Origin of the sequence: Parapedobacter soli (assembly GCF_025460835.1) — a bacterium.
Classification (GTDB): Bacteria; Bacteroidota; Bacteroidia; order Sphingobacteriales; family Sphingobacteriaceae; genus Parapedobacter; species Parapedobacter soli.
In genome coordinates, this window is sequence record NZ_JAMXAY010000004.1 from 1 (window position 1) to 115,343 (window position 115,343).

114 protein-coding genes, 2 tRNA genes and 1 pseudogene (1 of these 117 running past the window's edge) are annotated in these 115,343 nt (G+C 48.9%); 25 read left to right on the forward strand and 92 right to left on the reverse strand.

Going from position 1 to position 115,343, the window contains the following annotated elements; translation table 11 throughout:
- Positions 1 to 150: 150 nt before the first annotated feature.
- The 10 genes from NGM62_RS02925 to NGM62_RS02965 all read right to left on the reverse strand — a co-directional run bounded on the left by NGM62_RS02925 (position 151) and on the right by NGM62_RS02965 (position 6,765).
- The gene (locus tag NGM62_RS02925) at positions 151 to 798 is read right to left on the reverse strand and encodes an HAD family hydrolase (protein ID WP_262245699.1); all 648 of its coding nucleotides are present in this window, start codon (positions 796 to 798) and stop codon (positions 151 to 153) included.
- Between the two features lie 106 nt (positions 799 to 904).
- Positions 905 to 2,107, reverse strand: coding sequence for an MFS transporter (locus tag NGM62_RS02930; RefSeq protein ID WP_262245700.1), 1,203 nt, complete (start codon positions 2,105 to 2,107; stop codon positions 905 to 907).
- Entirely contained in the window at positions 2,100 to 2,405 is a 306-nt protein-coding gene (locus NGM62_RS02935) for a hypothetical protein (protein WP_262245701.1), read from the reverse strand. The genes NGM62_RS02930 and NGM62_RS02935 overlap by 8 nt, the downstream gene beginning before the upstream one ends.
- Positions 2,389 to 2,748, reverse strand: a complete 360-nt coding sequence (locus NGM62_RS02940; RefSeq protein WP_262245702.1) for an MmcQ/YjbR family DNA-binding protein — start codon at positions 2,746 to 2,748, stop codon at positions 2,389 to 2,391. Before NGM62_RS02940 ends, NGM62_RS02935 begins: the two co-directional genes overlap by 17 nt.
- Before the next feature lie 7 nt (positions 2,749 to 2,755).
- Positions 2,756 to 3,136, reverse strand: a complete 381-nt coding sequence (locus tag NGM62_RS02945; RefSeq protein WP_262245703.1) for a nuclear transport factor 2 family protein — start codon at positions 3,134 to 3,136, stop codon at positions 2,756 to 2,758.
- A gap of 74 nt (positions 3,137 to 3,210) precedes the next feature.
- The gene (locus tag NGM62_RS02950) at positions 3,211 to 3,993 is read right to left on the reverse strand and encodes a MerR family transcriptional regulator (protein ID WP_262245704.1); all 783 of its coding nucleotides are present in this window, start codon (positions 3,991 to 3,993) and stop codon (positions 3,211 to 3,213) included.
- Positions 3,994 to 4,139: 146 nt separating this feature from the next.
- Positions 4,140 to 4,271 carry a S8 family serine peptidase gene (locus tag NGM62_RS22160; RefSeq protein WP_390936354.1) on the reverse strand — a complete coding sequence of 44 codons (132 nt, stop codon included), beginning with the start codon at positions 4,269 to 4,271 and terminating at the stop codon, positions 4,140 to 4,142.
- Between the two features lie 618 nt (positions 4,272 to 4,889).
- Entirely contained in the window at positions 4,890 to 5,969 is a 1,080-nt protein-coding gene (locus tag NGM62_RS02955; protein WP_262245705.1) for a PDDEXK nuclease domain-containing protein, read from the reverse strand.
- A 169-nt stretch (positions 5,970 to 6,138) separates the two neighbouring features.
- Positions 6,139 to 6,339 (reverse strand): Arm DNA-binding domain-containing protein, encoded by a 201-nt coding sequence (locus NGM62_RS02960; protein ID WP_262245706.1) that lies wholly within the window; start codon positions 6,337 to 6,339, stop codon positions 6,139 to 6,141.
- Between the two features lie 351 nt (positions 6,340 to 6,690).
- Positions 6,691 to 6,765, reverse strand: a tRNA-Pro gene (locus NGM62_RS02965).
- 231 nt (positions 6,766 to 6,996) lie between these two features.
- Here NGM62_RS02965 and rplS point away from each other — a divergent pair.
- Positions 6,997 to 7,344, forward strand: coding sequence for a 50S ribosomal protein L19 (rplS, locus tag NGM62_RS02970; protein ID WP_262245707.1), 348 nt, complete (start codon positions 6,997 to 6,999; stop codon positions 7,342 to 7,344).
- A gap of 132 nt (positions 7,345 to 7,476) precedes the next feature.
- Here the strand turns inward: rplS and NGM62_RS02975 are convergent, their stop codons facing one another.
- The 3 genes from NGM62_RS02975 to NGM62_RS02985 form a co-directional block, all read right to left on the reverse strand.
- Positions 7,477 to 7,992, reverse strand: a complete 516-nt coding sequence (locus tag NGM62_RS02975; protein WP_262245708.1) for an HmuY family protein — start codon at positions 7,990 to 7,992, stop codon at positions 7,477 to 7,479.
- A 63-nt stretch (positions 7,993 to 8,055) separates the two neighbouring features.
- The gene (locus NGM62_RS02980; RefSeq protein WP_262245709.1) at positions 8,056 to 9,378 is read right to left on the reverse strand and encodes an amidohydrolase family protein; all 1,323 of its coding nucleotides are present in this window, start codon (positions 9,376 to 9,378) and stop codon (positions 8,056 to 8,058) included.
- Positions 9,379 to 9,385: 7 nt separating this feature from the next.
- The gene (locus tag NGM62_RS02985; RefSeq protein WP_262245710.1) at positions 9,386 to 12,397 is read right to left on the reverse strand and encodes an amidohydrolase family protein; all 3,012 of its coding nucleotides are present in this window, start codon (positions 12,395 to 12,397) and stop codon (positions 9,386 to 9,388) included.
- Between the two features lie 270 nt (positions 12,398 to 12,667).
- On the opposite strand from NGM62_RS02985, the gene NGM62_RS02990 reads away from it, so the two are divergent.
- Positions 12,668 to 14,287, forward strand: coding sequence for a CTP synthase (locus NGM62_RS02990; protein WP_262245711.1), 1,620 nt, complete (start codon positions 12,668 to 12,670; stop codon positions 14,285 to 14,287).
- A gap of 20 nt (positions 14,288 to 14,307) precedes the next feature.
- Complete coding sequence (yidC, locus tag NGM62_RS02995) at positions 14,308 to 16,149, forward strand: membrane protein insertase YidC (protein WP_262245712.1); 1,842 nt, start codon at positions 14,308 to 14,310, stop codon at positions 16,147 to 16,149.
- Between the two features lie 69 nt (positions 16,150 to 16,218).
- Here yidC and NGM62_RS03000 read toward each other — a convergent pair whose 3' ends face one another.
- The 7 genes from NGM62_RS03000 to NGM62_RS03030 all read right to left on the reverse strand — a co-directional run bounded on the left by NGM62_RS03000 (position 16,219) and on the right by NGM62_RS03030 (position 23,806).
- Entirely contained in the window at positions 16,219 to 16,620 is a 402-nt protein-coding gene (locus tag NGM62_RS03000; RefSeq protein WP_262245713.1) for a cytochrome C, read from the reverse strand.
- Between the two features lie 2 nt (positions 16,621 to 16,622).
- Complete coding sequence (locus NGM62_RS03005) at positions 16,623 to 16,898, reverse strand: hypothetical protein (protein ID WP_262245714.1); 276 nt, start codon at positions 16,896 to 16,898, stop codon at positions 16,623 to 16,625.
- 23 nt (positions 16,899 to 16,921) lie between these two features.
- On the reverse strand, positions 16,922 to 17,926 hold the full coding sequence (locus NGM62_RS03010; RefSeq protein ID WP_262245715.1) for a cytochrome c: 1,005 nt from the start codon (positions 17,924 to 17,926) through the stop codon (positions 16,922 to 16,924).
- 39 nt (positions 17,927 to 17,965) lie between these two features.
- The gene (locus NGM62_RS03015) at positions 17,966 to 20,098 is read right to left on the reverse strand and encodes a cbb3-type cytochrome c oxidase subunit I (RefSeq protein WP_262245716.1); all 2,133 of its coding nucleotides are present in this window, start codon (positions 20,096 to 20,098) and stop codon (positions 17,966 to 17,968) included.
- A gap of 87 nt (positions 20,099 to 20,185) precedes the next feature.
- The gene (locus tag NGM62_RS03020) at positions 20,186 to 20,620 is read right to left on the reverse strand and encodes an RrF2 family transcriptional regulator (protein WP_262245717.1); all 435 of its coding nucleotides are present in this window, start codon (positions 20,618 to 20,620) and stop codon (positions 20,186 to 20,188) included.
- A gap of 84 nt (positions 20,621 to 20,704) precedes the next feature.
- Positions 20,705 to 22,054 carry an acyl-CoA dehydrogenase family protein gene (locus NGM62_RS03025; RefSeq protein ID WP_262245718.1) on the reverse strand — a complete coding sequence of 450 codons (1,350 nt, stop codon included), beginning with the start codon at positions 22,052 to 22,054 and terminating at the stop codon, positions 20,705 to 20,707.
- 123 nt (positions 22,055 to 22,177) lie between these two features.
- Complete coding sequence (locus NGM62_RS03030) at positions 22,178 to 23,806, reverse strand: acyl-CoA carboxylase subunit beta (protein WP_262245860.1); 1,629 nt, start codon at positions 23,804 to 23,806, stop codon at positions 22,178 to 22,180.
- A 128-nt stretch (positions 23,807 to 23,934) separates the two neighbouring features.
- Between NGM62_RS03030 and NGM62_RS03035 the strand changes: the two genes are divergently transcribed.
- Together NGM62_RS03035 and NGM62_RS03040 are read left to right on the forward strand one after the other, a co-directional pair.
- Positions 23,935 to 24,135 carry a hypothetical protein gene (locus NGM62_RS03035; RefSeq protein ID WP_262245719.1) on the forward strand — a complete coding sequence of 67 codons (201 nt, stop codon included), beginning with the start codon at positions 23,935 to 23,937 and terminating at the stop codon, positions 24,133 to 24,135.
- Between the two features lie 175 nt (positions 24,136 to 24,310).
- The gene (locus tag NGM62_RS03040) at positions 24,311 to 25,186 is read left to right on the forward strand and encodes an AraC family transcriptional regulator (protein ID WP_262245720.1); all 876 of its coding nucleotides are present in this window, start codon (positions 24,311 to 24,313) and stop codon (positions 25,184 to 25,186) included.
- A gap of 213 nt (positions 25,187 to 25,399) precedes the next feature.
- On the opposite strand, the gene NGM62_RS03045 is transcribed toward NGM62_RS03040, so the two are convergent.
- The 9 genes from NGM62_RS03045 to NGM62_RS03085 all read right to left on the reverse strand — a co-directional run bounded on the left by NGM62_RS03045 (position 25,400) and on the right by NGM62_RS03085 (position 37,704).
- Complete coding sequence (locus tag NGM62_RS03045) at positions 25,400 to 28,840, reverse strand: pyruvate carboxylase (RefSeq protein WP_262245721.1); 3,441 nt, start codon at positions 28,838 to 28,840, stop codon at positions 25,400 to 25,402.
- An 18-nt stretch (positions 28,841 to 28,858) separates the two neighbouring features.
- Positions 28,859 to 29,710 (reverse strand): fumarylacetoacetate hydrolase family protein, encoded by an 852-nt coding sequence (locus tag NGM62_RS03050; protein WP_262245722.1) that lies wholly within the window; start codon positions 29,708 to 29,710, stop codon positions 28,859 to 28,861.
- A 233-nt stretch (positions 29,711 to 29,943) separates the two neighbouring features.
- Complete coding sequence (locus NGM62_RS03055) at positions 29,944 to 30,450, reverse strand: hypothetical protein (RefSeq protein ID WP_262245723.1); 507 nt, start codon at positions 30,448 to 30,450, stop codon at positions 29,944 to 29,946.
- Between the two features lie 11 nt (positions 30,451 to 30,461).
- The gene (locus NGM62_RS03060) at positions 30,462 to 31,097 is read right to left on the reverse strand and encodes a fibronectin type III domain-containing protein (RefSeq protein WP_262245724.1); all 636 of its coding nucleotides are present in this window, start codon (positions 31,095 to 31,097) and stop codon (positions 30,462 to 30,464) included.
- A 65-nt stretch (positions 31,098 to 31,162) separates the two neighbouring features.
- On the reverse strand, positions 31,163 to 31,720 hold the full coding sequence (locus NGM62_RS03065; RefSeq protein ID WP_262245725.1) for a CHAP domain-containing protein: 558 nt from the start codon (positions 31,718 to 31,720) through the stop codon (positions 31,163 to 31,165).
- Positions 31,639 to 32,094: a hypothetical protein gene (locus NGM62_RS03070; protein WP_262245726.1), complete on the reverse strand. Its 456-nt coding sequence runs from the start codon at positions 32,092 to 32,094 to the stop codon at positions 31,639 to 31,641. The genes NGM62_RS03065 and NGM62_RS03070 overlap by 82 nt, the downstream gene beginning before the upstream one ends.
- A 125-nt stretch (positions 32,095 to 32,219) precedes the next feature.
- Positions 32,220 to 33,434, reverse strand: a complete 1,215-nt coding sequence (locus NGM62_RS03075) for a TlpA family protein disulfide reductase (protein ID WP_262245727.1) — start codon at positions 33,432 to 33,434, stop codon at positions 32,220 to 32,222.
- A gap of 26 nt (positions 33,435 to 33,460) precedes the next feature.
- Positions 33,461 to 34,849, reverse strand: a complete 1,389-nt coding sequence (locus NGM62_RS03080) for a RagB/SusD family nutrient uptake outer membrane protein (protein WP_262245728.1) — start codon at positions 34,847 to 34,849, stop codon at positions 33,461 to 33,463.
- Between the two features lie 23 nt (positions 34,850 to 34,872).
- Positions 34,873 to 37,704: a SusC/RagA family TonB-linked outer membrane protein gene (locus tag NGM62_RS03085; RefSeq protein ID WP_262245729.1), complete on the reverse strand. Its 2,832-nt coding sequence runs from the start codon at positions 37,702 to 37,704 to the stop codon at positions 34,873 to 34,875.
- Between the two features lie 541 nt (positions 37,705 to 38,245).
- Here NGM62_RS03085 and NGM62_RS03090 point away from each other — a divergent pair.
- The 3 genes from NGM62_RS03090 (at position 38,246) to NGM62_RS03100 (ending at position 39,566) form a co-directional block, all read left to right on the forward strand.
- On the forward strand, positions 38,246 to 38,794 hold the full coding sequence (locus tag NGM62_RS03090; protein WP_262245730.1) for a hypothetical protein: 549 nt from the start codon (positions 38,246 to 38,248) through the stop codon (positions 38,792 to 38,794).
- A gap of 137 nt (positions 38,795 to 38,931) precedes the next feature.
- Complete coding sequence (locus NGM62_RS03095; protein ID WP_262245731.1) at positions 38,932 to 39,165, forward strand: antitoxin AF2212-like protein; 234 nt, start codon at positions 38,932 to 38,934, stop codon at positions 39,163 to 39,165.
- Positions 39,165 to 39,566 carry a type II toxin-antitoxin system VapC family toxin gene (locus NGM62_RS03100; protein WP_262245732.1) on the forward strand — a complete coding sequence of 134 codons (402 nt, stop codon included), beginning with the start codon at positions 39,165 to 39,167 and terminating at the stop codon, positions 39,564 to 39,566. Before NGM62_RS03095 ends, NGM62_RS03100 begins: the two co-directional genes overlap by 1 nt.
- Before the next feature lie 18 nt (positions 39,567 to 39,584).
- On the opposite strand, the gene NGM62_RS03105 is transcribed toward NGM62_RS03100, so the two are convergent.
- The 28 genes from NGM62_RS03105 to NGM62_RS03240 form a co-directional block, all read right to left on the reverse strand.
- A complete protein-coding gene (locus tag NGM62_RS03105) occupies positions 39,585 to 40,565 on the reverse strand; it encodes a hypothetical protein (RefSeq protein WP_262245733.1) in 981 nt (326 codons plus the stop codon).
- A gap of 128 nt (positions 40,566 to 40,693) precedes the next feature.
- Positions 40,694 to 41,002 carry a hypothetical protein gene (locus tag NGM62_RS03110; RefSeq protein ID WP_262245734.1) on the reverse strand — a complete coding sequence of 103 codons (309 nt, stop codon included), beginning with the start codon at positions 41,000 to 41,002 and terminating at the stop codon, positions 40,694 to 40,696.
- A gap of 68 nt (positions 41,003 to 41,070) precedes the next feature.
- Positions 41,071 to 41,454 carry a MauE/DoxX family redox-associated membrane protein gene (locus tag NGM62_RS03115; RefSeq protein WP_262245735.1) on the reverse strand — a complete coding sequence of 128 codons (384 nt, stop codon included), beginning with the start codon at positions 41,452 to 41,454 and terminating at the stop codon, positions 41,071 to 41,073.
- Positions 41,455 to 41,974: 520 nt separating this feature from the next.
- Positions 41,975 to 42,301: a hypothetical protein gene (locus NGM62_RS03120; protein WP_262245736.1), complete on the reverse strand. Its 327-nt coding sequence runs from the start codon at positions 42,299 to 42,301 to the stop codon at positions 41,975 to 41,977.
- A 22-nt stretch (positions 42,302 to 42,323) separates the two neighbouring features.
- Positions 42,324 to 42,983, reverse strand: a complete 660-nt coding sequence (locus NGM62_RS03125; protein WP_262245737.1) for a Crp/Fnr family transcriptional regulator — start codon at positions 42,981 to 42,983, stop codon at positions 42,324 to 42,326.
- Positions 42,980 to 43,381 carry a hypothetical protein gene (locus NGM62_RS03130; RefSeq protein WP_262245738.1) on the reverse strand — a complete coding sequence of 134 codons (402 nt, stop codon included), beginning with the start codon at positions 43,379 to 43,381 and terminating at the stop codon, positions 42,980 to 42,982. The genes NGM62_RS03125 and NGM62_RS03130 overlap by 4 nt, the downstream gene beginning before the upstream one ends.
- 127 nt (positions 43,382 to 43,508) lie before the next feature.
- Entirely contained in the window at positions 43,509 to 44,531 is a 1,023-nt protein-coding gene (locus NGM62_RS03135; protein ID WP_262245739.1) for a hypothetical protein, read from the reverse strand.
- A 236-nt stretch (positions 44,532 to 44,767) separates the two neighbouring features.
- Entirely contained in the window at positions 44,768 to 46,060 is a 1,293-nt protein-coding gene (locus tag NGM62_RS03140; RefSeq protein WP_262245740.1) for a TolB family protein, read from the reverse strand.
- Between the two features lie 182 nt (positions 46,061 to 46,242).
- Positions 46,243 to 47,487, reverse strand: a complete 1,245-nt coding sequence (locus tag NGM62_RS03145) for an IS110 family transposase (protein WP_262245741.1) — start codon at positions 47,485 to 47,487, stop codon at positions 46,243 to 46,245.
- A 455-nt stretch (positions 47,488 to 47,942) separates the two neighbouring features.
- Positions 47,943 to 49,595 (reverse strand): arylsulfatase, encoded by a 1,653-nt coding sequence (locus NGM62_RS03150; RefSeq protein WP_262245742.1) that lies wholly within the window; start codon positions 49,593 to 49,595, stop codon positions 47,943 to 47,945.
- 75 nt (positions 49,596 to 49,670) lie between these two features.
- Complete coding sequence (locus NGM62_RS03155) at positions 49,671 to 50,864, reverse strand: sialidase family protein (RefSeq protein ID WP_262245743.1); 1,194 nt, start codon at positions 50,862 to 50,864, stop codon at positions 49,671 to 49,673.
- A gap of 32 nt (positions 50,865 to 50,896) precedes the next feature.
- Positions 50,897 to 52,507, reverse strand: a complete 1,611-nt coding sequence (locus NGM62_RS03160) for a hypothetical protein (protein ID WP_262245744.1) — start codon at positions 52,505 to 52,507, stop codon at positions 50,897 to 50,899.
- Positions 52,508 to 52,533: 26 nt separating this feature from the next.
- Positions 52,534 to 54,315 carry a RagB/SusD family nutrient uptake outer membrane protein gene (locus NGM62_RS03165; protein ID WP_262245745.1) on the reverse strand — a complete coding sequence of 594 codons (1,782 nt, stop codon included), beginning with the start codon at positions 54,313 to 54,315 and terminating at the stop codon, positions 52,534 to 52,536.
- Between the two features lie 20 nt (positions 54,316 to 54,335).
- Positions 54,336 to 57,635: a SusC/RagA family TonB-linked outer membrane protein gene (locus NGM62_RS03170; RefSeq protein WP_262245746.1), complete on the reverse strand. Its 3,300-nt coding sequence runs from the start codon at positions 57,633 to 57,635 to the stop codon at positions 54,336 to 54,338.
- Between the two features lie 118 nt (positions 57,636 to 57,753).
- Positions 57,754 to 58,548, reverse strand: a complete 795-nt coding sequence (locus NGM62_RS03175; RefSeq protein WP_262245747.1) for an HpcH/HpaI aldolase family protein — start codon at positions 58,546 to 58,548, stop codon at positions 57,754 to 57,756.
- Between the two features lie 20 nt (positions 58,549 to 58,568).
- The gene (locus NGM62_RS03180; protein ID WP_262245748.1) at positions 58,569 to 59,795 is read right to left on the reverse strand and encodes an MFS transporter; all 1,227 of its coding nucleotides are present in this window, start codon (positions 59,793 to 59,795) and stop codon (positions 58,569 to 58,571) included.
- Positions 59,788 to 60,738, reverse strand: coding sequence for a hypothetical protein (locus NGM62_RS03185; protein WP_262245749.1), 951 nt, complete (start codon positions 60,736 to 60,738; stop codon positions 59,788 to 59,790). The genes NGM62_RS03180 and NGM62_RS03185 overlap by 8 nt, the downstream gene beginning before the upstream one ends.
- 408 nt (positions 60,739 to 61,146) lie before the next feature.
- Positions 61,147 to 62,508: a hypothetical protein gene (locus NGM62_RS03190; RefSeq protein ID WP_262245750.1), complete on the reverse strand. Its 1,362-nt coding sequence runs from the start codon at positions 62,506 to 62,508 to the stop codon at positions 61,147 to 61,149.
- A 227-nt stretch (positions 62,509 to 62,735) separates the two neighbouring features.
- Entirely contained in the window at positions 62,736 to 62,903 is a 168-nt protein-coding gene (locus NGM62_RS03195; protein WP_262245751.1) for a hypothetical protein, read from the reverse strand.
- 170 nt (positions 62,904 to 63,073) lie between these two features.
- Positions 63,074 to 63,934: a nucleotidyl transferase AbiEii/AbiGii toxin family protein gene (locus NGM62_RS03200; protein ID WP_262245752.1), complete on the reverse strand. Its 861-nt coding sequence runs from the start codon at positions 63,932 to 63,934 to the stop codon at positions 63,074 to 63,076.
- Complete coding sequence (locus NGM62_RS03205; RefSeq protein ID WP_262245753.1) at positions 63,931 to 64,569, reverse strand: type IV toxin-antitoxin system AbiEi family antitoxin domain-containing protein; 639 nt, start codon at positions 64,567 to 64,569, stop codon at positions 63,931 to 63,933. The genes NGM62_RS03200 and NGM62_RS03205 overlap by 4 nt, the downstream gene beginning before the upstream one ends.
- Positions 64,570 to 64,631: 62 nt before the next feature.
- Positions 64,632 to 65,732 carry a D-TA family PLP-dependent enzyme gene (locus NGM62_RS03210; RefSeq protein ID WP_262245754.1) on the reverse strand — a complete coding sequence of 367 codons (1,101 nt, stop codon included), beginning with the start codon at positions 65,730 to 65,732 and terminating at the stop codon, positions 64,632 to 64,634.
- A gap of 1 nt (position 65,733) precedes the next feature.
- A complete protein-coding gene (locus tag NGM62_RS03215) occupies positions 65,734 to 67,107 on the reverse strand; it encodes a hypothetical protein (RefSeq protein ID WP_262245755.1) in 1,374 nt (457 codons plus the stop codon).
- Between the two features lie 92 nt (positions 67,108 to 67,199).
- Positions 67,200 to 68,279 (reverse strand): dipeptidase, encoded by a 1,080-nt coding sequence (locus NGM62_RS03220; protein WP_262245756.1) that lies wholly within the window; start codon positions 68,277 to 68,279, stop codon positions 67,200 to 67,202.
- Positions 68,260 to 69,144 carry a 3-hydroxyacyl-CoA dehydrogenase NAD-binding domain-containing protein gene (locus NGM62_RS03225; RefSeq protein ID WP_262245757.1) on the reverse strand — a complete coding sequence of 295 codons (885 nt, stop codon included), beginning with the start codon at positions 69,142 to 69,144 and terminating at the stop codon, positions 68,260 to 68,262. Before NGM62_RS03225 ends, NGM62_RS03220 begins: the two co-directional genes overlap by 20 nt.
- Before the next feature lie 19 nt (positions 69,145 to 69,163).
- Positions 69,164 to 70,474, reverse strand: coding sequence for an aspartate aminotransferase family protein (locus NGM62_RS03230; protein WP_262245758.1), 1,311 nt, complete (start codon positions 70,472 to 70,474; stop codon positions 69,164 to 69,166).
- A gap of 3 nt (positions 70,475 to 70,477) precedes the next feature.
- Positions 70,478 to 71,470, reverse strand: coding sequence for a 3-hydroxyacyl-CoA dehydrogenase family protein (locus NGM62_RS03235; protein ID WP_262245759.1), 993 nt, complete (start codon positions 71,468 to 71,470; stop codon positions 70,478 to 70,480).
- A 6-nt stretch (positions 71,471 to 71,476) separates the two neighbouring features.
- Complete coding sequence (locus NGM62_RS03240) at positions 71,477 to 71,863, reverse strand: RidA family protein (protein ID WP_262245760.1); 387 nt, start codon at positions 71,861 to 71,863, stop codon at positions 71,477 to 71,479.
- Positions 71,864 to 72,165: 302 nt separating this feature from the next.
- Here NGM62_RS03240 and NGM62_RS03245 point away from each other — a divergent pair, with 302 nt between their 5' ends.
- The 10 genes from NGM62_RS03245 (at position 72,166) to NGM62_RS03290 (ending at position 82,830) form a co-directional block, all read left to right on the forward strand.
- The gene (locus NGM62_RS03245) at positions 72,166 to 73,017 is read left to right on the forward strand and encodes a UDP-2,3-diacylglucosamine diphosphatase (protein ID WP_262245761.1); all 852 of its coding nucleotides are present in this window, start codon (positions 72,166 to 72,168) and stop codon (positions 73,015 to 73,017) included.
- A 342-nt stretch (positions 73,018 to 73,359) separates the two neighbouring features.
- Positions 73,360 to 74,340, forward strand: a complete 981-nt coding sequence (locus tag NGM62_RS03250; protein ID WP_262245762.1) for a DUF6427 family protein — start codon at positions 73,360 to 73,362, stop codon at positions 74,338 to 74,340.
- A 157-nt stretch (positions 74,341 to 74,497) separates the two neighbouring features.
- Positions 74,498 to 75,829 (forward strand): outer membrane protein transport protein, encoded by a 1,332-nt coding sequence (locus NGM62_RS03255; protein WP_262245763.1) that lies wholly within the window; start codon positions 74,498 to 74,500, stop codon positions 75,827 to 75,829.
- A 22-nt stretch (positions 75,830 to 75,851) separates the two neighbouring features.
- Positions 75,852 to 76,442: an LPS export ABC transporter periplasmic protein LptC gene (gene lptC, locus NGM62_RS03260; protein ID WP_262245764.1), complete on the forward strand. Its 591-nt coding sequence runs from the start codon at positions 75,852 to 75,854 to the stop codon at positions 76,440 to 76,442.
- A 146-nt stretch (positions 76,443 to 76,588) separates the two neighbouring features.
- On the forward strand, positions 76,589 to 78,700 hold the full coding sequence (locus tag NGM62_RS03265) for a peptidylprolyl isomerase (RefSeq protein WP_262245765.1): 2,112 nt from the start codon (positions 76,589 to 76,591) through the stop codon (positions 78,698 to 78,700).
- A gap of 73 nt (positions 78,701 to 78,773) precedes the next feature.
- Complete coding sequence (locus tag NGM62_RS03270) at positions 78,774 to 79,304, forward strand: DUF2480 family protein (protein ID WP_262245766.1); 531 nt, start codon at positions 78,774 to 78,776, stop codon at positions 79,302 to 79,304.
- Positions 79,305 to 79,334: 30 nt separating this feature from the next.
- Positions 79,335 to 80,120: a DUF3108 domain-containing protein gene (locus tag NGM62_RS03275; protein WP_262245767.1), complete on the forward strand. Its 786-nt coding sequence runs from the start codon at positions 79,335 to 79,337 to the stop codon at positions 80,118 to 80,120.
- 44 nt (positions 80,121 to 80,164) lie between these two features.
- Entirely contained in the window at positions 80,165 to 80,728 is a 564-nt protein-coding gene (locus tag NGM62_RS03280) for a DUF3109 family protein (RefSeq protein WP_262245861.1), read from the forward strand.
- A gap of 75 nt (positions 80,729 to 80,803) precedes the next feature.
- On the forward strand, positions 80,804 to 81,775 hold the full coding sequence (locus tag NGM62_RS03285; protein ID WP_262245768.1) for a polyprenyl synthetase family protein: 972 nt from the start codon (positions 80,804 to 80,806) through the stop codon (positions 81,773 to 81,775).
- Between the two features lie 2 nt (positions 81,776 to 81,777).
- Positions 81,778 to 82,830, forward strand: coding sequence for a TerC family protein (locus NGM62_RS03290; protein ID WP_262245769.1), 1,053 nt, complete (start codon positions 81,778 to 81,780; stop codon positions 82,828 to 82,830).
- 49 nt (positions 82,831 to 82,879) lie between these two features.
- On the opposite strand, the gene NGM62_RS03295 is transcribed toward NGM62_RS03290, so the two are convergent.
- The gene (locus NGM62_RS03295; protein ID WP_262245770.1) at positions 82,880 to 85,021 is read right to left on the reverse strand and encodes a prolyl oligopeptidase family serine peptidase; all 2,142 of its coding nucleotides are present in this window, start codon (positions 85,019 to 85,021) and stop codon (positions 82,880 to 82,882) included.
- 101 nt (positions 85,022 to 85,122) lie between these two features.
- Entirely contained in the window at positions 85,123 to 86,262 is a 1,140-nt protein-coding gene (locus NGM62_RS03300) for an ISAs1 family transposase (protein ID WP_262245771.1), read from the reverse strand.
- Between the two features lie 168 nt (positions 86,263 to 86,430).
- Here NGM62_RS03300 and NGM62_RS03305 point away from each other — a divergent pair, with 168 nt between their 5' ends.
- The 4 genes from NGM62_RS03305 (at position 86,431) to NGM62_RS03320 (ending at position 88,970) form a co-directional block, all read left to right on the forward strand.
- Positions 86,431 to 87,180 (forward strand): UDP-2,3-diacylglucosamine diphosphatase, encoded by a 750-nt coding sequence (locus NGM62_RS03305; protein WP_262245772.1) that lies wholly within the window; start codon positions 86,431 to 86,433, stop codon positions 87,178 to 87,180.
- A gap of 15 nt (positions 87,181 to 87,195) precedes the next feature.
- A complete protein-coding gene (locus NGM62_RS03310; RefSeq protein ID WP_262245774.1) occupies positions 87,196 to 87,525 on the forward strand; it encodes a DMT family transporter in 330 nt (109 codons plus the stop codon).
- Positions 87,526 to 87,685: 160 nt separating this feature from the next.
- Entirely contained in the window at positions 87,686 to 88,759 is a 1,074-nt protein-coding gene (prfA, locus tag NGM62_RS03315; RefSeq protein ID WP_262245775.1) for a peptide chain release factor 1, read from the forward strand.
- Positions 88,760 to 88,896: 137 nt separating this feature from the next.
- Positions 88,897 to 88,970, forward strand: a tRNA-Asp gene (locus NGM62_RS03320).
- A 725-nt stretch (positions 88,971 to 89,695) separates the two neighbouring features.
- Here the strand turns inward: NGM62_RS03320 and NGM62_RS22165 are convergent.
- Positions 89,696 to 90,484: pseudogene (locus NGM62_RS22165) on the reverse strand (recombinase family protein); the annotation flags it as partial.
- Complete coding sequence (locus NGM62_RS03325) at positions 90,468 to 90,620, reverse strand: hypothetical protein (RefSeq protein WP_262245776.1); 153 nt, start codon at positions 90,618 to 90,620, stop codon at positions 90,468 to 90,470. The gene NGM62_RS03325 and the pseudogene NGM62_RS22165, both read right to left, overlap by 17 nt.
- A gap of 335 nt (positions 90,621 to 90,955) precedes the next feature.
- Here NGM62_RS03325 and NGM62_RS03330 point away from each other — a divergent pair, with 335 nt between their 5' ends.
- A complete protein-coding gene (locus tag NGM62_RS03330; RefSeq protein WP_262245778.1) occupies positions 90,956 to 91,195 on the forward strand; it encodes a hypothetical protein in 240 nt (79 codons plus the stop codon).
- On the opposite strand, the gene NGM62_RS03335 is transcribed toward NGM62_RS03330, so the two are convergent.
- Together NGM62_RS03335 and NGM62_RS03340 are read right to left on the reverse strand one after the other, a co-directional pair.
- Complete coding sequence (locus tag NGM62_RS03335; RefSeq protein WP_262245780.1) at positions 91,192 to 92,793, reverse strand: recombinase family protein; 1,602 nt, start codon at positions 92,791 to 92,793, stop codon at positions 91,192 to 91,194. The genes NGM62_RS03330 and NGM62_RS03335 overlap by 4 nt on opposite strands.
- A 131-nt stretch (positions 92,794 to 92,924) precedes the next feature.
- Entirely contained in the window at positions 92,925 to 93,176 is a 252-nt protein-coding gene (locus NGM62_RS03340) for a hypothetical protein (RefSeq protein ID WP_262245782.1), read from the reverse strand.
- 185 nt (positions 93,177 to 93,361) lie between these two features.
- Between NGM62_RS03340 and NGM62_RS03345 the strand changes: the two genes are divergently transcribed.
- Positions 93,362 to 93,517, forward strand: coding sequence for a hypothetical protein (locus NGM62_RS03345; RefSeq protein ID WP_262245784.1), 156 nt, complete (start codon positions 93,362 to 93,364; stop codon positions 93,515 to 93,517).
- Between the two features lie 152 nt (positions 93,518 to 93,669).
- Here the strand turns inward: NGM62_RS03345 and NGM62_RS03350 are convergent, their stop codons facing one another.
- The 3 genes from NGM62_RS03350 to NGM62_RS03360 are packed head-to-tail and all read right to left on the reverse strand — an operon-like array spanning position 93,670 to position 95,252.
- Positions 93,670 to 94,191, reverse strand: a complete 522-nt coding sequence (locus NGM62_RS03350) for an ADP-ribosyltransferase-containing protein (protein WP_262245786.1) — start codon at positions 94,189 to 94,191, stop codon at positions 93,670 to 93,672.
- Positions 94,184 to 95,029: a DNA adenine methylase gene (locus NGM62_RS03355; RefSeq protein WP_262245788.1), complete on the reverse strand. Its 846-nt coding sequence runs from the start codon at positions 95,027 to 95,029 to the stop codon at positions 94,184 to 94,186. Before NGM62_RS03355 ends, NGM62_RS03350 begins: the two co-directional genes overlap by 8 nt.
- A gap of 22 nt (positions 95,030 to 95,051) precedes the next feature.
- Positions 95,052 to 95,252, reverse strand: coding sequence for a hypothetical protein (locus tag NGM62_RS03360; RefSeq protein ID WP_262245790.1), 201 nt, complete (start codon positions 95,250 to 95,252; stop codon positions 95,052 to 95,054).
- 32 nt (positions 95,253 to 95,284) lie between these two features.
- Between NGM62_RS03360 and NGM62_RS03365 the strand changes: the two genes are divergently transcribed.
- Entirely contained in the window at positions 95,285 to 95,503 is a 219-nt protein-coding gene (locus tag NGM62_RS03365; RefSeq protein ID WP_262245793.1) for a hypothetical protein, read from the forward strand.
- A 3-nt stretch (positions 95,504 to 95,506) separates the two neighbouring features.
- Here NGM62_RS03365 and NGM62_RS03370 read toward each other — a convergent pair whose 3' ends face one another.
- From NGM62_RS03370 to NGM62_RS03495, 26 genes are all read right to left on the reverse strand, one after another.
- On the reverse strand, positions 95,507 to 96,379 hold the full coding sequence (locus tag NGM62_RS03370) for a hypothetical protein (RefSeq protein ID WP_262245794.1): 873 nt from the start codon (positions 96,377 to 96,379) through the stop codon (positions 95,507 to 95,509).
- Positions 96,380 to 96,413: 34 nt separating this feature from the next.
- On the reverse strand, positions 96,414 to 96,731 hold the full coding sequence (locus NGM62_RS03375; protein WP_262245795.1) for a hypothetical protein: 318 nt from the start codon (positions 96,729 to 96,731) through the stop codon (positions 96,414 to 96,416).
- Positions 96,728 to 97,294, reverse strand: coding sequence for a hypothetical protein (locus NGM62_RS03380; RefSeq protein ID WP_262245796.1), 567 nt, complete (start codon positions 97,292 to 97,294; stop codon positions 96,728 to 96,730). The genes NGM62_RS03375 and NGM62_RS03380 overlap by 4 nt, the downstream gene beginning before the upstream one ends.
- A 6-nt stretch (positions 97,295 to 97,300) precedes the next feature.
- Entirely contained in the window at positions 97,301 to 98,092 is a 792-nt protein-coding gene (locus tag NGM62_RS03385; protein WP_262245798.1) for a DUF3945 domain-containing protein, read from the reverse strand.
- Positions 98,093 to 98,104: 12 nt separating this feature from the next.
- Positions 98,105 to 98,704 carry a M23 family metallopeptidase gene (locus tag NGM62_RS03390; RefSeq protein WP_262245800.1) on the reverse strand — a complete coding sequence of 200 codons (600 nt, stop codon included), beginning with the start codon at positions 98,702 to 98,704 and terminating at the stop codon, positions 98,105 to 98,107.
- On the reverse strand, positions 98,701 to 99,129 hold the full coding sequence (locus NGM62_RS03395; RefSeq protein WP_262245802.1) for a hypothetical protein: 429 nt from the start codon (positions 99,127 to 99,129) through the stop codon (positions 98,701 to 98,703). Before NGM62_RS03395 ends, NGM62_RS03390 begins: the two co-directional genes overlap by 4 nt.
- A gap of 26 nt (positions 99,130 to 99,155) precedes the next feature.
- Positions 99,156 to 101,195: a type IV secretion system DNA-binding domain-containing protein gene (locus tag NGM62_RS03400; RefSeq protein WP_262245803.1), complete on the reverse strand. Its 2,040-nt coding sequence runs from the start codon at positions 101,193 to 101,195 to the stop codon at positions 99,156 to 99,158.
- 72 nt (positions 101,196 to 101,267) lie between these two features.
- Complete coding sequence (locus NGM62_RS03405; protein WP_262245805.1) at positions 101,268 to 101,699, reverse strand: hypothetical protein; 432 nt, start codon at positions 101,697 to 101,699, stop codon at positions 101,268 to 101,270.
- A gap of 17 nt (positions 101,700 to 101,716) precedes the next feature.
- Complete coding sequence (gene traN / locus NGM62_RS03410; RefSeq protein WP_262245807.1) at positions 101,717 to 102,556, reverse strand: conjugative transposon protein TraN; 840 nt, start codon at positions 102,554 to 102,556, stop codon at positions 101,717 to 101,719.
- Positions 102,557 to 102,568: 12 nt separating this feature from the next.
- A complete protein-coding gene (locus NGM62_RS03415; RefSeq protein ID WP_262245808.1) occupies positions 102,569 to 103,774 on the reverse strand; it encodes a conjugative transposon protein TraM in 1,206 nt (401 codons plus the stop codon).
- Positions 103,771 to 104,199 carry a hypothetical protein gene (locus tag NGM62_RS03420; RefSeq protein WP_262245809.1) on the reverse strand — a complete coding sequence of 143 codons (429 nt, stop codon included), beginning with the start codon at positions 104,197 to 104,199 and terminating at the stop codon, positions 103,771 to 103,773. The genes NGM62_RS03415 and NGM62_RS03420 overlap by 4 nt, the downstream gene beginning before the upstream one ends.
- Positions 104,177 to 104,797 (reverse strand): conjugative transposon protein TraK, encoded by a 621-nt coding sequence (traK, locus tag NGM62_RS03425; RefSeq protein WP_262245811.1) that lies wholly within the window; start codon positions 104,795 to 104,797, stop codon positions 104,177 to 104,179. Before traK ends, NGM62_RS03420 begins: the two co-directional genes overlap by 23 nt.
- Before the next feature lie 9 nt (positions 104,798 to 104,806).
- A complete protein-coding gene (locus tag NGM62_RS03430; RefSeq protein ID WP_262245813.1) occupies positions 104,807 to 105,952 on the reverse strand; it encodes a plasmid transfer protein in 1,146 nt (381 codons plus the stop codon).
- Between the two features lie 11 nt (positions 105,953 to 105,963).
- Positions 105,964 to 106,752 carry a hypothetical protein gene (locus tag NGM62_RS03435; RefSeq protein WP_262245815.1) on the reverse strand — a complete coding sequence of 263 codons (789 nt, stop codon included), beginning with the start codon at positions 106,750 to 106,752 and terminating at the stop codon, positions 105,964 to 105,966.
- Positions 106,753 to 106,754: 2 nt separating this feature from the next.
- On the reverse strand, positions 106,755 to 107,444 hold the full coding sequence (locus NGM62_RS03440) for a hypothetical protein (protein WP_262245816.1): 690 nt from the start codon (positions 107,442 to 107,444) through the stop codon (positions 106,755 to 106,757).
- Entirely contained in the window at positions 107,441 to 108,103 is a 663-nt protein-coding gene (locus NGM62_RS03445; protein ID WP_262245817.1) for a hypothetical protein, read from the reverse strand. Before NGM62_RS03445 ends, NGM62_RS03440 begins: the two co-directional genes overlap by 4 nt.
- The gene (locus NGM62_RS03450; protein ID WP_262245818.1) at positions 108,100 to 108,762 is read right to left on the reverse strand and encodes a hypothetical protein; all 663 of its coding nucleotides are present in this window, start codon (positions 108,760 to 108,762) and stop codon (positions 108,100 to 108,102) included. The genes NGM62_RS03445 and NGM62_RS03450 overlap by 4 nt, the downstream gene beginning before the upstream one ends.
- Positions 108,763 to 108,776: 14 nt before the next feature.
- Positions 108,777 to 111,281, reverse strand: a complete 2,505-nt coding sequence (locus tag NGM62_RS03455; protein WP_262245820.1) for a TraG family conjugative transposon ATPase — start codon at positions 111,279 to 111,281, stop codon at positions 108,777 to 108,779.
- Positions 111,262 to 111,561: a DUF4133 domain-containing protein gene (locus NGM62_RS03460; RefSeq protein WP_262245821.1), complete on the reverse strand. Its 300-nt coding sequence runs from the start codon at positions 111,559 to 111,561 to the stop codon at positions 111,262 to 111,264. Before NGM62_RS03460 ends, NGM62_RS03455 begins: the two co-directional genes overlap by 20 nt.
- Complete coding sequence (locus NGM62_RS03465; protein ID WP_262245822.1) at positions 111,561 to 111,875, reverse strand: DUF4134 domain-containing protein; 315 nt, start codon at positions 111,873 to 111,875, stop codon at positions 111,561 to 111,563. The genes NGM62_RS03460 and NGM62_RS03465 overlap by 1 nt, the downstream gene beginning before the upstream one ends.
- Before the next feature lie 33 nt (positions 111,876 to 111,908).
- On the reverse strand, positions 111,909 to 112,232 hold the full coding sequence (locus NGM62_RS03470; RefSeq protein ID WP_262245823.1) for a DUF4134 domain-containing protein: 324 nt from the start codon (positions 112,230 to 112,232) through the stop codon (positions 111,909 to 111,911).
- Positions 112,225 to 112,593 (reverse strand): hypothetical protein, encoded by a 369-nt coding sequence (locus NGM62_RS03475; RefSeq protein ID WP_262245824.1) that lies wholly within the window; start codon positions 112,591 to 112,593, stop codon positions 112,225 to 112,227. Before NGM62_RS03475 ends, NGM62_RS03470 begins: the two co-directional genes overlap by 8 nt.
- Positions 112,590 to 112,970 (reverse strand): hypothetical protein, encoded by a 381-nt coding sequence (locus NGM62_RS03480; protein WP_262245825.1) that lies wholly within the window; start codon positions 112,968 to 112,970, stop codon positions 112,590 to 112,592. The genes NGM62_RS03475 and NGM62_RS03480 overlap by 4 nt, the downstream gene beginning before the upstream one ends.
- On the reverse strand, positions 112,967 to 113,602 hold the full coding sequence (locus tag NGM62_RS03485; protein WP_262245826.1) for a ParA family protein: 636 nt from the start codon (positions 113,600 to 113,602) through the stop codon (positions 112,967 to 112,969). The genes NGM62_RS03480 and NGM62_RS03485 overlap by 4 nt, the downstream gene beginning before the upstream one ends.
- Positions 113,603 to 113,627: 25 nt before the next feature.
- A complete protein-coding gene (locus NGM62_RS03490) occupies positions 113,628 to 114,797 on the reverse strand; it encodes a relaxase/mobilization nuclease domain-containing protein (RefSeq protein ID WP_262245827.1) in 1,170 nt (389 codons plus the stop codon).
- 20 nt (positions 114,798 to 114,817) lie between these two features.
- Positions 114,818 to 115,343, reverse strand: partial view of a DNA cytosine methyltransferase gene (locus NGM62_RS03495; RefSeq protein ID WP_262245828.1) — the 3' portion only. Its footprint extends 347 nt past the window's final position; the window shows 526 of its 873 coding nt (coding positions 348–873); the start codon falls outside the window, past its right edge; it ends in the stop codon at positions 114,818 to 114,820.

A 115,343-nucleotide genomic window follows, 5' to 3' on the forward strand; every position in this document is an offset into this window, starting at 1 on the left:
CTTCAAAAAAGAAATATTGGGCTTTTTAAGGGTTGACTAATTATGAAAAGACAATTTTATAACACTTGCGTTGCTGCAATTGTTTAACTTTTAACGTGTGATGCAGTAAATAGTTATAAAAGAAATGTCAAAATTTTGTTAGAAAGCATCTCAAAGCCTTAATAGCGTAGGAAGTTCCTGCATACGGGAGAACGTGGTTGCACCCCGCGCAGCCAGTGCATCACGGTTTCCGTCGGCAGCAATGGCAAACACCCTGAAGCCTCCCTTTATGGCCGCTTCCACCCCTGCTATACTGTCTTCCACCACGACGGTGGTTTGTGGATGGAAGCCCATGGTCTCGGCAGCGTGCAGAAAGATACCCGGGTGGGGTTTCCAGCTGTTAATCTCGTACGAGCTGAAAATATGAGCTTCGGGGAAATATCGGATAAGCCCCGTAAGGCCAAGATTGAGCAGAATCTTTTCCTTGGGCCCGCTGGAAGCAACACAGTACGGCACGGTAAGCCTCGCTAACATCTCGGGAACACCCGGCAGAGGTCTGACATCCCGCCGGAAACGATCATAAGCCCGTGTCCGGAACTCCTGCTCGAAGTCAGACGGGAATACCCGGCCGGCACGCGCTTCCAATACCTTGATTGTTTCTGCCATATGCCGGCCACTGAATGCATAAACCGCATCGTCGAGGTCCATTCCCTCTGCACCAAGTGCCGAAGCCATCTCCAGTAACACCGAAATCATCACGCGCTCGGTATCCACCAATACGCCGTCACAGTCGAAAATAATACTCGTTACTTTACCCATATACCGATTATCTTAAACCAATTATTTCCTTATCCCGGAAGCCGTCCCGATTGCCGCAGTCGCCCCGCCGGGACAAATCATCCGTTCTCCTGGCATAGCTTTCCCTTTATATGGCTGGCTGCCGCCTTATTGCAAATGCCACCGACACTAATAGCATCAGCAGGCCCGTAAAACCAAGTGCGATGGGCAGCGAAGAATAGTAGGCAATGAAACCCAATAGTGCGGGCCCTGCCAATTGGCCTGCGTACCCTATGGTGGTGATGGCCGGGATACTGACCTGGGGCGGTACACCGGGGATACGGCCTCCTTCGCTGAAAAAGACCGGTACAATATTGGCAGCACCGACACCCAACAGAATGAAGCCGGCAAGGGAGCCCCATACCCAGGGGCTTGCTATGGCCAGGAATAACCCGGCAGCGGCCACCAACCCACCGTAAACCACCACTTTCTTGCTGCTCAGACGGGCTACGATGCCGTCGCCAAGCAAACGCATCGCAGCCATTGCCACGGAAAAAGCAGCATAACCTGCTCCGGCAAACTCGGGAGACACCCCTTTTATGTCGCGCAAGAACACGGCACTCCAGTCGAGCATTGCCCCTTCCGAAAGGAAAACAGCAAAGCACATGGCGCCCAGAAACAAGACACTCCCATGCAACCACAGAAAGCGTGCAGACCTACCGAGCTTTCCTGCGACCGAAGAAAACCGGGATGTAGCAGCAGTTTCGACATCCAGCGAAAAAAGGTGCTTATACTTGGCAACTGCGATAACAACCAACAATACGGATATGCTTACGGCGGCATGTACCGGATGCAACCCTAGCGAAATCAAAAAACCGAGCCCCAGCGAGCCGAGTAGGCCGCCAACGCTGAAGAGTCCATGCAACGACGACATGATGGGCCTCCCATAGAGGTTCTGCACCTGTACGCCGTGGGCATTCATTGCCACGTCAACGGCACCGATACCGGCACCGAACAAAAACAAGGTTATTGCCATTGGAACGATAGTGGGCAGCACCAGCAAGAGTGGTAATGTAAGGGCCACCACCACCACGCTGGCAGCAATAACAATACGGCTACCAAACCGATGTACCATCACCCCCGAAATGGGCATCATGAGCAACGCGCCGGCTCCCAACAACAAGAGTAACAGACCCAAACCAGCGTCATCGAGTTGCAACCGGTCCTTGGCATAGGGCACCATGGGCGCCCAGCTTGCAATGCCAATTCCGCAAACCAGAAAAACAGACTGGGTGGCCCTACGGGCTTTGCGTAGCTTAGCAGCTTCAATAAGCTCTTTATTATCAACCATTGTATATTTGCGATGTTTTGCAAGTATGCACAAATTCACATAATTCCCATTGTTCGTTTGACAAAATTTTCTGCAAAATATCATTGCATCGTGAAACTATTTGTTCAACAAACTCAAAAGGACTTCTACTATCCACATTTGATGCGGCCACTTCTTTTTGCTGCTCGACTTTTGGGAAGTACAAAGCGTGAAATGCAACGGTATCTTTTTCAGTTAGCTGTTTTAATATTAACCGGTCGTTGCTCGACATAAACCCATTTAATGAGTATGCTGCCGTATATTTAACTGGTTTGTCCATTGGCATCTGATCTAACTAAGATGCTTAGTTTTTTTGGTGCAACCTCACAGTAAGATTTGGTCAGGGCATCAATAAAAAGATCCTCATTAATGCTATCCATTTCTATAATTGTCCAGCCTTGTTTACCCCACTTGTTTTCAACAGGATAGATTGCGACTTTATCTGCCGAAGAGAAGACATCCTGATCTATTTCTGATAACTTGACGGTAACTCTTTTTTGCTTATCGTCATACGTTGCAAATATTTTTTTCTTCACCCTGAAAGAGATCTTTTCAAAGTGCGGCTCTTCTGTCGCTTCAGGAAATGAAAGCGCTAATTCCCGTAAGGTGTCGAACGTTATCATATTTTAATTAATTTTTCACAGGGGTCAGATGTGTCAGTACACAAAGCCACTTGTCACTTTCTTTTTTATATACGTCCGTTACCCATTCGTCGGCTTCCATTGGTTCTCCCTGCCACGTTCCGGTATTTTGCCCACGACCCGTTACCAAAGCAATGTTATCGTATACCTTGACCCGAAGAACTCTTTTTGTCATCGTGGAATGTGAAAGCAAACCTTGTTTCAGCACTTCAAAAAACCGCACTTGCGGTATAATTCCACCTTGACTGTCTACCAATACCCAATCGTTGGTAATACATTTTTTTATTTCTGCGATGTCATTGGTAACAATCGCCTGGTTGAATTTGTCTTCAATGCCTTGAAATACTTTTATCAAATCTGTTTCATTCATACTGATTGTTTTTTTATTTAGATAAGGGAAAGCCCAATGTTATCAAGGCTTTCCCTAACTATTTTTTGTTTACATTATTTTTCCAAATTATTTTCGGCAAAATATTTTATTGCTTTCTGCAAGAATAGCGCAAATTCAGGTTGCGGACTTCCATCTGTAACATTAGCTAAATAGCGCTCGTCATTCACAAACAGGTCGCCAAGCCCCGCATAAGCATCGGGTTTTTGATCAGACACAACTGAATCGCCCCAAAATTTGCTAATTATCCCATAATGCCTTGCAATGTGCTCCTGTACGATGTCCGATTCCGGGTTGTCGTTTTTCAGTACAAATAGTTCACTAAAGACATTTTCCATTTCCTTTTGAAGTGCTTCAACACCCGACTTACCAAGTTTCATTAGCTCTTTTTCAGATTGTTCAACCGTTTGTACGCCGTACTTACTAATTGCTTCTTTTCTGTAGGTCGTTCCAACTTCTTCCGGAAAACCTTTGTACAATTCTTCTGGATTTTTCATTGTTTCTCCTTTTTTAAGATTATCAATAGTAGTGTCGATTGTTTTCAATAAATCAGAAATCCTTCTTTTACGGTTAAGCAGTGCCGACTTATGCTGCATTAGCGCTTTAACCAGATCGTAGTCAGTAGTGTCCATCATTTCAAGAATATCCTTGAGCGGAAAGTCCATTTCCCGGAAAAACAGAATTTGTTGCAAACGCAATAACTCGTCATTCCCGTAGAGTCTATACTTTTTCTCTGTTCTTATTGATGGACGAAGCAGACCAATCTGATCATAATAATGAAGTGTGCGTACGCTCACACCCGATATTTCCGCCAATTTTTTAACTGTAAGAGTTTTCATTCTTTCTTATTATTTATCGACAGTACAAAGGTATGATATGACGTAACGTTAGGGTCAAATGTTTTTTGAAATATTTTTTAAAATTCACATTAATCTGCTGTAAATAAATTAATTAAAAAATTATACAATCTCATTTTTTATCGAATTTACGATACTTTCAGTATATCTATACCATTCCCCCAATTTGAGAAGTCAGCTCTTTGGTTGCTCGGGTTCATAGCACCCACACCAATTACGTTGGCATGGCTTGCCGGAAAACGGACGGATTGGGCAAAGATGCTTCGAAAGCGACACCAGCAATCCCTTCGTCATGGAGGGCACCTTCCGTAATTTTAGGGGCACCCAAAAGGGACACAAAAACCACTAAAATAAATCAAATAACAAATTGACTATCAGTATATTAATACGCTATCTGTACCCCAAATATAGAATATTAAAAAGGGGCACCGAATAGGGCACATTTTCTTTGGTATAACTTGAATAAATTGGAGCTGAATAAAAGGAAAAGGCCCCTAAATCATAGATTTAAGGGCTTTTTGTGGTCTGTTGACCTCCTCTGTGTCGGGGTGGCAAGATTTTCCGCCATACCTCTAATATGTTGATATTGTGTTTGTTGACAAGTAACCTACCAAAAAGGGTAGCCGAATAGGTCTCATATTATCGAGCCTATTTTATGGCTGTTTGTTCCTCTGGCAGAACCTGTTTCAACCAGTCAATGTACATCTGTTGCCGTAAAGATACCAAAACTATCCGAATGATGGCAATCTATTTCGCCATAAAAATAGTACACCAAATCAATTCCGTAAATGCCCAAAGCGAGAACAGCACAGGACAAGAACGTTGGGGTTTCGCAGGCCGCAAAAGAGCGAGGGGATTTATCAACTATAAGCGATTCTTTATATATTCTCGGTATTACTGTTCTCAAAAATCTCGTGTAATTTTTGTTGCAATAGCTTTTTATTGGGCAATTGGGTTTGGTACTCGGCAACCATTGCAGGGGAAAGCGAACGGCTCAATGCAAATTCTACGACTTCGTTTTCCTTGCCCTTGCAGAGCAAAATACCGATACTCGGATTTTCGTGTTTCTTCTTTGCATTACGGTCAAGTGCTTCCAAATAGAAATTCAGTTGCCCCAAATGTTCGGGCTGAAATTCATCAGCTTTGAGTTCAAAGGCTATCAAGCATTGTAAATCACGATGATAAAACAGCAAATCAATATAGAAATCTCTATTGCCTACCTGCACTTTGTATTGTTCATCAATAAAAATAAAATCGCTGCCCAATTCAAGGATAAAGTTTTTCATCTGTTTGATTAAGCCCTTTTGTAAATCGCTTTCGCTGTGTGGGTCGGGCAGGTTCAGAAACTCAAACACATAACTGTCTTTGAAAGGGTTTGTTATATCGGTATTTAATTCTCTCGGCGATGATGAGAGTTTTGCATTTCCTAACATAACCCGCTCAAAAAGGCTTGCGGAAATCTGACGGTCAAGCTCTCGTTTCGTGTATTTTTCTTTGATAGCCATACGCAAATAAAACTCTCGTTCTTCTTCGGTTTTACAGCGCGAAAAGATTGTAAGATGATGTGTCCAACTCAATTCTGCTAAAAGCGTATTTTTAATGTCTTGCGGTTGAAATTGTCGCACCGCCGGTGATACAATTTTATTTTTCTGACTATCAGTATTTTGTATTTGTCGCACCAATGGTGCGACAAATTTGGTTTGGGTATAAGTTTCATAAAACTGTACCATTCTGTAAAGCCCTGCTCTGCTAAACCCTTTCAATTCGGGATTATTTTTCTGAATGAAATCTGCTAATTCATTTACCGTTTTATCGCCCCATTCGGCAACAGATAACTTTTGTTTGACGTATACTCCCACATTCCAATACAGGTTAATGAGTTCGGTATTGACCGCCCTTATCGCATTGCTTCGGGACTGCTGTATGAGTTGTATGATGTCGATAAATCTTTTATCCATTGCTGAAAGTATAAAGTACAAATTTAAAAATAATTGCCCCTAAAAGGCTTAATTGGGTGTTTATCTGTTGTATCGCCGATTGTATCGACCAATACTGCCCTTTTTTCCAACAACCCTTTGGTTGCTAAATCCACCAATTCTTGTGTAGCCAATGTTCTTTTAATCCCATTTAGTTCCTGATCACAGCTTCCCTTTCCCAAGCCCTTTTTGCATCCCATCCCGAAACGGCTACCGAACATTTGACGGATATTTCCGTACGTTTGCCATTCACCGTTACCCTTGCATAGATAAGTGCTTTTCCCTGTGCCGTTGTCTTTTGTTTCTTGAGGTAGAAGATTACCCCGAATGTGCAGTTCTGTGTTTTCATCATTTGTTTGTTTTTAATGGATGATGAGAGCTCACCCGACTACGTCGGCTTTCGGTTTCATATCAACTTTGTTCTAATGTTGCATGTCCTCTGCTTTGGCTCCGTTTGTAAGTATCCGGCTCGGAATGGGTTCCAGAATCCATGGAACAGGGGTACCGGAAAGCTACAAAAAGCACCAAAACAAACAGGTACAGTGATCTGATTTTCAGATTGTTGAATCCTTTTAAGGGACCCAAACTTAGGAAAAGGGGTAACCGAATAGGTCCCATTTTATCGCCCATGCCGGGCGCACAACAAAAAACCCGCAAATTTCATCAATTTGCGGGTTTTTGACTTCACTTAGTGTAAGTGTTGTCGGGGTGGCAAGATTCGAACTTGCGACCTCCTGCTCCCAAAGCAGGCGCGATAACCGGGCTACGCTACACCCCGAACTGGTTACCTTTTTCGTATTTCAACCTTCCCGACTCACCGTCGGGACGCGATAACCGGGCTACGCTACACCCCGAGCCCCGAGGGTCTGCAAAGGTAAAAATTTAATCTTATTTCCAAAAAATACATCATAATTCTTTTTTGAAAAACACCTTTTGTATTCCAAAAAATATCGCTAATATTGCAGCTCGATTTTTACGGGATAATAATCGTCATTAATTACTCAAAATCATGGATTTAGTAAAGTTTGTAGAAGATCAGGCGGTAACAAAAAATGAGGTTCCCGCATTCAAGGCAGGGGATACTGTTAGCGTTCACTATAAAATCCGCGAAGGAAACAAGGAGCGTATCCAAGTATATCAAGGTGTTGTTATCCAACGGAATAGCGTTGGCACCAACCAAACCTTTACGGTACGTAAAATTTCAAACGGCATTGGTGTAGAGCGTATCTTTCCCGTAAACTCGCCCAACATCGAGAAAGTGGAAATAAACAACCACGGGAAAGTACGTCGTGCTAAATTGTACTACCTGCGTGGACTTACGGGCAAAGCTGCACGCATCAAGTCAAGGCGCTTCTAAGAAGCCCTGCATTGTAAAGCATAAAAGAGAAGCTGGCTTTTTTAACAAGCCAGCTTCTCTTTTTTTTCGAAAAATATTTGTCTTCACAACTCATGACCGTTGGGTGACGCGAGCAACGGTGACACGAAAGGCTTACTTTAGAAAACTATACTTAAACGAATAGTTGGCCGAATCGTGGGTCGCTTTATTATAATAGCTTAGAATCTCTAATTTCACGTAATCGCCTGCTGTGGTCCTGATTACCAACACACGGCCGGGGATCGGGTTGATGCTATGGTCGCCCATATCGTATTCATACCATCCGTTTCCACTCCCTGTTGGGATTGCTTTCTCTGACTCCGTGTCGGCCTTGAACCCCGCGGTAGGGCGCTGCGTCACACTGTCAAACGACGTCTCTTTCAGCAAGGCAGCCTGTGCTTTCCCACTACCGCTACTCCCTCCGTTTATCAATACCGTCGTGCGGTTAAACGCAATATCCCACTCATCCGATGCCGTGGGAACCTGTTTACCCGTAGTGAAGTTGAAATACGCTGTTTCGGTCGCTGCATTTATATTTGCTATGGTTTTAACCTCTTGCGCATGGGCCGTTATCGAAAATATCAACGCTACTACTGCCATTGATATCTCATTGAAATATCGTGTTTTCATGCAGCAAACTTAGCTAAATTCCAGCTTATTTAAAACGAATCTAATTTATTAGTATAATAAACTTCAACGTTCTGTCTCGTCAGATAGGCTGTATTTGAACTCATAACGTTCAAACAATTGTTTATGCAAGTCGTCAAGATTGATATCCCGTCCTTGGATGAAGGCGCGCTGTATGTCGTTGCCGAGCATATCCAACGCATCGCCGTCCGAAACAATTACATTAGCGTCTTTACCTACTTCCAACGTGCCTGTGTAGCCATCGATACCCAGTATTTTCGCAGTATTGCTGGTAATGGTAGCTAGCGCTTGCTCCTTGGTTAAACCGTAGGCTGCCGCTGTACCAGCCATAAAAGGCAGATTACGCTGTTGCCAAAACCCTTCTATGCCATAGGCAACCAGCACGCCGGCATCGGTTAGTATTTTCGCTTGTTTGTACGGTAGGTAAACATCCACATCCGTAGCATAGGGCAGGGCGTGTGCTTGTTGCATGATTACCGGCACGTTATTATCTACCAGTAGGCTGGCAACGAGATGGGCCTCGGCCCCACCCACCAATACCGGGGTGATGCCATACCGTTTAAAGGCCGATACAGCAGCAATGATATCCGTTGCTCTATTGGCGTGCACATATACCTGCCTTTCGCCCCCAAAGACCGGCTTGAATGCCTCGAACCGTGCATTGGAAATCCGTACGTTGCCAAGTTCGGCATAGGCTTTGGCCTGGCCCAGAAAATCTTCCAGTTTGGCAATCTCCGTTTGCACCCGCTCCTTCTGGGCATCTGTGTTGGTAGCCGAGCTGCTGCCAAAACGGGAAAACCGAACCGTAGGCCAATGGATATGGATCCCCTCATCTACTTTGTAAGCTGCGTCTTCCCAATTCCACGCATCGAGTTGGACCACAGACGACTGCCCCGACACCAGGCCACCCTGAGGCGTGACCTGCGCCAGCAAGATACCATTAGACCGTAGCGTATTGATTACCTTTGAATCTGTATTGTATGCAATCAGTGAACGGACATGGGCATTGTTTTCACCCACTTCCGTATCGTCTACAGTGGCTCTTACGGCTTCGATTTCTACCAAACCCAAGTTAGTGTTTGGCGCTATGAATCCGGGATAGATATGCTTGCCGGTAGCATCCACCACTACGGCATTTCCCGGCACACTGGGAGCGTCGCCCACGTAGGTAATCTTCCCCCCGTCAAACACCAAGGCACCTCGCTCAATGACCGTACCGTTGCCTACATGGATGGTACCACCCGTAATGGCCACCGGCTGTGCTTGGGCCCCTGCCGGGTAAATGGTTGGTTGCGCCAGCGCAGTACCAGCAAATAGCAGGCTAGCTGCCCCTCCGGCTAATAAATATGTTCTGATTGAGTTCATCATTATCGTATTAATGGGTGTGTATTTCAAACTCGCCGATCTCACCGATGGTATCGCAGTGGTACTCCATATTGGGCTGCGCCGTGGGGCGTTGCGTTACACCACCACCACTTTTCGCCTGTAATGATTTCCGGATCAGCCGTGCCCGTTCTGCGGCAAGCGCCTGCTGCTTCGCCGCATCTTCTTCGATATCCCAATATTTCACACCATCTACGAATGTCTTCTCTGCCTTTGCATAGATAGAGAGCGGTCTATCGCTCCATACTACCACATCGGCATCCTTGCCCGGTGCCAAGCTACCTACGCGATTGCCCACATGGAGTATTTCAGCCGGGTTGAGCGTTACCATCTTGAGTGCTTCCTCTTCGCTAACGCCACCATACTTCACTGCCTTTGCGGCTTCCTGGTTGAGCCTCCGGGCCATCTCCGCATCGTCAGAATTGATAGCGGTCAAAACATGCTGCTTATGCATCAGGTAGGCATTATACGGTATCGCTTCCTGTACTTCCATTTTGTATGCCCACCAATCGGCGAAAGATGCTCCGGCAATTTGCCGACTGGCCATCTTATCAGCCACCTTATACCCTTCTAAGATGTGGGTAAACGTATTTACCTGGAAGCCCATGCTATCTCCTACGTGCATCAGCATATTGATTTCAGACTGCACGTAAGAATGGCACGTGATAAAGCGTTTCTTATCCAGTATCTCTACCAATGCGTCCAGGGTAAGGTTTCGTCTCAGGGTTTGGTCGCCAGCCGCCATCCGGGCTTTGTATTCCTTGGCGCGCGTGAATGCATCGTAGTATACTTGTTCCACACCCATGCGGGTTTGTGGGAAACGGGAGCCTGTAATACCCCAGTTGCTCTGCTTCACATTCTCTCCAAGAGCAAACTTGATAAACCCGTCGTTGCCGCCGAACTTCAACCCTTCGGGGTTCTTGCCCCAGCGGAGTTTGATAAGCTGCGATTGCCCACCGATGGAATTGGCCGACCCGTGCAGTAGATGCGAGGTGGTAACCCCGCCTGCCAACTGACGGTAGATGTTGATGTCTTCCGAATTGACAACGTCTCCGATCCGCACTTCTGCGGTGACCGAATGCGAGCCTTCGTTGACGCCTCGACTGATGGCAATATGCGAATGCTCGTCGATGATTCCTGGGGTTACATGTTTACCGGTACCATCGATTACCGTTGCGCCGGCTGCCGACAGGTTTTTACCCACAGCCTTAATCTTTCCGCCAGCGAGCAATATGTCGGTGTTTTCGAGGATACCGTCCGCCTCATTGGTCCACACGGTGGCGTTTGTAATCAGTACTGTCTTCGCTTCGGGCAACTTGGTATTGCCATAGGCCACAAAGGGGTAGATTACCTCTCCTTCCGAAACGGCATTCGTTTTACGCAGCCTCGGCGATGCCTTTGCAGTGTAAGCAGCGGTATGGGTCGCGGCCCATGCCGACACCGTACCATCCGGTTGCACAGCCTCTCCCCTCAGCGAGAGCGGATGGTCATCGGCAATGTAGCCACTGATACGGGTAGTGCCCTCCTGTCCTTTCGGATTGAAACTGAACGACAGCAGGTCGCCCGTGCGTGTGGCGGTAACCTTGGTTTCTGCCGTGTCGTTTCCTACCTTCAAGTGGGCCGTAAGTTTGCCATCGCGTTCACCGATAAACAGACGCGCGGCACCGGCACCCGGTAGCGTTGTAGCGTATTCTCCGGTAATGTATTGTACGTCGACTTTCGTAGCAACAAACTTCTCTCCCTGCACCCAGTTCTCGTATATAATGGTACCTTCTTTAAACAGCGTATCGCTGGTGATGATGAAGTTAGCCAGCTTCCCACGTTCGAGCGTCCCCAATTTATCCGATACACCCAGCATTTCTGCCGGGATTTCGGTAAGGGCACGCAGCGCATATCCTTGCGAGAGCCCATTATCGAGCGCAAGCCGTAGGTTTGTCCAGAAGTCACGGAGATTGCCAAGCCCTATTGGGGAGAGGGCAAAACGTACACCTGCCTTTTCGAGCATCGCTGCGTTGGCAGGCGCCATTTCCCAGTGCTTAAGCTGGGCCAGTGTCACATTGCGCGCATCGGCCGGGTCTTCCACATCATACACCTTTGGGAAAACAAGCGGCACAATCAAGCTGGCTCCCGTAGCCCTGACGTCTTCCAACCGTTGGTACTCATTCCCTCCCGCTTTGATAATATAGCTTTTCCCGAATTCCTTGGCGATTTTATCTGCTCTCAAAACGTCGAGCACATCGTCTACTTCAAAAAATTGAGGTAGGTTTTGCAGTTTGCCAAATGCTTCAAGCGAAATATTGTATTCTTCGTGTTGTGTGGTATACCATTGGCTATCGTAATAAGTTTGACGGAGAAGAGCGATGGTACCCATCAACGACGAGGGGTAGCTGGTTTCGGCTCCCCCCTTATTGAACGAGTAATGGGCTCCGGCATCAGGCAGGATAATCACCTCGTTTTCCCGTGCATTAGCCAACGTGGCCACCACAGAACTACCCCGCGCGATGCCATCACGCACGATAGACTGCACCGCTCCAAAACCGATTTTCCGCAACTCTTCGGTTTGCTTTTCGTTCACTGAAAACGTCTCTTTGGCAGCTACTTCGGGACGTATCGCCTCATTCCAACCGTAAGCTCCTTGCTTAGTCGATTCGAAAATCTGCGACCTGCGGCCCCCGGAAACGGACTGGCTGCGCTGGCTCCTGCTAGCTTGGCCGTATTCGCTAAATGCATCGATAAACGAAGGATAAATGAACTTACCCTGCAAATCGACGGTCACGTAGCCTTTGGGCACCGATTGGTTCCTGCCCAGTGCAGCTATGTGCTTACCATCAACCAGCAAGGTACCGTTGCGGATGACCTCGCCAGCTTTGACAACGATGTTTGCATTCGTAAAGGCAAACAGTTGCGGCCTTTCATCGTGTGAGCCATTTACCGGGTAGGTTTCTTGTGCAACCGCGGCACCACACAATAGGGTAGCCACTAATAACAGTAAGGTTCTCTTCATCTTTAGGGGAATCATGTGTAATTAATCATGCCAGATTACCCGCAGCGTCTAGCCCGAAACGGTTACTGCAACAGGAAAGCACGGCTTAAACCAAATATAAACGGTTCCTTTAAAAAAGAAAGCAAAAAACACCTCACGTAATAGGAAAGTTACCCAAAAATCTTTTATCGATATTCCCGGAAAAAGAACTACCTTTGTACCCCGTACTCAAACGTGATGTTTGAAGCTTTTTTGGCTTGTACAACATATAGCATACACCCAAAATTTGTCATGACTAAATACATTTTTGTTACGGGCGGCGTTACCTCGTCGTTAGGGAAAGGTATTATTTCGGCCTCTTTAGCCAAGCTGCTCCAAGCACGGGGTTACAAAGTAACCATCCAAAAATTCGACCCCTACATCAACATTGATCCCGGCACACTTAACCCGTACGAACACGGCGAATGCTATGTTACCGAAGACGGGGCAGAGACCGATTTGGACTTGGGCCACTACGAGCGTTTCCTCAACACGCCTACTTCACAGGCCAACAATGTGACCACCGGCCGCATCTATCAATATGTTATCGACAAAGAGCGAGAGGGCGCGTACCTCGGTAAAACGGTACAAGTAGTACCGCATATTACAGACGAGATAAAGCGTCGGATGTGTCTACTCGGAAAGAACGGTTATTACGATATCGTAATAACCGAACTTGGTGGTACTGTGGGCGATATCGAATCGCTGCCGTTTATTGAAGCGGTACGGCAGCTACGCTGGGAATTGGGGAGCAGCAACTCACTGGTGATCCATCTAACGTTAGTTCCGTTCCTTGCTGCCGCGGGCGAGCTGAAGACCAAACCCACACAACACTCTGTAAAAACACTCTTGGAATACGGGGTACAACCCGATATTTTGGTCTGCCGTACAGAGCACCACCTCAACTCGGAGATCCGCAAGAAACTCGCGTTGTTCTGCAACGTGAATATCAATGCTGTGGTCGAATCGATCGATGCGCCGTCCATTTACGATGTACCGCTGATGATGCTCAAAGAGCAATTGGATAAAACGGCACTGACCAAGTTAAAGCTTTCTACCAAAAGCGAACCCGATTTGGCCAACTGGAAGGTGTTTTTGGGCAAGCTCAAAAACCCAACAGCCGAGATTACCATCGGCGTGGTGGGGAAATACGTAGAACTTCCGGATGCATACAAATCTATTAATGAAGCATTTATACACGCCGGAGCGATAAATGAATGCAAAGTGCGCGTGAAGTATATCGCCGCTGAAAGCATCAGCGACGACAACGTGAATGAAAAGTTGAAAAAGATGTCGGGCGTATTGGTAGCTCCGGGGTTCGGTTCACGTGGTCTGGAAGGCAAACTCACGGCCATCAAATACGTGCGGGAAAACCTCATCCCATTTTTCGGCATCTGCCTGGGTATGCAATGCGCGGTAGTTGAATTTGGGCGGAACGTATTGAAATTGAAGAACGCCAACAGCGTGGAAATGGACCCAAAGACCAAATACCCTGTAATCCACCTGATGGAAGGACAAAAGACAGTGAAAAACATGGGTGGCACCATGCGTTTGGGGGCCTACGACTGTGAGATCAAGAAAGGTACCAAAGCTGCTTCCATCTATGGCAAGAGCAGGATATCCGAACGGCATCGCCACCGTTACGAGTTTAACAACGATTACCTGGCACAATACGAGGCTGCCGGCATGATTGCATCTGGAATCAACCCCGATAATAACCTGGTTGAAATTGTAGAGCTCAAAAACCACCCTTTTTTCGTCGCCGGGCAGTTCCACCCAGAATTAAAATCAACGGTTGCAAATCCTCACCCACTTTTTGTTAGCTTTGTAGCCGCTTCTTTAACCCATAGTAAAGTTGCAAAACAAAAATAGCGAACAGCGCAGATTAAGAAATGGATAGAAATACACTGACGGGCCTGGTTTTAATTTTTGTCATCATTGCAGGTTCTTTCTACTTGCTACAACCTTCGGACGAAGAAATTAAACGTGAGCGCCAGTTGCAAGATTCGCTTGCCAACACACGGAATGCCATTGAAAATGTATCACAAAATCGCACCGATACCGCGGCAGCAGCAAATACACCTGTAATTGACTCCGTACTGCTAAGCGGGCCCTTTGGGCAAGCGATTGACGGCGAAGACCGGATTGTTACCCTGGAGAACGAGAACATTAAAGCTACAATCAGTACGAAAGGTGGCCGGATAAAATCCGTCGAGCTCAAAGACGAGAAAACATACGACGGGCAACCACTGGTTATGTTTGACGGTGAGCACAACAAATTCGGCCTCTTTTTCTCGGCAGCAGGCAAAAACATCATCACCAACGACCTGTATTTTACTACAGAGGGCAATAACATCCATGTAACGGGCCAAGACTCGGCATCGGTGACGTTCCGGCTGACGTATGCCACTGACAAGTACATAGACTACGTTTACTCCATCCGCGGCGGCGACCATAATGTTGGTTTCACCATCGTAACAAAGGGTATGCAAGACGTGGTAGCACCCACCGAAAGCCAGCTGGTGCTCAATTGGGAGACGGCACTTACCCAAAAGGAGAAAGACATGGATAGTGAGCGCCAACGTTCTACCTTATATTATGCCCTTGCCGCTGATGATATAGACCATTTGAGTGTTTCCAAGGACGATAGCGAAGACCTCACCGAGCAAATCGGCTGGGTATCGTTCAAGCAGCATTTTTTCTCGAATGTTTTGGTTTCTGAGAACGGCTTTGATGGTGGGAAGGTGAATGTTTATACCAGTGCGGACTCGGATATCGTAAAACTATTTACCGCCAACCTACGCCTCGACTTCAACCGCCAAGACATCAACACCTACCCTATGCATTTCTTCTTCGGGCCCAACCAATATAAGGTTCTGAAAGCCCACGGGTACGGGTTGGAAAAACAAATCGATATGGGGTGGGGGCCCATGAAATGGATCAACAGGTTTATCACTGTGCCTGTGTTTAATTTCTTGGACAGCTTCAATTGGAGCTACGGCTTGGTCATCCTTATCCTTACCGTACTGTTGAAATCCCTGCTGTCGCCACTCACCTACCGATCATACGTATCTATGGCTAAGATGCGTGTACTGAAGCCGGAAATGGACGAAATCAAGGAAAAAGTGGGCCAAGATAACCCGACGTTGCTTCAGCAGGAATACCTCAAATTATATAAGCAGGCGGGTGTAAACCCCCTGGGTGGATGTATTCCCATGCTCTTGCAGATGCCGTTTACCATCGCATTTTTCTTTTTCTTCCCTAACCTGTTCGAATTGCGGGGCGAAAGTTTTCTGTGGATAAAGGATTTATCCACATACGATTCGGTGATTTCATTTTCACCGCTGCCTATTATCGGTGTGGATCACATTAGTTTGATGTGTATCTTGATGACCTGCGCCACATTGTTATCTACTTGGTACAACAATTCCATTTCGGGTGCTGCCAATGCACAGATGAAATACATCGGTTACTTTATGCCACTGATTTTCCTCTTCGTATTGAATAGTTTCCCGGCCGGCTTGAACTACTATTATTTCCTCTCAACGATATTTACTTTCGGACAGCAACTCGTTATCCGCCAAATGGTAAACGATGACAAAATACTGGCTATCATAGAGGCCAATAAGAAAAAACCGGAGGCTAAGAAAAAGTCGAAATTCCAGCAACGGATGGAAGATTACATGCGTCAACAGCAAAATCAGCCTAAGCCTAAACCCAAAGGAAAAAAATAGGAAAGCAACTATATAGGTTACAATTAATCAAACTTTGGCATGCCCCCACTTGGGGCATGCCAAAGTGGTTTAGGGCATAGCGAAATAGCGGAAGAGGTAATACAGCGCCCAGCCTGTAAACGCGATGATCAGTACCCATACCCACGAAGGGATACTCTGCGGCGTTTCGCTACCCTCGATGAGGAACGATCGGTTGCCTTTGCCATATGCATTGATCATGATGGGGATTACCCCATCCACTACGGCATCTTCGGTTATTCCTTCCACATCAATTGCCGGCCCATTTCGTACAACGAACGGGATGACCCGGATACCTTCCTTGCCTGTAGGGTCTTTCCCTACGATTTTCAGCGTATGAGGGCCGTCTACCAGCTTTCTGGTATCCAATTCGAAATTGATCGGCGACATCACCTCCGCAATGGGTTGCGGATGATCATCGAGAAAAATGCGTATCTTACTTTTACCTTCCATAATCAATCAAGGTCTAATATATTCCGTTTGATGTGGTCGGGCGTATCTTCCCCGGGCCTCACCAGCCACTTCATGGAGTAATACAGTGTAACCAGTACAATCACCGTTATCACTCCAACAATGAGGTAATCCCAGTTATTGTCGGGCCCGGCACCATGGGCAACTCCGCGCAGTACCTTAGGCTGTTGTTTTTCACATACGGGACATGCCCACCCGGCAGTTGCGGCCACTAATAGCAGCAAGGTCAAGGCTGTTGCCTTCAGATTACTACGTTTCATCTTTTGTAACATGATCGTTTATATTATTCGCTGGCACCTTGTGCCAGAAAATCCATAATTTCTTTAATCTCATCCTCGGTTACCTGTGCACCAGAATTGCCCCAGCTTGTCCTTTCGTGGTTAATGATAGCAGTTACCTCCGCAGGAGTAAGCTCCATCATGGTACCGATACCGGGCATTGCCGCAAATTCGGGCCGTGCATCATAACCGTTCATGATAATATCCACATACAGCTCCAGGTCGTCCCCGTTTACCACGGTGCTTTCGGTGAGCGAGGGGAACGCACCGGGCAGGCCCTGGCCGTTGGCTTGGTGGCAAGCTTGGCAATGGGTTGCATACAGTAGTCCGCCATCTAGTCCGCCGGCATCTTCTCCCCCTTCAGCTTTAGCTTTCTCCCTGGCATAGAGAAACTCCGGCGTTGGCCTTCCATCGGGCAGCGGCACTTGCTTGAGCGATTGTAAGTAGGCTACCAATTGCAAGGCTTCTTCCGTAGCAACCACCTTGCCCTTTCCGGGCTTAAGGTACGCATCGGGCACATTCACCACCACATCACTGTCTGCGGGAAATGCCTTGTACTCAAACAGCCAGGGATATGCCGGCATTACCGAGGCTTCTACCACGATGCGTGGGTTGTAGAGGTGTACCAGGTTCCACTCCAAGCTGGGCTGTCTGTTACCCACGTCGGTGAGGTCGGGGCCCGTACGTTCAGTCCCCATCAGCGTGGCGGTGTTCCGCCATACGTCGGTACGTTTGATACCGGCATAATCGGCCGCTACGCTTGGCCGTTTACCCCAAGGCCTATCCATATCCACATTACGCACCTGCTGGGTATGGCAGGCCACGCAGCCGTTGGCAATAAAAATCGATTTTCCCTTCTCAGCCGCCTCACTCAGCGGCTCATACCCCGGCAGGGGTGCGTTTTTCTGCTGGTTGTGTAGCGCTGGAAGGATGGCTACGAACAATGTCAGCACAAAGAACAACAAAAATGCCGCAGTAAAAAGCTTTCTATGATCATTAAAAAATTCCATCTTCTATTGGAGTATTATGCTGTCTGTCAAGTCGCTGAATTAATCCTGTTTGGCATGCTGGATTGCCGTCTCCCTGATATCGAGTGTCTCTCTATCCACCGATAGCATTCTGTACATATTATATGCAAAAAACAGGTGTGACAACCACATTAAGCTGCCACCTATTGCCCGCCAGAGCCAATAAGGCATCATAAACGTCACACTTTCAATGAATGGTTTGCCATCCATCCACATCAGGCCCTTCAGTGTGCTGCCATACATCAACGGCACGGTGTAAAACATCAGCCCGATCAATGCCATCCAGAAGTGCGCACCCACGGTAGACTGGGGTGCCTCACGGCCGGTCAGCCTTGGTACTAATGCATAGATTGCCGCCCATAGGAAGAAGCTGATGATACCATACATGGTAAGGTGCGAGTGTGCTACCGTAAAATCGGTAAAGTGCCACAATAGATTGGTATATCTGAATGCCTCGGCAGTACCCTGTAGCGATCCGGTAAAATAAAAGATGATACCGATGAGAAAAAACGGAAGCGTATAGCTGTCTTTAATCTTATACCAACCGCCTTTGAAAGTCAGCAAAAAGTTGGCAGTACCGGCCGCGACGGGGATAACCATCCCCATGCTACCTACAATGGCCACCGTTTGCAGCCACCAAGGTATGGCACTAAAGACGAAATGGTGGGTACCTATAAGTGTGTAAAAAAGGATCTGTGTCCAGAAGGCCAAGATACCCAAGCTATATGAATAAATAGGCCTATTCAACTGCTGCGGCAGGAAATAATACACTACACCCAGCATAAACAGCATAAACCACATGCCTACCCCTTGGTGCATGTAGTACCCCTGCACGATTGTTTCGCCCAGACCATTTTGCCACCACGGGATATACGCCACGATGGATATCACCAAGGCAAAAATCACGGCCGAAATAATGTACCAGTTGGAAATATAGATTTCATGGGTCTTTCTTCTTGCAACGGTCTTGAGGTAATTGATTAATGTGAGTACCAGACCGATGCCAAACAACAGCATGATGGGCCAGATATACTCCCGATACTCGCCTCCGCCATTATTAATACCAGCCATCAACGACAATGAGCCTAATATCACTGCCGCATTGATGAGGTAAAACGAGTACCACCCCATTTTCAAACTGGCTATCGCCACGTTACTTACACGGGGCACAACATAATATCCCAAGCCTATCATGGCCAGTGAGGCCCATCCCCAGAATACCGCATTGGTATGCACCGGACGTAAGCGCCCGAAACTTAGCCAACTCACTTGGTCGGCATCGGGCGCGACAAACTTGATGCCTAAATATTGGCCTACAGTGGTCCCGAAAAGTAACCAAAAAGTAGCAGCTATTAGATACCATACGATCAGTTTGGTAAGTTGCGGATCGATATTGGGCCGTGGTTGTGCTTTTTTCTTCACGGCAACAAAAGGTAACCCTGAACTTTCGCGGAGCCTGATTACTCCCAGATGATCGGTAGGCTTTTCAGATCCCGACAACTCATTATTCGTAAGCTTGAAGTCCAGAGCTTTCTTCCTTTCTACCAATTCACGTTCGGCAGCCTCACTATCTACCTCACGCAGGTACGCCGCCAGTTCGTCGGCCTCTGCCATATCCATCTTCTTTCGGTACCGCTTCAGCACGCGTGAGGCCTTGCCGACCATGATCACAAAACCCACGAGAATCGGTATAAGCAGCAGCACTATAGTAATGATAATACCCGCCTGACCCAAAAGGGATTCGCCCTGACCATTGCCGGCAGGCTGTGCCCATGACATCAAACTGAGTGACGACAATAAAAGGACAAGTGTTGCTTTCCGCAAGGAATCGTCGCCCGAGGCTGTATGCTTTTTGTGCCGTTCGCGGACGATTGCGATCAATCGGCCGAGTTGGTGGGTATCCAATTGCTGGAGGTACTTGCTATACCCCGATCGTCCAACTGCATTCCGGCGGTCAGCTATTCGTTTAATGTTTTCGATACGATGCAATAGCCATATCGAAAACAGTAGAATAACGACCACTGCCACCAGTGAAATCAAAATAATCACCTCCGTACGATTAAACGTAAACGAGAACGGGCGCATCTCCCCCTGTGCAAAGAGGAATACCGGAAACAGCACCAATAAAACAATGCATGTAACTAATGATGACATCTTAACCATACCCAAACCTAACTATATTAATACCTTTTTATCCTCTATATATACACGGCTAACTATAAGAAACCTTCCCGTCGCCGTTTAATCTCGCCTAAGGAATGTCAACTTGCTGTCCAACTCCTCAGTGAATGAACCGAGCTTTGCATTTTCAAGCATATTCCGCATTTCTTCACGAATAACCTTGAATTGGTAGTGGATGGGGCATGGCTTCACTTCAGAACATTGTTTCAACCCCAGTCCACAACCATAAAATATTTTCTCGCCATCCACCGATTTTACTATCGTGGCCAAAGAGCTTTCAAGCTGCTCTTCATTCAAGAAAAAACCACCGTTGGGACCCTTCGTGGAGAGCACTAACCCTTTGCGGCTCAAATCCTGTAATATCTTTGCGATGAATGATTCCGGTGAATCTATCTCCTTACTAATTTCCTTGATACCAGCTTTCTCCCCTTCCTTGGAACGCTTGGCGATAAAAATCATCGCTCTAATCGCATATTCACATGTTTTTGAAAACATCTTCTACTTAGATTGCGGGCAAATATACAAAACAATGAAATAAAAGATAAAAAACTCTTTTTTTATTTTTTACGTGATGGAACCTCATACAAACGCGCTGAATCCGGTGATTGACCGGCCTACAATCAGCGAATTGATTTCTTTCGTTCCTTCGTACGAATAAATCGCTTCCGCATCAGCGAGGAAGCGCGCAACATCATATTCCAATAAAATACCGTTACCGCCCATCACCTCCCTGGCTTGGCTTACAATATCGCGGGTGCGTAGTGTACAAAACACTTTCGCGAGCGATGCGTGTTCATCGCGCAGCATACCGTTATCCTGCAATTCAGATAAGCGATATACCAATGTTTGCATAGCGGTAAGGTTAGACAGCATCTCTACCAAATGGTTTTGAATCAATTGGAACGATGCGATAGGCTTACCAAATTGTTTACGTTTACGGGTATAATCGAGGGCATTTTCGTAAGCTCCCCTAGCACACCCTACCGCCATCCAAGCCACACCAGCGCGGGTAAGCTGAAGGACTTTACTAGTATCTTTGAACGAATTGGCATGCTGCAACCGGTCACTTTCCTCTACCAGGCAATCCGTCATCGTAATCAAACCATTCTGCACAATCCGCAGGGCCATCTTTCCCTTTATCTTCTCTACTTCAAAACCGGGGGTACCTTTGCGCACTAGGAACCCTTTCACCTCCCCGTCGGCCAAGTCTTTTGCCCAGATGACGGTTACGTCAGCAAATGTGGCATTCCCTATCCACTTCTTCTGGCCATTGAGCAACCAGCCATTTTCCGTTTTACGGGCCGTAACGGTAAGTCCGCCGGCGGCACCCGATCCCACCTCGGGCTCAGTGAGGCCGAAGGCACCGATCAGTTTCATCTGCTGCATAGCGGGCAACCATTCCTGCTTCTGCGCATCGGAACCGCAAAGGTATATCGACCCCATGGCCAAGCCACTCTGCACCCCGAAGAACGTGGCCACCGATGCATCTACCCGAGCAATCTCCATGGCAATAATCCCCTCCATCAACGATGATTTACCGGCACAGCCGTAGCCATCATAGGTAAGGCCACAGATATTCAGCTCAGCCAACTTCGGGATAATCTCAAATGGAAACTCATCACGCAACCAATAGTGGTTTACCAGTGGACGTATCTCCCGCTCCATAAACTCACGCACCTTCAGTTGCAGTGCGCGGTCTTCCTCGCTGAGCCGCATGTGCAGCTCGTAGAAGTCACCATTGATGGGTGGCAATTCGCGCTTGGGCTGTCCGCCCCGGAGCATTCTCATCAGTGCGTTGAACTGGTTGTCGTCCAACTTGGAAAATGCATCCATCACTCTTGGCAGGTTTACCTTCTGGGATAACTTATCCAGTTGCTCGAAATCAATGCGCTTAAACAACTGGTATGCCTTTTTGATTCTCGAAAACATAATTTTTTGTTTTTTTGCCGTTTGCCTAAATCTAGTGTCTGTTGTCCAGTGTCTAGTGTCTAATGTCTAATGTCTAGTGTCTAATGTCTAATGTCTAGTGTCTAGTGTCTCAAATCTCAAGTCTCAAGTCTGTATCACCCCCACGTTGAAAGGCCTTTCAATCGGTGCCTGGTTGGCTGCTTCGATTCCCATCGAAATGACTTTCCGGGTATCCAACGGATCGATGATCCCATCTACCCACAGGCGTGCCGCGGCGTAGTAAGGCGTTGTCTGTTGATCATACCGCTCGGTTATTTCCTTAAGCAGCGCTTCCTGTTGCTGCTGATCGACCTCGGCTCCGGCATTCATTAACGATACAGTCTGGATTTGGAGCAAGGTCTTCGCCGCTTGGCTGCCCCCCATTACCGCGATCTTGGCCGAGGGCCAAGCAAAAATAAGCCGCGGATCGTATGCTTTCCCGCACATGGCGTAGTTGCCCGCCCCGTATGAGTTTCCGATAACGATGGTAAATTTGGGCACCACGGAATTGGCTACCGCGTTGACCATCTTAGCGCCATCTTTGATGATACCGCCCTGCTCAGCCCGGCTCCCTACCATAAACCCCGTTACATCCTGCAGGAAGACCAGCGGTATTTTCTTTTGGTTACAATTCATGATGAAACGGGTGGCCTTGTCCGCAGCGTCCGAATAGATGACACCGCCAAACTGCATCTCCCCTTTCTTGCTTTTCACCACTTTTCGCTGGTTGGCTACCACACCTACGGCCCACCCCTCTACGCGGCCCAGGCCGCAGATGATGCTTTGGCCGTAGCCGGCCTTATATTCTTCAAAGTCGGAATCATCCAGCAGCCGGCGGATGATTTCATCCATGTCGTACGGTTTCTCGCGCGAGGCGGGCAATATGCCGTAGATTTCCCGTTCGTCCAATTTCGGGGCAGCTGGCTTTATCCGGTCAAACCCGGCGTCTTTCGGCTTGCCGAGCTTGTCCATGATGCTGCGGATGGCTTCCAAACACGTTTTATCATCCGGTTGTTTGTAGTCGGTTACGCCCGATATTTCACAATGGGTAGTTGCGCCCCCCAGCGTTTCGTTGTCCACCGACTCACCGATGGCCGATTTAACGAGATAGGAGCCTGCCAGGAACACCGATCCGGTGCCGTCCACGATCATGGCTTCGTCGCTCATGATCGGTAAATAGGCACCACCGGCCACGCACGACCCCATGATGGCCGCCAATTGCACAATTCCCTCACTGCTCATGCGCGCATTGTTGCGGAAAATGCGTCCGAAATGTTCCTTATCGGGAAAAATCTCATCCTGCATGGGCAGGTACACGCCTGCGGAGTCTACCAGGTAAATGATTGGCAGCCGGTTTTCCATGGCAATCTCCTGTGCACGCAGGTTCTTCTTGGCCGTCATCGGGAACCACGCTCCTGCCTTTACGGTCGCGTCGTTGGCCACCACCACACACTGGCGGCCGGCCACATAACCGATACCCGCGACCACGCCGGCCGATGGGCACCCCCCATGTTCGGCATACATGCCCTCGGCAGCCGTGGCACCGATTTCGAGCCAGGGCCGTTCGGCATCAAGCAAGTGGTTGATCCGCTCGCGTGCCAGCATTTTCCCTTTGGCTTTCTGCTTTTCCGCTGCCTTGGCGCCACCTCCTTGGTACACGTTCTTCAACCGGTGCTTAAGTGCCGCCAACGCTTGCTTGTTCACATCCTCATTTTGGTTAAACTCAAGGTTTATCATGGTTCACAAGATACGGCATTTTTTTTATCTCGGTACTTTTTTACTTTTTTGGGTTACCTTTTGGCTCAAGTGGTATTAAAACGTAATTAAACAGGTTTGTTTTAAACATCAAAAAGGAAATTAACATGAAAAATGCATTCAAATTCGGTTTTTTAGGTTTGTTCGCTGCTGTAGCTTTCGCTGCTTGCAACACCACAACTTCTGAGAGCGAAGACACTGCCGATTCGTTGGCAACTGAAATCGAAGCACAAGTTGACGCTACCACCGATTCTATCGATTCACTCGGTGACGCTGCGATCGACTCGTTGGATTCGTTGGTAAACTAATTAATCGGATTGAGAAATTAGAAAAGGGGCTCCGCCGGTTGGCGGAGCCCCTTTTTCTTTGGACTTAATACCGATATCCATTTTATTGATACTATTTTACAATCAAGCCACCAATCTCTTGCTTTATATGCATAAAATCGGTAAGTTAGCATTACTAACGTAATACACCCGCATTATGAAAGCAGTAGAATACAGGTTGCCCAAGGAGTTTGACAAGTCGTTCATCGTGTTTACCGAGCGTGGCACGTATTTCCCCTGCCCCTGGCATTACCATCCCGAATATGAGTTTGTACTGGTCAACAAAAGTACCGGTAGGCGCATGGTGGGCGACCATATCGGCCACTTCAATGAGGGTGATTTGGTATTCATGGGCCCTTCCCTCCCGCATGTATGGGTCAACGACGCCACCTACCTAGAGGGCAAAGCGCAACAGGAGGCGGATGCCGTGGTTGTCCACTTCGTTGAGGATTTCCTTGGTGAGAACTTCCTTTCCTTACCCGAATTAGAGCCCCTTAAAAAGATATTGGATTTATCCAAGCGTGGGTTGGTGATTACCGGGAAGACCAAAAACGAAATCAACAGCCGGATGAATGGTATGATCGGTGAGAGCGGTCTGAGCCGATTGTCGTCGCTTTTCGCCATGTTTGATATCCTGGCCCACAGCACGGAGTATGAGCCACTGGCCAGCCCCACCTACATGCAGCACACGCAGGGCTACTATTCCGATCGGTTCAGTAAAATCACGGATTACATCCTACGCAATTACCACCGCGATATTACACTAAACGAGGTCGCTTCCGAAGCCAGCATGGCCATCACCACGTTTTGCAACTTCTTCAAGGAGCATTACCGGATGACGTTCGTTGAATACCTCAACACCATCCGTATCGGCCACGTTTGCAAGCTGCTTGCCGATAGCGATGACAACGTGGTTACCATTGCCTATGAATGCGGGTTCAACAACCTCGCCAACTTCAATAGGCAGTTCAAGCGGCTAAAAGGCATGTCACCCAGCGAATACCGGAAAATGCTTATCCCGGCTTCTGCGTGAACATTAAAAACCCACACTCCACACCAATGTTTTCATCGCTCTCAAAAAACTTTCGATAGTTATCCCGCAAGGATAACAGCGGTTATATTCATGCAAACGTGCAATAAAAACCAAACATACTTGAACTTTATTACATTATGTAGGCAATATTAAAGTATGTTTGAAAATATTGACTGATTGCGATGTGGTACAGCGGAATATCCCATTTACCATTTAGGTTAATTCCAACACTATATCGTCGGTATTGACCAGGGTGCCTGCCTCCAGCTCAACCCTCTTTACCGTACCCGCCACAGCAGCCGTAACGGTAGTTTCCATCTTCATTGCTTCAATAACAAAGAGTGGCTGATTTACCGCTACTACATCGCCGACGGCCACAAACACCGCGGTCAACATTCCTTGCAACGGTGAGCCCACGTGCCGGAGGTTGGAAGCATCCGCTTTTCTATTTTCTTTCCGCACAACCTCCGATTGCCCATCGCGTATTTCCAGATTACGTGTCTGTCCATTTAATTTGAAGAATACCGTACGATTACCGTCAACATCTGGTGGACCGATAGATACCAACTTCACCAGCAGTGTTTTTCCCTTTACAAGCTCTACGGTCGTTTCTTCGCCGGGTTTCATACCATAGAGGAAATACTGCGTGGGCACCACAGAAACATCACCGTATTTTCGATAAGCAGTTAAATAGTCTATAAATACTTTCGGGTAAAACTGATAACTCAGGTAATCCGTAAAGGTAAGATCTTCCCCATATTCCCTTCGGAAGCGTTTGAAATCCAAATCGAGATCCAGCAACGGCAGGTGTTTGTTGGGGCGGTCGGAATAGGCGCCTTGTTCTTTCAATACCATCCGTTGTAATTTAACTGGAAAACCACCTTCGGGTTGACCGATGTCTCCGCGGAAAAAGGACACTACCGAATCGGGGAACGAAAGGCTACCACCCCGTTGTAATACATCTTCCCCGGTTAGGTTGTTTGCCACCATGTATTGGGCCATATCACCAACCACCTTAGAGCTTGGCGTTACTTTGACAATATCGCCAAACAATCGGTTCGCTTCTGCATAACTGCGTTTAATCGCATCTATTCGATCGCCCAAACCAAGTGCATTTGCCTGTTGCTTCAAGTTGGAGTATTGCCCCCCGGGTATCTCATGACTGAACACCTCGGCCGATCCAGCTTGCATCCCCGATTCGAAAGGGCTGTAATAAGTCCGCACGGCTTCCCAATAGTCGCTATATGCATTCAGACTGCCAATGTCAAAAGGATTTTCCCGTTCATGGAAACGCATCATCTCTACAACCGCATTGAAATTGGGTTGGGAAGTTAAGCCAGATAGCGCCCCTAATGCACAGTCGACCACATCGACTCCCGCCTCAATAGCCTTCAGATAGGTAGCTGTCTGCAGAGACGACGTATCATGCGTATGGAGGTGAATGGGTATTTTTACCGCATCCTTCAATGCCGTTATGAGTTCCGATGCGGCATACGGCTTCAACAAACCAGACATGTCTTTGATGCCCAACATGTGGGCTCCGGCGTTCTCCAGATCCTTCGCCATTCGCAAGTAATACTTGAGATCATATTTCGTACGCTTCACGTTCAAGATATCGCCGGTATAGCATAAAGTCCCCTCGGCAATGCCCTCCGTACGTTTCCGAACCATTTCGATGCAGGGAGCAATATTTTCCATCCAATTGAGTGAATCGAAAATGCGAAATACATCCACGCCTGTTTCCCAACTCTTTTCCACGAATGCTTCGATGAGGTTATCTGGATATGCGGCGTACCCTACGCCATTACACCCGCGAATAAGCATCTGCAGCAGGACATTAGGAATCGCTTCGCGCAATTTTGCCAACCGTTTCCAAGGATCTTCCAACTGGAAGCGTAGGCATACGTCAAAAGTTGCCCCACCCCACACTTCCATGCTGAATGTCTGGGGGTGCGCTTTCGCGAACCCGGAGGCGACTTTTAACATGTCAAATGTGCGGACTCTGGTAGCAAGCAACGATTGATGCGCATCGCGCAGGGTCGTATCGGTATAGTGTATTCGCTGATCATTCACTAGCCACTGGCATAATCCGTCTGGGCCGGACTCGGTCAGTCGATCTTTGGTTCCTTTCGGGGAGCGCACCTGTTCGTCGACGGTAGGTATCACCGGTTGGTCCAGTTTCGACGGCCGTACCGCCCCTTTGGTATCGCGGTTCCCGTTTACCGAGATATCCCCGAGAAAGGCCAGCAACTTGGTACCACGATCTTGCTTACCTGTAGACTTAAACAGTTCCGGATGTGTAGCGATAAACCCCACCGTGGCCTCTCCCGATAAAAAGAGGGGGTGGGTTACCAAGTTCTCCAGAAATCCAATGTTATTTTTCACACCACGGATACGGAACTCCCGCAATGCCCGGTCCATCCGTTTAGCGGCTTCTGCCAGTGTATTGCCGTGAGTGCTGACTTTCACCAACATCGAATCAAAGAATGGGCTCACCTTCATTCCCGGATAAGCGCTGCCTTCATCCAACCGCACACCGAAACCAGCTGCATTGCGGTAGGTAATGATTGTGCCGTAATCGGGCTTAAAACCGTCTGACGGATCTTCCGTCGTGATGCGGCATTGTATGGCAAACCCATTGAGTGGGATGTCGTTCTGTTCGCCCAACCCCACTTGCTGGTCGGACAGTTTGTATCCGGAAGCGATGTACAGTTGCGTTTTTACCAAGTCAATACCAGTCACCATTTCCGTCACGGTGTGTTCTACCTGAATACGTGGATTCACCTCAATGAAATATACCTGTCCATCAGCATCCACCAAAAACTCCACGGTACCTACATTGTCATACCCCGCCGCTCTGGCGATGGCTACGGCATAAGCATATAGTTTCTCGCGGGTTTCAGCACGCAGGTTCGCCGCCGGGGCTACTTCCACCACCTTTTGGAACCGACGCTGCACCGAGCAGTCGCGTTCGTAAAGGTGCGTCACGTTTCCATGATGATCGCCCACCACCTGCACTTCGATATGTCGCGGATTTTCTATATATTTTTCCAAGAAAACCGTGCCGTCGCCAAAGGCGTTCAACGCCTCGTTCTTCGCGCTCGCAAATGCAATGTTCAATTCACTGTCATTACGTATCACCCGCATTCCTCTCCCACCGCCTCCTGCCGCGGCTTTGAGCATCAACGGATAGCCGATGCGCCAGGCTTCAGATAGCGCTTTCTCAACAACATCCAACGTTTCGAGACTACTGCCAATTGTAGGCACCCCGGCCTCTTGCGCCGCCGATTTAGCCCGCACCTTATCCCCAAGCATATCCATCACTTCTGGTGACGGGCCTATAAAGACAATCCCTTCTTCTGTACATCGGCGGGCGAAACCCGCATTTTCAGATAAGAAACCATACCCGGGATGAATAGCATCCGCACCACAATTCCGGGCAATAGCGACAATCGCATCAATATCCAGATACGGCTTAAGTGGTTCGCTATCTAACCCAATCTGGTAAGCTTCGTCAGCCTTGTATCGGTGTAGCGAGTACCGGTCTTCAAAAGTATATATGGCTACCGTTCCAACACCCAATTCATTACACGCACGGCTAATCCGGATAGCAATCTCGCCGCGGTTGGCGATGAGTACTTTTTTTATGTCCATATCGTTTTACCTATAAGGTTATGCTTGTTCACAAACCTGCTTCTGCTCTCCGAGTCCATCCACACGTAGTTCCACCACGTCGCCCACTTTCAGGTAATGTGGTGGCTTCATTCCCAGACCAACGCCGGCGGGTGTACCTGTCAGGACCAGGTCTCCAGCTTCGAGTGTCATGAACTGCGACAGGTAATGGATAATATGGTACACATCGAAAATCAGGTTTTTGGTATTCCCATCCTGCATTACCTGCCCATTTACGCAGAGTTGCAGGCGAAGGCTATGGACATCCGGCACCTCATCCGCAGTAAGCAGCCAAGGTCCCGTAGGGCTAAAGTTATCGCATGATTTCCCCTTTGTCCACTGCCCATCACGTTCCAGCTGGAAAGCGCGTTCGGATACGTCGTTGACAACGCAGTATCCTAAGATATAGTCTTTTGCTTCCTCTTTGGTTTGCAGGTAGCGCGCCTCTTTGCCTATTACCACGCCCAGTTCCACTTCCCAGTCTGTTTTCTCGCTGCCACGCGGAATGATAATCGAATCATAGGGGTCCACAACGGTGTTCGATCCTTTCTGAAAAACAATCGGTTCTTCTGGAATCGCCATGTTCGATTCCCGGGCATGATCTGAATAGTTCAACCCGATACAGATAACTTTTCCCGGGCGGGCAATGGGTGCTGCCCAGCGCTCCTTTTGGTTCACCGCAGTTGGCCGCGGGTTGATAGCCAGGAATTCGCGCAGTTTCTCCATGCCGCCGTTACTGAAAAAATTCCGGTCCCAATCTTTAAAGCGGTCAGAAACGTCCCTTCTCGTGTTGTGTTCGTCCAAAATACCCGGACGCTCCGCCCCCGGGTTACCAAAACGGATTAGTCTCATAATGATGTAAACTTATATCGTTGCCTATTTTTTTATCTTGTTACGCGCCAATTCCCAAAAGTAAATAAGCCCACCTCGTGTAGCCCTATAACGGCAATATAAGATGCTATTTCGATAAGATTTGATAACGTAGCCGTGCAGCATTCCCCGATGCGCACGCCGGTTTGCGTGAGCATTAAAAACAACAAACCCCGGCCGAAGCCAGGGTTCGTTGTACCATCAAATAGGCATGCTTATCGCTTCCACAGACGCCATACGAGATAAATAACGCCACAAACGACCCCCAGCCACACCCACCAGGGAATTTTCAGTAGCGGCGAAACATCAGCCTCCTGCTGCTTCATACGCGTATCCCGTTGTACGGCGGTATGTTCACGCGTTGCCGCCAAGGCTGCCGAGCTATCCACAACAGCAATCGCTACGTCTGACTCGGCCGCCGCTATTCTCCCGCTATTCCGGTGGATGACCACCCGTTCGGCCTGCCCCACGTAGCCGCTATCGACACTCAACCGGAAGGTGCCTACGGGGATGATCTCTGCCACGTTACTCGCATATTCCAGCCGGATGCTGGCCGAGCTCGTCTGCTCAAGCCGACGCAACCGCCTTTCCTGTTTAGCCGTCTGCCCTACGCGGGTATGCAACGCCGTCCGTTCGTTGGTCGACTGCTTCCGCGTAGCGCAACCGGCCAGCAGACCAATCAATATGGCCACTATGCGCACCATAACCTTTATCGCCTCCATCGTCCCAGCTGTCATCGGGCCAGGATACTTACCGGCTCCGTCCAGTCGCTCGCGCCCACGCCGTTCTTGGCCCGTACGCGTACATAGTACTCCACCCCTTTTTGCAGGGGTGCCAACACGTTGATGTTGCTCCGGGGCGTATCCAATATTTCCACAGGCCATACCAACTGGCCGTTCGCGTCCACCTCGTCGGTATATTGATACTCATAGAGGCGCACATTATCCACAGCTTCAAAGTCGAGCCTAGCTTGTCCTTTTTGCCGGTAGTCGGTCAATGTCACCCACAGCGGCGTTTGGGGCGGCACCGATTTGGTAGGCAGGGCAACCGGGCGGAAGCCGCTGCTCAAAATTACAGACAATGCACCGTCGGCGGTCTTGTTTACATAAAAAGCAAGCTGTCTCAATAGCTCGATCAACACCTCACGGCTGTCGTTTTTCAGGCTAAAGTCCAGCGGGCTTCCCTTTCGGTTCGCCATTTCCATTTTTTCACGGAAATCATCGGTCGCCGTCAGCACCGTAGCGAGATCGGGATCGGGGGTTGCAAAGTATGCATTCCCATCCATCGCCGCGTGCACGGTATAGCCAAAGGTCAATAATTCCTGGTCTTTCATGTGTTTAAAGCCACTCCTGGCTATTCTTTTTTTCATTTTTTTGCGTTTTTGTTATTTGCTTTTTGCTTTTTTGCTACTCATTTATTCGCTAGTTCACTCGGTCAATTGGCCCATCGCGATACCGCGCGAATCGTTTTTATCCATCGCCGCTTACGCACCACGGCATTGTTCACATTACCTTCCACAGTAATCACCCACTTCCCATCCCACTCATCCACGAAGCCACAATGGGCAATCCGCTTTTTGGAAGCGACGTAAATGCCGAATACGTCACCTGCCTTTGGTTCTTGGTTTCTCAATCGCGGCGCGTTCGTCCAAATAATATTTTGAGATGGAAAAAGCGCTGCCGCCCACGCATTCCGCGGCTCGGTATATCCGGCCTGGCCATAGCACCAGCTTACGAATGCCGCACACCACTCGTAGCCTTCGCCCAAGCCGCAGTAATGCAGGTACTGCCCTACTCGCGGACCATCATTGTTACCGGCCGCTTCCTGCACGCCGATCTCAGCACGGTAAACGGCAGGCAGCCCATCACGCACTATTTCCGCTCCTGGCTCCAACGTCTGGCGGCTAATCATCACACTAACGCTACCAACGCTACTACCAAGCCCCAGAAGAGCGATAGCAAGAGCAGCAGGTAATACCCAATTTGCTTCCATGGTTTCAATACGTTAAAAGATGAGCGGAAATCCGCGCGGTCGAATCCCGCGAGGCGTTTAAAGAATACCCATACCAGCCAAGCAGCCATGAGCCAAAAGAAACCGACAGCAAGCGCAGCCAGCACAATGATGCTGAGCACGCCGATATCGGGTACGGCCGCTGTTGTATCGAGCCACCATAGTAGCGGCCCGAGGTATAGGAATAAAATCAATAAAAGCGGTACGCCTACGAGCGGCCAAGGGAAAAGCCGCGGTTCGGGGCGTACCGCTTGTTCATGGAGGAAATCCACATAGTCCTCCGCATCGTCCACCTTGCGCAGCCGGCGCTCTGCCGGTTGGCTTGCCGGCTTCTCCAGCCGCAGGTGTCTGTTCATTATTGTTTGCTGTAACATAAGCGTTTAATTTTTTTGTTACGGCAAACATAGACTCCACCACTAGCCGCTCAAAATCCGCGGACAACGTGGACGGAAAACGGAAGAAGTGGATAGATGGCGGACAGTTACGGTGCTTTCAGCCGTTGTTCCAATTGCTTTTTCAGGTAAATCTGCAATAGTTGCCGCTGTTCCGGTTCTAGTTTTTCTTTAAATACCCGCATAATAGTTGTCGTTGCGAAATAGGGCAATTCATTATGTTTAGTGTAATATGTGAGCCAATAGGTAGCAGCAGCCTCTCCTTGGGATTTCATCAAACCAAATAATGCTACATGACGCCATCCGTTTGACATTTCCCTTAGAACAGGTGACATTTTCCCCAATGAATAGCGAGATACCTCGACATCGCGAAGTAGTGTCAAGGCTTCCGCATAACGGCCATACCACACGAGTAAAAACGCCTTCTTAAAATTCAAGTTAGCAACCGTGGTGCTGTCCCTATTATCTCGTATTTCTCGATAGATGTTTTCCAAGGCAAGCTCAGGTTCAAGGCCTAGATACGGGTCGTAATCAAAAATCTCAGAGGCAAATGTCCAGTGCTGGTATTGTGCCTGCGTGGTACGCAGGAAATGATTTGCCTTCTCCCGATCGTGCTTGAGATAGGCATAGAATTTCAGGCGAAGCCCAAAATCCCGCCGTTCGGGGAAAGCTACAATCAGCGAGTCGGCGTGGGCCAAAGTTTCGTTTAGGGGTCGTTTTTTTTGATTGTCTATGTTGTCGCTATAAGCCTCTTCAAAACGCTCCTGACGCCGCTGCAATTCGCCGGTCTGCGTATGGCCGCCCATTGATTGCTGCACTACATAATCTAAGGCAGCAAAATCACCCGATCCTTGCCATACCAATCTTCCCTTGCTGTCTATAAGATAAAGAACTGGAAACGCCGGAATGCCTCCCCACGATAGGTTGACGGATCGATCGCGCGTATCGAGTGCTATGGTATATTCCATACGGTCTCCCATGTTTTCTTTCAGTGTTAAGATCGCACTACGATATGCCGCTTCCGTTCGCTTATCACGTGGGTAATAGGTGTATATACTTACTACCTCCAGATAACCGGCATATTTCTTCTGCAAATCTGTGAGATGCGGGATCGCTTCCCGACAGGGCTTACAGGCCAAGTGCGTAAACTCTACCAGATACAACATATTAGGCTCAAAGGAGGTCACCGGTCCCCCGTGCAACCATTCGGCCACTTCCAAAGGGGGAACCTTCTCCCCTACTTCCAGTTGCGGCTCCTGAGCAGTAAGTAGACCCGTCATCATTAGGCCTACAAGTATTAGCATCAAATTTTTCATTTAATAGTCTTTTGTCAATAGTCCGGATTTTGTATCAAAAATGGGTTCGCTTCGAGTTCTCGCTGCGGGATGGGCAATAATAGGTCGTTGCGTCCCCAGCGTTTCAAATCTGCCCAGCGATGACCCCACTCGTAGGTAAACTCAATGAGCCGCTCCCGCTCAATGACGTCCATTACTGCGCCAGCTTCTAATCCCGCCAGTGGTTCTAATCCGCTATGTGCCTCGCGCACCGCATTCACGTCGGCTATCGCGCCACCCACGTCGCCCTGCTTTAGCCGCGCTTCTGCCCGGAGCAGGTAAGCCTCCGTTAGGCGCAATACCATACTGTATTCATCTGGTCGTTCGCCCATAGGGCTCTGCCGGATTTTATACTTGGCAACATAATTATAAACATCGACCCCATTGGGCATGGTATAACTGCCTACCCATTCCCGCAGGCGCAGGTCTGCTGGTTCCAGCGCGTCCAGCACCTCCGCGGCATAACTATACCGGGGTGGCGTGGTTAATGCGTCATTCGGAAGCGCCTGTGCTCCCTCGTGCGAAGCCCGCGAATTTTCCAATACGAATAGTTGCCAGATAGCTTCATGGTTATTTTTTAGGTACACCTCTTCAATTGGCACTAAATCATACCATCCGGTTTGCCCGATTACCGCAGCCGCCGCATCTCCCGCTTCCGCCCACCGTTGCTGGTAGGCGTATACCCTCGCCAACAGCAGTTGGGCTGCCCAGCGATTGGGCCGTACCCGCTCATCCAGCGCATGACTATAATCCCCTGGCAACAGGTCGACCGCTTCTTTCAGATCGTTCTCCACGTGATCATAAACCACCTGTGGGGCGGACCGGGGCAACTGCTGCGTTACCCGGTAATCGCTCGTAAGCACCAACGGTACCCCGCCGAACAACTGCACCAGTTGATGGTGACAGAAAGCCCGCATAAACAGCGCTTCCCCGCGCAATTGCGAAGCCAATGCGGCCGTTACGCCCCCGTATGTCGCTAACCCATCCAACACCTCATTGGCTTGAAAAATCGTTTTATATGCGCTCGCCCAGAGGGTATTCACCGCGTCATTGTCGGGCAACCAATTTCGCGCAGCGAATTCACCTACATTGGCACTATTCAGGTTATACAACAATACCCCGGCAGCCACGTCCGTCAAGGCCGTTACGCTATTATCGCCCCCATTCGCAAAGTGGCTAGTTCGGGACACCATGATATCCTGGTAGATAGCCGCCACCGCTCCATTTGCCAGCGCATCATCCTGAAATACCGCTTCCGGCACGAGCTGATTATGTGGCATATCCACTGCAAGGTACGATTCGCAGCCACCCAGCGTGATTACGATCGCGACAAGTACACTTCGGATAGCTACTACTTTATTTTTCTTTCTATTTAAGCTATTCATTATAAAATGACATTTATGGTTTATCAAAACGTTAGCTGTATACCTCCCGTAATCACCCGCAATAACGGCAGGTTCAAACCACCCACTTCGGGATCCAGACGATTCCGGCGATCGTGTACCCAGAGGTTCTGTCCGTTGACCGATAGTCGTAAATGCTGTATGCCCAGTGCCTGGCACCACGTTTCCGGCAACTGCCACGCCAGTGCTACATTTGAGAGTCGTACGAAAAAAAGGTTTTCCAGCCAGGCATTGCTATTAAAACTCAGGTAGCTATGCTGGGTGTAATATTCGTTAAAGCCAGTCGAAAACCGTTGGATCGGTTTTTCATCGCCCGGATGCTGCCAACGATCCATCACCCCTATGGGTTGATTACCGATTGCCGCTCCGGGGGCGGCAAACGCCTGTTCATAACGACGTTCTCGTTTATCTAATTGCAGTGCGACACTGATTGTTATCCCACCATAACGAAAGCTATTCTGCACGCCACCATAAATGGTACGGTATTTATCGCGCCAGATACGGTCGGCATCGTTGGCACTGCCGTTTCCGTCCACGTCGTCAAATTCATACTTTCCGGTCTCGGGATTTACGCCGACGTAATGATATACCCGGTTCCGATCCATGCTTTCACCAACCTGATACGTTGTTGCATAACTACTCGCCGCGATGTTTGGATATGATAATAATTTGCGCTGGGGGAAACTCAGGTTAACTGCAGTATTCCACTCGAATTGGTCGCTTCGCAGGTTAACCGAATAGACCTCCATCTCCCATCCGCTGTTCTGCACCTCGGCGGGCAAGTTAAACTGAACAGACGTAAAGCCGCTGATGGCGGGCAGTGGATACCCCACCAACTGGTTACCACTCCGGTTGCGGTACCAAGCCAGAGTGCCGCGGACCCGATTATCCAGCACGCCGATTTCAAGTGCCGTTTCGAGCTTCCGGTTGGTCTCCCATTGATAGTCGGCATTGGCCAAGCGGGTGGGGGTAACCCCTGATACCTGATAGAGAAAGGAGTTGCTAAACGAATAAGCGGCAAGGTAGCCATAATCATCAATCTGGTCACTGCCCGTAATGCCATAGCTGGCCCGTAGCTTGCCAAACGATAACCATGGCAGCGCGCGCTTTATGCCAACCTCCTCGGCAAACAACCAAGCCGCCCCCACCGCACCGAAATTGCCCCAACGTTTGCCCGGCCCGAAGCGGCTACTGCCATCCCGCCGCGCCGTCAGGTTTAGAAAATAGCGGTCGTTTAATGCGTAATTGATGCGCGCAAAGGCCGCGAGGTAACGGTATTCGGTCTGCGGATTACTGTTAAACTGAAGCAGATCAGCTGCTCTTTTGTTGCGCAGAAGTTGTTCATTGGCAAAGCCGAATGCCCGGAACGCATGGCCTTCACTGTCCATCTGTTGAAACGTACTGCCCACCAACGCGAGCAGGTGACCGGGGCCTATCCGCATACGATAAGTCGCTTGAGGCTCGATATTCCAAGTAATCAACCTATTATCTTTCCACTCCACTTGGCTTTCCGGATTTAACGCTGGGTTCCGCGTACTGCCGGGGTTTGTCAATTCTTCATCCATCTCCAGTTGGTTAAACCCTATATTCACCTTCAATTCCAGCCGCTCCCATACTCGGTAGGCCATTGATGCCAGCACATTGCTGTTGCGATTAGTCTGGTCGTAAGGCTGGCGCAGATACCCCATCGGGTTGTTGTTGAAGGTAGTGCCCGGCCAATTGATATCCCCGTTTTCGTCAAGCATGTCTGGCGCATTTGGGGGGAGGGTCAGTGCCAATGGGGTGATATTATTGCGGAAGTTGGGCAAGTTCGTGTGATCCTGGCTGTAGGTGATGGCCAGTTGTGCCCGTAGGCGGTCGTTTTCTCCTCCAGTACTGAGTGATGCATGTCCGCTTCCGCGCCTATAGCCGAAGTCGCCGGGGTAAACATTGCCTTGTTTCAAAAAACTGCCGCTGAGCAGGTAGCGCACCGCACTGCTGCCCCCACTCAACGAGGCTCGGGTGTCCGTGCGACCTGCTGTGCCACCCAGTAGTGCCCGCTGCCAGTCGGTATATTTGGTTTGATCATATTCCAGCAAGTCGCGCGCTGCGTTGCCGGTCATCGAGGCCGAGGGGGTATTGGCGTACGCTTCCCGCCGCATTTCCAAATATTGCTCGGTATTGAGCAAGTCCATGAATTTGCGCACTTTCCCTGCGCCGAAATTGGTGCCGACCGTGAGGCGGGCTTTTCCAAGCTGACCCATTTTTGTGGTGATTAGCACAACCCCATTGGCCCCACGGCTTCCGTAGATGGCCGTGGCATCAGCATCCTTGAGCACCTCAATGCTGGCGATATCACTTGGGTTGAGGGTGTTGAGCGGATTGGATTGAATGTAACCGCCCGGCTGCTGCAGGGAAGTTGAAGTGAACGGCACCCCGTCAATCAGATACAGCGGGTCATTTACACCTGGATCGGACCGTAAACTGTTCTGTCCACGGATGCGAACGGTAAATCCGGCACCGATTTCACCATTTTGTTGCTGGATGTCTACACCGGCCATGTGGCCTTTGAGGGCTTCCAACGGATTTAGGACAGGTTGTTGCTCGATTTCTTTTGCCGTTACACGGGCGATGCTTCCGGTCCGTTCGCGGTCTTTCACAGTATAGTACCCCGCATTGATTTCTACTTCTTCGATGGCGAGCGTGTCCTTCCGTATGTTGACGGTATCTGCGCGATAGCCCGTAGCCGCGGGGGCCGGCGTGTTGCCGGCCGCCCAGGCACAGGTGCTTACGCATGGAAAGGACAGGATAAGGGCATAGCCAGCCCGTATGAATAGGTGTTGTTTCTTATTCATCATGAGTTATTAGGTCATCAATAATGGTTAACGAGTCTTCGATCGATTCAACTCGACAGCTAACTCGGCTTTTTAGGTTTCTTGGCAAAAAGAATGCAAAAGGCATCCATTCCGCCTATTTTGTCGGATTTTTTCTTCATTTTTACCCTTTGGTTTAGTAAGTGGCGTAGGGTACATAAAAGGGCTGGTTAGGCTTCCATACGGTCGCAAAAAAAGTATGGATTGGAATCCTGCCTCCACGTGGCCCCTTATGTTTCCGACACAAGACACGCTTCTACAACAGGACCCAATCCACTAGTGGCAAAGATAGCCAAATGTGTGGATATGGGTATATACCTGTTGCCTCGTCTCTTGTATCGGATTTTTGGGGAACGAGACCTTCAATGTATTTACCTACATCAGTTATATGTAATCATTCATTTATGCCATAGGCACTGTGTTTTTCTTGTCAACTCATTCATGCTGCATCCGCTTCGTGGGGATGGTTGAACAAAGATACGCATACAAATAGTAAATCAAAAATATTCGTTTAAAAATATTTTTTATGGATAACAAATCATTGATATACAAAGATATAATCAGAGAATTAAATAAGAAATCAGGAGACAAGCTACTCAAAACAAGAGCGATATTGGTTTTATCAAGAGGAACAATAGGTAAAAAGATAAGTGTTGATGGACAAACAATTGGCAGCCTTGAAGAAGGAGAGACCGGCGGTCACACAGACAAACTCAGCGCATTGATTCTTTTCTACGGTTACACGCATAAGGAGTTTTATGATTTCGACAAACCGCTGCCTACCGAAAGGCAGCTAAAAAGCCGGATGAAAAGGTTTCACGAGGCCATCGGTTCCGACGCATACAAAATCATCTATGACCGACCTGATCTTATCGACCTTATTGAGTTCAGGCTTTTAGCAACCGACCTCTTCAGTGAGTGGGTCACCGCCGAGCAGGTCATTTCCTATTGCAAAACAAAATACAAGTTCGAATACCTCCCCTCCAGCACACCCAACACCCTAGACAATGCCGTAAAAAAAGGCTGGCTAGCGGTGGACGAAAAGGCGAAGCCTAAAAGGTATAGGAAGAAATAGGTAAAACTTCTCCTTCTGCCGCGTCATCTAAAGCTTGTCCTTAAATAGCTCCAGACCGTTATGGTCGCTAAAAGTACTGAGACAAATAATGTGGTTTTGTCAAAATTATTCGTTATTTTCGCATAAAACGAATTGGCATGTATACGGCGATTAAAGGTGTTTACGAAAATGGTGTACTTAGGCTTTTAGAACCTGTCCGCGGTATCAAGAAGGCTGACGTAGTGATCACGTTTCTTAATGAGGAAAGATTGAATTCCAAAAAGGTTAGGAAGCCAGGGGGACTTCTGCGCTTACAGCATCACAAAGGTAAGCTTCTCGATATTCCTGAAGACTTCAACGACCCCATTGAGGACATGAAGGATTATATGTAATGCAAATCCTAATTGACACACAAATCCTGATTTGGTTTCAGCTTAACCATCCAAATTTGAGAGCGACTGCTTTAGAATTGATTACTGACAGCAAACATACTATTTACGTATCTGATATCAGCCTCTACGAAATCACAATTAAACAAACGATTAGTAAGCTCCCTGACTTCAATGTTGATATTACGGACATCATAACGGTAGGAAAAGAAGATGGATTCAATTTCATACCGCTTAGTCATGAAACGATAGCCGAATACGCTCAGGTCCCGTTGCATGAAAACCATCGTGATCCTTTTGACCGAATGATTATCGCTACTGCAAAGGCACATGATTTGGCAATCCTGTCGACAGATGAAAAGTTTGAAGGGTACCAACATTACGTACCGATTATCCGAACATGACGCTGACACACTCCTCACCTACAGCCCATACCCTACCAACTCATCTCCAAACAACGCAAACAAACGCTGCTTTTTCACCAAAAAACCTTTGAACGGTTTCATCGGTATCTTGGGAATATAAAAGCTGTATTGGTAAGTGCCACGCTCATCTAAATCATACACATCAATGACAATATGCTGCTCAAAATCATCCCTGCTTTCATTGGCGGCCATGATGTTGCTGTGCACATACAACAAATTGCCATCCACCGCACTGTGCACATTCACCGGCATGGGCGGCGAGGCAAGTGTAGTCGTCATCGAATCCAGACGCCCCACTTTTATTTTCGCTTGGCTGATGGTATCAATGGTGTTTGCCCAGTATTGAACCACCAGATTCGTATCTGCAACGAGGTATTGATTTCGGTTGGTGTAAACGTATACTACCCGGTTGTTCGCGCCATCGGCATGTAGCTTACCATAAGTGCAGAAAAAACCGTCCACCTGCTTCTCCAAAAGGTCGGTATGCCATTTGGGGGCTTTCATGCCGTCCTGCCACTTACCGAGTGCATTTTCGCTGTTTACCATGCCCAGCATCACAAGCCCCCGATCAGAAGTAGGCGCCGCCTGCAAGAAATAAACGCTATCCATTAGTTCATAGGCCCACCATTGACCGCGCCAGCCGTAGCGTACGAAAGGTTTGATGCCGTCCAGGATATAAAAATAATTGCCCTGCACGCGCAGGGCGAGTTGCTCAAAGCCAAATCGGGCCGATTGAATCGGGGTGCTCGCGATATCTAGCGTATGGAGCCCTGCCTGCCAGCTATGCATGATGCGGTTATGGTTACCAAGGTAAAGGCTGTCGCTTGTGATACCGGCCAAATAAAAATCGTAGTTGGACAGGGTCAGACGGACTGTTGGTTGGAGTGTAGACTGTAGGGTACGCGAGAACCCAAGAAATTGTTGGTTTGCGCGTAACGGCCTGTTATAATATAACCAGCCTATGCAAACTACAGCCATAACAGTGCATCCAACAAGCCATATGAATTTCGCTCTGCCTTGCATATCAGAAAGATTTTAAAAATGAGCGCCGGAAACCAATGTCCCAGCGCCCCCTTCCCCCTTTAAATAGGAGATAGAAGTGAAGATTATTGGATGGACCGATACAACGCAACGCACGATTCAGACGCGACGTTTTCCAAGTGTGCCTGCACCAAGTTCCCAGATTGGGATCCGGCCGTCGCCTCGCACATACACGGAAAATCCGTCACATTGGTCTGGCAAGTTTGTTCCTCCTCTTCTACGCAATCCTGACAAGGTATCCCCGCTTCAGGATCAAAATACTTCCTCACCGGCTCGTCCACAGCCGACGGTTTCTGGATGACCCCTTGGGCCACCACGCCTCCCACTGACACCACTGCGGCCAGTACGAGTGCGATTAATTGCTTTCTTCCCATGAGATAAGCAAGTTAAATTATGTAAGCACCTACTCTATTTCTCCGGTTTTCGGCGTCCCCGGTTTTTTTTATTCCTTCAATATGCCATACACCGACATCCCGATAAATGCCAGGTTTATATACACATGGTCCTTCAACGATAACGACTCGAACAGCGCATTGCACCCACAAGGTGGACGGTCTGCTCCGCTCATCAGCACGCTAATGTAAATCGTGAAACCCACCATCAGTGTAAAGAACCCGTAATAGCCGATAAGCCGCGTCCACGGAAGGAAAAGCAATACCGCAATAGCCAACTCGGCAATAGGAATCGACCACGACACGAATGTTTCATGCCCCGTGAGGATGGGCGATTTGCCCACCTGGATCTCAAATGCCGTCCGGTGTGCCAGCTTGTCCACGCCGGAATAAACAAAAAGAGCAAAACAGGCTATCAACATCAGCAATTTCATCGTTCATTAGGATTATAGAGCAAAGGTAAACTGCCGTTTTACCTTTTGGATGCGAACAGCTTCACAGAAAAACCGAATCGGGTGTGAAGCGCTTCACTCTTTTCAAAAAACGGCCATTTTCAACGGCGACTTCTCGAAAATCGCTGACCGGAAATCGTGGGAAACCGGTCGATGATTGTATCGTCATGATGGATGGATGGAAACTACCGATCGCTATATGTAACCTACAAGGGTGTTATTCGCCCGAACGACCATCCCTTTTTGCATCGGCGATCGGTTGTAGTAGCTAACCGACAGGAGATCCAGCGCAACCGCCCGAACGTTTAAAACCACATGTTGGCACATGGCAATCCCCAACCGGGAATCGCCATATGATCATCATTGTACTACTTTCGTCGGGCAGGGATTTAAACGTATAGCCAGTAGCAGCCCATCACCCATCAAAGAGAACTAAGCACCGACCGGTCTATCCAAGCAACCGTTGTTTGTTTTATGAAAACCAACCGTCGATTCCGTGGTCTTACGCTGCGCCTTTCGCTTCCTCAGGTTGCATATACCGATAAGGCAGCCGCTCCTGCCGGTGTCGTTGATACAAGCGTCTCACCTCCTCGGCATTATAGTAATCGCTTTTCCCTTGGCGGTCTACCGGGTGTAGCAGTCGCCCGCGCACCCAAGCATAAAACGTGGTGCGGCCGATATGCAATTCGCTGCATGCCCATGTGGTGTCGATGAATTCCGGCAGTATTTTCACTTCTTTAACCGGTTTAGGTAGCCGCACTTCCAGTAGGTCATTTGTTCGTTGGTGTTCGCGGAGAATTTCTTCCCAAAGGGTGTACATGTTCTTCATTATTATACGATTTAGTTAGGTATTAACGTTGCCGTCTGCTCCTGTAGAGACTGAAGCCGGCATCCTTCTGTTTGTTCAACCATTCGCGTGTCGTTTCAAGGTAGCTTGCCAGCACAGCGTCGGGAAACACGGCCAGTGCATCGTCCCATTGTTGCAACAACCAGCAGACCCGTTCGGCAACGGATGTCGCGGCACGAATGGCCGTAAGTCGTTCATATTCGCGTTTACGCATGGCCAATAGCCACAGCGCTGTGAGCCGCCATGCATCCGGGTGTGTGTCGCAGCAATGCCAATAGGCTTCTGCACCGATTGATAGCACCGTTCCCTCTTGCTCCACAATCGCCGTATAATGGCTTTTCTCCCGGGTAGGCAGTGTATCCGGCAGGATGAAATCGCCTTGCCGACGTATCCATAATACAGCGCCACCGCGCACTCCTTCATACGCTACGGCACTACTATCCAGTAGAAAATACACACGTTCCGGAAAGTTACCCGCGGCCACCAATACGGTGGCTTTGGGTAACTCTTGCCGACGGAGCGAATAACGCAGTGCTTCCAGAAATGCTGCGTCCAATGGTTTATGCAATGGCCGGTACAGGTGATGCAGTGCCGCAATGACCTGCTCCAGTTCGGCATTCGATGCGTCATACATCGGAAACGCTGATGCGGCAACGGTTTTCATGCGGAATCGCCGTGCTCGGTGATCACGAAACGGAGGAAATCGCCCGTCCGGGCGGTCGGCGCCGGCTCACCGGCAGACGTATTTGATTCCGAGCGGATGTACTTCGTGCTAGCCCGTATAGACTGTTCAGGTTTAACAAGTTCAAGCGGCAGCTGGTAATCGATGGCATAAGCAATCTGCCGCGCCCATAGATACGCGATTCCTTCCTCCAAGTTTTCCGCGTACTCCAGTTGCTCTTCGGTGAGGACAAACCGGGTTTCTAAAAATTCACCTAATCCGCTAATGGCCAGCATCGCTTCCGCTTGCCGGTCATGTTCGCTTAAGCCGCTCAACCAAGCGTTGTACTGTACCACCCCCGCGGGGGTAAAATCAAATTGTACTGTTAAGTCCTTTTCCATGACGTAAGTTTGATTATTGTTAATGAAACGACCGAACACACGTCGGTCACCATTGCAAACCTATCGCCCTGCGCAAGAAAAACCAATGTTTTTAGGGATTTAAAGGGATTGGATGGGTGCTGCCCACTCAATCGGAATCGGTGGGTACACCAAACCACCAAGCCTCAAACTCCTTCCCTCGCCGCTTGGTCACCTTTAGCACCCTGGCTTGGTTTCGCCCATCAACGGTAAACCGCATCTTCAGTGGCAGGTACCAATAGATGCCTTCTTTGTAAGGCTCGGCAATCGCATCACGATTGACCAACTTAAATTGGTCATATTCGAAAAATTGCTGACGATCCAGCAGTTCGTATAGGTCCATCACCGATAGTTTCATATTGAACTCGCGCGTGCCATCCATCCGGTACTCCCAGACCGATTCCTTCAGTCCGCTATTATCATAGCAAGCAACATCCACCTTGGCTTCCTGCTGGAATTTCTCCTTATCGACATGCTCCAGGATTCCCCGTACCGGTCTGCCACGTTTCCTTTTCGGAATTACTACCGACTTAACAGCCAGCAACAGCCTCCGCGGCCCAGCCCCCAATCCCTTACGCCTCTGCCATGGCGGGAGTTTTCCAATCCCGTCCGCGGCCATGCTTGCCGCTTGTGCTTCCCACCAGTTCCGTATGGCCCGCCGCGCTGATCGACTTTTCTGCATGAAATAATTCAGGTAGATTACGTTGACTGCAAGAACCATCACGACCGCAAAGGGATAATCGATGTGGTAGTACCGCGGTATGGCATCAGGCGCTTCCCGCTCGATGAAATAAATAGCAAAAAATCCCATCAGTACCAGCGACGGGATGATGACCCCGTGGTAGAGTTGCAGCGCTGTACGCATCAGAGGCCTTGCATACCACGGGTGCGAGACATCCAATTGTTTAAAGCTTCGGGATACGAGGTTCAGTACTATGTAAGCGACCAAACAGCTTGGTCCGGCAGCCTTGTAAAAATCCCAATCCCGGATGGCCTTGCCGAAACCATCATCTCCGGTGTAAAGCACCATGAATAAGCCAATAAAAAGTGCCACGATGGCGGATATCCAGCCGTCGAAATATTGAATCTGGATGGGCGGTAAATGCCGCATCCGTAGAAAATGTTTTTGCATCTGCCAGCAATTTTGCAGTGTTCAGTTTGGTTTGTCCTCATTAGGAAGGCAAACGGATTTTTGGTGCTGCAAAGATAGCAATCAAGCGCTTAGAAAACTAATGGTAGATTACGGTATTATGGTTATATTTTACAACGAAACCTTTGGATTCATACAAAAGTTTTATGTATCCGATTCCTCAAAGGAGTTTATAGCATAAATGGTATTGACCACGACAGTTCGCCCTACACTACGTATCACTTTACCGGCAAATCCATTGTCATCATATAAACCTGCCGAGTGCCATTATGAGTGGAATTGAAACCAACCATATCACCATTGGGACTCCATCTACAGTGCAAATCACACCTTAACCAGTCGTTATCCGAATCATATTGTGGTGCGTGATAAAATCTTCCAAGCGGAAGGACTGCCTCCGTCGCCATATCCATAAGGTATAATTTCTGTTCTCTTAATTCTCCTGATGGGTAAGAATCTGTGATCATCCACTTCCCGTCAGGGGAAAAGGTACCGTGTCCATCGTAATCCAATAAACCACTTCCCAATCGTTTGTATCTCTTCTTTCCCACTTCGAATAACACGTGCGCATATTGAGCCCCTTTATACCTAACAGTAAACATCAGTTCATTGGCATTCAACCAATCATAATGTGAACCATCCCAGCCATCTGGAAAACAGCGTTCCAAGCCACTCCCGTCCAAATTAACAGTAAATGCCGTGGTACTCCGCTTCGGGAATCCCCTTGCCATCCATGAAATTTTTGATCCGTCACGACTAAACAACGTATGGCAGAAATATTCTAGACCTTCGTGACTGTCTATTTTTGGAATGTAGTCAACGATCGCCGCTATGGAAACCAGCAGTTCCGATGTGCCATTTTCTAGATCAATCAAAAACAAACCATCATCTTCCGGATACATCACATTTCTTCTTACGTCCTGCCCGTTGCCGCCGTAGCCATAGTCTGGCCGAGTTAGTCTTAATCTCGAATAGTTTATACTTACTGCATATTTCCCATCCGGTGAGACCGAACTTACGGGGTACGGAAAAGTACGGATTTCTTCTTTTGTGTGTACATTTAAAATTACCGACACCGATTTTCCTTCTCGATAGTCGTTATATATAATCAATGAATCCGGTGAACTACCCAGCCAATGGGCCATGCACCCCTCTTGAAAGTTCCAAGCTCGTGTAGCCGTCAAAGGAATAAATTTAAATGTATTAATATCCACTAATCCCAGTATTGCTGCATCATTTTCATTTGGAAGGCGATCTTTGACAGACGTTCGCAGTACCGTCACATGACGTTGAGATTTATTCCAAGAATTAATACCATAATAGCTAGCATACAAATGATCATACGGCCCTTTCGTCAATTGTATTGGCTCACTTACCTTAGGGAACACTACAACTAGTCCAGTAGTTTGTCTTTCATTACAAGATAAAATCAATGCATTCACGACAACATAGAACACCCATATTTGCATTTCCTTAAAACGATTCTCTCCACTAAATCTCAAAGATTTCATCTATAAATAATTTGTCGGCTGTTATCAGCTAACGGTTTCAAATCTGTTAATAAAGCACAGCCAAGAGTTGTAAAATTTCATCTGCGAGCTCTAGGCTCAACCCTGTGTGCTTAGCTGTGCAACACCTGTTTCATATGCGGGGTCCAACCCACCAGTAACTATTCCGGCTTTCATTTCAGGGATCAGACACGGATGCCCAATCCCTTCAATTCATTCTGCAAATGTGCTATACGCTTTTGGTTACGGCGCCTTTCAAACTCCTCCACCGAGTAAGCCATGTACGACAGCCTGGCGGTCAGGACAATATAGGCAGCGGTCAGGATCTTGTGTCCTATTATCAATAGCGCCTTTTTGCGTCCTTTACGTGCCGCCATGCTGTCGTACTTGGCCCTGAGGTAAGTCCCCTTCGTCCGGGTAGCCGCCCATGCCGCCTCCACCAGTAAACTCTTAAGGTATTTGTTGCCATGGGTTGTCCGGCCGCTCATCCGCTTGCCCCCGCTCTCATTGTTGCCCGGACAGATGCCCGCCCATTTGGCCAGCCGCTTCGGGTTGCCGAAGGTCTCTTCCGGACTGGTGCCAACCTCGGCAAGCATCTTCACCGCATTCAGTGTATTGACACCCGGTATGGTTTTCAGCAGCTCAATACTTTCCCGGTCATCTGCCAGCAACCGCTCCACTTCCTGTTGCAACACGGCAATCTGCGATTCCAGGTAAGCCATGTGGTGTTTGATCTGCCGGAGCATGAACCGGTGGTGGTCGGTCATCCGGCCGGTGATCGCCTTCAGCAACTCTGCCCTGCCTACCTTCAGCTTGCCATGGTAGTGTTCATCGATCAGCGCCTCCAGGTCTGTCCGGCCAGCCATAAGACCCTCGATGATACCCGTGGAAACAACGCCCGAGGTGTTGCTCACAACGCTGCTTAACTTGATGTTCGCGTCCTCAAGCACCTTCTGGATCCGGTTCTTCTCCGAGGCCAGCTGCTGCGTCAGCTTCGTCGAGTAACGGTTCACATCCCGCAGCTGGCGGATCTTCTCCTCCGGAATGAAACTCGCCTTCAGTAAACCGGCCAACAACAACCTGCATATCCACTGGCTGTCTTTTCTGTCCGTCTTCCGGCCTGGAACGTTCTTCAGGTGCCGGGCATTCACCAGGATGACCGTGAAGTCTTCCTCCAGAATATTGAATACCGGCTTCCAGTAAACTCCCGTGCTTTCCATCGCAACGTGCGTAACCCCATGGCCCTGTAACCAATCGCGTAAGTCATTCAAAGAACCCGTGTACGTGTCGAAGGTCCGCGTCTCCCGGATTAACTCCGCCCCGTCTACTGTGGCAACAACGTTCTTCTCATGAACGTCCAGGCCACAACCCCGGCTCACTACCTGTTCGAAGTGAACCCTAGGGACTTCTGATGTTGGTGCTTTCTTCATCGCTGTATGATTTCAAGAAAGGTACGCAACTCCATTTACATGCCCCTGTGTGTGCTATAATCTCATGTTGGCTTCATATTGTATAAAGTAAGTTCCGTTTACTACTTGCTTAAATTGAAACGGCGGACTCCTATGACGACCCTCAGGAAGATTGATACCGATGAAGATACGAAATTCTAATAGCTGACCGCGGGCATTCGTCAATTTCACTTCTAACTTCACTTCACTTTCTTCGCCTAGATGATGAATTACAGGCCTGATCCCATCAGCAGGACCTCAAACGACATCTACATTATCACTTCCTCCCCAAGTAGGTTGAAAGACCATGCTATTGGCATAGTAAGTTAGTTTTGGATGTCCCAAATTATCTATAAGAACTTCTAATATGTCCCCATATTAACGCCCCCTCTCAAAGAACACCATGAAAAGCCTTCCTTATAAAATCGCGTCTAACCTCAACGTGCTTTACTTTGACCGCGATATATGAAATCCCGGTTTGGGTATAGATAAACACCAACTTTACGTGCCCAACTTTCATATATCGTATCTAATCTTGACACCTGATCGTGATTAGAAATGGCAAGATCGTGCGTTTCAAATCTATCTTTGCTCAGGTCATATAATTCCCAAGGGCTCTCGAAGTCACCTACGAGCTTGAGGTTGCCATGACGAAGCCCTCTGTTACCTCCATGTTCCCAAAACATAAACTCAGGCTCTTTGAGCTCTTCCCCTCTAAAAATCGGCAATAAGCTGCGACCAGGGGTAGGGGTGATTGGATTATCCGCGAACTCACTTGGATATGTTGCGCGACCGACATCGCATAAGGTCTTCATAATATCAACGACGTAGCCCGGTTGTTGGGTTATTTGAGCCGCCTTGATCTCGGACGGCCAATATGCAATAAATGGTGTACAAATTCCCCCGTCGTACATGTGTCCTTTATACGATCGGAAAGGTGTGTTGGAGAGATTGGCCCATCCTTGGCCATAACTCATGTAAGAATCTTCATGACCGCATTGATATCCATTTTGGCCAAAGTCGAACCCACTATACCCACCCGCAGGTGAGGCTCCATTATCCGATAGAAATAAAATGAGCGTATTCTTATCTTTCCCCATCTTATTCAGTTGGGTTAGTATTCGACCAATACCTTGATCCATCCGGTCAATTTGAGCAGCATATACTTCCATTTTCGACGCCATATCTCTTTTATTCTCGACATTATCCCAGAGCAAAGCAGCATCTCGTTCCAGTACAGAAAATAGATCATGCCCTTCAAATAATCCAAGCTCCTGCATTCTTCCTAACCGCTCCCTTTTTAGGCGATCCCATCCAATATCGAATTGCCCCTCATATTTATTTATATCGGATTCCAACGCTTGAAGCGGACTATGAGGTGCTGTATAGGATAGATATAGAAAGAAAGGATTGCGTTTGCCCGTCTCTTCTTCCAAAAATCGGATTGCGTAGTCTGTAATCGCGTCGGTCATATAAAACCCCTCTTTCGGTGGAGTATATAGCGAATCATTGAAGGCCATTTTTCGCTTGACGCCCTTCCACACGGTTTTGGTAATATCAAAGTAGTTCGCGGCCCCACTAATCAATCCGAAATACTTATCGAAGCCTCGGTCGGTCGGCCAATGCGGGCGGTTTTCGCCCACATGCCATTTACCGGCCATTAGCGTCGAATACCCCGTCTCCCTCAACACTTCGGCTATTGTTACGCAATTGCGGTTGAGGTATCCTTGATACGGACCATTTGGTACCGGCGGCGGTATATCATGGGCTGCAACCATACCCCCAACCCCGGTTTGATGTGGATATAACCCTGTTATCAATGATGCCCTCGTGGGACAGCATTTCGCTCCATTATAAAATTGCGTAAACCTTAGGCCATGATACGCCAAGCTATCCAAGACTGGGGTACGAATTCTTGTGGCTCCGTAACTTCCCAAGTCCGAAAAACCCATATCATCTGCCAAAATCAATATGATATTTGGCCTATTGGCCTTGTCCTTGCTACCACAACTCGAGTGGTAAAACGTAACAGCAATTATAATCGCCAAAACCAAGGCAGTACCCACATATACGACCTGTCTATTCCACATGCAAAATTCGAAATTATAAGATAAATATCTATTTCACCAAATTCCATGAACCCCTTTGGATGTAATTAGCCGTGTCTAATTAGTCGGGCAGTAAATGCAAAGGAAATCTCGATAATTTAATTTAAGCCGTAAATTCCCATGATGCGTAGTAACCCATAAAATTCCGGGACTAACTTCAAAAACGTAGGGATAACTCAAGAAGAATCGCTTACCTGAACCATCCTCTAAGTACTTAGCGATGATTTTTGGCTTACTCCAAGTCTTCCCATCATCGTCGGAAAAGGCCATGGAAAGCTCCTCTCTAAAATTGCTAGCTGCGACTTCCGACCACTGGCCATCCCCACCCCACAATTCATGGTGCGTTTTTCCTTCAGGGAACTGCCGATGCCAAATCAGAACGAGCCTCCCGTTCGACATCCGCTTTAAGATTCCTGGCGCGGAACTGGCCGAAATCATCGTGGGTTTGATATCCTTCCAAGTCAAACCCTCATCGTCAGAAAAAGCTTCCCAAAATGTACCCCAGTTTGTCCTCATCAATTGCCAAATTCTCCCGTCCTTCAATTGCTCAATGGTCGATTCGGAAACCCCTCCATGATGCCCAATCCCACCCAAATCAATAATATTGCTACGCTCCCAGGTTTTACCGTCATCTCTAGATGTATAAGTCAGAACCGCATGTCGACCCGGGTGATGGCGAGCCATCATAGTCGTAAAAATGACATTTCCGTTCCGGGTTTCTATCATGTCTCTAATGCAACCAGTATATTCGTTATGAAGCTTCTGTAGATCTTGCCAGGTTTTTCCACCATCAAGACTCCTAATTGTATAGGTTGGCCTAATGGCATAATGTTCGTTCCAATCTCTAATTTCTGGATTCCAATAGGAACTTTTCTCCTCATAGTTTATGAATGCAAGTATAATTGCACCGCTTTTGGTCTTCACCAACGCATTGTGATATTTGAATTGAATTTTATCTCCCTCTTTAAAAATCCTATGGCGTTCCCATGTCTTTCCCTCGTCATTGCTGATGAGGGACTGAGAATCTTCGACTGCCAAAATGCTGCCATTATCAAGTCGCACAAATGGCCCTAAAGGAACGCTTGGCATCTCATCAATCGTTTTTGGAATCCATACGCCGTTTGCTAATGTCTTTCCAGGAATACCGTTTACTGTCTGCGCCACAAGCTTACCTACATCGAAGAAACCTGTCAAAACCAACAACACACTACCAAGTAAGCTGCTGGCACGTAAATGTTTATAAAATATCATGATTTATAAGATTAAACTTACGACAACTTTAATTATTTAAATCTGAATGAATACAGGTCGGCATCCTTTAATACGAACCTCAATCGAACCGGTTTGTTAATAGTACTTAGCGACATGGTCTCCCCTTCTCCTCGCTTCCATTCCACTCTCCGTTCTACGGAATCTCCGAATACTGGGAAACAATTAATCGCTTCAAAACCCTGGATTGGAATAAAACCGTTCTCCTCTAGTACTTCCACACGCACTTCACCTGCTGCGGAAGTAGAAAAATTGATATACAGGTCATCACCTTCAAAAAGAATAGGCTTAGTAATGAGCTCCCCTCCATTCATATCGGCATTTACCGAAACAAATCCGTCTACTCTCATCGTGTAGCGCCGCAGTTTAGTACCTTCATCACCAATCCAATAGTTTTCTACTGCATAAATCGAAAGTTCATTAGGGGCGCCCTCAAACTCACTTGTTGTTTCAATGAGATGCCACCCTACAAAGCCATCACCATACGTCCAACTTCCGACGCGTTCTATGCCGGGGCGAAGGAAGACTCGATTCCACTTTTTAAAGTGAGCGCCATCCCTTGAGGCCATGAACAGCCCATCAGTCAAAGCAGTACCATACCTCTGACTAAATTTCATTCTAGTCATTCGACCTTCGTATCCCGGTAACGCATTCAGCGAACTGGTTAAGTTTTCTAAAGGTTCATAACTCTCCTTCTGGGAAAACCTGAACCTATCCTTCTCTACATATCTGCTGGGGAATCCCACATAGATATGCGGTGCCCGATAGTATGGTTTGATGGGGAAATGATACAACTCTTCGATTGGTGAGTCAATGTAGTTGACATCGGTATGTCCGTGCCAGTGAATGAAATCTTTCGATACTGCCGTTCGGATTAGTCGTGTGCCATCCTGTCCATGACGCCAATATATACGATATTCTTGCCTCTCCGCATCCCAGAAAGCAAGATTTTGTGAATCAAAGAAGCCTCCGTCATCCTTTTCGATGACTGGATTATTGCTCAATAGACTCCAATGCTTTCCATCGGGAGACTTCACGGCCAACAATCCCTTATTGTGTACAGGGCCTTTCCCACCATGAAGGATGACTAAGCCTTTGTACAATTCATCTTCTCGGACTGCGGGATTGGTATCCTTGAAAAAACCTCCGCTCCATGTGACGTACATTCCCTCGTATTCTTTCTCCTTGCCATAAGAAATAACAACAATATTATTATTGGTTGAGCCATTAAATTCGCATAAGTTCAAAACAGGTTTCGTCCAATTAATCCCATCCTTGCTCTCTGCATAGCAAAGATTCTTATGATGAAATTTACCCGAATTCCCCCCAATATGTCCTCCTCTATAAAACATTTTAAACGTATCACCATCTTTGAATATACTGTGATAACTCGTTGCATTTCCTTCCCACGGTTCATCGTGCACAATCACGACTTCTTTGGGGACAGGTTCGTGCAAAATTAACTGAGCAGAGCCTTTAAGTTCGTCAATCAGGTAATCGTCAACAAATAACTCTAAGCGTGACGCAATATTCAGGGCTTTCGGACGAACATCCAATAACTCTTGAGCTTGTATTAAACCGATAATGAAACTAAGACTTAATAGCGCAAACAATTTTCTAATCATGATAGATTTCTTTAGATAAAATTTCTTTAAGGGCGATCCCATCCGTCGTTTTGCTCCAGTTTTGGGTTTACGACCAATTCGTTGAACGGCAATGGCGCAAAATATTTATGATCAGGATACAGTCTCGGTGCGTTGGACTGCCAAAGAATACGTCCTTTATCTCCTTCTGAAAGCTTCAGGGTAGCATTATTGATAACAAAATAATAAACACCTGTTACGGGATTTGCAACACTTCCTGTAACAAACATCACATCCGAGCGACCGTCTTCATTTATATCCATCAAGACATTCAATTCGGGCACGTAAAATCCATCCTTTTCCCGTTCAAGCAAATGTCCCTGCCTCCATCGCTTTAGATCATCATACCTAACGCCCTCACCAAACAGCTCGATTGCTCTTTCCCGTCGGATCTCCATCAGCGACGCAGAATTCAAATCACTGTAGAACTGTTCCTTCATATAGGGGTCTATTACCGTTGGCATGGAAAGGTCTTGGATGCCCGCGCGTTTCCTCAACAGTGCAATTGAATTTTCCCAGTCAGTGGAAGTAAACTCCCCGAGTTCTGCCTTAGCTTCCGCATAATTCAATAGCACTTCAGCGTATCGAAAGATAGGTATCGAGTTATAGTTTTGTTCCAGCGTTTCATATAGCTTATCATCTAACGAGAATTTCAAAACCTGGTATCCCGTTCGAGCTCTCCCAAAGTTGATTGGGGCTTTAAAACCGTCGGAATAGGTGTACGCGGGGGTTCGAATGGTCTGAGATAATCGGTAATCACGATTTTTAACTTCTTCTACAAAAATCGTCGAATTATAATCGGAATTATCAGTAAATCGCGTTCCATCAATATTCAGGTAAGTATTAACAAACCGTTTTGTTAAAAAAACACCATCATTTACTGCATAAAAGCGGGTTCCATCATGCCATACTTGAAGACTATTGTTATATATACGAGCAAGTATGATTTCCTCGTTAATGGGATTCTCGCGTGTAAAGAGCTCGCGATAGTCGCTTTGAGGACTTCCCGTTTCATATATAGAATAATTTCCACTGTTGATTACAGAAAGCGCTGCATCTCTTGCCTTCTCCAACCAAGAATCGGCCGTGGAAGCCAATCCCAATTCGTGATGATATTTCCTGAACGTACCTTCGAATAGGCAGATACGCGATTTCAAAGCGAGTGCCACCCATTTTGTGATAATCGAACTTGTTGGGTCTTTACGATCACTGATATGAGCCACAGCAAAATCCAAGTCGGCTAAGACGGAATCCATAACCATCTCTCGTGAATCCCGGCCCTTGAACAAAAGCGGACTGTCTGGTTCCAAAGGCTCTCCATACCAAGGCACGTCCCCGAAGAAACTAACCTTATCGAAATAGAACCAAGCGCGAAAAAACCTTGCAATACCAGCATAGTGATCCCTGATGTTATCAGGGACATCGTTATTTCGGTAATTGGCTAAAAAATAGTTGATGTTTCTTAGATTTCCCCACGTCCAGTTTTGCGCGTTCCTACTGGTAAAGTTGGATGTTAAATACGTATTGACAAATGCCCATCCAGTCAAATCGCTCATAACATCTTGATTGAAAAACCAACCTTCTACCCCACTCCCCGAATACTTTCTAGCCCATGGTACCGGGGGCAGCATTTGATAAAAACCATTTGTGTAAAGCTCCAAATTCTGCTCTGTCGCAAAAGCCTGACCCGAAGTAAGGCTGTCGAGCGGGTCTTTATCCAATAAAGCCTCGCAAGATGATACTACTAACGATATCCCTATAATCGTAAGTATTTTTTTAAGTGCTTTCATAACTATTAGTGATAAAAATGTTAAAGAGATATCTTAATCCCTATAGTGTAGGTCTTTAAAATTGGATAATCGTTACCCTGAAACTGCACCTCAGATGTCTCAATGAATTCAGGATCCACAAAACCTTTGGTAATCTTAAACATTGGAGAATATGTCCAAATATTTTGCCCTGAAACAAATATGCTAAGATTCTGGATACCAAAAGGGCTCAAAGTGCTGTTAGGTATGTTATACATAACCGTCAAATCCTTTAACCTAACATAGCTGGCATTCTGCAGATATCGCGTTTGTGGCTGAAGTTGGCGAGTTGGGGTCACCCCCGCAAACTTGATTTGCGGAAAATAGCTGTCCGTGTTATCAGGCGTCCAAAAATCATCATACAAAAACTCTGGAAAAATCGCATAGGAACTCCCCGCTAGTGGACCCCAGAAATTTACTGCTCCATTGCCTGGATACCAATCTCGCTTTCCTACGCCCTGAACAAAAATAGAAACAGAAAAATTATTCCAATTTACGCTTCCATTGAACCCATAGCTATATCTAGGGGTGGAATTGCCAATAATCTTCCAATCGCCGTGGTCACTAAGCGTTTGATTTCCCTTGCTTATCTTTCCATCTCCGTTTAAATCTTTAAATTTAACATCTCCCGGTGTCACAATATTGCCAAGTGAGTATTGAACTTCGCTATGATCGGCACTGCTCTCAATATCTTGCGGAGATTCAAAAATACCTTCGGTAACCAAACCCCAAATATCGCCATACCGAAGTCCTTCATACAAGTTTGTTTGAAAGGTGCTTGTGTTAATACTAATTACATCACTTACATTGTTGAATTTAGTTATAGTTGATACGTTATCCGAAAGTATAAAACGCAGATTATAAGACAGTGGTCTACCAGCTAGGTGTGTTTGGTCGTTCCATCCAAGGGACAATTCGAAACCCTTTGTCTCTAAGTCGGCGAAATTGCCTCGAGGAACGCCCGCGCCAAATACAAGCGGAAGTGCAGGGCCACTGGTAATCATGTCTGACGTCTTCCTTTTATATAAATCGAGAGAAAACGAAAACCTATTTCTGAACAAGTTCATATCCAGTCCACCATTGATGGTTGTAGCTGTTTCCCATGTAAGGCTTTCGGGTATAACTGAAGGACTAGATGTATACGCCGTTTGTTTGCCATTCAAGATGATATTTCTGGCAAACCCTGTTCCAATCTGTTCCAAAAACAAATAAGGCGCAATTTGACTATTCCCCAATGATCCATAAGATGCTCGGATCTTTAGATTATCCATCCACGATACTTTGTTTTTCAGGAATGCCTCTTCAGACACCCTCCAACCTACTGAAATAGATGGAAAAAAACTATACTGCTGGGAATGCGGGAATTTAGATGAACCATCTAATCGACTATTCACTTCCAACAAATATCTTTCATTATAATTATAGTTAATCCGAGAGAATACACCCGCCGTGGCCCATTGATTCCCGCCTCCTCGAATAACGCTATTATCGCCGACGGCCAAATTGAAATCGTCTAACGCGGGAACGATAAGATTATCTCGGAAGACATACAGACTCTTGTTTAGGGTTGTCTCGTAATTTCCACCCAATAACACTTTAAGGTCATGCTTACCAAACGTTGACTGGTACTCGGCATAAACATTGGAGCTGAAGTAATCATTGGTCGTCCTTTCCTCCGAAAGCTCACTGATACCTGAATCAATTGTCTCGTTCGGACGTATACTATACGGCTGGGATATTCGCTTTTTGGTTACTTTTCCGTAAATCCCCCGATACGAAAAATCACCCCGTATTCTCAGTTTTTCTCCCATGAGCTTTCCTATAAAACTAATGTCTTGTTGAACCATATTGTAGGCACTCCATATTCCACCTTCGCCATACAACGATCCTAACCCACGCCCGTCGACAATTGCGCCCCTCGTAAAGGTACCATCAGGATTAAAAATTTCCATCACAGGTACATTCGTAGCATTTAGCTGATAAAACATATTATATCCCTCCAAATTGAATGGATCGAAATAGTCCCGCCTGTTCATACTCGTATTGGTATTAATAGCCAACCAATCGGTCACTTCTAACCCGCCCTTTATTCGAAGGTTATATCGGTTGAATTTGTCAGACCTAATTTTATATAAGCCGTCTTGACCGAAATAATTAGCCGAAATCAAATAGTGCGTATTTTCTCCCTTTCCCGAAACGGTTATCGAATGTTCTGTGGAAGGAATACTGCTATTAAAGTACTCCTTTTCCCAATCATGATTGCCGAAGTACATATATCTCCCCGTCACTGGATCGACTTCAACGACTTCGAAATCTTGATCCGGATTTTCATACCGATATTTCAATTCATCCAAATAGCTCAACGAAAACGGCACATAACTCGACCCCAATTCAGCGGGGAGATAATCGCCGTCATAAAAAGCGTTAATTGCTTCATAACCAAATTTAACCCTAATGTAGGGGTCCGTAACATACTTGCGATTTTCGGTTCTGCTATTAAATGAGTAGTTTCCCGAATAGGTTATTTGGGGTTTAGCGTTTTTTGGGTTCTTTGTAGTTATTAGTATAACGCCAAAGGCCCCACGCGAGCCATAGATAGCAGCCGAAGCGGCATCTTTTAAAACGGCAACACTCTCGATATCATTTGGATTAATTGTTTCCGGATGACCGGGTATGCCGTCTATTAAAATCAGCGCCTCCCCCCCTGCGCCAATGGATGTAAGCCCCCGCACATTGAGTGCCGGAGACGCCGTGGGTCTCCCATTCGAGTGACGGATGTTAAGATTTGGTATCAGGCCTTGCAAAGCTCTGGACAAATTGGGTACCGGCCGATTTTCAAGATATTCCGATCCAATCTGTTCCACCGCACCTGTCAGATTTACCCGCTTTTGCGTTCCATAACCGACTACAACTACCTCATCCAAAATTGGCGAACCCGCTTGCAATGTAACAGCAATGTGAGCACCCCCATCTACTAACACTTCCTGTGTTTGGTAGCCAGTATGAGAGATTACCAATGTAGCGCGTTCCCCGATGATTTCCAACGAGAACTTTCCCTCGCTATCGGTTATCGTTCCCCTGCTAGTTCCTTTAATCAAAACATTCACACCGAAAAGGGGTCTTCCATCTGAAGAAACGACTGTTCCTTCTACCTTCGAATTTTCTATGGTAAGCTCGTAATCGACTCCATGTATTGCAGCAAATAAATGCCAATCATTAGACATACAAGCGGTACCCCCGAATGTGGGATTCGAAGAAAGAAAAACAGACAACATCAGGATGCCTATTAATACTTTTTTCATCTTTCTTTTCATTTAAGTTATTAATTATTTATGTTAGTTAATCCATTATGTCCAAACATAATTGTGCTCTTTCCATCGCCATAGCTTCCCATCCCTAGCTTTGGACGCCACACCGTCACTATTCTAAGTAAGATTTCCCATCTCCACGTGAACTGCCAAACGCACCTAGAATATTTTGGCAGTAGTTTTTCAGTCCAACTACGTCCGCCCCAATACTTACGAAACGGTACCCCATAGCTCGTAACTCATCAAAATTAGCAGCGGTACCCACCGTCGCTGCAAATTTCCCGTACTTATTCGCTACGTTCGCTACCCGCTTTCTTGTTTCAATCAACAATGGGTGATCCCACTGCCCTGGGGCTCCAATACTTTGACTAAAATCGCCTGGACCAAAAAACAGCATATCGAACCCTTCCAACTGCGCAATCTCTTCCAATTCATCCAACGGTTCAACATCCTCAATTTGCAATGCTAAAAACCGTTCGCTGTTAGTGGATGAGAGATACTCATCGAAATCCATGGCCGTATATGCACCGTCCGCATTACCGCCATCAATAGGTCGACGCCCCAAGGGGTGAAAGCGCGTCATCCGAATGACGGTCTTTGCATCTTCCACTCCCATGATATGTGGCACCAAAATCCCAGCGGCATCTAACTCCAAAGGCTTGATATAATCACTGTAATGTCCTCTGGGTACACGAACCATAAGGTCTACATTATGTGCTTTGGTGGCCCAAACGTGAGATGCAATGACCGACCAATCCTGACCGATGTGTTCGAGATCCGCCCAAACACAATCAAAGCCGCAGATGGCTGCGATTTCCGAAACCTGGGCATCTTTCAAATTAACCTTCAAACAACTGGCCATATCTCCAGATCGCAACCTTTGAAGCACCTTACTTTTTCTAATCATCTATCTAAAATTTTATTGACTTATAGTCGCCATTTCGGCTTTAAGCGAAATAGCAGAAACGCACAACATACCATAGCAATTGCCGCAACCTGAAAAATAAGGCTCAGATTTACCTGCTCATCCCTAAGCAAACCCGCCACATAGATGCCTATACCTCCAATCACACAACTACATAAGTTCAGAAAGCCATACCCGGTGGCGAGATAACGCTTATCGACAATCATCCCCAGTACAGGCATCATATTCGCATCTAGGAATGGTCGAGTCAATGCATAAAAAATGAAGCCGACGACAACCACCCACAATACGGAGACATAGCTAGCAATAAACACTCCTGGAACGGCTATGAGAAAGCCGATTGCGGGCAACCAAATCCTAGCGTTAACATTTGTTTTGAACCAGCAATCGGCTATAACTCCTCCCAAAATAACACCTACAAGCATAAACGGAAAGAAATAGGCAGTGGAGTAAATTCCTGCCTCCGTCTGAGATAGGTTAAATTTTTCAAGATAGTATGTCGGAAGCCAACCATTTACAATCCAACTAATAGCCCCAGACATACCCCAAATAACTAAGAGGATTACAAAAAATGGGTTACGAAATAGACTAATCAGCATTTTCCCAAACGTTGGCTTCTTTATTTCGGAAAAGGTCGACGCCATTTTTTCATCCGATTTCTTTGGATAATCTTTCAAGAGAAAGACAAGTCCAACGGCGTAGAAAACACCCATAATCCCAAAAATACTGAAGGCGTAAGACCAATCATGAGTTTCGGCAAGCCATCCGCCAACAAACCCGAGGCTCTGACCAATCATCATCCCAGCTGCATGGATACCGATAGCCGTAGACCTTGTTCTCACCGTGTGCCAATCCATAATCAACGCCAGGGCCGCTGGGATATAAAACGCCTCACTGATCCCCATCAACGCACGCGCGAATAATAGCTCGCCAAATGACGTGGCCAAAGACGTCAACCACGTAGTCAATGACCAGAAAAACAGGCTCCCAATAATTACTTTGCTTCTACTATACCTATCTGCTAAATAACCCGCAAAAGGACTACAAATGCCGTATATCCAAAGAAAAACGGATGTCAACAACCCAAACTGTGCATCGGAAATTGGTATTTCCGCAATAATACTACCCCGCATAGTTACGATCATCATACGATCCAAATAATTCAGCGCAGCAACTACAAAAAGTAGTGCCAAAAGCAACCAGGGGTAATATCTGCGTTTTCTAATCATGGGAGGAATACATCAAAACCGCATACGCTGCTGTCGCATGGGTATCTGCATCATATCCGGGTTTGGAAGAATCAGATACAGATGCGTATATACTAGACAATATTCTAGCTTCTCCTGGCCCACCTCTTTCCGAAATCCCATTTAACACATGAATTAAAGTGGACGGGTCTGTTCGCGACGCCATCAACCACTGTTTAATACCTACCAAGTCTTTATGATTAACATTCGGAGCCGTAATCCACGCGGTAGTACATAAACTGGCTCTAGTGGAAGTCGCTCCGTCGAATTCCTCCGTAATGTTTAGTAATTCCTGCCAATCTTCTTCGGAAAATGGACGCAAATAGCGGAGTACATAGGAAATGATTGGGATAACCGCTTCTCTATCGTATGTCTGGCACATTTTTAGCCATACCAAACATTGCGTTCGTACAAAGTCCATCCCGATTGTTAGTGAATACGCCGCGCTCCAAAGAGAATAGATATTAAAGGGACTAATTGTACGTATATCGATTTCAGTCAATGGGGGGTTAGAACCTATCACGGGAACTTTTAGTTTGGCCAACGTTTCGATCGCGTGAAGCCGATCTGGACTGTCAATCGTGTCATATACATCACGTATTTTTGTAATCCATGTTTGACGTTCCTCAGGTGTATCAGCGACTTGTGCCAATACTCGCCAAATGCCTATGCGATACTGAAATTCACCGGAAAACAGAGTTTCTTCTTTCATAAATTCTTCTTTGACTTCCGGTAGAAACGACATGGACCATATAAGATATTCAGCCACGTGGACCTTTACCCAACCACTTTCAGAATATAATAGGCTTTTTAAAACACTCGACATTTTGCAGTTTTCGTCGGCAGTTTTCGTTGTTTTAGTAAGAGCGCGATCCGGCATAAAAATCACAATAAGCGTGAGCTGCGTAATAATAAACTTCTTCATAAAAATAAACTTTTTCAAAAAAATAAGCCCCTCTTTTGGCGGATTTGCAACTTGTATAAATTAAAGACTACATATACACCTCACGCCATTCGCGCTTAGGCAGCGGTTCTATTCAGAAAAGCTGTTCAACATAAGCGTATTTTTTAATCTAGTCCATACTGCAGGTCTTGGATATCTCGTTGGATATAATAACCCTTAATGATTAACCAAAAATAACGTGTTAACGAATGTAGTACTACAATTTTCCTATGTATTATTGGTACAATATTTCAATGGCGGAAATGGGTTGAAATATGCTATTAGGTTCTGGAAAGAATGGTCGATGAAGAGTTTGTGGGTTGATTTCGAAAAACAGGAAAAATCTGGAATTGGATTCCATTTTTTTCCAACAATTCATTATATTTCTCTTCAGACCACTAACTGTCGTCCAAGCACATTCCTAATTTTTCCCTCTGCGTTTTCCACCAAATAACTAGTTCGGCATCGCCAGCATTCGTAGCCGCCTTTCTCGAGTTCATGTGCCGGTGGAACATAACCTACGTAATCATTGGCGAGGCAAACGGTGAAATACTTTTCATCCGGCCAACGGGCTTTCAGGTTCAACCCAGTCTCTGAAAAAAACTCACCTCCCAAAGCGCCAATCGCCCCCGAACCGATACGAAAGCCTTGAATGGGAAAGAGCCTTTCATCCGCGAACTTACTCAACAACACCTGCTCACGTGCATAAACTTGTTTAAAAAAATTGGGTTCGCCGAAAGTTATATTTTCATAATCGGTTTCGGAAACAATTCGTTCGGCCGTGGTTAATTCTGCTGCCGTGGGTTTACGTGTACCGATCAGCAAATCAGTATAATTAGCCTCCAAAACAGGTGCTTCCTCCCAATGCATATCGGATAGTGACTCCACAACCGCTGATGCCAAATCGGCACCAATCACCTTGCTCTTTTCATGATTGCCCGATGGGTACCGGTCCGGGTCTTGAAAATCCCAAATGTTTATTTCACCACTGGTGCCGTTACTCATCATTCCGACAAAACGATGGTCTGTGCCCAGGCCGGAAGCCACCGACCGGGCAAAATATCCAAAATAATCTGCACTGAGCGTACCGCGTTCGCAATCGCCTACATAGTGTAACGAATAGTTGGCCAACAGGCTAATCCAACGGCCATCGGTGCCCTGTACGGCTAAATATCGCAGTCCTGGGTCTGGCATGGTGGTTGAACCAACAATCTGCTTCTCGTCGCCAAAAGGATTGGTCTTTACCGCATCCATACCGCCTGTAACTGGATTGATTGCTTCATAGCCCCCATCCATTTGATAGCGCCTGCATAAGAGATGTTGCGGCTGATCCACACTACCCCAGCCGATTTTGGCGGGACGGAGGTTTGCGTAAGCATCCGTAGCTGCTTGGACAATTCGCTGGGGTAGCCATTGACGGTAAGCCCAATCTACATGTCCCATTAAAAGCTCCGCCACCGAACCACCGGAATGGGTATGGGTGGCAGCAATAAGTTGGCATTCGCGTGGAATCCCTAACGAATGGGCAATTGTAGCTTTAACTTCGTCCAAAAAGTCGCGTTGCATGGCGCATATATCTACCATGACAATGAGCAACGTCGTTTTCGCATCCTGCAATACTAAAGCCTTTGCAAATAATGGATCGGCAATCTCGTTGGCGTATCGGCTTGTAAACTCGCCATTGATCACCGTGCCTAGTGGTGGCGTGATATCCACCTGTGCTGCGCCGGCCTTGAATGTATGATGTGACATAACCCAAAATTTATGAGGCTAAAGGTAGTCGGGTTTTATTACGTTGGCTACTATTTATGTATAAATAGTTGGTATAATATTTCGAAGACGCTTTCTTTATCGCTTATTGAAAACGAAATTTAGCTTCTGGGCAGTGTAACCTTCAAATTTGCGGTCGGAAGAGACGAGTATAAGTTTTTCGGCGATGGCTTGGGATATAATGGAATAGTCGAAGGGGTTATGGTAGATTACTTTAAGACTGCTTTCCTATCCACGATCTCGATGCCCGGATTTTTCACAGCTTTCAGGAACGCCAACCAGGTTTTAGACATTTTCTTCGCTTTGACCAACTCCTCTGCTTCTGCTATGGCTTCATCGATATTTTTGCCATTTATTTTTTTCGTCGTTTTCATCATGTCTATTATCTCTCACAAACTTACATAAAATCAAAACAACTAACTAATTAGCTAACTGCTTGTACTGAACAGCGCACAACGAAAAACCACACACCATAATTGTCACTCACAAAAAGACAATTAACATAAATCTGTCACTATGATAGTGACAAAATCACGGGCTGTGATTGCTATTTGCTTGTTTGGAATTTCAACTTTCCAATCAAATCCGTAAAATAGCTAGGGCCCCAAATGGACAATACCCGGTCATCCTTAATGAACCGCACAACATCTTCTTTAACACGGTCAAAAGACACGGTTTCGATTTTCGTGATGAGCAACTCCTTAACCTGCTCAGGGCTGATACCGTCTTCTGGCCAATCACCGGTATCTTGCGCACGTAACAGAAAGTGGTTTAGGTTTAACGAAACGCCTTTTTTTACATACCATTCCAAATCATACCAATCCCTGCCCTTGACCCTGCTTTTCCATTTACGATACAACAGGGCATGCATTTTACCGGCAAACAAATCCGGAAGGGAAAAACATTTTACATAAAATGAAAATGGCCTTAACAAGAGTTTTTCCTCGGTTTGAAAACCAAGCGGGGGGACGCGGTCTACCTCGATTTTGATCTTAACCGTCCTATTGGAAAGAGCCCCTGCTTGCTCCACCATTCCTTCGAGGATTAATTCTTTCCAAATGGTTTCTGACTTCAGAAAGGCGGATTCGATAGTTGATGCCCTGGCCTTCTCTTTCTCACGGATGTTAACCGTCATACCAGTGGCTGCAAACTCCGTAATAATCGAACCAAAATAGGGCTCAAGCGAAAATGCCGGGTTGGGTGCTAATAAGGAAAAATCTAAATCCTCGGAGTACCTGTCTAGGCCATAAAATATACGCAGCGAAGTGCCGCCGTAAAAGGCCGCCTGCTCAAAGAAATCGGTACGTGCTAACCCAGCGAGGACAATTTCCTGCATTATTTCACGTAATGCGGCAAAACGCTCTTCGCCGGTCTGCGGGTTGTACTCGGCCAGCCATTCACGGATCATAAGTGGTCAATGGTTTTGATTAACATACGGATACTGCTTTTTTTGGGCGCATCATTAACCCAAGAATGTATACGGGCGAGATCGACCCGTTTGAGCACCTCACCATCGATTCGAAGATCCTCCAAAAGTAACGCAGCCGTTTGTTTAATGCTTCTCAACACAATTCCCGGTGTTAAAGCAATTTTATCACACAATGCCTTCTCTAACGAAGCAATCAACGCGGCTTGCTGTGCGGAAAAGGATGCCCGAGTGATACCAAAGGAGTAATAAGGAAAGGGTAAATGTTGGTAGCTGAACCGACCGATAGGTGTGCGGTAGGTTTTCGAATTTTTTAGTGTCGCGGAACTGACTTCAAATACCTGCTCCGGAATGGCTCCCCAATAGGATAGCGCTGATTCCATCGAAACATAGCTGGGACCCCAGAGGTGATTGGCAACGACGAAGGGTTCTGGAAGAGGCAAACCTGTGGTATGGCCTGGGATATAGAGTCCTCGTTTGACAGCAACCAACTCGCCATTTCGCAACAACTCACTGATTTTATCGTTCGGTCGACTGTAGCCTTTCAGCAAATCTAACATGACATGACGCGTGAATGGCGCATTCATAACGTCTTTCGCCAATTGTCTCAACTCCATAATGTCAAATATAAGCACAATAATCGGAATAAATCCGATTATCTGTGGTTATTTTAACATAATCACGACCGTTGGCGGGCGACTACCGACCAATGATCGACGGCACTGCCATCTTGAACCACCGTTAGCCGATCATACAACGCTACGGTCGGGCAGATATGGATGGGCAACGCGTAAAGCACGTCGCCTACTCGGTAACCATGGTCAATGGACGTCTCCAACGCCAGATGCTCTTCGCTATGGCCTACAGGTCTTAAATCCGGCGCATGGAGGAAATATACGCGCCGCTCAAGTAAGTTTTCGGATGACACGGCCTTATAGCCAAGATCCACGCAAATGCGACCCCGCTCGGGCAGTGAAATCACGCGGCACAACAACACGGCAGCGGGCAAAAACTTTTGCTCGGGTAGCGTATCGCCGTACCCTTTGTCCCACAGGACAAAGGTGCCGGGGCTGCATTCCACTTCGGGGTACTCGGCGTAAATGGGAAACGATGGCGAGCCGCCCATAACGATGCCTGGAGATTCGAAACCCTCCGATTCCAACACGCGAACCATCTCGGCAATCGGTTCAAAATTCCTGTCGCAAATCGTTTTCCGTTTCCCGAAATCGATTTCGCGCACATGGCCATCGTAGGCATGGAACCCTTTGATGGATATCCCTTTAAATGCTGCGCATAAGCGGTATAACGCCAACGCACCAGCGCCGGGCGCGATACCCGTTCGCCCCATGCCGACGTTGAGATCGATATACGTATCGATGGTCTCGCCCCTGGCCAAAGCTACTTCCGACAATGCCGTTGCAGCTTCTTCATTATCCACGATAACCGAAAACTTCGTTTGCCGGAAACGCGCTACCAAGTCTAGGAACCGCATCAGCTTCGGTCCATACACGGGATACGCCAGCAATACATCCGGAGCACCACCCTCGCCCAACATTTCGGCTTCGGCAATGGTAGCGCATTTGAATTTGGTAATGCCGGCATCCAGCTGGAGCTGCAGGATTTCGTTGGTTTTATGGGTTTTCACGTGCGGCCGCAACCGGTCCACATCGCCGATCATGGCCACGGCTGTAGCGATGTTGTGCTGCATCCGCGCCGGATACACGAGCAATGCCGGCGAATCCACCTCGCCGGCATTATCGATTTCATACCAGTTTTCCATATCAGGCCTCCTTAACTCGACGCTTCAATTGTTCGACCAACGTTTCCCGTATGGTCTCTTCGGCTTCGGTTGCCAAAAAACTCGTGCGGCAACGCCAGGTCTCGTACCCACCCTTTTCCAATTCATGGGCAGGTGGCACGTAGCCAACATAATCGTTGGCAAAACAAATCGTGAAATACTTTTCATTAGGCCAACTGGCCTTGATCTTGAGCCCGGTCTCGGCGAAAAACTCACCACCTAGCGCGCCGATAGCCCCATCACCTATCCGGAAACTTTGAACAGCAATACCCCGGTAATCCGAGAATTCCGCAAGCAACACCTGTTCACGCGCGTATACCTGCTCAAAGCATCCCGGCTGACCGAATTCGACCTTTTCGTAATCGGTTGCCGATACGACTTCCTTGGCCCGATCCAACTCGGTCGGCGAAGGCTTCCGGACACCTACCGAAAAACTCGAACACGAGAACCCTAACCCAGGGTTCCGTTCCCAATCGATACCCGGCACGGAATCGACTACCGCAGCCGCCAGCTCGTTGCCGATGAGCGCACTCTTCCTGTGATCACCTGTGGGATATCGGTCGGGATGCTGGAAATCCCAGATATTGACCTCTCCGCTGGTACCGTTGCTCATCATGCCAACGAAATCGGTATCGGCGCCAAGGCCTGCTGAAACCGCGTTGGCGAAATGGCCGAAATAATCGGCACTAATCGTGCCGCGCGGGCAATCGCCCACGTAATGGAGCGAATAATTCGCCAGTAGGCTGATCCACCGGCCGTCCACCCCCTGCACGGCCAGGTAACGCAACCCGGGATCTGGCACCGATGTAGGCTCGATAATGCGCCCTTCATCGCCGAATGGATTGGTCTTGACCGCGTCTAGACCACCGGTAACCGGGTTGATGGCCCGATAGCCGGATGCCATCCGATACCTACGGCACAGCAGGTGCTGGGGTTGGTCCACGCTACCCCACCCGATTTTGGCCGGCTGACGCCGAGCATAGGCTTCCTTGGCGGCTTGGACTATCAGCCCAGACAATCGTTTGCGATACGCCCAATCGACATGGCCCATTAACAGGTCGGTAACCGAGCCGGCCGAATGCGTGTGGGTACTGGCGATGAGCTGATTGTAGAACGGAATACCGGTTTCTTTGGCAATGGTGACCCGGATATCATCCAAGAAGTCGCGTTGCATCGCGCAGGTATCCACCATGACGATGAGCAGTGTGCTGTTCACACCTTGCAACACCAACGCCTTGGCATAGAGCGGATCAGCTATCTTGTTTGCATAGCGCGACGTAAACTCGCCGTTGATGACCGTCCCCAACGGCGGAGTGATATCGATTTGGGCTGCGCCTGCTTTGAATGTATATTGCATGATCGAATTGTCAATAAAAATAACTTCTATGATCTAAGATTGCTTCGCTCCATACGCCCAGCCCGATGCGCTTGCAAGGACGGTATGGCTTTTTACTTCCACGCTGTCCGCAAAAACCGCAACCAGTTGCCGTGGAAAATATGGTCTATATCCAACTCGCTATATCCGCGTCGTTGTAAAATATGCTCAAATTTCTGCAAATCCGCAATGGAATCCAAATCCCATGGGCTTTGCTCCGTGCCGAAGATGCCATCCAGATCACTCCCGATGCCGATGTGCTGGCTATTACCCGCCAATTGACAGATGTGATCCCAATGGTTCACCAAGTGCTCCAACCGGATATCCAACTGCCAAGGATCGGACACCGTGTCGATAAACCGAATATCCATTGCCCAACAGTCTAGCATACCGCCAATGACCGCGCCACGGGCAACCAGCTTCTTAATCTGCTCATCGGTGAGCTGCCGCTGGTTGGGTACGAGCTGCCTTACATTATGATGGCTCGCCCAAATGGGCCCTTCATACGCATCCAATGCCTGGTCGACCCCCCGGTCAGTAAGGTGCGTCACATCCAGAATGATGTTCAACTCACCCATGACCTTCATCAACTCCAATCCGCTCGGATGGATCGGGCCCGCTGTCTTCGTGCCATCCGCATACCGCCCCGGCCCAAAGTGCGATAATCCCATAGCGCGTAACCCATAACCATGTGCCCGATAAAGGTAATCAATATCGACCAGTGAATCTGCCCCTTCCAGGCTAAGTATATAGCCGATCGGCTTTTTGCTGTTTGCTATTTGCTCGTCTGCCCAAAGCGTTAAATGGGTATCCAGCGTGGCCAAATCCGTGATCTGCACCATTTCACCCAATGTTTCCATCTCCCGGTACCACGCCAGCTGTGCCTGTGTCATCGCCCAAGCCTGCTGCGGCGAATTCCAAGCCGTGGGTGCATAGCTGGACGGACGGAACCGCGCCAGCTGGGTAGCGACAACCAGCCCCACGTTACCCTCCCGCAACGCGGGCAAGCAAACCGTGCCTTTGCCTCGGTCCGGCCGATCGGCCATATTGGATTCCCGTTGGCGGATGTCGGTTAACGGCAACGACAAATCCCGGTTCCATTCAATGGCGTTCATCGCCAGGTCTAGGTGAGCATCAACGATCAAGCGTTTCATAGGGATGGGGATATTTTAAAATAAGTGCGCGGATTTCTTCACTGAAGCGCTGGAAAGCAGCTTCCCGTTCCGCTGATCCGGATACGGCGTAAGCAACTAGTTCTTCCGCCAATTTTTCCGGGACCGTAGTGAGCTGAGCTAAGTCCGGATTGAGGTCTTTCATCACCATGCCATAAGCGTACGTTCCCATCAAATCCATGTACCGGAAATTACCTGCGAAAGGGAGGTAATGCCCGGCATCGTTGCGGCAGGCACGGTCGATACTTTCCATTGACGCGTACCCTTGCTCAACCAGGTGGATAGCTTCCCGCGCCCATGCAGCCATCATACGAGCGCGCGCACTAAAGCCACTATGTATGGTATAGGGGTCTTTGCCCCACCGCTCGCGGCCCATCGTAACCAGCCGGTCGATCGATTTGGCGTCGGACATGGCATTGGCGATGATTTCTAAAAAGAAGGTGAGGTTTGCCGGATAGCACCAATTCAGCCCGAGTATACGTTCTGGCCGTGGGTTCCCTGCTTGTAATTCTTCTAACGAGACGCTTTCCGTATTGATGGCAATGATGGCATCGTCATCCAAGCGACATGCCAACTGCTGGATGATGTTTCGTTTGGCAGCAGGCTGTTCCGGAGTGATAGCTACAGCAAGATCACACGGGATTGCATCGGGCCAATCGGTCAATAGGGTTAGTGAACACGCGGATGGGCTACTGCACCGTTCAATCGCGACCGAGGCCGCCGTCGGGTCAATGGTAAGCAGCACAACCTCCTGCCCGGCATTCGCCATCATCCCCGCAACACGATACGTTGGCTCACCATCGCCAACGAGGAATACGCGGTCTTGGGTGTCTTTTGGTTTGTTCATCTCATTCTCCTTCATCACTTTAGGAAAGCGTTTGCAATACATCGCGAACCACGGAAATAGTTTCATCGATATCTTCTTCCGTGTGCACGGCACTGATGTACCACAACCCCCTGCCGATGACACGGATTCCCCGGTCATGCAGCGCCGCCACGAACCGGCCGAGCTTGGCCTTGTCGCTCTGGAGTGTATCCCGGTAATCGCGCATGGCAGCGAGCGATGTAAACGCCGTATTGAACATGGGGCCCATGCCCTGAACAAGCAACGGCTGACCGGCTTCCCGGGCGCCCGCCCTCAAACCATCCATGAGGCGTTGGCCCAGCCTAAACATCCGCGCATAGGTATTTGGGTCGCTTTCCAATACCGCTATAGTAGCCAGTGCGGCGGCCACCGTGGCGTTGCCGCTATTCATGGTACCAGCATGGATTACCCGCGCCGAAACGATCTCTTCCATCCACTCGTGCTTGCCCACGATGGCGCTGATGGGATAGCCGCTGGCAATGGCCTTGGCGAAGATGGAGAGGTCTGGCGTAATCCCGAAATAACCTTGTGCCCCGCTTAACCCCAGCCGGAAGCCGGTGATGACTTCGTCGAAAATCAATGCGACGCCATATTCATCGCAGATGTCACGCAGCCCCTGCAAAAACCCATCGGCAGGCGGGATACACCCATTGTTACACATAACAGGTTCAGTGATGATGGCCGCCAACTCCGTATAGTGCTTGGCCACGGTTTTCCGTACCAATTCCAAATCATTCCACGGCAATACGATAAATTCATCGCGGCTGTGCGACGCTAAGCCGTCCGACCAGGGGTATACGGATGGCTCCTCACGGCTGCCCAATGCTTCTGCCGAAGGCGTGCTGATGCCCCATGCCACATTATCCAACCACCCGTGGTAATGCCCTTCAAAGCGGAGGAATTTTTGCTTGCCCGTTTTGGCTCGCGCTACCCGCAAAGCGGTCTGCACAGCTTCCGATCCGTCCAAACAAAAACGCATCAGTTCGGCCGATGGGATTAACTCATGGAGCTTTTCGGCAAGCTCAATTTCCTTGATATGTTGACCTGCATAAAGCTGTCCGGTAGCGGAGTAATCGGCAATGGCCGCTACAACCTCCGGGTGGGAATGGCCCACAATCAATGGCCCTTGGCTAAGGGTGAAATCGAGATACACGTTGCCGTCTACATCAAAAATACGGCTCCCGACGCCATGGGTGTAAAAAATAGCATGCGGATGGTTGTACTTCCGGAATTCGGAAGAAACACCGCTGGCTAACACCTTTTTGGCCCGCGCCAGTAAACGGGCCGATTCTTGATATCGATGATTCGTCATATGTTATGATGATACATTAATTTCTTTTTCTTCTACTAGGATCTTGGCATTGTACCGGGCCGCTAACTCGTAGATGTCTTTATTGAATTGAGCAAAAGCGGCCTCCCATTGCTTTGCAGAAGCTTCGGTATAGGGGTACAATCCGGTTAAATTATGGATGCCCTTTGCTCCTTGGTCCACCATCCGCTGCATGATTTCCGGCACATCCGTTCGGTCGCTTAATCGGGGGATGATCCGCTTTAATGCTTCGATATAATCCGCTCCTCCTGTAATGGCGATCCGTTCAAAAATCCCCATCATGGTAACCCACGAGCCCGCGTCATAGCGGAATGCCTTATCGGCATCAGCTAACGTGATGTGGCCTTGCTCAACTAAGGTGAGCGCTTCCCGATAAACGGCGTACATCAGGCGGTTGGTAATGAACCCGCGGACATCTTTCAATAACAGTGTTGGTTCTTTGCCCCAGGCTTCGCCTAACGAAAGCATGAATTGGCCCACAGCGGGATTGGTATCGCGACCGCAGGTGACTTCAAGAAAACGCGTGATGTACGCCGGCTCGGCCCAATGGACGCCTAAAAAACGTTCCGGATGTGGCACCAACACCTGCAGTTCGCTAATCGGGATGGCCGAGGTATTTGACGCAATAATGGTAGCTGCCGACACAGCGTCGGCTATCCGTTGATATACGGTTTCTTTAACGTGTTTATCCTCGATAACGCACTCCATGACCAAGCGGCAACCGGCCAATAACCGATAATCTTCAACTAACTGAAGGCGGTTAACGCAAGGCGCTATTCCTTCGGCCAACATACCCGCTGCATTGGCATGGCGGAGCAGATCGGCGATATGACGCGATGCCTTTTCCTTTTCGCCTGCTATCGGTGCCAATGCTACCACGCGGTGACCGGAGGCCAGTAAGGATACCACAATACTGCTGCCCATTAGTCCAAGCCCCACAACCCCTACTGCCGTGGATTTGATATCAGCTATTCCCATAAAACACTAAGCAAGTTTAACGATGCAATCAATCTCTACGCGGATGCCCTCAGCAAGGACGGACTGCACCGTGGTACGGGCTGGCCGAACGCCGGTGAAATAGGTGCCATATACCGCGTTGAACCGGTCGAACTCGGCAATGTCTTTTAGATGGACGGTGCTTTTGACCACATCATCCATCGTGGCTCCGGCCGCCTCGATGATGGCTTTGATATTATCGAGTGTACGGGTGGTTTCTTCTTCGATAGTGCCCAGTACAAACCGCGACGTCTTAAAATCGACGGCGGCTTGGCCACTGATGAACAGGAAATCTCCTGCGATAATCCCATCGGAATATGCTCCGGTTACGAAATGAGCATCCCGATCCGGATGCACGATTTTTTGTTTACTCATATCTACTTTTCTCGTTACAGCTAAAAAGAATTGGTAACAAAGGTAGGTCGACCAACAGAGGGGGTCTATTACATTCATGTGGATTTGTAGTATTATTTTTCAGCGCCCATGCCGACCCAAATTTAACATCAACGTAACAGTTAACTCATCTTCACTTGCTATGTTTGTGCGCAATGATGGCCTTTATATTGGAAATAATCATTTGCAGCGTTACCCTATGTGCAGCAGGACTAACCTACCTTTTTATCAAATACGTAGACGTGGTATTCGATGACCCGGACGACAACTAACTGCCTCAGCTTATGGATAAACGGAATGTAGACTTGGTGGTGATATCAGACGTGCACTTAGGTACCTACGGTTGCCACGCAAAAGAGCTCTTGCGCTACCTGAAAAGCATCAAGCCGAAACACATCATCCTCAATGGCGATATTGTAGACATATGGCAATTCAGCAAACGGTACTGGCCCGAGTCGCACATGAAAGTGGTACGCAAAATACTTAAATTCGTAGCTGAAGGTGTACCGGTAACTTACCTCACGGGCAACCACGATGAAATGCTCCGCAAGTTCGCCGACTTCAAACTCGGTTCGCTCACGCTGACCAACAAACTTTCCCTGCGCATTGGCAAAAAACGAGCTTGGGTATTCCATGGCGACGTGTTCGACGTATCGATGCAGCACGCCAAGTGGCTGGCCCGGTTGGGTGCCATTGGGTACGATAGCCTGATTTTGTTGAACAGCGTGGTAAACTGGGCACTGGTAAAACTGGGCCGCGAGAAGATGAGCCTTTCCAAACGCATCAAAAACAGCATCAAGAATGCCGTGAAATTCATCAACGATTTTGAGGTAACGGCGGCTACGCTGGCTATTGAGAAAGGGTACCAATACGTCATCTGCGGCCACATCCACCAGCCCGAAATCCGGGTAATTGAGACCGAGAAAGGCCAGGTAACTTACCTCAATTCGGGCGATTGGATAGAAAACCTTACGGCCCTAGAATACCATCGCGGCGCTTGGCAAATCTACCGTTACCATCCAGCAGATTACACCATGGCGGAGCCCGAGACAGATTTATCCGAAAATGACAACTTAAGCGACAAACTCGATATCCGGCAACTGCTCGATCTACTGAAATCGGAACCAGTGATTTGAAATGGTTAATGGTTAATGGTCAATGGTTAATGGTTAATGGTTAATGGTCAATGGTTAATGGTCAATGGGTAATGGTTAATGGTTATTGGTTAATGGTCAATGGGTAATGGTTAATGGTTATTGGTTAATGGTCAATGGGTAATGGTTAATGGTTATTGGTTAATGGTCAATGGGTAATGGTTAATGGTTAATGGTCAATGGTTAATGGTCAATGGTTAATGGTTAATGGTTAATGGTCAATCTGCAATGGCTAGACGGTAAGTCTGAAATTAAGAATTGACAATTAACTACTGACAATAAAAAATAACCACTATAATTGTAACGCCATTGGGCGTATGCAAGATGATCGATCAGTTTCGTAAATATACTCCACTCAATATTTTATTTTTATCTGCGGTAGGGGTCGTGCTCTGCCTCGGCGTATTTTTACACCTACCTGATAACCTCATGCCGGTATTCTTTGAGCCGGCCATCAGCAACTTCACAGGCAAACTTTCGCCAGAAAACATATCCCCCAAAGCAAATGTACTCATCACGCTGGTACTCACCATTATCCAGGCATTGCTTATCAATAACATCGTCAACCGTTTCAACTTGGTCGGAAGATCCAGTTTCCTCCCGGCACTGATGTACTTGACGTTAGCAAGCCTGATGCTGCCTTTCCTCGTGCTATCGCCAATATTAATCTGTAATTTCCTCACTATATGGATGCTTGATAAATTACTCAGCATCTACCGCCGTGCAGATATCAAACCGTTGATGTTTGATTTAGGTATGATTGTCGCCTTAGGCAGCTTGGTCTACTTCCCATTCATTGTAATGTTGCTGTTGCTGTGGTGCAGTTTACTGATTTTCCGCCCGTTCAACTGGCGCGAGTGGGTGGCTGTTCCCGTTGGCTTCACCACAGTTTATTTTTTGCTTGGTGTCATCTACCTATGGTTCGATCGGATGGACGCCTTTTACGAGATATGGCTTCCCCTAACCTATCCGTTCCCCACATCTGTACATATTGACATTTATGACTACCTGGTATTACTGCCGCTAATCGCTATTATGGTGCTTTTTGCCATCACCCTAAGGCAAAACCTCTTCAAAAGCGTAGTGCATATCCGCAAATCATTCCAACTATTATTTTGTATGTTCGTGCTGGCAGTGATTTCATTTTATCTCAACGCGAACTGGTCCATCAACCATTTTCTGCTGGCAGTTCCCCCGATAGCCATTTACATGACATACTATTTTAGCTACGCATCGAAGCGATGGTTCTACGAAAGTATCTTTGCCTTATTACTGCTCACCATCATTTACTTCCAGTTTTTCTAACTGCTTTATAAGCAATGTTTTAACCTTTTTTAACAAAAAGGATGGTCTGTAGCAAGTAAAAATTAGATAGCTTTGCATACATTTTTCGGTTATTAAGTTTACTGATTGTCAATTAATAGGTATTTATCGACATCAACGTCCCGTTTTAAATTAGCACATGCAGCACCGCATATCGAAGTTATTTTATACTGTCACGCACTTTGCCCCCGGCGTTTTCGCACTCTCCATACTCCTCCTACTTTCAACCACTACGCAGGCGCAACGCGCCACCACTAGCTCACCCTATTCTCGTTACGGGCTGGGAGAGATGCGCGGCGATTTGTTACCACAACTGCGTGCAATGGGTGGTATTTCTACCGGTATCCGCTATTTGAATGGGTACGGGAACATCAATGTTGCCAATCCAGCCTCTTACTCTGCATTGGGTTTAACTACGATCGACGTGGGTCTATTTGGCAATATCACCCAGCTTAGCAACAACAACCTTTCTGAAAATTCATACAATTTTTCCCTAAGCCACATCAATTTCGGAATCCCCATGGGCCGCCCTGGCGGTATTAGCTTCGGGATCATGCCTTTTTCGGACGTTGGTTTCAGCTATGCCATTTCGGGCGCCATTGATACCACGGCCATCCGCACCGTATATGCCGGTGCGGGCGGCACCACCAAAGCATATTTAGGCTACGGTGTTCAAATAACGAAAAATTTCAGTGTCGGGGTCAACGCGTCGTACATCTTCGGCACATTGGAACGGATAAATTCGGTTGAGTTCCCCGATGACGTCGGTGCGCTGAATGTCCGCATCGACAGTAGCCAGTACGTGAGGGGATTTAACTTCGATTATGGTGTGCAGTATTTTCAGCCGCTGGGTAACAACGTCAATCTGACCATAGGCTACACAGGAACTGCCGGGCCGTCCCTTCGCACCAACACGTCACGGGTGATTACACGGACACCAACCAGTGTGGAAGACGATCAGGAAAATCTCCCTGTAGATACTATTTCTTCAGAAGAGGGCATAAAACAAGATATTACCATGCCTATGAAACACAGTGTAGGCTTTAGCATCGCTAAGGGAAGTAATTGGTTAATTGGCGGTGATTTCAACTACGCTAAATGGAGCGACTACCGGGTAGGCAATCGTAACCCCCAGCTGACCGACAGCTATGGCTTTGCCATTGGCGGGCAAATCACACCCGACGTAACGTCCGTAAACTATTTCAGCGTGGTAGACTACCGACTCGGTTTCAAATACGACAAGTCATATATCAATATTAGCGACCAAGACATTAAACGGATGGCATTGACAGTTGGTTTCGGCTTTCCACTCCCTTCGTTATTTGGGACATCATTCTATAAAGTCAATTTTGCCACCGAGTTTGGCCAGATGGGCACCTTGTCCAATAACCTGGTGCGCGAACGGTATATTAATTTCAATCTGGGTTTTACACTCAACGATCGCTGGTTCAGGCGGAGGTATTATGACTAGGCAACCAGCATCATAGCTGTCGATGATGGATAATCTTGGCAAGAATCTGCGGATTTTGGGAATGTGGGTCCCGCTGGTAGCCTCATTATTGGTGGCCTGCGAAACCGACCTGAAAGAAGTAGACCGGATTGCCGCGATACAAGCAGAGGAACCAGTGGATATATCGCTTGGTGTAACGGTGGTGTATAGCGATTCGGCTGTGGTGAAAGCACAGCTGACCTCACCCGAAATGCGCCATTATAATGTAGAGGAGCCCTATTACGAATTTCAAAAAGGTGTCACCATTGTTTTCTACGACGAAAACCAGGCAGAAACCCAGCGTATCACTTCCGACTATGCCATCCAAAAGGAAGCAAGCGAGCTGATTGAATTCAGGGGCAACGTGGTCATTACACGTGCCGATGGGTCTATTATCAAGACGGAAGAGCTCATTCACGACCAAAAAGCTAACACGTTTTACAACCATGTACCAATTGAAGCTTACTTCAAAGATGGCCGCGGCAATCTGATGGGTACGTCTTTCACATCAGATGCTAGCTTTGAAGACATTGTGGTGCAGAACATGACCGGATTGCACAAGTTCGAAGATGGCCTGGCTCCTACTTTCCGGTAAATGGCAGCAATTTATTTAAGTTTTTACACTTTTTTTGATAAAAGTCGTATCTTGCGCCTCGTTTAAAAAAATGTGGGGACAACCACCTGAAAACAAGAATTTGACACAACAAATAACAGCTTAAAAAAAACAGTTTTACACAGGCTATGGGATTGATGAATTATTTACGCAACCGAGCGGGGGTGGTAATCGTCGGGTTTATTGGTTTTGCGATCGTTGCGTTTTTATTAGGGGATATAATCAACTACGGCACACCTTTTTGGGCACGCCATCAAAACGAGGTTGGAAGCGTAAACGGTGAGGCTATCGATATCAATACATTTAATGCTCAGGTAGACCAAACTTCTGAAATGTTCCGCCAGCAGATGGGTGGCGGTACACTGAGTCCACAAATGAAATCGTGGGCCGTACAACAGGTCTGGAGCCAATACCTCAATCGTGAGCTACTGAAAAACGAGGTTGAGCGTATCGGCCTTTCAGTTGGAAAGACGGAGCTGAACGATCTCGTGCAGGGCGATAACCCGTCTATGCAAATTCAGCAAGCCTTCCGCAACCCACAGACCGGTATTTTCGACCGCGATCAACTCAACACCTTCATTTCGCAGGTGAACATGCTCCCCCAAGGACACGAGGCTCATGGGCAATGGGAAGCACTCCTACAAAATATCATAGACGAGCGCCTAAGCACCAAGTACACTAATCTTGTCAGCAATAGTGTTTACGTCACTTCGCTTGAAGCAAATGATGCCTATAACCAACGTAACAAGCTTGCAAACTTCGAATACGTGCTGCTCGATTACCAGTCGGTGCCCGACAGTGCTATAGCCATCACAGAGCAGGATTACAAGGAATATTACAACGAGAATAAAGGGGTGTTCAAAAACCCAGAAGAAACCCGAGCCTTGGAATATGTAGTATTCGATGCCAGCCCAACAGCCCAAGACACGGCTCGCGTGAGAGCCAACATTGAAGAGCTGAAAATACAGTTGGCTGAAACGAAAACCGACTCGTTGTTTTCTGCAGTCAACTCCGACACGAAATACCCCTATATTTTCCGTAAGCAAGGCGAGCTCGGTCCGTCATTAGACACATTGATATTCAATGCGCCCGTTGGCACTACAGTGGGCCCGGTACTTGCTAATGGCCGGTTTGAAATCGCGAAAGTAGTGGAGGCAGTGGTTGGCCCCGATTCGGTGAAGGCCAGCCATATCCTGCTCAACCCAGCCATCGAGGGTGGCATGGATAAGGCCGCTGCCAAAGCAGACTCTATCAAAACACTGATTGAAAATGGAGAAAGCTTCGCCGGTCTAGCTATACAGTTCAGCTCGGATGAAGGCAGTAAGATAAACGGTGGCGAACTTGGCACTTTCGGACGCGGCATGATGGTTCCTGCTTTTGAAAACGCTGCTTTTAATGCCCGGAAGGGAGAAGTAGTGGTTGCTAATTCCCAGTTCGGCATCCATATCATCAAAATAGAAGATCAGATCGGCTCATCAAGATTCGTCAAAGCAGCTATCATAGACAAGCAGATAACCAGTGGCAGGGAAACGCTGGAGGCAGCCTACCGCCAGGCGACGCAGTTCTTTGGTGAAATCGGTAATGCCGGTTTCCAAGAGGCAGCTACCGCTCAGGGACTATCTGTGCTCAAGGCCGATGAAGTGACTGCCATGGAAACAATGCTGATGGGCGTTGATATACCGCGCGACTTGGTGCGCTGGGCTTTTGATGCCGATAAAGGGGACGTCACCGACAAGATATATGAATCTGAAAACCACTATATCGTAGCGCGGCTCACCGGCATACGCAAAGAAGGCCAGCTGCCATTGGAAGTGATGAAAAGTGATATCGAAGACGAGGTGAGGAAACGGGTAAAAGCCAAGAAACTAATTGCTCAAGCCGAGGAAGCGGCTAGCGGAGCGAATAGTCTGGCAGAGATTGGCCAGAAACTGGGCAAAACTCCACAGGCAGCTGAGAACATCGTGTTCGCCAACCCTGTTATACCTGGTGTAGCACAAGAAAATGCCGTGATAGGCACAGTATTCGGGCTACAGCCCAAACAGCCTTCCAAACCTATACGGGGCTCACAGGGCGTTTACGTGGTTGAAGTAAACGGCTTTGTCAATCCGGAGGCACCAACCGATTTATCCGCTCAAAAACAGCAACTTGCCCAGTCACTATCACAACGTATCTGGTCGCTGGCATTCCAAGCGTTGCAAGACAAAGCAGACGTGGTAGACAATCGTGCCCGCTTCTTTTAACGGCAGGCACTAAACTTTATTTTGTACCTTTGTGTCCGGATAGCGATAATCGTTATCCGGATTTTTTGTCATTATGGAAATACAGGAAACGATTGTTAATAAAGTGGCACAAAGCGGGTTGATGACCGTGGACCTTGCCGATTTTGCCTCTCAAGGCGAAAGAGTGGTCTATGATATCAAAGACAACCTGTTCCAAGGCCTTATATTGAGAGAAAAGGATTTCCGGGAGTTCGTAAAAACACACGATTGGCACCAATACCAGGACAAATACGTAGCGATCACATGTACGGCAGATGCCATTGTGCCTACATGGGCATACATGTTGCTCGCCAACCGACTGGAGCCTTATGCAGCGGCCGTCGTTTTTGGTGACCTAGCAACGTTAGAGACCTTACTCTATGAACGTGCGTTGGAAAAACTGGACCTGGAAAAGTACCGCGACCAACGGGTGGTGGTAAAAGGATGCGGCGATATCGAAATTCCCGAATCGGCTTTCGTCAAATTCACGGCCATGGTAAGTAAGGTAGCCAAGAGCATCATGTATGGTGAACCCTGCTCTACTGTGCCGGTGTTCAAACGGAAAGCAGCGGCGGCTAATGGATAAAAGCGGCATTTTATTTGTACATCGAATGATATGAAGAAAATCTCTGCCTTCGTATGGACGATGCTCGCCGCATTTTTTCTTGTAGACGCACAACCGCTTCCCTACCTCAAGGAGCCTGCGTTCCAAGCGGGGGAGGAGTTGAGTTACCGATTGCGCTACGGTGTGATTTCTGCCGCTACTGGGACGCTGAAAGTGGAAGATTCCAAAATCAAATTCAGTAGTCCACATAGTTTCCACTTATCGGCACGTGGGCGAACTTCCAGTGCGTTTGGCATTTTCTTCACAGTAGATAACCGGTACGACTCATATATCGATTCGCGCACGTTCTTACCCCACTATTACACCGAAAATATCAGGGAAGGCAGTTACCGCCGTACAGATATCGTAAGCTTTAACCACGGGAACCGCACGATAAAGGGAAATAAAGGCACGTTCAAAAGTCCATCGGACCAAACATTCGATCTCTTGTCAGCCTATTATTTCGCCCGCAACCTCGATTTATCCAACGTGAAGAAAGGGCAGTCGTTTAAGCTCACCTATTTTCTCAACGACGAGGTAGCGGCCCTCGGCATCGAGTATATCGGTGTGGAGACTATCAATACGTCATTGGGCAGGTTGGAGTGTTTGAAATTCAGCCCCGAAATAAAGCCGGGCCGGATTTTCCGTAAAGATAGCCGCTTATACCTTTGGGTAACAAACGACGGCAACCGTATCCCGGTAAAGGCTCAAGTGGAAATTTTAGTCGGCTCAGTAACATTAGAATTGACCGATGCAAAAGGCTTAAAATACCCGCTCGGCCAACCCGCCTCACCTTAGGCACGATCAAATTAAATGAAGTTTTCATAACGCAACCAACCATGATGATTGAAGTTGGCTCCGTACTCGTGAGCGAAGAATTGATAAAAGAAGAATTCGTATGTAACCTCAGCAAATGCCGGGGCGCATGTTGTGTAGAGGGCGATGCCGGCGCTCCACTCCAGCAAGACGAGCTTGATATCCTAGCCGCGGTGTATCCAAAAGTACGTCCCTACATGACCGAAAAGGGTATCGCTACGGTGGAAGAACACGGAACACATGTAGTCGATGCCGATGGCGACCTTACCACCCCCTGTGTAGATGGCCATAAGGAATGTGCCTATGTGACCTGGGAAAACGGCATCACCAAATGCGCCATCGAAAAGGCATACGAACGGGGAGAAATCGACTGGAAAAAGCCACTCTCCTGCCACCTCTACCCTATCCGCACCACAGCCTACCCTGAATTTGACGTATTGCATTATGACCGCTGGCATATCTGCCATGCAGCGTGCTCGCTTGGCCGCGAACTCCAAGTACCGGTATATGCTTTTTTAAAAGAGCCCCTCATCCGTAAATACGGTCAACAGTGGTACAATGAATTAGAAGAATCCATCGCACTACTATAGGTTATTGTGGATTTCTTAGTATCTTGCGCCGTTTTAAAACTGGCAAATTAAATTCATGGCTGCCGACCGTCTTACATGCTCAAACTAAGCGAAATACAGAGGCCCATTGAACGGGAGCTAGCAATTTTTGAAGATAAATTCAAAGAATCGATGCGAAGCTCGGTTCCGCTACTCGACCGTATCACCCATTATATTGTAAAACGAAAGGGCAAACAAATGCGCCCAATGTTTGTCTTTTTCTCTGCGGGTTCATGCGGAGCGATCAATGATGCCACACACCGCGGTGCAGCCTTGGTTGAGTTGCTACACACTGCCACTTTGGTACACGATGATGTGGTAGATAATGCGAACGTACGTCGCGGTTTCTTTTCTGTAAATGCACTTTGGAAAAACAAGATAGCGGTACTTGTGGGAGATTTCCTGTTAGCTAAAGGCCTTTCGCTTTCCATCCGTAACGCCGACTTCCGCTTACTTGAGATCGTAACGCATGCCGTGGAACAGATGAGCGAAGGCGAATTACTGCAAATCGAAAAAGCACGCCGCATGGATATTGACGAAGCGGTTTACTTTGAGGTGATCCGGCAGAAAACGGCCTCACTTATTGCCTCCTGCTGCGCATGTGGGGCAGCTTCGGCAGGTGCAGCCGACGCAACGGTGGAACAGATGCGTCTATTTGGTGAAAAAGTGGGTATCGCTTTCCAAATCAAAGATGATCTATTTGATTTTGGACTAGACGATATAGGAAAGCCACTAGGCAATGACATTAAGGAAAAGAAACTCACATTGCCACTCATCCATTCATTGAAACAAGTGAATAAAGTGGAGAAGCGACGCATTATCAACTTGGTGAAAAACCATAGCGAAGACCAAGGGAAAGTGGCCGAAGTAATCGCCTTCGTAAAGGCGAATGGTGGCATGGAGTACGCTATGGCACAAATGCTGGCCTACCAGCAGGAGGCCTTTGACATCCTCACCCATCTACCGGATAATACCTATCGGCGTGGTTTGGAGCAGCTCGTGAAGTACACAACCGAAAGAAATAAATAAATATGAGTAACGAACTTCTGTTTTTTGGTGGATTTTTACTTTTCATCGTCCTTATGCTAGCCGTAGACTTAGGTCTATTCAGCAAAAGCAATACAGCGGTGAGCTTTAAACAGGCGGCCATCATGAGTGCGATATGGGTATGCTTTGCCCTCGGTTTCTATGTAGTATTACGGGTATGGGGCCACGAATTGCACAGCATCGACGATTTTGCCCGCTTGACAGAGATCACCCAAAGACACCTGCACAATATTCGACTGATACCCGATGACTTCGTTGCCAGTCTCGAATTGTACCGGCGTAACCTCGCACTAGAATACATTACCGGCTATGTTGTGGAATACGCGCTGTCGGTAGACAATATATTCGTAATGGTACTGATTTTTGGATCATTTGGCGTACCCGCACAATATTACCATAAAGTATTGGTCTGGGGCATCATCGGTGCCGTCGTACTCCGGTTCATTTTTATCTTTTTGGGCGCGGCTTTGATCAGTCAGTTTGGGTGGATACTTTATATATTCGGTCTCTTCTTAGTATATACCGGCATTATGATGTTTGTCCACCGCAACCAGGAGGAAGAGATAGATCCACAAAACCATACGGTAGTTAAATTCGCCTCGAAGTACTTTTCGGTATACCCTACATTTGTAAACGGAAAGTTCTTTCATAGAGAAAACGCAAAAAGATACGTTACACCCCTGTTCCTGGTGTTACTGGTCATAGAATTTACCGACCTCATCTTCGCCGTGGATTCCATCCCGGCCATCTTTGCCGTAACGAAAGATCCCTTCATCGTATTTTTCTCCAATATATTTGCGGTACTTGGGCTGAGGTCTATGTTTTTCTTATTGGTCAATATCATTCATAAATTCCATTACCTCAAAACCGGACTATCGTTTCTATTGGTATTCATCGGTGGAAAAATGTTGCTGCATGATTGGTTGTCCACGATAGGTTTTACCACAGCCCACTCACTGATTATCATTGTATCAATATTATTCATCAGTATAGTGGCATCACTCATTTTCCCGAAGAAAGCAGTATCCCAACAATAAAATCGTCACGTCTGATTACCATTTCTTATCTATCCGTTGAGCCCCGCCTTCATTCCGTATAAGGAGTATGGGTATTCTGGAACAGGAACGCCCATTTGTCTGCCTGCTCGGCGATGATCATCGCTGTGGGTTTACCTGCGCCATGGCCTGCTTTGGTTTCAATACGGATAAGCACCGGGTTAGCCCCGACATGGTATTCCTGCAGTCGCGCCGCAAACTTAAATGAGTGCGCGGGCACCACCCGGTCATCATGGTCGGCCGTGGTAACCATTGTTGCGGGATATGCTGTCCCTGCTTTTAAGGCATGGTAAGGAGAGTACGTATACAAATAGTTGAACATTTCGGCGTCGTCGTCGGCCGTACCATAGTCGTAAGCCCAACCTGCACCAGCCGTAAACTTATGGTATCGCAGCATATCTAGCACACCCACAGCGGGCAGGGCCACGCTAAAGAGTTCAGGGCGTTGTGTCATTACTGCTCCCACCAATAACCCACCATTAGATCCTCCCGCGATACCCAATTTATCGGACGACGTATACCCTTCGTCAATAAGGTATTCAGCCGCAGCGATAAAATCGTCGAATACGTTTTGCTTCTGTAATTTTGTACCGGCATCATGCCATTTTTGGCCATACTCACCGCCGCCCCGAAGGTTAGCTACCGCATATACACCGCCCTGTTCGAGTAGGATGATGTTCGAGGTGCTGAACGAGGGTGTGAGGCTGATATTGAATCCGCCATACCCGTACAAAAGAGTGGGGTTCGTCCCGTCAAGCACCACCCCCTTTTTATGGGTAATGATCATAGGCACTTCCGTACCATCTTTGGAGGTATAAAACACCTGCTTCGACTCGTATTTGGTGGGATCGAAGTCGACTTCCGACGCCTTATACAACACTGATTTACCTGATGCGATATCGTATTTAAAAATCGTAGGTGGGTAAATGTACGAGGTGAACGAATAATAAAGTTCTTTCTCATCCTCCTTCGCACTGAAGCCTCCGGCAGAGCCGACGCCGGGCAAGTCAATGGTACGCTCCAATGTCCCGTCACGGTCGTATTGCTGTACCATAGACGTGGCATCTTTGAGGTAGTTAGCAAAAATTTTACCGCCTCCCGTACCCGGGTTAAGTACGTTTTCGGTTTCGGGGATTAAGTCTATCCAGTTTTCAGGCTTAGGGTTCCCTGCATCCACCGTAACAACCTTCCCGTTCGGCGCATCCAGGTTGGTGTAGATAAACAGCTTATCACCATCATTGTCTATCACACTGTGGTTCCTCTCAAAATTATCGACCACATTGATAATAGCGCTACCCGGCTTGGACAGATCTTGGATATACAGCTCACCGCCACTAGTAGTATTGGCAGCCGAAATCACCAGAAACCGTTCGTCTTCGGTGAGATAACCTCCGATATACCTCCGGGGGATGCTTGAGCCGCCAAAGATAAGTTCATCTTCATGCTGCGAGGTATTCAGCTTATGGAAAAAAAGCTTATGCTGGTCTGTCATACCAGAGAGCGCACTACCCTCTTCGGGCTTGTCGTAGCTGCTGTAATAAAAGCCCTCATTACCACGCCACGCCAATCCACTGAATTTGATATCTACCAAGGTATCGCCCACGATAGATTTGTCTTCGGCACGGATTACAATCACCTTCCGCCAGTCGGACCCACCTTCGGATAACTGGTAAGCAACAAGGCTTCCGTCGCGAGAAAATGCAATACCCGCCAATGAAGTAGTACCATCTTCCGAAAATTTGTTGGGATCTAGGAAAACTTCAACGTTGCCATCCTCGCCTTTTTGGCGGTATAGCACACTCTGGTTTTGGAGCCCATCGTTCTTATAAAAATACGTGTATTCTCCCTCCTTAAACGGAGCGGAGAACTTCTCGTAATCCCACAGCTTCTCTAACCGCTTATAAATCGCATCGCGGAATGGGATCTGCTCCAAATAAGCGTTGGTAACTTCATTCTGTGCGGCTACCCATGCCTTTGTTTCGTTCGCTGTATCATTTTCGAGCCAGCGATAGGGATCAGGTACTTCCGTACCGAAGTAGTTTTCGGTCACACTTCCTTTTTCCGTTGCCGGATACGGCACCAGGGTGATTTCTTCCGCAGGTTGTACAATCCGCTGGTTCTGGCAGGCGGTAACAATAGTAGCCAATACGATAATTCCGAGGTTCTTCGTCATGTTGAAAACAGTCTTTGGGGTGTATGCCCGGTTAGTACAAAGCTAGCAAGAATTTCTTACTTTTTCACGACACAAAAGTTCTCCATGCAGGGAAATCGCTTTTAAAAATACGCGGCGAGCAGGATGCTTCGGAAATCGTCATCCAGGGCAGCGCGTTGCCTCTTTTTAGGCTTACTTAACTTTGATTCGGATTCCCGTTCGATCATGGCCAGTGCCATTTTAGCGATGATCTGGTAATTGAGTGCCGCATTTCCTTTCTTCTTCAAGGCTGCATCTTCCCTGAATATGACATCCAGGTTCCAGTGGAGATTGTTTTCTATTGCCCAGTGGCTGCGGATGGCTTTGGCGATCACTCCCGGCCCAGCGTTAAGCGAAGAGATGTAGTAGCTGGCCTGGGTGCTTGATTGACCGGATCGTTTATCGGTGCGTTCAGAGGTGATTCTGGCGATGGTCCTCAATCCCGGCCAGTCTTCCCGATCGTCCAGAAACGTGAGATTATCGGTTGCCTGGCAGGTTCTTCGCTCAATTCGTCCGTGACCGGCATCCAGGGTAACTTCTTTTTCAACCGCCGGTTTCATCCCGAACACTTTTACGACCTGTTCCCTGAGTTCTTCCTGATTGTCTTTGACCATCAGTACATAATCCGCTTTCTTTTCAATGATCGCTCCTGCGATCGTTTTCTGGCATCCCATCGCGTCAAGGGTAACTATGCAACCTTCAAGCGACAGGGTATCCAGCAGTGCCGGGATAGCGGTGATCTCATTGCTTTTCTCATCAACGGCCCGCTGGCCCAAACAGATCCGATTGCCCGAAGCATAGGCTGAGACGACATGGAAAGCTGACTTCCCGCCCGCTTTGTTGTCCGAACCCCGGATCGTTTTACCGTCGATGGCCACCACCTCTCCTCCGGTCAGTTCCGCAATCGAGGCAACCCAGGCACTGAATGCCTGGCTGAACGATTCCGGGTCAAGCGCTGCAAAAACCTTCCCCAATACATCGTGTGAGGGAATGCCGTGACGGTAAGGATAATATTGCCGTAACCATTCCAATTTCGAGCGGCCGAACATACTGATCGATGTCCAGTCATCCATGCCGCTCAGCACAGCCGAAATGCACAGGAACAGGATCTCTTCCAGTGGATACAGGAAATGACCGCGGTTGGTCCGTCGGGGATCTTTCACCCCGGAAAAATAATGAGAAAAAACTTGGTATGGATTATTAGTCGGATTTGAAAAGGGCATTTTTTTTCACCCTAACCATTTCCATAAATATACGGATACTATTCCTAATCCCAAAATCTTAAAAGCGATTTCCCTGGTTCTCCATGGAAGCGAAGAGCGCGATAAATTTCTTTCTATATGTCCCGCAATTACATTGCATATAAAAGAATTTTATCTAAGTTTGGCCGCATGGCCGTACGCGACAAAATCTATTTCGCTTCAGATTTTCATTTGGGTGCACACCCCCGCTCCACTACGCGTGAGCGGGAGTTGCGTATCGTCAGTTGGCTAAACCACATAAAAGGAGACGCCGCTGAGCTATACCTGATGGGCGACGTCTTTGATTTTTGGTTTGAATATGCCACAGTGGTACCGAAAGGTTATATCCGGTTTTTAGGGAAATTGGCAGAATTGGCCGATTTAGGGATAAAGATCACGCTATTCAAAGGCAACCACGACATGTGGATGTTCGGCTATTTAAAAAGTGAAATCGGCGCCTCCATCGTGGACAACGAACTGATCATTGAACGAGGTGATAAAACTTTCTACCTACACCATGGCGACGGATTGGGCCCGGGCGACAACACGTACAAAATACTCAAAAAGATATTCCGCAGCCGGTTTTGCCAGTGGCTGTTCGCAAGGTTACACCCCAATTTGGGGATTGGCATCGCCCAGCGGTGGTCAGCGCATAGCCGAATCGCCTCGGGGGGCAAGGAAACATTCCAGGGAGAAAACAATGAGTGGTTAGTGGCATACGCTAAAGAACTCCTCCAGCAACACCGTTTTGATTATTTCATCTTCGGCCACCGCCACCTTCCGATCGACCTGCCCTTACCTAAAGGTAGCAGGTATGTAAACCTTGGCGAATGGATCAATTACAACACATACGCCGTATTTGACGGCGAAAACTTGGAGTTGAAAACATGGCACACATAATTCCAACGACATTATATGAACTGGGTAATATTAATCATTGCCGGCCTCTTTGAAGTCGGCTTCACAACTAGCCTGGGCAAAGCGAAAGAAACGACGGGCATGACCTCATACCTCTGGTACGGCAGTTTTGCGGTTTGTTTAACGGTAAGCATGGTATTATTGATTAAAGCCACGCAGACATTGCCGCTAGGTACGGCATACGCCGTGTGGACAGGTATCGGTGCCGTGGGTACGGTATTGGTAGGTATCATTTTCTTCAATGAACCAGCTACGTTATGGCGGCTGATTTTCATCACCACACTCATCGGTTCTATCATTGGCCTTAAGGTTGTTGCATCGCAGTAAATGGCCCCATAATTGAATTTTACACCTTGAAAATCATAAAAAAACGTACTTTTGCACACGGTTTGCTGAGTCAATTTTCTGCATTCCCGTGCTTTTGTTTTTATGTATGGGCGGGGATACCATGTGAAAAGCAGATCGGCAAAACCACAAACGATACATTATGTTAGAAAAATTAAAAGCCATCAAGGATCATTGGGAAGACGTGGAGCGTGAATTGAGCAGCCCGGAAGCTACCAGTGACATGAAACGATTTGCCCGGCTAAATAAGGAATACAAAGATTTAGGAAAAATTGTCGAGCAGTACCATATATATAAGAATATGGTAAGTAACATTGAGGCCAACAGAGGAATCCTTGCCAACGAAAAAGACCACGAGCTACGGGAGATGGCGAAGGAAGAACTGGATATCCTTTTGGAGCAAAAGGAGGTGAAAGAGGAAGAGATACGTTTGATGCTTATTCCGAAAGACCCCGAAGACTCAAAGAATGCCATCCTGGAAATACGCGGTGGCACCGGTGGGGATGAGGCTGCACTTTTTGCTGGCGACTTATACCGTATGTATACCCGTTTTTTCGAGGAAAAGGGCTGGCGTGCCGAGGTACTCGATGTGACAGAAGGCACGGCTGGTGGTTATAAGGAAGTGATCCTGAAAGTAACCGGCGAGGATGTATACGGCCAGTTAAAATATGAGTCGGGAGTGCATCGGGTACAACGCGTACCGGATACCGAGACCCAAGGGCGTGTACACACATCAGCCGCATCGGTGGCCGTGCTTCCGGAAGCGGAAGAAGTAGACGTGGAAATCAACCCGGCGGATATCGAGATGCAGACTTCCCGATCGGGCGGAGCAGGCGGGCAGAATGTAAACAAAGTGGAGACTAAGGTACAGCTTACCCATAAGCCCACCGGCATCGTGGTCGTATGTCAAGTAGAGCGCTCGCAACTGGCCAACCGCGAGCTGGCTATGGAGATGCTACGATCTAAGCTTTATGAGCTGGAAGTACAAAAAAAACACGGTGATATCGCGGCCAAAAGGAAGACGATGGTCTCCACTGGCGACCGATCTGCTAAAATCCGGACATATAATTACCCACAGGGGCGCGTAACCGAACACCGTATCGGGCTGACAATGTACAACCTTCCGGCAGTGATGGATGGTGATATTCAGGAGATTATAGACGCACTCCAGTTTGCAGAAAATGCAGAGAAAATGAAAGAAGGCGCAACGGCATAAATATTTTGAAATTTTTGTTTGCAAATAGATAAAACAAGCTATATTTGCATTCCCGAAAGAAGACCGAGGGCTCGGTCTCCAAAGGGTTCAGGTCCCGCCCGGACTTTAAATGGGCAACTTTGAAATAATGAAAATCCGGTTCGGTAGTTCAGCTGGTTAGAATACATGCCTGTCACGCATGGGGTCGCGGGTTCGAGTCCCGTCCGGACCGCTGAGCGGGAGAATTGAAAAATTCTCCCGCTTTTTTGTATAGTCTAATAGACGTAACTCTCTCATCTTATCAGAGTTATGAGCCAACAAATCTATCATAGTCGGGGTTCGATACATGCCATCTTGATAGTAGAGATTTTGCTCGAACCCCAATCGTACTAACTCTTGCTTCTCTAACACATTGGTTTTCTTAAAAACAAATTCGAGGTCTGTTAACTTTTCCAGATTTCGTTGAAGGATTTTATATGTTTTGTCTTGATCTCCACTGAGCCGGTCTATAGCACCTCTCAACGCAATCCTTTTATTATTAACGGTAGAAAACCATCGTTCATAAGTATCGTGCGTTATTTTGTTTGTAATCCACTTTTCCTCTATTGAGAACAGCTTAGCTTCTTCCGCTTCAAGCTCCCTTTTCTTTTCCTCGACCAAACGCCTATCCTCCACCATCTTATTCTCAAAAATCCGATCGGAACTATCGCGAATAACGCGGATTGCCCTCTCTGGAATACTCATCAGTGCAAACACCTGCTGAAGCTGGTCATGTGCCTTAATCGCACTTAAATTGAGGTGTGTGGTCTTATTACATTTATAATAGTAGTAATATTTCCCGAGTTTGCCCCTTGACGGCGCACCGGTCAATAGTTTACCGCATGAACACTTCAACACACCCCTCAAAGGCATTTCTTCACTGACGACCACTTTTTCTTTTACAGGCTTCTTAAGTTTCCGTTGCACCTGCTCCCATGTGGCCAGATCCACGATAGGCTCATGTATAGCCGGGAATAAACCACCAGGATAGTTTTTAAATGGTTCTACATATTGCATACCTGCATAAACCGGGTAGCTTAAAATACGTTGAATCGCAACATTGCCTGATCTTTTAAAGCCCTTTTCCTTCGCCTGCTCCGCAATAATATAGATCGGTGTATCTTTCAGGTAGGCATCGAAAATAAACCGAACTATAGTCGCTTCCGTTTCATTGACGACTAGTTTTCTTTCCTTGCGTTCTCCAACTTTGTAATAGCCAAATGGTGGGTTTTTGTATATGTATCTGCCTTCTTTGGCTTTTGCAGTATAAATTCCACCACGGACTTTAATACTGCGGTTAATATTATCTTCTTCAGCGAGTAAAAGCTGTAATCCGGCACGGAAGAAACTCCCCGGTGTATCGTAATCAAAAGTGATCCCTTCGGTAACGCTAACAATCTGTATGCTATATGACCGCTGTAATTTTTTAACATATTCCATCGCCTCACTGGCATTCCTGCTAAAGCGATCCAATTGGTCAACAATGAGATAATCTACTCTGTTATGATGTTTGGAGATAAATTCCTGTAATTTCTTAAAATCAGGCCTATCAAATGTTTTTGCACTATGACCCCGGTCAATGAAAGTATCCACAAGCTCAACTTCGTTATTTCTTATCCACTGCCCGGTGTATAATTCCTGTCTTTCTATTGAACCGTTACTCTGCTTCCTATCACTAAAACGTAAGTATCTAATTGCTTTTTTCATTGGCTTCCCTGATTGAAATATTAACAACTATTTCCGCTATCAAATTTAGCAATTTTAATTCCAATATTGAAAAATCACCCTCACCATCTTCTATGTTATTTTTCTGTATCTCAGCCACTTCAATGTCATCCCCCATAACCACCCACCTTTCTGATAATCTCAACAAAATCCAAAAAGGGAATCGTCGGTTGGCTTATACCATAGATTTCTATCCTGACTTTTATCATTGTATCTTATTTAATAGAGAAAGGCCAACACATAGCGATGTTGGCCTTCGATAAATTAATGGGCACCTCAAATCTTTTTAAATAGGCTTTTTTACTATCCTCTTCATATATAAACGTTACGCGAACGATATGACGGGGATTGCCATGCTAAATCATCCTGTTCTTTTTGCACATAAATTCTTAACTTTATAAAAAAAAGCAACAAACAATTAAAAATCAACTCATTAATACCGAAACATCATATATGAAAAAGATTCAAATAGAGCGCCTCAATAGGACCAAAGGTGCCAAGTCAAAGAACGGTAATGAGCCAAATTTTGAAAGTGATAGGCTTACTCCGGAACAGAAAACGTTCAAACGGAGAATAGGCGAAAAAACTTACACGATTAAGGTTAAATATATTGAAGTTTCGGAAGAGCAATGGAAGATCAAGCGCTCTGCAATCGAAAGTATCGTTAAGCAAGCTTGGCTAAAAAATAACTAAGCACACTGCAATAATTCCTGTTTAATTGTACTACGCCTTGCATATAATCTAAATACACGCGGGCAGACTATATTATGGACTATTTCAAGCGGATTATCCATTTTTTTATATGCCGAAGAAAGCAACACACCCTTGAAGTCGTGTTGACTTGTTTGTTTTGGGGATGAAGAAAGGTGTGAAACTCCCACAACAACCGTTTCCTGACGGACGGTAATATGCTCCGTAATAGACTCAACTATTGCACGTTTCTGAGGAAAAAGCATCTTTGACCATTCTTTATATAATTCCTTTGCTTCTTTTAATACGTTGTCTGTAGAGGCAAGTTTTGTCCGCAAATCCTCTATTGCTTCCTCAAGTTCCGGGATTGATTGGTCAAGCTGTTTGACTTGCGCAACCAGTGGTTGGTAGATTGACGCAAAATGTTCGCTGTCCAGATCGCCACTCACTCTCAGCGGAACGAGATCGTCCATTTTTTTACGCAGCTGAGCACGTTTTTTCGCCGTAGTGCCAAGTAATGATTCCTGCTCCTTCAACTGGGCTTGGAGATCCTCCATGTAAAGTTCGGGGTTCGTATCGTTCAAATATGCCTTAACCACCTGTTGATAAATATCATCCACATCTTTTACACGCACACTGTTCTTACAGGCACTACAAGTGAATTTCTTTGCAGTACTCCGTACATACATGGAAACTCCGCACTCACACTTCACCAATCCGGCAAGCAAGTATTCTGACCTCCTACCTCTTTTTGTTCTTTTGGCCGCCTGTTCTTCCAGTATGGCATTGCATTTCTCCCAAAGACTTTCATCGATGATGGCAGGACACGGAAGCAGTATCCATTCTTCTTCGGGTTTGACAACCCACTTCCGGCCTTCGCCCGTGCTTTTAGTATAATTTGCGATACGCACACCTTTCGCTGTGGTGTCCCGTAATAGCCGATCTACAGTAGTATCCGAGAAGCGTGCGCCATTTCGGGTTCTATAACCTAACTCGTTGAGCCTACTGGCCGTTGTTTTTTTACGGCGGCAATCCAAGAATATTTCATATAGCAATTTGCGAACAGGGGCCTCTTTCTCATCAATTACCAACTCTTTATCTTCCCATTTGTAACCGAAACTAGCCTGTCCACCCAATGGTTTGCCCATCTTTGCCCGTATAGGCACTGATGCTGCAACCCGACTGGCAATTTCTTCCCGTTTCCATTCTGCCATGGCAGCGACAATTGTAAAGAATAATCTGCCAGCTGGAGTACTTGTATCTATCTGCTCCGCCAAGGAAACCAGATCAGCCCCCTCCTTTCTGAATATTTCCGCAAACTCTAAGAGTTCCTTCGTGCTACGTGCCAATCGCGCTAATTTGGAAAACACTAGGCCAGTGATACGTCCAGCCCTTAAGTCCCTAAGCATTCGCTGTGCTTCGGGGTGGTTCATTACCGTTTTTCCGGACACGGCTTCAAGCCGGTAAACCTCGGCCACTTGCCAATCTCTGGATTGCACGTAATATCTTGCCCTTTGTTCATGATGTTCAGGGCTATCGTCTTTGACCTGAAGGTCTGTGGATACCCTAATCCAAATACCCACCTGCTTTTTTCCTTCCATTATTCGGTGATTTTTTTGTTGTATAAATATAATGAAAAATGCGGTGAAGTCCAAAACAAAACACAATTAAAACACTTAAACACAGCATTTTGTCAAATTTCAACCTGTTTAAAAAGTGGAATTGCCAATCACTATTTTGAGAAGTGTTTCCTCATGATACGTTCAATTGTTGCTTTCTTGATTTTCGCTTCTTCTTCGGTAACCTGAACGTATTGCACGATAACTTTATATCTCTTTACAGATTCTTTGGTAACAGTGACTTTTCTGCCATTATTTATTCGTTTGCCATCAAGTGGAGACATTTGTTCTTCTTCCTCTTTACGAGAAGGGTTTATTTGGTCATTCATAGGGAGAGTCCTTTCTTTAATTAATAAACTCATCATTGCCCGTCAAAGGCAAGACGATAATAAGCGATGCCACAATCACGTTATCAACCCCATTAAGCATTTGATATACAGTTTATTATTTCGTATATTTGTTTTAACAACGAGGAAGTACCATGAAGATTTTTATTTATTTCTGCATCACTTCTGTGTTCTCCGCCGGGGCGTTACTTGCAGCGACTACAATGTCAGAGCCCTGGCCTTTGTTCGCTGTAGGTTTCGGTATTTGGATTCTGTTCTTTTGGTGGCTGGCGAAACACGACCGGAAAGCGGCGCGGCATAGGGAGCGTGAGCGGATGCTCGATGATTTCCTTCGATCGCAAACACGCGGTCGCAGGTAGTACTAACGTGGCGTGAGAGTTAACAGTACTGGAGCGTTTGATTTTCCGAAAGTTTTTGTGTTGCCTGGACAGGGTCTTTTTCTTTTTTGCCAGTAAGATTTTACTTTCGAGAGTATTTCATCGGTGTTTATAGGTAAAAAATCATTTTCTTTTTAGCGAGAATAGCGATTATACTGTTTCCTGTCAATAGAGAGAATATCGATTTGGGATGCGTTGAACACGATGTACTCAAACTGGCCGTCACCTAGGTTGGAAACGATGCTATCGTAACCTGCCGCAACCATCTTTTCATGCCCATAATCACTGTTCAGGGCGTCCCACATCTCGCCCAATTCCCCCAAGCTGATTTCATCATATATTGTCTGGAGGGCCGTCCGGTTATCCAATTTTTCTCCCGAGAGAATGTCCCAAATCAGAGATGCCTGGCTTTCTTCATTGAAAATCGACAGCATTCTTAGGTCAAGTGTTTTCTGAATGTCCAAATGGGCGGTGATGATCGTGTCGCCGAATAAGAGTGCATTTTCTTTTTTGTCGGCAAAGAAGAAACCGTGGACGGTGTTGTCCCATCCTGAATTGGAACCACGGCAGTGATCTTCGAATCGTTCAAAGAATGCATGGGTACCGTGATAAAACGGCATATTGGAAGGGATATCCAACTTTTGGTACTTATACATCTATTTCCGGGTTTATGGGTTCTTTGAAAGCGGCCAGTTGCTCGCCAATCGGATAGTTGGCGACAAGCATCTCGGTCTTGGTTTTTTGGTCGCCGCCTTTGGCATTGACCGATACTTTCTGCCTCACCGACCATTTCTGCCAGCCGAATTTTTTGATATACCGCTGGAGCGGCGGCGAGGGATAGGACGAGAGCAGGAATTTGCCTTTAATCCTACTGAGTAGGTACAACAATTCTTCATAATCCTGTTCGCTGTAGCCGTCGTAATGTCCCAAATCCGAATTATAGTAAGGAGGGTCACAGTAAAAAAAGCTGTCGGGCGTATCCCGGCTGGCGATGACATAGAGCGCATCGGCACATTCAAGCTGACATCGCTGCAGCCTTGCTGCCAGTACTTTGGTGAAGCCGTCACGTTTGGCATTGAACCGTTTGGTCGTGGTGTTCGAGGAAATATCGAAACCCCAGCTGCCATCCAGCATTCCCGCAAAAGATTGCGAACTGAGTATCCAGACAGCCCATGCACGTTTGATATCCGTGAATAAATCGGGATGATTGTAGACCACCCAAGCTTTGTCATGGAGGTCACGGCTATGGAGGCTGGTCCTGACTTCCGCCTCAAGCGAGGTGAAATCCTCCTTGACAACCCGGTAAAAGTTGACAAGCTCGCGATTGGTATCGTTAATCACCTCGACCCTTGAAGGGCGTTTAGCAAAAAATATTGCAGCTCCCCCGACGAAAGGTTCACAATATAGCGTGTGCTTAGGTATAAGCGACACGATACGTGCGGCGAGTTTCTGCTTCCCGCCATAGTAGCTGATAGGTGTCCGTAGTCTGGTCATTTTCGTTCGTGGATAAAAAGGGTCAGAGAATATCGTTTATCGTAAAGTCCATAGGATTGCCGTCCACCAGCAGCGTAACACGGCTCCTGAGCCCCGGCTTATCCATATCCAGTACGGGAAACCGCTTGCCATTGAGGTGGTAGTGCGGTGCTGATGGATTTAGGTTGAGCGTGGCGTAGCCGGATGCCCTGATCCGGTCTACACGTTGGAATAGCTTTTTCATACAAATTATCTTAATGGTTCCCCCGTCATGGGGTGGTCTGCGGGTTGGAAAAGGCGTGGTGGTCTGCTGCGCGGGCGGTAAATGCCATCGGGTGGGGCGCTGCAGACCTCCACGCGTGGGTGCCCGAAGGTTTGCGGGTGACCATGGCGACGAACGCACCCAGCGGTAGCGTGGTGCTCGGCGATGTGGGCGTCCGCAGTCCTACAGGGCAAAGGGTATCACAATCCTATGTCGATTTCGATTGGGTTTGACGGTCACCTTCCGCGTTTCGGGCCGGTGTCCACTTCGGGTTCCTGTTCCCACGGTTGGGCCTTGCCATGCTGTCCGTTGTCCCGCTTGGCCGTTTCCTTATCGGCTACCTGTTGTTCCTGCCCCTTTGATTTGGCCTTTTCGGGGAATATGGTTTCATTACGGATTTCCACCATGTCCTTATCGTAGATATCAATGGTCTTCATCTGCGGGTTGGCAGCTATCGAGACGGGTACGTTTTTCCTTCCAAGGGTCAAGGTGGCATCGACATAATTCCCGTTACGAAGCGCTTTCATGGCCTCTCCCAATTTATCAGGGGTATCCAATCCTTTCAGGGGGTATTTAGCGAGTGCTTCGCCAAGGTCATACCCGTACTCAGGACGGAAAGTGCGCAGGGGGTGGTTACCGAACGCATCGGTGACATCAAGGTTAATGCTGAACCAAAGCGGTGTTTTTTCCTGCGCACGGACGGGCTCCTGACCGGGTACCGCTTTTTCGCGCAGGTATACTTCTTTTTCCAAGGACATTCCCGAGAGCAGTCTATGTGCCTGGTAGGCCGTGATACGGTGATCCCGTTCGAGACTGAGGGTCTGCGCTACGGCTTTGAATTCGCCTTTTTTATTAAGCAGCACCGTATAATCATTGAGGAAATACATATCGCTTTGCTTCGACCGGTTGAAGTTCAGCGTGAAAGCAAGCCTGTCCGTCCGCGGGTCATCCATTTTTTTGCTGTCCACCGGCCTGCGCATCGTCTCGATACCAAGGCTGAAAGCGGGCAGTTCGCGCCTGATGGCATCTTCCATCAGGCCGTTTAATTTAACGCCGAAACCGAGTCCTTCGAGTGTCTTCTTGAGGTACTCCAGATTGTTTTCGTTCATGTCATTTGAAATTAATGGTGATAAAATCGGATTATTAAAATAAAGTCATCTGCTCCCGTGGCGGCCGCTTATGGCCATTCTCGATGGCGAGTTCCTCCGCAATGCCCGTAACCAGTTCTTCAATGGAGGTGTAATCGGTGTCTTTAAGGGCCTCCGTGTAAAAGAAATACGAGCGGTAGCCCGTCCCGCTGATGATTTCGGATTCGGCGCGGTACTCGATGTGGCTTACCAACGGGTCCCGCTGGTCGTCTTCTTTTTTATCCGGCCAGTAGAACCGGTAATCAACCTTTACCGGAAAACCGAAGACCCTGATTTCAAGGAGCGTATTCCGCTTGAATTGTTCGGGTATCATAGTGTATTGATTGGGTTGTCCCCATCCCGGTGGCGTCCGACAAGTAGGACCGAAAAGGACACGCATCCCTTCGGTTTGACGGTACGGTAGGTGGACCGCATACCGGTGACCTTGCGGAATCGGTGCAGGGAAAAATTCGGGACAGGGACGTTGAAAATACTATTCCTGTAGATGATCGTTACCTTATGGTTATGCAGGAAAAAGGAGGCATCCCTCCGCATCTGCCAGAGCGCTACTTTACAGTCCAGTACCCTGCCGCAGAGGTCGTCGTCGAAAACGCCGACTGTCCTTGCGTTGGGGAACAGGGTTTTCAGTTCCAGCATCCGGGATGCCGTGGGCCATAACCCTATGGCGGTAAAAACGTTGCTGCCCGGCCTTTCAAGGAGTTTGGGGTGCAGTTGGCAGAAACATAATGTATCCATAGCCGTATGGAACAGGAAATGCTGCCGCGCCATTGAAGGTTCCAATGTGCCTGCGGTGCCTGTAAGGCTACATCCATCACTACCGATCCAAGGTGCGAAATATTCCAGTACCCCGGTATCGATGTATAGTGGCAATGGCATGGGTTACTACCGGAACCGCCATTTACCGAGGCTGCGGCTATGCTGGTTCTTACGCTGGTTGTCCTCCACGTCTTTTCCCGTTCCCTGTTGACGCTCGTGCATCTCCTGCATGGCTTTTTTGTAGCCCTCGGTGTAAGGGTCTTTCTGTTCCGTCCAGCTATTTGTGATATTGCCAAGCCCACGCAGGAGCAGGTAGGATATACCGCCGTCGAGCAATAGGGAAAAGACAAGTGCCGACCTGTTGGAGGTTACACCGCTCCGGCTGCTTGCCCGCCGCTGCAATAGCGTACCGTCTGACAGCTCGATTACGCTGCCGTCCCTGTAGTGTTCCTTTTGCAGTTCGGTCAGTGTTTCCCCGTTGACCTGCTCGGGTATCTGCACTTTTTCCGGGTCGGAGGAGATAAACTCCCGGGTTTGGGGATCGTATTCAATCAGCCACGACCTTTTTTTCCCATCGGGTGCCTGATAGGTCTTGAGCACATTCGTCAGCGCTCCCCGCTCCAGTTGGTCGGCCTCGATATCGATCAGCAGGGGATGCTTCTTGGTTTCCCGGTAGATGGGATGCAGCTGGACGGTTACATGACCATTGGGCATACGCTCCAGCGAGAGCTTGGCATCGATTTTCCTGATATTGATACCGTCGGCGTGGAGGTTATGCAGGGTGATGAGTTCGGTGCGGTGCCCCCCGAGCAGGGCATCGATGTCCTCGCCGGAGAGAATGGGTTTCCCGTTCTGGATGAGACCGAGTTTGCGGAGTTCCCCTATCGGGAGATCGCTTTCCTGAAATTGATTGTCCATAATTAATCGTTTTTATTTGTTTACGTTATTTTCGATGAGGGTCCGGAGGAACTTCAACGGATTGATGTATGTCCCGTTCCTTTGGATGGCAAAATGGAGGTGCTCGCCCGTGGCGCGTCCGGTCCTGCCTGTCACCCCCAAGGGATGTCCTGCGGCAACACGTTGCCCGCGCCTGACCACCGAACCTGATAGGTGGCCATATATGCTATGCACACTGCCGTGGTCGATGCGGACATAGTTGCCCAATTGCGGCTGGTACCCGGTGGCCGTTACCGTCCCTTCCATGATGGCGTGGACCACCTGCGCACGTGCAGCCAGATCGACTCCGTTGTGGAAATCCGGCCTTCCGGTCACGGGGTGCGTACGCCAGCCAAAGCGCGAAGTAATCCGGTAGGTATCCAATGGCATGCGGGTCTCCGTTTGTGCGGGGATATGCTTTTTTGGCTCCAACCATCGTTCGGTAACCGGTACCACCGGTCCGGGCCGCGTTGGCCCGATTGGATTGGGTACATTGTACCCGGACAACAACGGCTGCGCGGCTGAGACATGGCAAAGTAGCAACTGGACGAATGAGAGGGCAAACCATAGCAGATACAACCCGTGTTTGGTCATCGTCCGGCTCCTTTCTCCCAAAACCGGTCCCTGTCCTGCGGGAGAGTGAGTTCCAGCCTGCTGGATAAAGGGGTCGTGGCGAAACGGAGGACCTGTTCGTTTACGAGTGCCATGCCCAGCGCCTCGTAGTGCTGGCGCGGCGTGCCGTTTTCCAGAATCATACTGATGCGGAGCAGGGTTTTGAAATCCTGCGGCCCCATTTGTTTGAGGGCATCCATCAATTCGCGGAACAGTTCGCTGTGCGGCTTGAGTACCAGTAACGCATCGGTGTCATAGAGCGACCTGCGTCCGTCCGCGAAACTGACCTCTATGACCTCGTTGTCATAACTCACATGGGAGACCGTGCCGAGCTGCCCTTGCCTTTCGGCGGGGTCGGTGGTGAGGTGCGGATGCACAAGTACGGGTTTGTCTATTAAATCTTTCATGATGGGATGTGTTTTTGACGAATAGATTATTTCCTGAATCCGGGGCGCATGGAACCATGACCACGCTGCGGGGGCCGGGGTGGTGCGGGTGGTTTGTACCGGGTCACGATATGCTGCACCTCGGTATTGATGCGGTGGAAGTTCTGAAGCAGGATTTCATCCTTCCGCCCCCGGAAGTCGTAGAAGACGGGTAGCTCCCGGTAGGCTTCTTCCTCGGCTTTGATGGCCTTCAGGTCGAGGTCAACACGGCAGTTCACCGCGGAAGTCTCAAACTTGCCCGTGTATTTATCCACGGCGTCCGATGCGAGGATGCCGACCATCTCGCCAGCTTTAAGGGAAGCGATTTTCCCTGCGGGTATGAGCGGTTCGAGGTTTTCGTTGATGGTCAGGGACGTTTTCGTCCGGTCGATGGCGATGCTTTCCCCCTGCTGTTTGACCTTTCCGAATAGGCGTTCCATCCATTCGAGGGTATCCTTGTCCCGGACGGAACCACTGAGGATGTTACCGACGATGGAGGTAATGGTTGCGGCGGTTTCCTTACCGTACTGCTGCTTGAACATCGTCAATTCCTGCACTCCCAATATGGCGCTCACGCGATTGCTTCTCGCCTGGGAAATGATGTTTTCGACACGGTGCATATACAGGGTAGGTGCTTCGTCCACCACGAGTCCCACCGGAATATTCCCCCTTGAATTGACCAGCCTGCTGATCCGGTTGATGACGACCGAATAGGACGCCGAGTTGATGCTCTGTGTATTCGGGTTGCTGGCAAGCACCAATATGGAGGGTGCTTCGGGGTTACTGACTTTCAGATCGAAATCGTCACCGGAGAAAACCCAGAAGGTCTCCTTGGTGGCCAGGCGGCTGATGAAAATCTTGAGGGTACCGACCTGCCCTTCGAGCTGGTCAAAGGCACGCGCCTTGTACGCGGTCATAAAGGGCGAGAGCAGGGATTGGAGTTCTTTATTGCTGAACAGCACCGTAAATATTTCCTCGTATGAACGGTTGAGGAAGGCCAGCACATGCGGGAAGCTGGAATACTTCCCTTCATCGTACTTGCTGAAAAAGTAGATACAGGCCGCGAGGAAATTGATGGCGGACTGGGTGAAGAACTGGTCGCTGCCACCCGATTTATCACCTTTTTTCATGGCTTCCACGAGCCCCTCCGCGGTTTCCGAAGCATCGGCTAGGGTCTGGAGGTAATCGCTGCGCCACGGATTGACGCGCCTGCTTCTCTCGGGTTCATTCAGGTTGATCACATGGAACTGGAAATCTTTCAGTTTCCCTTGCTGTTTACCGAGCAGGTAGTGGTAGTAGGCCACTTTTCCGAGATCGGGGAACTTGAAATCGAATATGCAGAGTGTCCACTGCAAGGCAACAAGCTGGCGGATAATCGGCATGAAAACCGAGAAACTCTTACCTGATCCCGGTGTGCCTACGACCAACGCGCCGCGGAATAAATTCTCAAGTACGATGAATCCCTTGCGTACTTTCCGCTTATAATAGAAGAGCATTGGGATGTTGACCGCGTAGGGCGTGGTCTTGGGTTTGGTAGGCTGCATAAAAGATTCCTCTTCCACGTTCCAGCGGTCCTTGCCCAACCGTGAGCCGATGATTTTGGATACGTTGTCCATGGCAACGTGCAGGAGCAGTGTCCCGGTGACGGAGCATGCGATGTAGCCCAGATCGTACCAGCTTGTATAAGGGATGGGCCAATGACCGGACCTGCCATAGCACCAAAGGCTTGCCATCAGCAATACCAATCCAGCGGCGAGGGGATAGGCGATGGCGCTTTTGGGATTGAGGTCCTTTTCCTTGCGGCTAAGTGTCCCGATGGATACCAGACAGATCAGGACCAGTGTAAACAGTTTACTGTTCAACGGGAAATCATAGATTGCAATCCGCGCCATGCGCGCGAGGAAGTGGGAAAGCCCGTAGCGTTCGCTTATGGGGCTGATGATAACCTTTTCAGCGTAGATGAACATCAGGACATCGATGGCCACGGATAGGTATATCGCGAATTGCAGGAAGCGGTGCATCGCTTGCTGTTCTTTGGTTTCATCCATAAATGATGTGGTTTGAACGGCCGGAAGCCAAGCCCACGTTTCCGTGGATAAATGGAAAAAGATTGGGGGCTATTAAAGCCCCCTCCCCGGTTTCTGTTGCTGGTCGGGTCTGTCTACTATAAACCCGATCCGTTCATCGACGGTGAATACGATGACTTTTGAAATCCTATCATGGGTCATTGCCCAATCAAGTGCCTCCCGCTGGACTTCCGGTATCCCGGTCGCATGAAGCTGATACATTTCAAAAATGTCGACGACTTCCGCGGCATCCATTTCGAATAATTCAATGTCACCGCGTAATTTATCCACCACCATGTCAGGGGGGATTAGCATCAACAGGGCATCCGTGTTGTAAAGGCCGATTACGTTATCCTTGAACCTGACGTAGGCGAGACGGCCTTCGCCGACGAGATGGGTAATGGTTCCCATATGTCCCTGCATGTTCACGGGATCGGTGGTGAGGCCGGGATGGACCATGACCACGGTTCCTTCCAAATTTTCCATAATCAATACATCAGGCGTTAAAAAGTATCAGCCCGGAGGATATCCTTGTACCTTATCTTCAAGGTTATCGTCCTGCCGGAAATCTGCTTTTCGGAGAGTTCGACATTCAGCACCTTGTTTTCCGGGAAGGTGACCTTTTCCAATACATAGATGTTCCGGTAACTCCGCTTGAATGTCCCAAGCGGGTAAAGCTGCCAGACGGGTTTGATTTCGATGGACTGCACGTTGGTAGCCTTGGTTATCTTTCTATCCTCGATCTTGAAACGTATCTCGTCGATATCGTATATGAGGTTGGTCGTATTGAGGTAAGTGATGTCCAGCAGTACGAGGTCACCGACCGTGTAAACGCTGTTCAGCCGGGCGTGGATACCGTAATCGCTTGCCTTGCTGACAGGGGATGCATTGCGCGAAGCAAGTAGCGAAATCGCGTGTCGGCGTAGTTCGGGGGTAGTAAGTTCCACCGGAACGTGGAGCGGTTGGGTGTGATGGGGCAGTATGCGGAAGCTGGTGGTCAGTGAACCACCCGATACGGTCCGGTTTGCCCGGAGTCCGTATTGGGCCATGAAACTTTCGCCGATGACCGTGACCACCCCGAGGTCATATGGTGGGCCAGCGTTTCCCTCTACGGAGTCAGGTAGCCATTTAAGCCGCAGGACGTTGGGTTCGGGAAGGTCGCCCACTACCCCATGCGTTGAAATGTCAACGTAACGGATGGGTTCGGGTGAGATGATGTGCAGGGAGCTACGGCCATCCATGACGATGCCGGGCAGTTCGCTGCGGTAGGTCCGGGTATTTTGCTGTGCGTAAAGGTGGGTCCCTGAGAATATCAGGGACAGGATCATGATGAATGTCTTCATTATATGTGGGTTTTAATAGTTGCTTTGATTGTTTCGGAGTTCCTCGGGGTCAATCAGGTAAACGAGCGTGTTGTACTTTATCTTGGCCTTGTTCTGGCGGATGACCCTGCTTACGGCGGTACTTGTCGATTGGAACATCTTCTGCAGCATGCTCATGACCAGCTGGCTGTTGTTCTCGGCCGCCTGCTGGAGGGAGATTCCCTGACCGGCACCGCCGCCGAGGTCACGTGTGAACTCCCTGAAGGCCGAGGCGGGAACGTAAAGCCCCGGCAATCCGTCATGGTCATAGACCTCCAACGTTACCGGGAGGATATGCTGCCCGTTCATGATGGAAGTGACCGTGAGGTTGACGCGCTGTCCGGTAAAGCCGGAAACCTGTGCGTAGATATAGGTTCCCTTTTTAATAAGGAAGCGCCCGGCCATCATGTCGTCAAGCAGGCGGATGCGGAGCCTTGATCCGGCGTATCCCTTTATATCCTGATCGACGATGGCCGTGATGGGAGTTTCTTCGTTTTCGGGCTTTACCGTGTTGAATACCGCGGCCGGGCCGGATACTTTGGTGACATCGAGTTTGCTGGCCATGGCTTCCCGCTCCTGCTGGGCGTGCAGCTCGGCCTGCCTGATGCGTTCCTGTTCGGCACGGTATTCGGGATCGTTCGCTTTCGCCATGCTGTCGACCATTTCCATCTGCTGCCGGAAGAGTTCCATGGGGTCGGGCTGATCGGCCCGGACAGGTGTTCCGGGCTTCTGGGAGGAGGGTTGGCCTACGGCAGCGAGCGCTTCCTGCAACGCTTTTTCGTGGGGATCGCCCGAAACCGCGGGCAGTTGCGGGTCTGCCGCAGAGGGAGGTTCCCCGGTTAGCGGACTGCCGTATCGTGCTTTCATGGCACGGTCGATGGAGTCCAGCATACGGCGCTCCTGTTCGTTATAAAGGGTATTGGGGACTTCGGTTTCCACCTGCTCTTCCCCGATATGCCCGATGGCGGTATAACCGTCGCCCTGCCGGTACTGGTCACGGTAGGCTTCCAGTTTGTCGGACAGGGTGCGGCTCCGCACCTGTTCGGATACCCCGGCCAGATCGGTTTGCAGGGATTCCCTGCCCGCGTGCGGGGTCCGTTCCTTACCGAAGCTGCTCTTGTATATGTAAAAGAATATGCAGAGGAATGGTAACACGATGAGCGGTATGACGTACCGCGGTTTTCTGAAATCTATGGTCATGGTTCACTGTTTTTGTTTTCGGATATGTTTTGCTGCAAGCGCTCGTAGCGTTGCAATGCTTCGATGAGCCGGACGCTATCGGCCGTTCCGAGGCTGCCCTTTTCGATGATGGCCTGTATCTCCTGCTGTATTCCGGAAATCTCCCGTAGCGTTCCGTATGTGCGCACAATCCCACCGATGGAACGGCCCGCGCTGCTTGGCGGAGGCTGTGGAAGGGCCGCCAACCCCGGTGGCGGACCCGGGCGCATGACGGTAAAGGCGACGATACCTGAAACCAGGATGCAGGCGAGCATGGCGGCAAGGGCATGCAGGGGGTGCCGCTCTACCCATAATCGGAAGCCGTTGCCCAACTGTTGGATACCGAGGCGGACGTCCCGGCCCTGACCGGCATCCGTATCGGGATTAGAAGGTGTTTTTCTGTACATGTCGGATATCTTTGTTTTCGAGTGTCTTCCATCCCGTAATCAGTACGGCATGGGGGTTGTTTTCAGAGCGGATTTCGAGGTCGTTGAGGTAGCCTTCGGTAACCAGCGAGCGCATGATGGCGGAGCTGCGGCGATCGATTTTCTGTGTTCCGTAGTAGCGGAAGTAGCGTTTGGACATATCGATGAGGATGCTGTCGGTGCGGATGGTCAGTACGGCACTGGAGGAAAGGATGGAATTGAAAAAACCCTTTTCCTTGAGGTTGTTGTACTGGAGGGCACCGCTCTCATCGATCAGGTACATCGCCTGCCTCATCTGGTATTCGATGAACTTGTCGTCGGGTGTCAATGAGAAAAAAAGGCGATGGAAACGGCCCACATGCGAGCGGTATTCGGCTTCGCGGTTCATCTGCACATCGGTCTGCCTTGCGGGCATAGGGACGTTTGCGGCGTCCATGATATAGATGCTTTTCCGTGCGTCCACCACCTGCCTATAGGCAAAGAAGGATACGCCCAGCACCATCAGCACTGCGGCGATGAGGCTGCCCGCCGAGAGGAACGTAGCGAGTTTCACTTTGGTTTCTATGTTCTTGATGATCATGTGTGTTTTCTATTTTTTGATTCCCCTTGTCAATACCCTGCCGAGCATGCGCGACATGCCCGAAGCCCCCCTGCCCATGGTGGATGCTGCCGATGAGATACCGGAGGTCGAGATAATCCATGTGGAGATGCTGGGGACGGTGAGCATGGTCAGCGCACCGATGATGAACGTGCCGATGACCATGCCGAATGACAGGATTCCATTGCCGGCGAACCAGCTTAGTTTTTCGATGTCCGGGCCTGCCGTTCCGACCAGTTCCTGATAGCGGGTGATTTCGGCTTCCATGGCGTATTGCTGGAAAAGCGAGGATACGTACAGGACAAGGTAGGCGATGCCGGAATACAGGTTTACCGATATGAAGCGGGCTATCCAAGTGCTGAAGGAATCGCGGAAAGCGGGCAGGATGCTTGCTGCTACCGAGAAGGGGCCAAGGATGATGAGTACCGTCGAGAAGATGATCTGGATGATGAAGATGACGTATACGCAGATCCTCAGCAGCCATACGGCAAGGGTTTCGAGGAGGGATGTCATCAGGAGCTGCCAGCTGACCTTGAGCCGGTTGCTCATTTCCACGATGGGGTTCCATACCGCGGCGAATCCCTCCTTTACCGAAGACTTGACGGACTCCCAGGACTTTTCGTACCACGTATCGGCTTCGATCCTTGCGGTTTCCGTCTCAGCCTCCACGGTGAGCAATTGGTCGGTGATGTCCACCATGAGTTTGGCCCGCTGTAGGCGGAGGTTGTTGACCTCGGTCTGGCTTCCATCGAACAGGGCCTCGGTCTTTGCCGATACGATGTCGGTGGGATACGCCACCACGCGCGTGAAGATGGGCCACCAGAGGATGACCATGACCAGCCCGAATGGCCGGAGCAGGGGCATGATTTCCAGCTGCTTATCACCCGCCATCATCTCGTAGATCTTGATGGCGAAAAAGATGAGCATAAAGATGGCGCTGAGCGCCTGTGCATCGGCAATGAAGGCATCGTAGTGTGTCCAGATGGTATTCTTCATCTGCCTGAGGAAGTGCATCATGCCTTCCTCGTAGACGCCGTTCCCCTGTAGGAAGTTGAAGGTATCCTTAAAGGAGTCCGGCACGCTGACGGGCTGCCCCTGCAACCCGAAGCTGCCCGTTAGTAGATTCGTAAGGTTCATTTTGCTTGTTTTTAAAGTTTCGATTTCCGGAGGACGTCGTCGGCAATCCGTATGTCCGACCTGCCCGGTATAACGCTGACGGACTGTGGGAATCCGCGGATCTCCCGGTTGGCCCGCGCCAGTTTGAGGTACAGGCCGGCACGCTGCTTCTTTGCTTCCCATATCGATCGGAGCTGGCGGTATTCGCCGAGCATGCGGTGGTAGGCCATGATGCGCGAGCCGCGGTCGATATCGGCGGTTCTTGCCCCTGCCAGCCGTTCAGCCAGTGCCGTGGATTCCTCAAGGTACCACTCCAGTGCGCCTGTACGGGTAAGGTAATCCCGTACTTCGGCGGTGCTGCCGTCGAGGGCATCGCCCCCCTGTCCCCCGGTGAGTGGCCGGAACTCGTTGCTGTAATAGAGCAGCCAGAGCGGATCGGCCGCGGATACGGCACCTGCATGGTTCGCCAGTTCGGTGACGGCGGTACGGCGTAGGGTATCCGCATGTTTTTTGTAGGCTTCCTCGGTGCTCTTCATGGCGGACACGAGCAGCAGCCGGAGTGTCTGCGGACCTGACAGGCTGAGGGGACGCCTGTCGGTCCGGGGGTAACGGGGATGCAACGCCCATGTGATCCAATACTGGTAATTGAGGCTTAGGAAGCCTCTTTTTGGGGTGAATTTATCGCGGTCCCACTGTTTGAAGACCATGCGTTCCTGCTGGTTGACGATATGTTTGTCGGTCTGGTATTTGACGGTCTGTGCCGACGCTTCCGTCAGGAGCAGCAGGCAGAGCAGTGGCCATATGAAAAGGTGCATGTTCATGGTCAATTGTCATTTAGTGAATTGATGTTGAAGATGATGCCGTCCACCAAGCGTTTGTCCCGGTTGACGAACTGGCCGTAAGGGTTGAGCGTACGGAATATCCCCTTGAATTTTGCGAGGTACATGGATCGGTGCATGCTATATGCGAGTGAGCGCATGACACGGAGTTCGAGGACGATTTTGCGTAGCAGGGCATCGCACTTTCCGTAGTCCATCAGTACGTTCTGCCCCTCTTTGAGTACGAAATCGGAAACTTCCGCCACGAGCGCCACCCCACGGTCCTTCATCTGCCGGGCAACGCCTTCGGCAAATAGCAGCAGATGGGGTGCATCCCTTGCCGTCTGTACCATTCCGTTGCATTCGCGGATGATCTCGCTGCTAATACGGCCGATCTGCTGGACGGTCAGCCCGGATTTCAGGGCTTGGTCGACTTCGGTAAGGGAGCGATAGATCATATCCTGTACAGCGACCACGGCGCTTACATTGATATTGATGTCATCCAGACGCTCCCTGATGGTCTTCAGGTAGCTGTTGTGGGCAATCTCGGCAGTAGAGCGGACAGCGGCGTTCGCGCCCACGATGGCTAGGTGCTTGCTGTCGTAGATGATGGTAACGTAACTCTGCGCATTGGCAAAAGACGTTCCCAGCACGTTCATTGCCAGTAGCAGCAGGGCTGTCTTCATGGTGTTCATCGGCGGGTCTGTTTGAGTTTGTCTAGGATGTTGTCTACCAGCTGGTGGTCACGGTTGACGTATCCTCCGAAAGGATTCATGGATGGGTTTTCGTGACTCCGGCCAGCATGGTACATACTGGCCGCAAGTCCCCGTGAAGTCCCGGCAATCAGCCGGAGTTCCGTCAGCACGTGGCCGAACAGGAGCCTTCGGTCGGATGCCTTCATCTGGTTGACGTCACGGATACTGATGGCCAGCGCGTAGAGGTAGCGGCTGAGCCGGTATGCCCTGTCGGCCAGATCGGCCTCCGCCCCGTATGCCAGGGATATGAGCAGCGGGTCCTGCCCTGCCAACCTGACGATGGATGCCTGCTGTTCGACGATTTCCCGTATAATCGGCGCGGCCTGCAAACCGATCCGGGTCGCATCGATGGCGAGCCCGATGGTGTGGAACCGGCTTTGCAGCGTGCGGTACTTTTGTTTAAGCGCATCCATTTTCGAGCGGTTGACTTCTTCGTTTGCCGAGGCAACGGCCTGCCTGTTCCGGGCGGTTGTCTGCCGTTCGTACTCGTCTTTGCTATGCTGCACGAGCTGGTGCAGCAGTTCGACGTTCAGCTGGGCGTAGCCACCCTTGGATATCCCTGTCAAAAAGAGAAAGGCAATGAAAATAAAGGCTCTCATTGCTTTAGGTATTTGGCGTTCCTGACGATGTCGTCGGCAATGCGTTTGTCGATGTTGATGAAGCCCGCATAGGGGTTCAGCGAATTCAGGATACCGCGCTGCTGTGCCCAATACATGGATCGGTACATGCCATAGGCCACACCCCGGAGAATGGTCAGTTCGGTGACGATCCGGTTCAGCAGCTTGGCACGCTCGCCCGAGTCCATGAGGTTATCGCGACCGCCGCGGGTGACGAAGGAGCCGACCTCGGTGGCCAGTGCCGTTGCCCTGTTTTTGAACTCCCGTGCGCCTTCCTCTGCAAAAAGAAGCAGTGCGGGGTTGCTGCGGGCGATATCCGTTGCCCTTCCCACGTCCCGGATAATGTCGGTCCCTATGTCTGCGATATCCTTTATGGCCAACAGGTTGCGTACCGCTGAGGACACCTCGCTGAGACCTTTGTAAATCTTGTCCTGCAGGTCATTGACGATGACCAGCTGCCCGGTTACGGCAAGCTGCCCGCGCTGGATGAGCGTAAGGTTATCATTCGTGGTGTTGAGTTGGCCGTTGATGACGGCAGCATGTGCGCCGGTGGCGGCAGCCACTGCGGGGTCGATATAAATCTGGGCATGCAGGTGTACCGAAAGGAATACCATGCCCATAAGGGTGGATAGTGTTCTCATTGCAGGAAAATCTGTTATGTGTTAATGGATGGATTATTTTCGGACACCAGCGGTTGGCCGGATCTGTTGACCGCCGCGACGAATGCACTTAGTTTGAGGCCGCTGGCCTGCATATCGCTGACGAAAGCTTCGAGAGCCGTCTGGTAATCACCATGTGCCCTGACGTAGGCCAGTACCGCATTTTTCTCGGGCTTCTCGGTGGTGTAGCATAGATACTGGTAAAGCGAGACTTCCACGCCGTAGACTTCCCCGGTCGATCCCCGGCGGATGTAGACCTCCTTGAACCTGCCGCGCCCGTCCTTGTTTTCAAGTTGGTTGATGGTGAAAATCTTGCGCCGCTCGGTCTCGGTGATGGAGAGCAGCTTGGCGATGGCGTCGTAGTTCTCGCGGAACTTGTTCTGGTCGAGCAGGCATATCGTGTCCGAGTTGGCGATGATACTGTCCTTGACGATCGGGTTGCCCAGGATGTCGCCCAGCTCCTGGGTGACCACGATGACCTCGCCCCAGAACTTCCTGACGGTCTTGTAAAGGTAAAGGATGTATCCGGCCATCAGGGGGCTGGCAATTGCCTTCCATGCCTCTTCTATGATGAGTGCCTTACGTTGCGAGGTGCGGTGGCGCATCTTCTGTAGGAAGACGTCCATGATGATCAGGGTCACGATGGGGAACAGGGTTTTGTTCTCCTTGAGGTTGTCGATCTCGAACACGATGAAGCGTTCGGAAAACAACGAGGAGTCAGCGTCCTCGTTAAGCACGGTACCGAATTCCTCACCGGTGTGGAATTTGCGTAGCACGTAGCGGTATTCGTCAAGGTCGAAGGTGATGGCCTCCTGTTCGGTAATCTCCTGTATCCGTTCCACCGAATAGGTGTAGAAGGAGTCGAAATCAAGCCTATCGGGCCTGCGCGGGTTCTGCGGGCCGGAATCGAGCCAGAAGTACTCGTAATAGTAGGACGAGAGGACATTGGACAGCACGGTATCCTCGATCTGGGAAAGCTGCCCCTCCGCACCTTTCCAAAGCAAGGCAATCAGGGTCTTTAGGAAATCCTTCTTTTCAAGGTTGAACTCCTTCTGCGAAATGGCAAAGGGATTCATCGAAATGGGCTTTTCCTCGGTGTAGGTGATGTATTTGCCGCCATAGTAACTGCAAAGCCCGGAGTAGGAGTCCCCGGTGTCAACGATGACCACGTCCATGTTATAGCGGCAGTACTGTTCAACCAGCGCATTCATGAAAAAGGATTTCCCCGACCCCGACGGCCCTAAAGTGAACCTTGACCGGTTGTTGACACGTCCGGTCCGCATGGGTAGATCCGATGGGTCGATTGCAACCGGCAGGCCCTGCCTGTCCGTGAAGCGTATCAGGAAGTCCGAGTCCTCGTCGGTCTGTAGGGATTCCTTGAAGAGGAGGCAGACAGCGGCATCGGAGGTGGTGAGGAACCAGTCGTACTTTTTGAGTTCCACGCCCCCACCCGGCAACGCTGTCCTGAACAGTTCCAACTGATTATAGGCGTTGCGCGAGGGGATGATCCCTTGCTGGAAGAGGGCAGCTTCGATGTAGTTGGCCGCTTTGCCGATCTTCCCTTCATCGGCACAGAGGACGATGTTGTAGTGGGCGTTCACGAGCAGCTGGTTCTCACGTGCCACATCCACGAGCAGCTGGTCGATGTCTTCCACGCACATCAGGTTTGCCGGATCGGGCACGCCCGAGTGCCGCTTGCGCTTGAGTTCGAGTTTATTGAGCGTTACCTGCTGCCCGGGTATTTCGATCAGCTGGTTGTAGATGATGCAGCGGTAATCGGGGACACCGTGCAGGAAGAAGAGGTTGTCCACCGGGAAATCCCGGAGGGTGCGGCCATCCTGCCGCTGCGAATAAGTACCCACTTCGCCGGGCAGGTCGATGGTGTCGGTATCGATCAGGCTGATGCTCCGCACGGCACGGTCGCCCATGCCGAGCTGGCCGTCGCCTGTGAGCAGGTTGTCCAGCACGATGTTTTCCGATGCGAAGTCCATGGACAGCACGCGGGATGCGTAGGTTTGGATCTCCCGTTCGCTGAGTCGGTACGGCTGCAGTCCCGCCCCGTGGAGCAGGTCGGCCAGTTTCTCCATGTGTTGGCCGAAATCGGCCAATGCCCGGGGGTCGTGGACGTAGAAGGCCCCGCGTTTGACCTGCCGGGTGATGGTGAGGTAGGTGGTGATGGCTGTATACTCCCTGCCGTGGAAGTGCTCGTTGTACTTCTGCCCGAGGAATTCGGTTGCCGCAGCCGCCTGATAGGTTTTCCGGGAGAAGATATCCTGTTTCTGGATGATGTATCCTTCCCCGAGTATCTTGATCAGGTTGAGCAGTACGCCGTGGTAGGCGGTGTAGGGTTCCGGGTCGGCCCCGTACTGCATGACGGGGTTGCGGATGTGGAATACAGCGGAGAAGTCGCCCCGTTCGCCATAGAGCAGGGCTTCCCCCCGATAGTGGTCTATGCCTGCGTAGGGCATGCGGAATGCCGTCTTAGGGTGATGTGTCTGCATAATTCTTTTTGAGGTGTACGGGATGGATGATCGTGCCTTTACTGCGGGTTTTGTCGTGGAGGCCGTCCTTCTGGCGATGGAAGGTGAAAGTGAGCCCACCGGCGATGGCCAGGATGGTCACCAGCCCGCCGAGGTACATGTTGGTGAGTGCGCCGGTCAGCCCGCCGCCGACCAGGCCCATTGCCAGCGATCCGATACCCCAGCCGATGAACTTACCCTTGAACCCCCGATATACGAGGGGCTTCTGAAGCCCCTTGTATATGGAGAACCTGCGTATCATCAGACGCCGAAGAAAGCCTTGATGACCACCGATACAAGGACAAGGAAGAGGCAGGAGCCGCCCCACCCCATCAGCTCTTTATTGATATCGTTATCGCCCGAGTTCCACTTGATGTAGACCCGGACGCCGCCGATGATGCCGACAACGGCACCGATGGCCAGTGTCAGTGTCGAGACGGGGTCGACGTAGCTGGTGAGCGAGGATGTCGCGGCGTTGATACCTGTGGTACCGCCACCGGCCTGTGCGAGGGCGGATTGGACCGCGGCAAGGATAAGTACCGCGGACACGGACATTTTCTGGATTCGTGATGTCATTGGATGAAAATTAGATGGTTGTAAAAATTCAGTTCAGTTGACCCCGTAGAGGGCTTTGAGGAAAGTGCCGGCGAGGATGAGGAAAAGGCAGGATAGAAACCAGCCCATGACCTGCGCGTCGATGTGGTGGTGTTTGCCCGACTGCCAGTTCGCGTAGATGCGCAGGCCGCCGAGTATCCCTGAAATGGCGCCGATGACCAGTACCAGATCGGACAGGGAGAAATACCAGCGGTGCATCTCACCCGATGCACTGTAGAATTCGTTGATGCCCGGCTGGGCACCGGTGAAAACCGGCAGGCAGGAAAGGAGGACGGCCGCGGCCACCCGTGGCGCGGCGTGTCCCGGCATGTTATCCATAGGATATGTCTCCTGTATACTCGACCAGGTTGTCCTTTGCCAGTCCGAAGAGTTCCTTGATCCCGACGGCACCTGTGGACCATAACTTGCCCGACAGACCCTGTGGCGGTGCGGGTGGTGCAGCTGACGGTTCCGGTTCCGGGGATTCGGATTGCGGTGCTGTGGCGGGACCGATGTCCGGGGCAGGTGTATCGGAAGGCTCGATGATCTGTGGTGTGGCGTCCTCATCGAAATAGAGCACTTCGTCGGCACTGTCCGCCTTCGGTAGTTTCCGGGCGACCAGCAGGTCGTATAGGAGGTTGAGGCCATAGTAGGCCAGATAAGCGAGGGTGAGTGTAATGAGGAAAGTTGTCCAGTTCATGGTTCTGATTTTTTAAGGGTTTCTTGGATGTGTCCGGGAAGCCAGGGATGCTGGCTGAGGTACTGGTGCAGGGCATAGACGATAAAGCGGTTCATATCTATGCCTTTGACAAGTTTGATGCGCTTGAGCAGGTTCACGGTGCGGGCGTCGACACGGATCATGCTCTTTTCGGTGACCTCGATCTTGAAGGCTTCAATGTCACGGAAGAATGCCTCGGCCTTTTGCCCGGTGGCAGGTGTTTTCGGAGGTTTTTTAGGCCGGGCATCCGAAGCGGGGCCGATACTCTTTTCTTTTGAATACGGTGATGCCTTTTTTTCCGCTTCCCCGGTTCTCATCCGTTCCCGGAGTTGGTCCGCGAGGGATTTTATTTCATTCATACTGCCCCTCCTTTATCGATATAGTTGCTGTAGAGCAGGTCAAGCACCGGCAGCACGGCCGGTAGGACGATTGCCGGCGTGTGGAGGGTATCCACGCGCTGGAAGTCAATGCGTTCGGCTATTGCCGGACTCACCGTACCGAACCCGGCCAGCACCCTGTCCACCTGCTGGCGGGTGTCGTAGCGGACGTTGGCCTTGATGCGGTTGGGGATGAAGACCGTGGGTGCGCGGTTGTTGATCCTGCCTGCGACCATGGCAAAGAGCAGGGTCGAGTCGACGGAAAATTCGTCGTAATTGAACGGGCATAGGATGAGGTCACCCGAAAGGATAACGGGTATCAGCCCATCGTCATCCATCTTGCCGGGCAGGTCGATCAATACCGTTTCATCGGGGTTTACCGTGAGTACTTCGAGCATCATCGGGAAGTGGGTCAGGTCGGCCGCCATAACCTCATAGGGAGGGTCGTTATCCAGCACTTTTGCCTTTTCGTATTTTGCGGAGACGGACTGCTGGTAGTCCATGTCGAGCACGGTGACCTTGCGTTTGTGGGATTCGGTGAGGTAATTGGCCAGCAGCAGGGTGAGCGTACTCTTGCCTGCGCCGCCCTTTTGGTTTCCTATCAATATGACCATGGTGCGGGTGTTTTGGGTTAAAAATCTATCTGGTGTTAGTGCGTGCCTTACGCTTTCGGCGGCGGTTACGCCCGAGGACGGCCTCATCGTCGATATCGTCCGAGATGCTGATGTCCAGTTCGGGAGCGGCTACACCGAGGTCGGCGTACGGTTGCCCGGCCTGCCTTGTTTCATCGGGTCCGTCGTCGGAAGGATTCCGGCCAACGGTATCGTATCGCCCGTCTGTATCCCACGGCCGGTACATGGGGGTTTCGCTGTGTGCTTTGGTACGTGCGGGGGGTACGTGTGCGGGGGCATGGCCTGTAAATTCGGCCAGCGGCATAATCTCTCCCCCTTTGTAGATGGCTTTGCCAGCATGATCGATAAGGGTATATCCATAAGGAGGCTTTCCACCCTTGCCGTGGAAAACGGCCTGCAACCCGAATTTTTCACGGAGGAATTCAGCCAGTGCCGATGAGTATCCGCCATCGTCGGGATTAGGGGCCGGGTCGTATTCGTGGCGGTACCGCTCGATAATGGCCCGTATCTGGGCAACCCTCCCTTTGTCCTGTTCCCGTGCCGAAATCCGGTTGTCCACTTTCGCTACGTCGAGTCTGGCGAGTTCCCTGCCGTATTTGGAGACGGCATACCGGGCATCCTTCAGTGCAAGTGCGTACCCTTGGGCTTCCAGGACCATCATGAATTGGGCGCGGGTGGAAAAACTGTAGGACAGTGCCTTATGCAGGTCGTTGGCAACGGCCCTCTTTTCGTCCTTGCCCATGATCCGGTTCAGTACGCGGTACGCCCGGAGCTTCTCGTAGCTGTCAGATATCTTTTTGCCGTCGCGTCCGACACGAGTGGATACCAAGTGGACATGGTTGTTGGCCGTGTCCTTGTGGAAGATGAGCAGGTAGGGCTGCTGGCCGTAGCCCATGCCCTGCATCCACTGCTGCGCGATATCGGCCAGTTCCCCTTTACTGTGCTGCCTTCCCTTTGTGGAAATCGCTACATGGAACTGGGGGTATTTGGTACGGGTGCTGCGTGCCGATACCGCTTCCAGATAGTTGATGTAATCCTGGGGGCGGAGGTTTTCCATCCCCTCCAGCGCACCGAAATTCCGGACGAGCAGCAACTCCCCGCGGTCCTTCCCGACTTTGCCCGTGTTGTAACGGACGGACTTGAAAGTGGCGGACTTCTTGAGAATCTTTACAATCATGTTCCGGGGTTTGGATGAATCTAAACTGTCCCATATCCGTTTTCTGCCATTTCGATTGCACGGAATATTTCAAGTGCTATCTGAGGAACGATGGCATTGCCGTAGGCCTTTATGCTTTCTTTTCTCCACTTAGGAAAGGTAATTCCGTCCAGCGTTCCGGAAATCCCATCATTTCGCCCACAAACCGGGGACTGAGTTGGCCATTTACTCCAATCAGGTATTTCACTGCTCCGGGAAGATTGTCTGGCTCCCTCCCCGGCGTAGGCCCTTTCCAGTCCCTCGCTACGGGAGTGGGCAACAAACCAGACCCTGTCCCGCCGGTGCGGGGCATCGACGGCGCAAGCTGGAATACACAGAATGACTGGGGTGCCATCTTGGAGTTTCGGTAGTATATATCCTGCTGAGACAATTTCTGAAATAATGCTTCCAATGACTCGCTGCTGGATGCGGATAATGGTGGAATTTGTTTTCTGTTCATTGTCCGAACAAAAAAGCTCAACCTCTTTGATTTCCATTTCAGATAAACTTTCCGGCTCCAGAATGGTG

Excerpts from the sequence above, each read along its gene's own strand:
- NGM62_RS02925 (WP_262245699.1), bottom strand. The coding sequence starts at position 798 with ATGGGTAAAGTAACGAGTATTATTTTCGACTGTGACGGCGTATTGGTG.
- NGM62_RS02930 (WP_262245700.1), bottom strand. The coding sequence starts at position 2,107 with ATGGTTGATAATAAAGAGCTTATTGAAGCTGCTAAGCTACGCAAAGCC.
- NGM62_RS02935 (WP_262245701.1), bottom strand. The coding sequence starts at position 2,405 with ATGGACAAACCAGTTAAATATACGGCAGCATACTCATTAAATGGGTTT.
- NGM62_RS02940 (WP_262245702.1), bottom strand. The coding sequence starts at position 2,748 with ATGATAACGTTCGACACCTTACGGGAATTAGCGCTTTCATTTCCTGAA.
- NGM62_RS02945 (WP_262245703.1), bottom strand. The coding sequence starts at position 3,136 with ATGAATGAAACAGATTTGATAAAAGTATTTCAAGGCATTGAAGACAAA.
- NGM62_RS02950 (WP_262245704.1), bottom strand. The coding sequence starts at position 3,993 with ATGAAAACTCTTACAGTTAAAAAATTGGCGGAAATATCGGGTGTGAGC.
- NGM62_RS02955 (WP_262245705.1), bottom strand. The coding sequence starts at position 5,969 with ATGGATAAAAGATTTATCGACATCATACAACTCATACAGCAGTCCCGA.
- NGM62_RS02960 (WP_262245706.1), bottom strand. The coding sequence starts at position 6,339 with ATGATGAAAACACAGAACTGCACATTCGGGGTAATCTTCTACCTCAAG.
- rplS (WP_262245707.1), top strand. The coding sequence starts at position 6,997 with ATGGATTTAGTAAAGTTTGTAGAAGATCAGGCGGTAACAAAAAATGAG.
- NGM62_RS02975 (WP_262245708.1), bottom strand. The coding sequence starts at position 7,992 with ATGAAAACACGATATTTCAATGAGATATCAATGGCAGTAGTAGCGTTG.
- NGM62_RS02980 (WP_262245709.1), bottom strand. The coding sequence starts at position 9,378 with ATGATGAACTCAATCAGAACATATTTATTAGCCGGAGGGGCAGCTAGC.
- NGM62_RS02985 (WP_262245710.1), bottom strand. The coding sequence starts at position 12,397 with ATGAAGAGAACCTTACTGTTATTAGTGGCTACCCTATTGTGTGGTGCC.
- NGM62_RS02990 (WP_262245711.1), top strand. The coding sequence starts at position 12,668 with ATGACTAAATACATTTTTGTTACGGGCGGCGTTACCTCGTCGTTAGGG.
- yidC (WP_262245712.1), top strand. The coding sequence starts at position 14,308 with ATGGATAGAAATACACTGACGGGCCTGGTTTTAATTTTTGTCATCATT.
- NGM62_RS03000 (WP_262245713.1), bottom strand. The coding sequence starts at position 16,620 with ATGGAAGGTAAAAGTAAGATACGCATTTTTCTCGATGATCATCCGCAA.
- NGM62_RS03005 (WP_262245714.1), bottom strand. The coding sequence starts at position 16,898 with ATGAAACGTAGTAATCTGAAGGCAACAGCCTTGACCTTGCTGCTATTA.
- NGM62_RS03010 (WP_262245715.1), bottom strand. The coding sequence starts at position 17,926 with ATGGAATTTTTTAATGATCATAGAAAGCTTTTTACTGCGGCATTTTTG.
- NGM62_RS03015 (WP_262245716.1), bottom strand. The coding sequence starts at position 20,098 with ATGTCATCATTAGTTACATGCATTGTTTTATTGGTGCTGTTTCCGGTA.
- NGM62_RS03020 (WP_262245717.1), bottom strand. The coding sequence starts at position 20,620 with ATGTTTTCAAAAACATGTGAATATGCGATTAGAGCGATGATTTTTATC.
- NGM62_RS03025 (WP_262245718.1), bottom strand. The coding sequence starts at position 22,054 with ATGTTTTCGAGAATCAAAAAGGCATACCAGTTGTTTAAGCGCATTGAT.
- NGM62_RS03035 (WP_262245719.1), top strand. The coding sequence starts at position 23,935 with ATGAAAAATGCATTCAAATTCGGTTTTTTAGGTTTGTTCGCTGCTGTA.
- NGM62_RS03040 (WP_262245720.1), top strand. The coding sequence starts at position 24,311 with ATGAAAGCAGTAGAATACAGGTTGCCCAAGGAGTTTGACAAGTCGTTC.
- NGM62_RS03045 (WP_262245721.1), bottom strand. The coding sequence starts at position 28,840 with ATGGACATAAAAAAAGTACTCATCGCCAACCGCGGCGAGATTGCTATC.
- NGM62_RS03050 (WP_262245722.1), bottom strand. The coding sequence starts at position 29,710 with ATGAGACTAATCCGTTTTGGTAACCCGGGGGCGGAGCGTCCGGGTATT.
- NGM62_RS03055 (WP_262245723.1), bottom strand. The coding sequence starts at position 30,450 with ATGGAGGCGATAAAGGTTATGGTGCGCATAGTGGCCATATTGATTGGT.
- NGM62_RS03060 (WP_262245724.1), bottom strand. The coding sequence starts at position 31,097 with ATGAAAAAAAGAATAGCCAGGAGTGGCTTTAAACACATGAAAGACCAG.
- NGM62_RS03065 (WP_262245725.1), bottom strand. The coding sequence starts at position 31,720 with ATGGAAGCAAATTGGGTATTACCTGCTGCTCTTGCTATCGCTCTTCTG.
- NGM62_RS03070 (WP_262245726.1), bottom strand. The coding sequence starts at position 32,094 with ATGAACAGACACCTGCGGCTGGAGAAGCCGGCAAGCCAACCGGCAGAG.
- NGM62_RS03075 (WP_262245727.1), bottom strand. The coding sequence starts at position 33,434 with ATGCTAATACTTGTAGGCCTAATGATGACGGGTCTACTTACTGCTCAG.
- NGM62_RS03080 (WP_262245728.1), bottom strand. The coding sequence starts at position 34,849 with ATGAATAGCTTAAATAGAAAGAAAAATAAAGTAGTAGCTATCCGAAGT.
- NGM62_RS03085 (WP_262245729.1), bottom strand. The coding sequence starts at position 37,704 with ATGATGAATAAGAAACAACACCTATTCATACGGGCTGGCTATGCCCTT.
- NGM62_RS03090 (WP_262245730.1), top strand. The coding sequence starts at position 38,246 with ATGGATAACAAATCATTGATATACAAAGATATAATCAGAGAATTAAAT.
- NGM62_RS03095 (WP_262245731.1), top strand. The coding sequence starts at position 38,932 with ATGTATACGGCGATTAAAGGTGTTTACGAAAATGGTGTACTTAGGCTT.
- NGM62_RS03100 (WP_262245732.1), top strand. The coding sequence starts at position 39,165 with ATGCAAATCCTAATTGACACACAAATCCTGATTTGGTTTCAGCTTAAC.
- NGM62_RS03105 (WP_262245733.1), bottom strand. The coding sequence starts at position 40,565 with ATGGCTGTAGTTTGCATAGGCTGGTTATATTATAACAGGCCGTTACGC.
- NGM62_RS03110 (WP_262245734.1), bottom strand. The coding sequence starts at position 41,002 with ATGGGAAGAAAGCAATTAATCGCACTCGTACTGGCCGCAGTGGTGTCA.
- NGM62_RS03115 (WP_262245735.1), bottom strand. The coding sequence starts at position 41,454 with ATGAAATTGCTGATGTTGATAGCCTGTTTTGCTCTTTTTGTTTATTCC.
- NGM62_RS03120 (WP_262245736.1), bottom strand. The coding sequence starts at position 42,301 with ATGAAGAACATGTACACCCTTTGGGAAGAAATTCTCCGCGAACACCAA.
- NGM62_RS03125 (WP_262245737.1), bottom strand. The coding sequence starts at position 42,983 with ATGAAAACCGTTGCCGCATCAGCGTTTCCGATGTATGACGCATCGAAT.
- NGM62_RS03130 (WP_262245738.1), bottom strand. The coding sequence starts at position 43,381 with ATGGAAAAGGACTTAACAGTACAATTTGATTTTACCCCCGCGGGGGTG.
- NGM62_RS03135 (WP_262245739.1), bottom strand. The coding sequence starts at position 44,531 with ATGCAAAAACATTTTCTACGGATGCGGCATTTACCGCCCATCCAGATT.
- NGM62_RS03140 (WP_262245740.1), bottom strand. The coding sequence starts at position 46,060 with ATGAAATCTTTGAGATTTAGTGGAGAGAATCGTTTTAAGGAAATGCAA.
- NGM62_RS03145 (WP_262245741.1), bottom strand. The coding sequence starts at position 47,487 with ATGAAGAAAGCACCAACATCAGAAGTCCCTAGGGTTCACTTCGAACAG.
- NGM62_RS03150 (WP_262245742.1), bottom strand. The coding sequence starts at position 49,595 with ATGTGGAATAGACAGGTCGTATATGTGGGTACTGCCTTGGTTTTGGCG.
- NGM62_RS03155 (WP_262245743.1), bottom strand. The coding sequence starts at position 50,864 with ATGATATTTTATAAACATTTACGTGCCAGCAGCTTACTTGGTAGTGTG.
- NGM62_RS03160 (WP_262245744.1), bottom strand. The coding sequence starts at position 52,507 with ATGATTAGAAAATTGTTTGCGCTATTAAGTCTTAGTTTCATTATCGGT.
- NGM62_RS03165 (WP_262245745.1), bottom strand. The coding sequence starts at position 54,315 with ATGAAAGCACTTAAAAAAATACTTACGATTATAGGGATATCGTTAGTA.
- NGM62_RS03170 (WP_262245746.1), bottom strand. The coding sequence starts at position 57,635 with ATGAAAAAAGTATTAATAGGCATCCTGATGTTGTCTGTTTTTCTTTCT.
- NGM62_RS03175 (WP_262245747.1), bottom strand. The coding sequence starts at position 58,548 with ATGATTAGAAAAAGTAAGGTGCTTCAAAGGTTGCGATCTGGAGATATG.
- NGM62_RS03180 (WP_262245748.1), bottom strand. The coding sequence starts at position 59,795 with ATGATTAGAAAACGCAGATATTACCCCTGGTTGCTTTTGGCACTACTT.
- NGM62_RS03185 (WP_262245749.1), bottom strand. The coding sequence starts at position 60,738 with ATGAAGAAGTTTATTATTACGCAGCTCACGCTTATTGTGATTTTTATG.
- NGM62_RS03190 (WP_262245750.1), bottom strand. The coding sequence starts at position 62,508 with ATGTCACATCATACATTCAAGGCCGGCGCAGCACAGGTGGATATCACG.
- NGM62_RS03195 (WP_262245751.1), bottom strand. The coding sequence starts at position 62,903 with ATGATGAAAACGACGAAAAAAATAAATGGCAAAAATATCGATGAAGCC.
- NGM62_RS03200 (WP_262245752.1), bottom strand. The coding sequence starts at position 63,934 with ATGATCCGTGAATGGCTGGCCGAGTACAACCCGCAGACCGGCGAAGAG.
- NGM62_RS03205 (WP_262245753.1), bottom strand. The coding sequence starts at position 64,569 with ATGGAGTTGAGACAATTGGCGAAAGACGTTATGAATGCGCCATTCACG.
- NGM62_RS03210 (WP_262245754.1), bottom strand. The coding sequence starts at position 65,732 with ATGGAAAACTGGTATGAAATCGATAATGCCGGCGAGGTGGATTCGCCG.
- NGM62_RS03215 (WP_262245755.1), bottom strand. The coding sequence starts at position 67,107 with ATGCAATATACATTCAAAGCAGGCGCAGCCCAAATCGATATCACTCCG.
- NGM62_RS03220 (WP_262245756.1), bottom strand. The coding sequence starts at position 68,279 with ATGAAACGCTTGATCGTTGATGCTCACCTAGACCTGGCGATGAACGCC.
- NGM62_RS03225 (WP_262245757.1), bottom strand. The coding sequence starts at position 69,144 with ATGAACAAACCAAAAGACACCCAAGACCGCGTATTCCTCGTTGGCGAT.
- NGM62_RS03230 (WP_262245758.1), bottom strand. The coding sequence starts at position 70,474 with ATGACGAATCATCGATATCAAGAATCGGCCCGTTTACTGGCGCGGGCC.
- NGM62_RS03235 (WP_262245759.1), bottom strand. The coding sequence starts at position 71,470 with ATGGGAATAGCTGATATCAAATCCACGGCAGTAGGGGTTGTGGGGCTT.
- NGM62_RS03240 (WP_262245760.1), bottom strand. The coding sequence starts at position 71,863 with ATGAGTAAACAAAAAATCGTGCATCCGGATCGGGATGCTCATTTCGTA.
- NGM62_RS03245 (WP_262245761.1), top strand. The coding sequence starts at position 72,166 with ATGGATAAACGGAATGTAGACTTGGTGGTGATATCAGACGTGCACTTA.
- NGM62_RS03250 (WP_262245762.1), top strand. The coding sequence starts at position 73,360 with ATGATCGATCAGTTTCGTAAATATACTCCACTCAATATTTTATTTTTA.
- NGM62_RS03255 (WP_262245763.1), top strand. The coding sequence starts at position 74,498 with ATGCAGCACCGCATATCGAAGTTATTTTATACTGTCACGCACTTTGCC.
- lptC (WP_262245764.1), top strand. The coding sequence starts at position 75,852 with ATGATGGATAATCTTGGCAAGAATCTGCGGATTTTGGGAATGTGGGTC.
- NGM62_RS03265 (WP_262245765.1), top strand. The coding sequence starts at position 76,589 with ATGGGATTGATGAATTATTTACGCAACCGAGCGGGGGTGGTAATCGTC.
- NGM62_RS03270 (WP_262245766.1), top strand. The coding sequence starts at position 78,774 with ATGGAAATACAGGAAACGATTGTTAATAAAGTGGCACAAAGCGGGTTG.
- NGM62_RS03275 (WP_262245767.1), top strand. The coding sequence starts at position 79,335 with ATGAAGAAAATCTCTGCCTTCGTATGGACGATGCTCGCCGCATTTTTT.
- NGM62_RS03280 (WP_262245861.1), top strand. The coding sequence starts at position 80,165 with ATGATTGAAGTTGGCTCCGTACTCGTGAGCGAAGAATTGATAAAAGAA.
- NGM62_RS03285 (WP_262245768.1), top strand. The coding sequence starts at position 80,804 with ATGCTCAAACTAAGCGAAATACAGAGGCCCATTGAACGGGAGCTAGCA.
- NGM62_RS03290 (WP_262245769.1), top strand. The coding sequence starts at position 81,778 with ATGAGTAACGAACTTCTGTTTTTTGGTGGATTTTTACTTTTCATCGTC.
- NGM62_RS03295 (WP_262245770.1), bottom strand. The coding sequence starts at position 85,021 with ATGACGAAGAACCTCGGAATTATCGTATTGGCTACTATTGTTACCGCC.
- NGM62_RS03300 (WP_262245771.1), bottom strand. The coding sequence starts at position 86,262 with ATGCCCTTTTCAAATCCGACTAATAATCCATACCAAGTTTTTTCTCAT.
- NGM62_RS03305 (WP_262245772.1), top strand. The coding sequence starts at position 86,431 with ATGGCCGTACGCGACAAAATCTATTTCGCTTCAGATTTTCATTTGGGT.
- NGM62_RS03310 (WP_262245774.1), top strand. The coding sequence starts at position 87,196 with ATGAACTGGGTAATATTAATCATTGCCGGCCTCTTTGAAGTCGGCTTC.
- prfA (WP_262245775.1), top strand. The coding sequence starts at position 87,686 with ATGTTAGAAAAATTAAAAGCCATCAAGGATCATTGGGAAGACGTGGAG.
- NGM62_RS03325 (WP_262245776.1), bottom strand. The coding sequence starts at position 90,620 with ATGGGGGATGACATTGAAGTGGCTGAGATACAGAAAAATAACATAGAA.
- NGM62_RS03330 (WP_262245778.1), top strand. The coding sequence starts at position 90,956 with ATGAAAAAGATTCAAATAGAGCGCCTCAATAGGACCAAAGGTGCCAAG.
- NGM62_RS03335 (WP_262245780.1), bottom strand. The coding sequence starts at position 92,793 with ATGGAAGGAAAAAAGCAGGTGGGTATTTGGATTAGGGTATCCACAGAC.
- NGM62_RS03340 (WP_262245782.1), bottom strand. The coding sequence starts at position 93,176 with ATGATGAGTTTATTAATTAAAGAAAGGACTCTCCCTATGAATGACCAA.
- NGM62_RS03345 (WP_262245784.1), top strand. The coding sequence starts at position 93,362 with ATGTCAGAGCCCTGGCCTTTGTTCGCTGTAGGTTTCGGTATTTGGATT.
- NGM62_RS03350 (WP_262245786.1), bottom strand. The coding sequence starts at position 94,191 with ATGTATAAGTACCAAAAGTTGGATATCCCTTCCAATATGCCGTTTTAT.
- NGM62_RS03355 (WP_262245788.1), bottom strand. The coding sequence starts at position 95,029 with ATGACCAGACTACGGACACCTATCAGCTACTATGGCGGGAAGCAGAAA.
- NGM62_RS03360 (WP_262245790.1), bottom strand. The coding sequence starts at position 95,252 with ATGAAAAAGCTATTCCAACGTGTAGACCGGATCAGGGCATCCGGCTAC.
- NGM62_RS03370 (WP_262245794.1), bottom strand. The coding sequence starts at position 96,379 with ATGAACGAAAACAATCTGGAGTACCTCAAGAAGACACTCGAAGGACTC.
- NGM62_RS03375 (WP_262245795.1), bottom strand. The coding sequence starts at position 96,731 with ATGATACCCGAACAATTCAAGCGGAATACGCTCCTTGAAATCAGGGTC.
- NGM62_RS03380 (WP_262245796.1), bottom strand. The coding sequence starts at position 97,294 with ATGCCATTGCCACTATACATCGATACCGGGGTACTGGAATATTTCGCA.
- NGM62_RS03385 (WP_262245798.1), bottom strand. The coding sequence starts at position 98,092 with ATGGACAATCAATTTCAGGAAAGCGATCTCCCGATAGGGGAACTCCGC.
- NGM62_RS03390 (WP_262245800.1), bottom strand. The coding sequence starts at position 98,704 with ATGACCAAACACGGGTTGTATCTGCTATGGTTTGCCCTCTCATTCGTC.
- NGM62_RS03395 (WP_262245802.1), bottom strand. The coding sequence starts at position 99,129 with ATGAAAGATTTAATAGACAAACCCGTACTTGTGCATCCGCACCTCACC.
- NGM62_RS03400 (WP_262245803.1), bottom strand. The coding sequence starts at position 101,195 with ATGGATGAAACCAAAGAACAGCAAGCGATGCACCGCTTCCTGCAATTC.
- NGM62_RS03405 (WP_262245805.1), bottom strand. The coding sequence starts at position 101,699 with ATGGAAAATTTGGAAGGAACCGTGGTCATGGTCCATCCCGGCCTCACC.
- traN (WP_262245807.1), bottom strand. The coding sequence starts at position 102,556 with ATGAAGACATTCATCATGATCCTGTCCCTGATATTCTCAGGGACCCAC.
- NGM62_RS03415 (WP_262245808.1), bottom strand. The coding sequence starts at position 103,774 with ATGACCATAGATTTCAGAAAACCGCGGTACGTCATACCGCTCATCGTG.
- NGM62_RS03420 (WP_262245809.1), bottom strand. The coding sequence starts at position 104,199 with ATGTACAGAAAAACACCTTCTAATCCCGATACGGATGCCGGTCAGGGC.
- traK (WP_262245811.1), bottom strand. The coding sequence starts at position 104,797 with ATGATCATCAAGAACATAGAAACCAAAGTGAAACTCGCTACGTTCCTC.
- NGM62_RS03430 (WP_262245813.1), bottom strand. The coding sequence starts at position 105,952 with ATGAACCTTACGAATCTACTAACGGGCAGCTTCGGGTTGCAGGGGCAG.
- NGM62_RS03435 (WP_262245815.1), bottom strand. The coding sequence starts at position 106,752 with ATGAACATGCACCTTTTCATATGGCCACTGCTCTGCCTGCTGCTCCTG.
- NGM62_RS03440 (WP_262245816.1), bottom strand. The coding sequence starts at position 107,444 with ATGAACACCATGAAGACAGCCCTGCTGCTACTGGCAATGAACGTGCTG.
- NGM62_RS03445 (WP_262245817.1), bottom strand. The coding sequence starts at position 108,103 with ATGAGAGCCTTTATTTTCATTGCCTTTCTCTTTTTGACAGGGATATCC.
- NGM62_RS03450 (WP_262245818.1), bottom strand. The coding sequence starts at position 108,762 with ATGAGAACACTATCCACCCTTATGGGCATGGTATTCCTTTCGGTACAC.
- NGM62_RS03455 (WP_262245820.1), bottom strand. The coding sequence starts at position 111,281 with ATGCAGACACATCACCCTAAGACGGCATTCCGCATGCCCTACGCAGGC.
- NGM62_RS03460 (WP_262245821.1), bottom strand. The coding sequence starts at position 111,561 with ATGATACGCAGGTTCTCCATATACAAGGGGCTTCAGAAGCCCCTCGTA.
- NGM62_RS03465 (WP_262245822.1), bottom strand. The coding sequence starts at position 111,875 with ATGACATCACGAATCCAGAAAATGTCCGTGTCCGCGGTACTTATCCTT.
- NGM62_RS03470 (WP_262245823.1), bottom strand. The coding sequence starts at position 112,232 with ATGGATAACATGCCGGGACACGCCGCGCCACGGGTGGCCGCGGCCGTC.
- NGM62_RS03475 (WP_262245824.1), bottom strand. The coding sequence starts at position 112,593 with ATGAACTGGACAACTTTCCTCATTACACTCACCCTCGCTTATCTGGCC.
- NGM62_RS03480 (WP_262245825.1), bottom strand. The coding sequence starts at position 112,970 with ATGAATGAAATAAAATCCCTCGCGGACCAACTCCGGGAACGGATGAGA.
- NGM62_RS03485 (WP_262245826.1), bottom strand. The coding sequence starts at position 113,602 with ATGGTCATATTGATAGGAAACCAAAAGGGCGGCGCAGGCAAGAGTACG.
- NGM62_RS03490 (WP_262245827.1), bottom strand. The coding sequence starts at position 114,797 with ATGATTGTAAAGATTCTCAAGAAGTCCGCCACTTTCAAGTCCGTCCGT.